This window comes from Empedobacter sp. R132-2, assembly GCF_030324375.1.
Lineage (GTDB): Bacteria > Bacteroidota > Bacteroidia > Flavobacteriales > Weeksellaceae > Empedobacter > Empedobacter falsenii_B.
In genome coordinates this window covers 1-89061 of record NZ_JACAGG010000008.1, presented here as the reverse complement: position 1 = coordinate 89061, position 89061 = coordinate 1, and the positions used below count along the sequence as shown (strand labels likewise).

93 protein-coding genes, 1 other RNA gene, 2 pseudogenes and 1 riboswitch are annotated in these 89061 nt (G+C 32.7%); of the genes and pseudogenes, 29 read left to right on the top strand and 67 right to left on the bottom strand.

Annotation, left to right across the window (positions count from 1 at the left end; translation table 11 throughout):
* Nucleotides 1-23 precede the first annotated feature (23 nt).
* From HXZ69_RS15365 to HXZ69_RS06305, 5 genes and pseudogenes are all read right to left on the bottom strand, one after another.
* Nucleotides 24-571 (bottom strand): annotated as a pseudogene (locus tag HXZ69_RS15365) (transposase); the annotation flags it as partial.
* 506 nt (nt 572-1077) lie between these two features.
* Nucleotides 1078-2019 carry a YihY/virulence factor BrkB family protein gene (locus HXZ69_RS06320; protein ID WP_038337079.1) on the bottom strand — a complete coding sequence of 314 codons (942 nt, stop codon included), beginning with the start codon at nt 2017-2019 and terminating at the stop codon, nt 1078-1080.
* 103 nt (nt 2020-2122) lie between these two features.
* On the bottom strand, nt 2123-3727 hold the full coding sequence (locus HXZ69_RS06315; protein ID WP_125349668.1) for a dihydrolipoyl dehydrogenase family protein: 1605 nt from the start codon (nt 3725-3727) through the stop codon (nt 2123-2125).
* A gap of 5 nt (nt 3728-3732) precedes the next feature.
* The gene (gene pdhA, locus HXZ69_RS06310; RefSeq protein ID WP_125349669.1) at nt 3733-4737 is read right to left on the bottom strand and encodes a pyruvate dehydrogenase (acetyl-transferring) E1 component subunit alpha; all 1005 of its coding nucleotides are present in this window, start codon (nt 4735-4737) and stop codon (nt 3733-3735) included.
* Between the two features lie 56 nt (nt 4738-4793).
* Nucleotides 4794-5267 carry a cytidine deaminase gene (locus HXZ69_RS06305; RefSeq protein ID WP_038337075.1) on the bottom strand — a complete coding sequence of 158 codons (474 nt, stop codon included), beginning with the start codon at nt 5265-5267 and terminating at the stop codon, nt 4794-4796.
* A gap of 107 nt (nt 5268-5374) precedes the next feature.
* Between HXZ69_RS06305 and HXZ69_RS06300 the strand changes: the two genes are divergently transcribed.
* Nucleotides 5375-6901 (top strand): YifB family Mg chelatase-like AAA ATPase, encoded by a 1527-nt coding sequence (locus HXZ69_RS06300; RefSeq protein WP_286495370.1) that lies wholly within the window; start codon nt 5375-5377, stop codon nt 6899-6901.
* A gap of 79 nt (nt 6902-6980) precedes the next feature.
* On the opposite strand, the gene HXZ69_RS06295 is transcribed toward HXZ69_RS06300, so the two are convergent.
* A complete protein-coding gene (locus HXZ69_RS06295) occupies nt 6981-9893 on the bottom strand; it encodes a DUF2135 domain-containing protein (protein WP_286495369.1) in 2913 nt (970 codons plus the stop codon).
* Nucleotides 9894-10098: 205 nt separating this feature from the next.
* Between HXZ69_RS06295 and HXZ69_RS06290 the strand changes: the two genes are divergently transcribed.
* Nucleotides 10099-10272: a hypothetical protein gene (locus HXZ69_RS06290; RefSeq protein WP_180905924.1), complete on the top strand. Its 174-nt coding sequence runs from the start codon at nt 10099-10101 to the stop codon at nt 10270-10272.
* A 68-nt stretch (nt 10273-10340) separates the two neighbouring features.
* Here HXZ69_RS06290 and HXZ69_RS06285 read toward each other — a convergent pair whose 3' ends face one another.
* Nucleotides 10341-11315: a PhoH family protein gene (locus HXZ69_RS06285; protein WP_038337083.1), complete on the bottom strand. Its 975-nt coding sequence runs from the start codon at nt 11313-11315 to the stop codon at nt 10341-10343.
* 76 nt (nt 11316-11391) lie between these two features.
* On the opposite strand from HXZ69_RS06285, the gene HXZ69_RS06280 reads away from it, so the two are divergent.
* The 5 genes from HXZ69_RS06280 (at nt 11392) to HXZ69_RS06260 (ending at nt 18072) form a co-directional block, all read left to right on the top strand.
* Nucleotides 11392-12234, top strand: coding sequence for an SAM hydrolase/SAM-dependent halogenase family protein (locus HXZ69_RS06280; protein ID WP_135835240.1), 843 nt, complete (start codon nt 11392-11394; stop codon nt 12232-12234).
* Nucleotides 12235-12274: 40 nt separating this feature from the next.
* Nucleotides 12275-12820, top strand: coding sequence for a CopD family protein (locus tag HXZ69_RS06275; protein ID WP_038337072.1), 546 nt, complete (start codon nt 12275-12277; stop codon nt 12818-12820).
* Between the two features lies 1 nt (nt 12821).
* Nucleotides 12822-13550, top strand: coding sequence for an ABC transporter permease subunit (locus tag HXZ69_RS06270; protein WP_180905923.1), 729 nt, complete (start codon nt 12822-12824; stop codon nt 13548-13550).
* A gap of 4 nt (nt 13551-13554) precedes the next feature.
* On the top strand, nt 13555-15222 hold the full coding sequence (gene gldG, locus HXZ69_RS06265; RefSeq protein ID WP_244958008.1) for a gliding motility-associated ABC transporter substrate-binding protein GldG: 1668 nt from the start codon (nt 13555-13557) through the stop codon (nt 15220-15222).
* 237 nt (nt 15223-15459) lie between these two features.
* Nucleotides 15460-18072: a T9SS type B sorting domain-containing protein gene (locus HXZ69_RS06260; RefSeq protein WP_286495368.1), complete on the top strand. Its 2613-nt coding sequence runs from the start codon at nt 15460-15462 to the stop codon at nt 18070-18072.
* A gap of 54 nt (nt 18073-18126) precedes the next feature.
* Here HXZ69_RS06260 and HXZ69_RS06255 read toward each other — a convergent pair whose 3' ends face one another.
* Nucleotides 18127-18477: a 4Fe-4S dicluster domain-containing protein gene (locus HXZ69_RS06255; protein WP_114999046.1), complete on the bottom strand. Its 351-nt coding sequence runs from the start codon at nt 18475-18477 to the stop codon at nt 18127-18129.
* Nucleotides 18478-18539: 62 nt separating this feature from the next.
* Here HXZ69_RS06255 and HXZ69_RS06250 point away from each other — a divergent pair, with 62 nt between their 5' ends.
* Nucleotides 18540-19601 (top strand): acyl-CoA reductase, encoded by a 1062-nt coding sequence (locus HXZ69_RS06250; RefSeq protein ID WP_286495367.1) that lies wholly within the window; start codon nt 18540-18542, stop codon nt 19599-19601.
* 128 nt (nt 19602-19729) lie between these two features.
* On the opposite strand, the gene HXZ69_RS06245 is transcribed toward HXZ69_RS06250, so the two are convergent.
* Nucleotides 19730-21820 (bottom strand): outer membrane beta-barrel protein, encoded by a 2091-nt coding sequence (locus tag HXZ69_RS06245; RefSeq protein WP_286495366.1) that lies wholly within the window; start codon nt 21818-21820, stop codon nt 19730-19732.
* 115 nt (nt 21821-21935) lie between these two features.
* On the opposite strand from HXZ69_RS06245, the gene HXZ69_RS06240 reads away from it, so the two are divergent.
* Nucleotides 21936-22370, top strand: a complete 435-nt coding sequence (locus tag HXZ69_RS06240) for a hypothetical protein (protein WP_147279960.1) — start codon at nt 21936-21938, stop codon at nt 22368-22370.
* A gap of 68 nt (nt 22371-22438) precedes the next feature.
* Here the strand turns inward: HXZ69_RS06240 and ftsY are convergent, their stop codons facing one another.
* From ftsY to HXZ69_RS06210, 6 genes are all read right to left on the bottom strand, one after another.
* Complete coding sequence (ftsY, locus tag HXZ69_RS06235) at nt 22439-23401, bottom strand: signal recognition particle-docking protein FtsY (protein WP_114999036.1); 963 nt, start codon at nt 23399-23401, stop codon at nt 22439-22441.
* Between the two features lie 124 nt (nt 23402-23525).
* Nucleotides 23526-23675 (bottom strand): DUF4295 domain-containing protein, encoded by a 150-nt coding sequence (locus HXZ69_RS06230; RefSeq protein ID WP_084106961.1) that lies wholly within the window; start codon nt 23673-23675, stop codon nt 23526-23528.
* A 14-nt stretch (nt 23676-23689) separates the two neighbouring features.
* Nucleotides 23690-23872: a 50S ribosomal protein L33 gene (gene rpmG, locus HXZ69_RS06225; protein WP_286495365.1), complete on the bottom strand. Its 183-nt coding sequence runs from the start codon at nt 23870-23872 to the stop codon at nt 23690-23692.
* A gap of 11 nt (nt 23873-23883) precedes the next feature.
* On the bottom strand, nt 23884-24120 hold the full coding sequence (gene rpmB, locus HXZ69_RS06220) for a 50S ribosomal protein L28 (RefSeq protein ID WP_038337064.1): 237 nt from the start codon (nt 24118-24120) through the stop codon (nt 23884-23886).
* 82 nt (nt 24121-24202) lie between these two features.
* Nucleotides 24203-25858: an apolipoprotein N-acyltransferase gene (gene lnt / locus HXZ69_RS06215; RefSeq protein WP_221853927.1), complete on the bottom strand. Its 1656-nt coding sequence runs from the start codon at nt 25856-25858 to the stop codon at nt 24203-24205.
* A gap of 142 nt (nt 25859-26000) precedes the next feature.
* The gene (locus HXZ69_RS06210; RefSeq protein WP_286495364.1) at nt 26001-27644 is read right to left on the bottom strand and encodes a M1 family metallopeptidase; all 1644 of its coding nucleotides are present in this window, start codon (nt 27642-27644) and stop codon (nt 26001-26003) included.
* A gap of 615 nt (nt 27645-28259) precedes the next feature.
* On the opposite strand from HXZ69_RS06210, the gene HXZ69_RS06205 reads away from it, so the two are divergent.
* Both HXZ69_RS06205 and dnaK read left to right on the top strand, forming a co-directional pair.
* The gene (locus tag HXZ69_RS06205; RefSeq protein ID WP_286495374.1) at nt 28260-28586 is read left to right on the top strand and encodes a tRNA-binding protein; all 327 of its coding nucleotides are present in this window, start codon (nt 28260-28262) and stop codon (nt 28584-28586) included.
* Nucleotides 28587-28966: 380 nt separating this feature from the next.
* Entirely contained in the window at nt 28967-30868 is a 1902-nt protein-coding gene (dnaK, locus tag HXZ69_RS06200) for a molecular chaperone DnaK (RefSeq protein ID WP_114999032.1), read from the top strand.
* A gap of 157 nt (nt 30869-31025) precedes the next feature.
* Here the strand turns inward: dnaK and HXZ69_RS06195 are convergent, their stop codons facing one another.
* The 23 genes from HXZ69_RS06195 to rpsH all read right to left on the bottom strand — a co-directional run bounded on the left by HXZ69_RS06195 (nt 31026) and on the right by rpsH (nt 51039).
* On the bottom strand, nt 31026-33290 hold the full coding sequence (locus HXZ69_RS06195; RefSeq protein ID WP_286495363.1) for an NADP-dependent malic enzyme: 2265 nt from the start codon (nt 33288-33290) through the stop codon (nt 31026-31028).
* Nucleotides 33291-33433: 143 nt separating this feature from the next.
* Entirely contained in the window at nt 33434-36061 is a 2628-nt protein-coding gene (locus HXZ69_RS06190) for a carboxypeptidase regulatory-like domain-containing protein (protein ID WP_286495362.1), read from the bottom strand.
* Entirely contained in the window at nt 36058-36879 is an 822-nt protein-coding gene (locus tag HXZ69_RS06185; RefSeq protein ID WP_185144170.1) for a GLPGLI family protein, read from the bottom strand. Before HXZ69_RS06185 ends, HXZ69_RS06190 begins: the two co-directional genes overlap by 4 nt.
* Before the next feature lie 55 nt (nt 36880-36934).
* On the bottom strand, nt 36935-37159 hold the full coding sequence (locus HXZ69_RS06180) for a hypothetical protein (RefSeq protein ID WP_286495361.1): 225 nt from the start codon (nt 37157-37159) through the stop codon (nt 36935-36937).
* A gap of 161 nt (nt 37160-37320) precedes the next feature.
* Nucleotides 37321-38166 (bottom strand): GLPGLI family protein, encoded by an 846-nt coding sequence (locus HXZ69_RS06175; protein WP_286474889.1) that lies wholly within the window; start codon nt 38164-38166, stop codon nt 37321-37323.
* Nucleotides 38167-38225: 59 nt separating this feature from the next.
* Nucleotides 38226-39527 carry a glycosyltransferase family protein gene (locus HXZ69_RS06170; protein WP_286495360.1) on the bottom strand — a complete coding sequence of 434 codons (1302 nt, stop codon included), beginning with the start codon at nt 39525-39527 and terminating at the stop codon, nt 38226-38228.
* A 7-nt stretch (nt 39528-39534) separates the two neighbouring features.
* Nucleotides 39535-42180 carry a YfhO family protein gene (locus tag HXZ69_RS06165; RefSeq protein WP_286495359.1) on the bottom strand — a complete coding sequence of 882 codons (2646 nt, stop codon included), beginning with the start codon at nt 42178-42180 and terminating at the stop codon, nt 39535-39537.
* A complete protein-coding gene (locus HXZ69_RS06160; protein WP_286495358.1) occupies nt 42170-42427 on the bottom strand; it encodes a hypothetical protein in 258 nt (85 codons plus the stop codon). The genes HXZ69_RS06165 and HXZ69_RS06160 overlap by 11 nt, the downstream gene beginning before the upstream one ends.
* Nucleotide 42428: 1 nt before the next feature.
* Nucleotides 42429-43499, bottom strand: a complete 1071-nt coding sequence (locus HXZ69_RS06155; protein WP_286495357.1) for a DUF6263 family protein — start codon at nt 43497-43499, stop codon at nt 42429-42431.
* A 230-nt stretch (nt 43500-43729) separates the two neighbouring features.
* Complete coding sequence (rplQ, locus tag HXZ69_RS06150; protein WP_038335555.1) at nt 43730-44203, bottom strand: 50S ribosomal protein L17; 474 nt, start codon at nt 44201-44203, stop codon at nt 43730-43732.
* A 12-nt stretch (nt 44204-44215) separates the two neighbouring features.
* Nucleotides 44216-45208, bottom strand: coding sequence for a DNA-directed RNA polymerase subunit alpha (locus HXZ69_RS06145; protein WP_038335552.1), 993 nt, complete (start codon nt 45206-45208; stop codon nt 44216-44218).
* A 22-nt stretch (nt 45209-45230) separates the two neighbouring features.
* On the bottom strand, nt 45231-45833 hold the full coding sequence (rpsD, locus tag HXZ69_RS06140; RefSeq protein ID WP_038335550.1) for a 30S ribosomal protein S4: 603 nt from the start codon (nt 45831-45833) through the stop codon (nt 45231-45233).
* Between the two features lie 47 nt (nt 45834-45880).
* On the bottom strand, nt 45881-46270 hold the full coding sequence (rpsK, locus tag HXZ69_RS06135) for a 30S ribosomal protein S11 (protein WP_019974178.1): 390 nt from the start codon (nt 46268-46270) through the stop codon (nt 45881-45883).
* Between the two features lie 11 nt (nt 46271-46281).
* On the bottom strand, nt 46282-46659 hold the full coding sequence (gene rpsM / locus HXZ69_RS06130) for a 30S ribosomal protein S13 (protein ID WP_038335547.1): 378 nt from the start codon (nt 46657-46659) through the stop codon (nt 46282-46284).
* 12 nt (nt 46660-46671) lie between these two features.
* On the bottom strand, nt 46672-46788 hold the full coding sequence (gene ykgO / locus HXZ69_RS06125; RefSeq protein ID WP_013598490.1) for a type B 50S ribosomal protein L36: 117 nt from the start codon (nt 46786-46788) through the stop codon (nt 46672-46674).
* A gap of 75 nt (nt 46789-46863) precedes the next feature.
* The gene (infA, locus tag HXZ69_RS06120; RefSeq protein ID WP_019974180.1) at nt 46864-47079 is read right to left on the bottom strand and encodes a translation initiation factor IF-1; all 216 of its coding nucleotides are present in this window, start codon (nt 47077-47079) and stop codon (nt 46864-46866) included.
* Between the two features lie 22 nt (nt 47080-47101).
* Nucleotides 47102-48472 carry a preprotein translocase subunit SecY gene (secY, locus tag HXZ69_RS06115; RefSeq protein WP_038335544.1) on the bottom strand — a complete coding sequence of 457 codons (1371 nt, stop codon included), beginning with the start codon at nt 48470-48472 and terminating at the stop codon, nt 47102-47104.
* A gap of 15 nt (nt 48473-48487) precedes the next feature.
* Nucleotides 48488-48943: a 50S ribosomal protein L15 gene (gene rplO / locus HXZ69_RS06110; protein WP_114999016.1), complete on the bottom strand. Its 456-nt coding sequence runs from the start codon at nt 48941-48943 to the stop codon at nt 48488-48490.
* Between the two features lie 30 nt (nt 48944-48973).
* On the bottom strand, nt 48974-49153 hold the full coding sequence (rpmD, locus tag HXZ69_RS06105) for a 50S ribosomal protein L30 (RefSeq protein WP_038335538.1): 180 nt from the start codon (nt 49151-49153) through the stop codon (nt 48974-48976).
* 11 nt (nt 49154-49164) lie between these two features.
* The gene (gene rpsE, locus HXZ69_RS06100; protein ID WP_114999014.1) at nt 49165-49686 is read right to left on the bottom strand and encodes a 30S ribosomal protein S5; all 522 of its coding nucleotides are present in this window, start codon (nt 49684-49686) and stop codon (nt 49165-49167) included.
* A gap of 16 nt (nt 49687-49702) precedes the next feature.
* The gene (gene rplR / locus HXZ69_RS06095) at nt 49703-50056 is read right to left on the bottom strand and encodes a 50S ribosomal protein L18 (protein WP_114999013.1); all 354 of its coding nucleotides are present in this window, start codon (nt 50054-50056) and stop codon (nt 49703-49705) included.
* Nucleotides 50057-50069: 13 nt separating this feature from the next.
* A complete protein-coding gene (rplF, locus tag HXZ69_RS06090; RefSeq protein ID WP_219034155.1) occupies nt 50070-50615 on the bottom strand; it encodes a 50S ribosomal protein L6 in 546 nt (181 codons plus the stop codon).
* 22 nt (nt 50616-50637) lie between these two features.
* Nucleotides 50638-51039 carry a 30S ribosomal protein S8 gene (gene rpsH, locus HXZ69_RS06085; RefSeq protein WP_019974187.1) on the bottom strand — a complete coding sequence of 134 codons (402 nt, stop codon included), beginning with the start codon at nt 51037-51039 and terminating at the stop codon, nt 50638-50640.
* 287 nt (nt 51040-51326) lie between these two features.
* Nucleotides 51327-51419: riboswitch (TPP riboswitch) on the top strand.
* Between the two features lie 82 nt (nt 51420-51501).
* Here rpsH and thiM point away from each other — a divergent pair.
* Genes thiM through HXZ69_RS06060 form a run of 5 tightly spaced genes read left to right on the top strand, consistent with a single transcriptional unit; the run spans nt 51502 to nt 55031 of the window.
* Entirely contained in the window at nt 51502-52305 is an 804-nt protein-coding gene (gene thiM, locus HXZ69_RS06080; RefSeq protein WP_221853935.1) for a hydroxyethylthiazole kinase, read from the top strand.
* Nucleotides 52295-52954 (top strand): thiamine phosphate synthase, encoded by a 660-nt coding sequence (gene thiE / locus HXZ69_RS06075; RefSeq protein ID WP_038335526.1) that lies wholly within the window; start codon nt 52295-52297, stop codon nt 52952-52954. Before thiM ends, thiE begins: the two co-directional genes overlap by 11 nt.
* Nucleotides 52929-53765, top strand: coding sequence for a bifunctional hydroxymethylpyrimidine kinase/phosphomethylpyrimidine kinase (thiD, locus tag HXZ69_RS06070; RefSeq protein ID WP_038335524.1), 837 nt, complete (start codon nt 52929-52931; stop codon nt 53763-53765). The genes thiE and thiD overlap by 26 nt, the downstream gene beginning before the upstream one ends.
* On the top strand, nt 53749-54411 hold the full coding sequence (gene tenA, locus HXZ69_RS06065) for a thiaminase II (RefSeq protein WP_038335522.1): 663 nt from the start codon (nt 53749-53751) through the stop codon (nt 54409-54411). The genes thiD and tenA overlap by 17 nt, the downstream gene beginning before the upstream one ends.
* On the top strand, nt 54396-55031 hold the full coding sequence (locus HXZ69_RS06060; protein WP_125349695.1) for an HAD family hydrolase: 636 nt from the start codon (nt 54396-54398) through the stop codon (nt 55029-55031). The genes tenA and HXZ69_RS06060 overlap by 16 nt, the downstream gene beginning before the upstream one ends.
* Nucleotides 55032-55102: 71 nt before the next feature.
* Here the strand turns inward: HXZ69_RS06060 and rpsN are convergent, their stop codons facing one another.
* The 18 genes from rpsN to rpsL form a co-directional block, all read right to left on the bottom strand.
* Entirely contained in the window at nt 55103-55372 is a 270-nt protein-coding gene (gene rpsN, locus HXZ69_RS06055; RefSeq protein WP_019974193.1) for a 30S ribosomal protein S14, read from the bottom strand.
* 6 nt (nt 55373-55378) lie between these two features.
* A complete protein-coding gene (rplE, locus tag HXZ69_RS06050; protein WP_038335516.1) occupies nt 55379-55942 on the bottom strand; it encodes a 50S ribosomal protein L5 in 564 nt (187 codons plus the stop codon).
* 1 nt (nt 55943) lies between these two features.
* Nucleotides 55944-56258 carry a 50S ribosomal protein L24 gene (gene rplX, locus HXZ69_RS06045; RefSeq protein WP_038335509.1) on the bottom strand — a complete coding sequence of 105 codons (315 nt, stop codon included), beginning with the start codon at nt 56256-56258 and terminating at the stop codon, nt 55944-55946.
* A 9-nt stretch (nt 56259-56267) separates the two neighbouring features.
* Complete coding sequence (gene rplN, locus HXZ69_RS06040) at nt 56268-56636, bottom strand: 50S ribosomal protein L14 (protein ID WP_019974196.1); 369 nt, start codon at nt 56634-56636, stop codon at nt 56268-56270.
* A gap of 8 nt (nt 56637-56644) precedes the next feature.
* Entirely contained in the window at nt 56645-56899 is a 255-nt protein-coding gene (gene rpsQ / locus HXZ69_RS06035; protein ID WP_019974197.1) for a 30S ribosomal protein S17, read from the bottom strand.
* A 16-nt stretch (nt 56900-56915) separates the two neighbouring features.
* A complete protein-coding gene (gene rpmC / locus HXZ69_RS06030; RefSeq protein WP_038335494.1) occupies nt 56916-57104 on the bottom strand; it encodes a 50S ribosomal protein L29 in 189 nt (62 codons plus the stop codon).
* 22 nt (nt 57105-57126) lie between these two features.
* Nucleotides 57127-57546: a 50S ribosomal protein L16 gene (gene rplP, locus HXZ69_RS06025; RefSeq protein WP_038335490.1), complete on the bottom strand. Its 420-nt coding sequence runs from the start codon at nt 57544-57546 to the stop codon at nt 57127-57129.
* Nucleotides 57547-57582: 36 nt separating this feature from the next.
* On the bottom strand, nt 57583-58305 hold the full coding sequence (gene rpsC, locus HXZ69_RS06020) for a 30S ribosomal protein S3 (RefSeq protein WP_019974200.1): 723 nt from the start codon (nt 58303-58305) through the stop codon (nt 57583-57585).
* 4 nt (nt 58306-58309) lie between these two features.
* Entirely contained in the window at nt 58310-58726 is a 417-nt protein-coding gene (gene rplV, locus HXZ69_RS06015) for a 50S ribosomal protein L22 (RefSeq protein ID WP_019974201.1), read from the bottom strand.
* 9 nt (nt 58727-58735) lie between these two features.
* Complete coding sequence (gene rpsS / locus HXZ69_RS06010) at nt 58736-59014, bottom strand: 30S ribosomal protein S19 (protein ID WP_019974202.1); 279 nt, start codon at nt 59012-59014, stop codon at nt 58736-58738.
* Nucleotides 59015-59017: 3 nt separating this feature from the next.
* Nucleotides 59018-59842 (bottom strand): 50S ribosomal protein L2, encoded by an 825-nt coding sequence (rplB, locus tag HXZ69_RS06005; protein ID WP_038335472.1) that lies wholly within the window; start codon nt 59840-59842, stop codon nt 59018-59020.
* 15 nt (nt 59843-59857) lie between these two features.
* Nucleotides 59858-60142 (bottom strand): 50S ribosomal protein L23, encoded by a 285-nt coding sequence (rplW, locus tag HXZ69_RS06000; protein WP_038335466.1) that lies wholly within the window; start codon nt 60140-60142, stop codon nt 59858-59860.
* Nucleotides 60143-60152: 10 nt separating this feature from the next.
* Complete coding sequence (rplD, locus tag HXZ69_RS05995; protein ID WP_038335460.1) at nt 60153-60782, bottom strand: 50S ribosomal protein L4; 630 nt, start codon at nt 60780-60782, stop codon at nt 60153-60155.
* Nucleotides 60773-61402 carry a 50S ribosomal protein L3 gene (gene rplC, locus HXZ69_RS05990; protein ID WP_038335606.1) on the bottom strand — a complete coding sequence of 210 codons (630 nt, stop codon included), beginning with the start codon at nt 61400-61402 and terminating at the stop codon, nt 60773-60775. The genes rplD and rplC overlap by 10 nt, the downstream gene beginning before the upstream one ends.
* A gap of 248 nt (nt 61403-61650) precedes the next feature.
* On the bottom strand, nt 61651-61956 hold the full coding sequence (rpsJ, locus tag HXZ69_RS05985; protein WP_019974208.1) for a 30S ribosomal protein S10: 306 nt from the start codon (nt 61954-61956) through the stop codon (nt 61651-61653).
* A gap of 10 nt (nt 61957-61966) precedes the next feature.
* Nucleotides 61967-64090 carry an elongation factor G gene (gene fusA, locus HXZ69_RS05980; RefSeq protein WP_219034156.1) on the bottom strand — a complete coding sequence of 708 codons (2124 nt, stop codon included), beginning with the start codon at nt 64088-64090 and terminating at the stop codon, nt 61967-61969.
* Nucleotides 64091-64096: 6 nt separating this feature from the next.
* Nucleotides 64097-64573 (bottom strand): 30S ribosomal protein S7, encoded by a 477-nt coding sequence (rpsG, locus tag HXZ69_RS05975; RefSeq protein WP_019974210.1) that lies wholly within the window; start codon nt 64571-64573, stop codon nt 64097-64099.
* A 12-nt stretch (nt 64574-64585) separates the two neighbouring features.
* Entirely contained in the window at nt 64586-64969 is a 384-nt protein-coding gene (rpsL, locus tag HXZ69_RS05970) for a 30S ribosomal protein S12 (RefSeq protein WP_019974211.1), read from the bottom strand.
* A gap of 414 nt (nt 64970-65383) precedes the next feature.
* Between rpsL and HXZ69_RS05965 the strand changes: the two genes are divergently transcribed.
* The 3 genes from HXZ69_RS05965 to HXZ69_RS05955 all read left to right on the top strand — a co-directional run bounded on the left by HXZ69_RS05965 (nt 65384) and on the right by HXZ69_RS05955 (nt 68357).
* Nucleotides 65384-66028: a DUF47 domain-containing protein gene (locus tag HXZ69_RS05965; RefSeq protein WP_038335434.1), complete on the top strand. Its 645-nt coding sequence runs from the start codon at nt 65384-65386 to the stop codon at nt 66026-66028.
* 22 nt (nt 66029-66050) lie between these two features.
* A complete protein-coding gene (locus HXZ69_RS05960; protein ID WP_286495356.1) occupies nt 66051-67157 on the top strand; it encodes an inorganic phosphate transporter in 1107 nt (368 codons plus the stop codon).
* Nucleotides 67158-67259: 102 nt separating this feature from the next.
* On the top strand, nt 67260-68357 hold the full coding sequence (locus HXZ69_RS05955) for an inorganic phosphate transporter (protein WP_038335433.1): 1098 nt from the start codon (nt 67260-67262) through the stop codon (nt 68355-68357).
* An 82-nt stretch (nt 68358-68439) separates the two neighbouring features.
* Here the strand turns inward: HXZ69_RS05955 and HXZ69_RS05950 are convergent, their stop codons facing one another.
* From HXZ69_RS05950 to HXZ69_RS05935, 4 genes are read right to left on the bottom strand one after another with little or no spacing between them, the layout of a single operon-like run.
* Nucleotides 68440-70155, bottom strand: a complete 1716-nt coding sequence (locus tag HXZ69_RS05950; protein WP_286495354.1) for a phospho-sugar mutase — start codon at nt 70153-70155, stop codon at nt 68440-68442.
* A 9-nt stretch (nt 70156-70164) separates the two neighbouring features.
* Nucleotides 70165-70869, bottom strand: a complete 705-nt coding sequence (locus HXZ69_RS05945) for a GIN domain-containing protein (RefSeq protein WP_125349699.1) — start codon at nt 70867-70869, stop codon at nt 70165-70167.
* A 17-nt stretch (nt 70870-70886) separates the two neighbouring features.
* Nucleotides 70887-71849 carry a glycosyltransferase family 2 protein gene (locus tag HXZ69_RS05940; RefSeq protein WP_114998995.1) on the bottom strand — a complete coding sequence of 321 codons (963 nt, stop codon included), beginning with the start codon at nt 71847-71849 and terminating at the stop codon, nt 70887-70889.
* Between the two features lie 3 nt (nt 71850-71852).
* A complete protein-coding gene (locus tag HXZ69_RS05935; RefSeq protein ID WP_114998993.1) occupies nt 71853-72422 on the bottom strand; it encodes a DUF4199 family protein in 570 nt (189 codons plus the stop codon).
* A 229-nt stretch (nt 72423-72651) separates the two neighbouring features.
* Between HXZ69_RS05935 and ffs the strand changes: the two genes are divergently transcribed.
* The 4 genes from ffs (at nt 72652) to HXZ69_RS05915 (ending at nt 77086) form a co-directional block, all read left to right on the top strand.
* Nucleotides 72652-72750, top strand: an RNA gene (ffs, locus tag HXZ69_RS05930) — signal recognition particle sRNA small type.
* An 81-nt stretch (nt 72751-72831) separates the two neighbouring features.
* Nucleotides 72832-74484 (top strand): CTP synthase, encoded by a 1653-nt coding sequence (gene pyrG, locus HXZ69_RS05925; RefSeq protein ID WP_125349700.1) that lies wholly within the window; start codon nt 72832-72834, stop codon nt 74482-74484.
* Nucleotides 74462-76306, top strand: a complete 1845-nt coding sequence (gene yidC, locus HXZ69_RS05920; RefSeq protein WP_286495353.1) for a membrane protein insertase YidC — start codon at nt 74462-74464, stop codon at nt 76304-76306. The genes pyrG and yidC overlap by 23 nt, the downstream gene beginning before the upstream one ends.
* A gap of 213 nt (nt 76307-76519) precedes the next feature.
* A complete protein-coding gene (locus tag HXZ69_RS05915; protein ID WP_286495352.1) occupies nt 76520-77086 on the top strand; it encodes an acetate uptake transporter in 567 nt (188 codons plus the stop codon).
* 66 nt (nt 77087-77152) lie between these two features.
* Here HXZ69_RS05915 and HXZ69_RS05910 read toward each other — a convergent pair whose 3' ends face one another.
* Complete coding sequence (locus tag HXZ69_RS05910) at nt 77153-77467, bottom strand: GlsB/YeaQ/YmgE family stress response membrane protein (RefSeq protein WP_180905890.1); 315 nt, start codon at nt 77465-77467, stop codon at nt 77153-77155.
* Nucleotides 77468-77586: 119 nt separating this feature from the next.
* Here HXZ69_RS05910 and glmM point away from each other — a divergent pair, with 119 nt between their 5' ends.
* The 4 genes from glmM (at nt 77587) to HXZ69_RS05890 (ending at nt 82831) form a co-directional block, all read left to right on the top strand.
* Entirely contained in the window at nt 77587-78969 is a 1383-nt protein-coding gene (glmM, locus tag HXZ69_RS05905) for a phosphoglucosamine mutase (RefSeq protein WP_286495351.1), read from the top strand.
* 92 nt (nt 78970-79061) lie between these two features.
* Complete coding sequence (locus tag HXZ69_RS05900; RefSeq protein ID WP_286495350.1) at nt 79062-80441, top strand: tetratricopeptide repeat protein; 1380 nt, start codon at nt 79062-79064, stop codon at nt 80439-80441.
* Nucleotides 80442-80545: 104 nt separating this feature from the next.
* Nucleotides 80546-81139 (top strand): acyl carrier protein phosphodiesterase, encoded by a 594-nt coding sequence (locus tag HXZ69_RS05895; protein WP_038335367.1) that lies wholly within the window; start codon nt 80546-80548, stop codon nt 81137-81139.
* 63 nt (nt 81140-81202) lie between these two features.
* Nucleotides 81203-82831 carry an acyl-CoA carboxylase subunit beta gene (locus HXZ69_RS05890; protein ID WP_286495349.1) on the top strand — a complete coding sequence of 543 codons (1629 nt, stop codon included), beginning with the start codon at nt 81203-81205 and terminating at the stop codon, nt 82829-82831.
* 53 nt (nt 82832-82884) lie between these two features.
* Here the strand turns inward: HXZ69_RS05890 and HXZ69_RS05885 are convergent, their stop codons facing one another.
* The 3 genes and pseudogenes from HXZ69_RS05885 to HXZ69_RS05875 all read right to left on the bottom strand — a co-directional run.
* The gene (locus tag HXZ69_RS05885; RefSeq protein WP_221853946.1) at nt 82885-83460 is read right to left on the bottom strand and encodes a sugar transferase; all 576 of its coding nucleotides are present in this window, start codon (nt 83458-83460) and stop codon (nt 82885-82887) included.
* A gap of 5 nt (nt 83461-83465) precedes the next feature.
* Entirely contained in the window at nt 83466-84194 is a 729-nt protein-coding gene (locus tag HXZ69_RS05880; RefSeq protein ID WP_409410967.1) for a CpsD/CapB family tyrosine-protein kinase, read from the bottom strand.
* Nucleotides 84195-84231: 37 nt separating this feature from the next.
* Nucleotides 84232-84399 (bottom strand): annotated as a pseudogene (locus tag HXZ69_RS05875) (glycosyltransferase); the annotation flags it as partial.
* Nucleotides 84400-84504: 105 nt separating this feature from the next.
* On the opposite strand from HXZ69_RS05875, the gene HXZ69_RS05870 reads away from it, so the two are divergent.
* Nucleotides 84505-85020: a DUF8465 domain-containing protein gene (locus tag HXZ69_RS05870; RefSeq protein ID WP_221853947.1), complete on the top strand. Its 516-nt coding sequence runs from the start codon at nt 84505-84507 to the stop codon at nt 85018-85020.
* Nucleotides 85021-85159: 139 nt separating this feature from the next.
* Here HXZ69_RS05870 and HXZ69_RS05865 read toward each other — a convergent pair whose 3' ends face one another.
* The 3 genes from HXZ69_RS05865 to HXZ69_RS05855 form a co-directional block, all read right to left on the bottom strand.
* A complete protein-coding gene (locus HXZ69_RS05865) occupies nt 85160-85810 on the bottom strand; it encodes an alpha/beta hydrolase (RefSeq protein WP_221853948.1) in 651 nt (216 codons plus the stop codon).
* Between the two features lie 61 nt (nt 85811-85871).
* On the bottom strand, nt 85872-86636 hold the full coding sequence (locus HXZ69_RS05860; protein WP_221853949.1) for a TIGR02757 family protein: 765 nt from the start codon (nt 86634-86636) through the stop codon (nt 85872-85874).
* A complete protein-coding gene (locus HXZ69_RS05855; protein ID WP_038335263.1) occupies nt 86637-87311 on the bottom strand; it encodes an ABC transporter ATP-binding protein in 675 nt (224 codons plus the stop codon). It abuts the gene before it with no gap.
* Nucleotides 87312-87713: 402 nt separating this feature from the next.
* Here HXZ69_RS05855 and sucC point away from each other — a divergent pair, with 402 nt between their 5' ends.
* The gene (gene sucC, locus HXZ69_RS05850) at nt 87714-88907 is read left to right on the top strand and encodes an ADP-forming succinate--CoA ligase subunit beta (protein ID WP_221853950.1); all 1194 of its coding nucleotides are present in this window, start codon (nt 87714-87716) and stop codon (nt 88905-88907) included.
* Nucleotides 88908-89061 lie beyond the last annotated feature (154 nt).

The following is an 89061-nucleotide window of genomic DNA, read 5'->3' as shown; positions in this document are numbered from 1 at the left end:
TCTCTATCACCAAGTAGCACTCAATCTGATAGTTGAGATTTTATATCTTTCAAAAAATAAATATCATGAACAGATGCGGGACTAATATCAAGACTCTAGAAAACACCTCTTAAAAAACAAACAGCATGAAGTTTATAGCCATAAAAAGACAATTGCTGAGAAGCACTAAAACCTCTATTTGGTGCACAAAACTGATGCTCTTTGCAAAATTTAGAGTGATTAATTCTTGTTATTTCACAAACTTCCAACGGCATAATATCAACGATAAAACAATTTTTAAATTCATTAAATTCTTTCGCTAATTTGAGTCGAATATTATTAATTTGCTCTGATAATCTTCGTTTTCTACGATTGTAAATACTACGCTCAATTTTACAACTTAGCGCTTTAGGAAGATTTCGAAATAAATGATTTTCACTATCAATACCCATAAATTTAGCTGTTAAGACAAGATTTATGAGTTATAAATCAAAAAGTTTAGGTCTTCTACGTTGATAAATTAAAAGTGTATCTGTGGATATTTTCGTAGAACTTATAATATTCTTTCATAATTTGTAAGTAAGTTGTTCATTGTAAATGTTTTGTGCTTAAAACAATTTACTGATTTTCAATCAAATGAACAACTTTATTATTTAGTAATCAAAATGCACAACGGGTAAAACTAATATTTTTAATCATAATTTTGATTTAAGTTTTGTAAAAAATCAGCCATATCCTCAATTCGTAATTGCAGCTTACTCCCTACTTTAAGGCAGGATGAAGGCAACATAGTGGCAGTAGAGTGTATACAATACTTTTTTTGGACGGTTGAAAGTTGACAGCAATTCGTCTAAGTTCCCGATACTAAAATCAGAGATTTTCACTCGAACTGACGAAAAGTACAATTGTTTTTCAAGAGTTTTAATTTTGTTGACAGTTCGAGTTGAAAAAAAATGGTGAATCATTACACTCGAGTTTTGTATTTTCACTGTATGAAATGATTAGGCGGTGAATATTTGCTGAATCAAACAAATAGGCAGCGGCTACTTTTGGGTTATGGGCTCGGGAGAGGTTTCGAGAAGCGAAATAAATTAGTAACTAATCTATACTTTCATAATCTTTTTTATCGAGTTGATAATCAATAAACGATACTTTTCTGAGCTTCGCATTTCGTTTTGGAATAATAGGGTAACCTTTGGCTTCGGCAAATACTTTTGTGAATTTTGCGCCGAAATATAGAATTGTTGCAACATAATAAATCCACAACAAAAGAATAACCAACGAACCTGCCGATCCAAAAATGGTAGAATATTTGGAGTTTGCGATATAAATACCAATTAAATATTTTGCAATAAAGAATAGAATCGCCGTAAAAAACGCTCCTACAAAAGCTTGTTTTGCTTTGATACGTGCATCGGGAAGAATCTTGAAGAGAATATAAAATATCAAAATCGAGATTGAAATACTCAATGTATTATTAAGAAGAATAACTGTGGTCTTCGTCATAATGGTATCGAGTTCGAAAAGACTGAAAATTTCTTCTCCAAAACTCATTAATATACTATTTAATATTACTGTTGCTATTAAAACTATTCCTAATGAAAGGATAATCAAAAATGAAAGCCCTCTATTTATTACAAATTTCAACCAAGCTCTACGAGGAACTGCTTCGACACGCCAAATAAGATTGAGACTATCTTGCATATCGGTGAACATTGTTGTAGAACCAAAAATCAAAATTCCGATACCTATATATAAAGCAAGCGAACTATCTCCTGAAATGGTAGAATTTGTAACAAAATTTTGTACAGCTAAAGCGACATCTGGACCAACAATATTTTTAAGCTCATAAAACATTCGGTTTTCGATAGCATCTTTCTTAAAGAATAAACTTGCACTGGAAATTACAATCAGAATTAATGGTGAAAGTGAAAACAATGCGTAATAAGTTAACGAAGCGCTCAATTTCATAATTCGGTCCTCACCAAATTCAACAATTGTCTGTTTTAAAATATTAAAGTAGAATTTTAGTTGCTTCATTAAATTAATTACTTTAGAGATTAAAGATACAAATTCATAAAATCTATAACAAAAAAAAGACCATTCGATGAATGGTCTTTAAAAAAATATATTAAATCTTAGCTTACACTAACATTGTAACAGGATTTTCGATGTACATTCTTAATGTTTGTAAGAATTGTGCACCTGTTGCTCCGTCTACTGTTCTGTGATCACAAGCTAAAGATAATTTCATTGTGTTACCAACTACAACTTGTCCGTCTTTTACAACTGGTTTTTGAATAATTGAACCAACTGATAGGATACAAGAGTTTGGTTGATTGATAATCGATGTGAATGATTCGATTCCAAACATACCTAAGTTTGAAACAGAGAATGTTGATTTTTCCATTTCATCTGCTTTTAATTTGCGATCTCTTGCACGACCTGCATAATCTTTGACCTCAGCAGAAATTTGAGCAAATGATTTTTGATCTGTATTTTTAACAACAGGAACCAATAAACCATCTTCTACAGCAACTGCCACACCGATATTGATATCTCCATGTTGAATAATTTCTGTATCTGTCCAAGTAGAATTAACAGCTGGATGTTTGCGTAAAGCCATTGCACATGCTTTCACAATCATATCGTTGAATGAAATTTTCGTATCAGGCACTGAGTTTAATTGTTTGCGCGCAGCAATCGCATTATCCATATCCAACTCTACATTTAAGTAATAATGAGGAGCTGTAAATTTAGATTCAGCCAAACGTTTAGCGATAACTTTTCTCATTTGAGAATTTGGAATCACTTTATCTTCTCCAGAAACAAAAGTTTGAGCTGGTTTAACTGATTCAGATTTTGCTTCCGCTTTTGGTTGAGCAGATGGTTGATAATTTTCGATATCTTTTTTCACGATACGTCCATTATCACCAGAACCTTTCACCTCTGCTAAATTAATTCCTTTATCTTTTGCAATTGTTTTTGCTAATGGCGATGCAAAAATACGATCAGAAGAAGAAGTTTCTTCAACCTTATTATTTACATCTAATTGTACAACTACTGGTTTTTCGTCATCAACAACTTCTGTAGAAACTGCTGGTGCAGCAACTTTACCTCCGTTTGCTACAATTGCAGAAACGTCAGTACCAGCTTCACCAATAATTGCTAAAACAGAATCTACTGGTGCAGGCTCGTTCACTTTAGCTCCTTGATATAATAAAACACCATCAAATTCTGATTCGAATTCTTGCACTGCTTTATCTGTTTCAATTTCTGCTAAAATATCACCTTCCGCAACTTGATCTCCAACATTTTTGTGCCAAACAACTACAGTTCCTTCTTCCATTGTATCAGAAAGACGAGGCATTGTAATTACTTCCACATTTGCAGGAATTTCTGCAACAGGTTTTGCTTCTTCTGTTTTTGTTTCGCTGGGAGTTGATTTTTCTTCTTTAACTTCAGTCGTAACTTTTGCTCCACCCCCGATTAAACCTGAAATATCTTCTCCTTCATTTCCGATGATTGCTAAAACTTCATCAACATTTGTTGACACTCCTTCTGCAACACCTTGATATAATAATACTCCATCAAATTCTGATTCGAATTCTTGGATTGCTTTATCTGTTTCGATTTCTGCTAAGATATCACCCTCAGCAATTTTATCTCCTACATTTTTGTGCCATTTTACAACAGTTCCTTCTTCCATTGTATCGCTTAAGCGAGGCATTGTAATAATTTCTGCCATGGTTTTTAGTTGTTTTCGATTTTATCTAAGAATGGATAATTTTCTTCTGAATAGATATAATCATACATTACGTGTTCTTCTGGATAGTTAGAGTTTTCTGCAAATTCTGCACATTCTTCTACCATCACTTTTACTTCATCAATAATTGCATCTAATTGTTCTTTAGTTGCCCAATTGTTTACTAAGATATGATTCTCAACATTCAAGATTGGATCTTCTTGTTTGTACTCTTCCACCTCTTCTTTTGTACGATAAGGCTCAGCATCAGACATAGAGTGACCTCTATAACGATATGTACGTACATCTAAGAAAGTTGGTCCATCTCCACGACGCGCTCTTTCAATAGCTTCGTAAGCTGCTTCTGCAACTTTTACAGGATCCATACCATCTACAGGCATACAAGGCATTTCGTATCCTAAACCTAATTTCCAAATATCTTCGTGGTTAGCAGTACGAGAAACAGAAGTTCCCATAGCGTATTGATTGTTTTCGCAAACAAAAACAACTGGTAATTTCCAGTTCATCGCCATGTTAAATGTTTCATGTAATGTACCTTGACGAGTTGCGCCATCTCCCATTAAACAGATTGTAACACCATCGCGATTAAAGAATTTATCACCAAAAGCGATTCCTGCTCCTAATGGAATTTGCCCACCAACGATTCCGTGTCCACCATAAAAATTATGCTCTTTACTGAAAACGTGCATAGATCCTCCTAAACCATGAGAAGTTCCTGTTTCTTTACCACATAATTCAGCCAAAATACGTTTTGGGTCTACACCCAAAGCCATAGGCCAAACGTGACAACGATAAGCAGTAATCACATGATCTACACCAGGTTTCATTGCATGAATAAAACCGGCTGGTAAAGCTTCTTGACCATTGTATAAATGTAAGAAACCTCTAATTTTTTGCTTTAAATATAATGAACGACACTTATCTTCGAAGCGACGCCAAAAAGTCATATCACGATACCATTGTAGGTACGTTTCTTGCGTTAATTTTTCCATAATTGCACAATTCCGTTGGAACAAATTTAAACTAATCTATTTAGTGTACAAAATTGCTACCCTAAAAATTCGTCAGTAAAATGTAATGGAAGCAAATCTTTAGCAGAATTTATCACCAAAACATCACCTTCTTTTCCAGATAAAATAATTTCGATTGGTTGCGATTGTTTCTTTTCAATCTCTAAAATATATTGTCGACACATCCCGCATGGAGGCAATGGATAATTGACATTTGGCGTAGAAACAGCCAATTTTTCAATCTTAATATTTGGGAAGTTTGCATTTACATAAGCCAATAAACCTCTTTCGGCACAAGTTCCGACTGGATACGAAGCATTTTCTTGATTTGAACTCGAAAAAATTTCTCCATTTTCTAATTGAACAGATGCACCAACATTGAAATTAGAATAAGGCGCATATGCATTCAACGAAATATCATAAGCCTCTTCTACTACTTTTTTTTGTTCTGCTGCAAGCTCAGATTTACTCTCGAATCGTTCAAATTCAAAAGAATATTTTTCTTTTTTCATATAGAATTTACACCAAAGTGTATTATTTAATTAATTATTAAATACTTAAATCCTCTCAGCTATTTTATTCAATAGAAAAAGGAAGTAAATTTATAAAAAAATATTTTATGTTAGTGAAAATTTTTGCAAGTGCTATTTTCGGAGTTTCCGCAAAAACAATTATTGTGGAAGTTAATATTGATCAAGGTGTCGGGTATCATTTGGTTGGTTTGCCCGATAGCGCAATAAAAGAAAGTAATTTTAGGATAAATGCTGCACTAAAAAATTCTAATTTGAAATTACCTGGTAAAAAAATCACGATTAATATGGCGCCAGCAGATTTACAAAAAGAAGGTTCTGCCTATGATTTACCAATCGCAATTGGAATTTTAGCAGCTTCGGAGCAAGTAAATTCTGAACAACTCCATAAATTTATAATGATGGGCGAATTATCGCTAGATGGTTCACTTCGACCTATAAAAGGTGCATTGCCGATTGCAATACAAGCAAAAGAAGAAGGTTTCGAAGGAATTATTTTACCCAAACAAAATGCAGACGAAGCAGCTGTTGTAGAAGGAATCGATGTTTTTGCGGTTAATAACATCAGAGAAGTTGTTGATTATTTTAACGAAGAAATCATTTTACAACCTCATCAAGTTAATTTAGATGATTATTTTTTTAGTGAAATGAATAATTATCCTTTCGATTTTGCTGATGTAAAAGGTCAAGAAAATGTAAAACGTGCGATGGAAATCGCTGCTGCAGGAGGACATAACATTATTTTGATCGGTCCTCCAGGAAGTGGAAAAACAATGTTAGCCAAACGAATTGCTTCAATTCTTCCGAAAATGAGCGTACAAGAAGCGCTCGAAACAACAAAAATTCATAGCGTTGCTGGAAAATTATCTAACAAATCATTAATTGTAAGTCGTCCTTTTTCTAGTCCACATCATTCTATATCGGATGTCGCCTTAGTCGGCGGTGGTTCTTATCCACAACCTGGAGAAATTTCTTTGGCGCATAATGGTGTTTTGTTTTTGGATGAATTACCCGAATTTAAGCGAACTGTTTTAGAAGTTATGCGTCAACCTTTGGAAGATCGAGAAGTCACAATTTCGAGGGCAAAATTCACTGTGAATTATCCTGCGAGTTTTATGTTAGTAGCTTCTATGAATCCAAGTCCGAGCGGTTATTTTATGGATGATCCAAACAACACTTCCTCTTTAGCGGAAATGCAACGTTACATGAATAAAATTTCTGGACCACTTTTGGACCGAATTGATTTACATATCGAAGTGAATCCTGTTCCGTTTGATGATTTGTCGCAAGAACGTCGTGGCGAAAAAAGTGCTGTGATTCGTGAACGTGTCATTAATGCAAGAAATATCCAGACCAAACGATTTGAAAATACAAAAGTCCATTACAACTCGCAAATGGGACCAAAAGAGTTGGATACTTTTTGTGATTTAGATGATCATTCGAAGCATTTAATCAAAGTTGTTATGGAAAAATTAAATCTTTCTGCTCGTGCGTATGATCGAATTATTAGGGTTGGACGAACAATTGCAGATTTAGATAATTCTGAAACTATTCTTTCAAAACATATTAGTGAAGCTATTCAGTATAGAAGTTTGGATCGAAATCAGTGGATGTGAGTTTAATTATTAATGATGAATGATGAATTATGCGTTATGCAAAAAAAAGGAATCTCTTTCAAGATTCCTTTTCCATTTACTAAAATTCAAATTCACCAACCAAAATTCCTTCGCCACCAGAATTTGGCTTATTATTTTGGAAAGTAATCATTTTCTTCACTTGTTTTCCTGAGCTATACATCAAGTAAATCTCTGCCGAAATAGTTGTCGGTCCCGAAATACTCATCTGTCTTTCTCCGAAAAAATTCGTTTCTATTTTATATTTTCCTTTGATCGCTTTTTTTAACATAAATTGTTCTGGTCCGAAGCCTTGCGTTACATCTTCGCTCATTCGCCCTCCAATCGCAGTTGTACGATGTCCGTAGAAACATTTTTCGCCATTTGGATCGGTCACCCACAAATCAATATCCGTCATATCTTTGTTCCAATTCATCACCACACGAATATCAACTGGAAGTTCTGCAATGATATCTTTATTAATTTTTGATAAGTTTAATTCTTTGCGATGAAGCGAAATCAAATTATTAATTTCAGGAACAATAATCTCTGTAATATCGCGATCCCGATTGGCAATTTCTACTGAATAATCATTCGTTAATACTTTATATAAATACTCTAAAGCCGATTGATATTGCTCATTATCTTGCAACGCCAACGCATAATCTCGATAACTTTGCGCATCAAAAGGTCGCCAATCTAAGACTTTTTTCGTGATAAATAATTCGGTTTGATATTCCTCAATTTCTTTCAATTTGTATGCTAACATTTTATACAACTCGGCATCTTCCAATCCTAAATCTGCAATCGAGCTTAAAATTTTAAGACCAGTTTCTCTTTCTTTTTTCTGAAAGAAAAATGTTGCCACATCAAAATAATACGCAGGCGTTTCGGCATAATCTTTTCTCAAATCTAAATAAGTTTGATATGGATTTTTAGACGCTTCTATCAACTTCATGTATCCTTTATCCGATTTTACATTGACTATTTTAATTTCTGGAACCGAAGCAGATGATTCATCCTTCATTTTTTTATCAACAGAATTACTCAAACTTGACGCTCCTCTAATTCTCATATTAGATGTTGTAGTTGGACTTCCTTCAGTTCTAACTTCCATTGCAGCCATAGCTCTTGGTTCTGGCATTACCATATTCACTTGCGCAGTCTCTTCTAAATAAGTTGTAGAATCCGCAACAGGTTTTGGATATTTCGGTTTTACATATTTAAAATCTTTCTTCCACCACTCTTTCAATTCCTTTGCTTTCGCAATTGCATTTTTCAACAAATCAGCTTTTCGAGTTTCTTTTTGTTCAAAACCTTGTTTCGATAATTTATTAAATTCACTTTGCAATTCCGCTGGTGGATTGATTTTATACTTTACATAATCCGAAACATTTTCCAAAACAATTAAACTTGTATTCGATGTTACAATCGAAAATTGTTTCCCAATTTCTTCTATCTCTGTTTTATTTTGCTCTGGATTCAATTCCAAATAATTCACTTTACTTTGCGCCCAAATTTTACTAATTTCAAGATTTTGAGTTGATTTACTCAAATCCAATTCTTTGTTGAATTCCACTTTTCCATTTCGTCCAAACATCATCGTTAATTTTGCATTTGGATACTGAGAAATTCCCGCAATCGAAATTCCATTACTCACATAATTTGTCGAAATTGGGTAAACTTCTCCTGCTGTATTGTTGATAATTCCTAAGAATTGAACCGAACTTTCATTGATTTGTTTGAACGCATTTTCTACAGAATTTTCATTAAGATTGATGAATTTTCCACCAGCTTTTTGCGCAATCATTTTCAAAACACCATAATTAGAAGTCGGCGAAGACGCAATCGTATAAAAAGGTTTATCTATGTTAAAAATATTCGAGCCAAAAGACGAAATCCCGTCCGAAAACAATAGATATTCGTCTGCTTTCAGATTTGTTGGAAGAATTTTTGCATAATTTGTTCCTCCATCATATGTCACATTTTCCAAATATTTTTTCAATTCAGACCAATCACCATTTTTAATTTGAAACAATCTCGATTTTTCCAAAGAAATATTCAACAACGAAACTTCAATATTTAGATTTTTTTGTTGAGAAATAATTTTATCTAAAAATTCTAATTCTTTTTGATGATTTCGTTTCAAACCACTTAACGAATTATCCCAAATTATTCCGATATTTTTCGACCAAACTTTAGGTTGAGATTTTGCATCAACCAATAAATTCGCATAAAAATAAACCGAACCATCTACATTTTTCTGAACAAAAGATTCTACATTATTCGGAGATTTTGGAAGATTAATAATTAATGATTTTTTAGGTGTAAAATCTGTTTTCGACAAATTTGCTTCATATATATTACTATTTTCAGAAAAATTGAACGAACCATCTGGCGTTTCTACCAATTGTGGTTTTCCAGCAGCATTGAACACTTTTGTTGTCAAATTAAACTTCGCAATCTTCTTCGAAGAATCTAAAGGCAAATGATATTGATATGAAGATTTATCCAATTTTAATTCTTGGTAATACGACAACTGAATCGTACGCGAACCTTTTGCTGGAATCGGAGAAATACGAGTTCGGAAATTATTTCCTTCTACTTTTTCGATGATTCCGGGATCGATATTTTGCTTCTGAATACTTTCGAAAACCTCAACCGCACGCGCTTTTGTAACGGGAACTGCATTTCGCAATTTTCCATTAATATCAATTGCATATCCACTAACAGTCGTGTTTTCGGGCAAAGGGAAAACTAAATTCCCTTCGAGATTTCGACTTGACGAATTCGTAAAAACTAAAGTTGTTGTCGTTTTGGCTAAATTTCCAAAAATCTCAACTTGTACATCCATCGATTGCAAACTCACAGAATTTTCGTCTGGGCGTTCACCGATTTCGATACGCGGAAATCCGATTCGAATATCTTGCGCATTTATTTTTGTAGAAAAAAACATTCCAACAAAAACGAAGAAAAAAGAAAATAACTTTTTCATATTGTTTGATTTGTAAGTTAGATGCAACAAATTACAAAAAGGTTGGTTGATGTGAAAAAGTTTTAAGTGTTGAGTTGTTAGTTATAAGTTTATTTTAGATTTCCCCTTTTGTTGGAATGACATTTACTTGATTTTAGAATTGAATATTTTTTACAAAAATTAGAAATAAATCATTATATTTGATTGAATTACAATTTATAATAAAATGAAAAACATATTATATATAACGGGATTAGTTTTAATATTAACTTCAATTTTATTAATCTTAGAATTTTCTGATTCTAATAGAATGAGCTTAATTGCAGGAATGATTTTGCCAATAGGATTAGCGTTTAACATTTTAGGTTTTACTTTAAAAACTAATCCACTAAAAGAATAAATTTAATATTCTGCCATAAATATTAAATCGAAAAGCCAATTGCTCTTAGAAACAATTGGCTTTTTGATTTACTTTTTTATATCTATTTTCTCTCGCTCTTTATCTTCACTCACTTTGTAAGCTTTCAAGACTTCGCGAACAATCTTGTGTCGAACAACATCTTTATCATCCAAATAAATAAATCCGATATCTTTTACATCTTTCAATATATTAATCGCTTCACGTAAACCAGATTTTTGTTTTGGTGGTAAATCGACCTGACCAGGATCTCCTGTGATAATAAATTTAGAATTTTTTCCCATACGCGTCAAAAACATTTTCATCTGGGCATACGTTGTATTTTGTGCTTCATCAAGAATTACAAAAGCTCCGTCCAACGTTCGACCACGCATAAATGCTAAAGGCGCAACTTCTATCACTCCTTTTTCTGTATAAGACGAAAGCTTCTCGAACGGAATCATATCTTTCAACGCATCGTACAAAGGTTGTAAATATGGATCTAATTTATCTTTCATATCACCTGGTAAAAAACCTAAATTTTCTCCAGCTTCTACAGCAGGACGCGTCATAATAATTCGGCGAACTTCTTTGTTCTTCAACGCTTGTACCGCCAATGCAACAGCCGTATAGGTTTTTCCCGTACCAGCAGGTCCAATTGCAAAGACCATATCTTTGTTGTAAACAGTTTGTACCAGCTTTTGTTGATTAGGCGTTTGAGGTTTGATGATTTTACCATTTACACCGTGTACAATAATTTCGTCTTCTTTTTTCATTTGAAGCATTTCATTATTATCTTCGGTCATAATGATTTCGAGTTCGCGATCAGATAGTCGATTGTATTTGTGAATATGCTGAATTACTCTTTGCATTTTTTGGTCAAATACTTTCAGAACATCTTCATTTCCAAATACTGTCAACTCTCTTCCGCGAGCAACAATCTTTAATTTTGGATAATATTCTTTGATTCTTTTTAGATGTTCATTATTAGCACCATAAAAATCTTGAGCATTAATTTCGGCTAATTCAATATTAATTTCTGTCAAATGAGATTGTTTTTTTGGTTCACTTACACAAAAATAAAGAATAATAAACAATATATTTGCTAATTATTAGAGAATAGTGGCAATTATTACATTAACATCGGATTTTGGAGTCAAAGATTACTTTGTTTCTAGCGTTAAAGGCGCAATTCTAAAGGAATTGGCCGATGTTACAATTGTAGATATTTCGCATCATGTTAATCCTTATGATTTATCTGAAGCTGCCTATATCATTCGTAATTCTTACGAAGAATTTCCTGAAGGAACTATACATATTATTGGGATTAATGCCTTAAGTACGCCTTATCAAAAGCCAATTTGTGCATTAATCAATCATCATTATTTTATTTGTGCAGATAATGGAATTTTATCCTTGATTTGTCAAAAAAATCAACCAGAAGAAATTTACGAAATCACTGCTTATCCAGAAGGAATAGACAGTCTATTTCCAATGAAAAATTGTTTTGTGCCAGTTGCATGTCACTTGGCGCGTGGCGGAGTTCCGGCTCTTTTAGGGAACAAACGTACAGAAATGAAACAATTGAATGAGTTGAAACCAATTTATCGCGATGATAAATATATCATAGGAAATGTGATTTATATTGATCATTTTGGGAATGTTGTAAGTAATATTTCAAAAGATTTTTTCGATGAAATTGCACAAGACAGAAAATATAAAATTTTGCTTCGTCAAAAAGATTTCTCGATGACCGATATTACTGTTATTTATGAGCATTACAACGAAGTTGTACAAGATTTTAACAAAGAAGTGCAAGCTTTTGGGCGAACATTGTGTTTGTTTAATTCGGCAGGATTCTTAGAAGTTACTTTATACAAAAGTAATCCAACGATATCAGGAGGTGCGAATCAGTTAATGGGATTGAAGAAAAACGATACAATTACAATTGAATTTGAAAATTAACGCTGAGAAAATTTAGTATTAGAGAGTTTACAATAACTATATGACTTATAATTATTTAATATACAAAGCAATACACGTTATCTTCGTGGTAAGTTACTTTGCTGGTTTATTTTACATTGTTCGTTTAATGATTTATCATACAGAAACGCAACAAATGGAAGAACCAAAAAAATCAATTTTGCAGGATCAATATACCTACATGGAGAAAAAATTATGGAATGTAATTACCGCTCCTGCTTTGGTTATTTTGATTACAATGGGATTGAATATGCTTTACAAAAATCAAGGTTTGCTGCATATGCCTTGGATGAAAAGTAAATTGGGAATGATAAGTGTTTTATTAATTTATCATTTTTGGTGCTGGCGAACGTTGAAACAAATTCAAAATAAAGTTTTCAAATACACTTCTGTTCAACTGCGAATGATGAACGAATTGGCAACAATTTTATTATTTGTTATCGTGTTTGCTGTGATTCAAAAAACAGATTTTGGTCGAGATTGGTATTGGTCAATTGTCAGTTTCTTTGGTTGTGGTATACTACTTATGCTTATTGTACGTTTAATTAATCGTAATAATAAAAAATAACATGTGGACGATCTTCAAAAAAGAGTTTTCCAATTTTTATTTAGGCTTCACCGCCTATTTAGCAACCGCGACATTTGTTATCGTTTCGGTTTTGTTCCTTTGGTTTTTTGATAACGAATTCAATGTTTTCAATACGGGAAATGCAACTTTAAATAGTTTTTTCTTTGTCGGACCTTGGATTTTTCTATTCATGATTCCAGCTTTAACGATGAAATTAATCGCGGAAGAGCAAGCAAACGGCACATTATTGTGGTTATTTACACTACCTATAAAAAATAACCAAATTATTTGGGGCAAATATTTAGCAGTCGTTTCAGTTGTCGTTTTTTGTCTGCTTTCAACTTTCTTGTTCATCATTACGTTGCAAGAATTTTTGATGCCTGAACAAGAATTAGATTACGGAACAATTTTTTCTGGCTATTTAGGACTTTTCTTTTTAGGAAACTTATTCGCCGCAATTGGTTTATTTACCTCTTCTATTACCAAGAATCAAGTAATGGCTTATGTTTTGGCGGTTTTCTTTTGCTTCATTATTTTTTATGGATTCGAAAGTTTAGCGTCTTATAATTTACTTGGTTCGATGGATTTCTATGTTCAAAAAATTGGAAGTTTTACACATTACAACCAGTTTTTGAAAGGAATTATTGACACACGAGATTTACTTTACTTTTTGATTTTGATTGGAATTTTAAATCAAATTTCAATCGTTAATCTTGAAAATAAAAAATAGTGCCATGAAAAAATTAAACAAAAAACATCTAATTACTTTCATCGCATTTATCGCGCTTTTTATCATCGCTCAATTTGTTTACACACGAATTGACATGACGAAAGACAAACGTTTTACGTTAACTTCTACAACAGAAAAGTTAGTAGAAAATGTAAAACAACCGCTTAAAATTGAAATTCTTTTGGGTGGAGATTTAACGGGCGATTACAGAATTTTGAAAAACGAAATTCAGTTTTTATTAGACGAACTTCGCGAAAAAAATAGCAATATTTCTTATTCTTTTATTGATCCTGTCGATTTAGGACAAGCCGAATTAGAGCAAAATAAATTGACTCCAGTTCCGATTAAAACCGACAAAGGAATTTTGAATGTTTATCCGTACGCAAAATTAACTTACGGCGACAAATCGACTTATATGGAGGTTTTGGTCAATGACCCTTCTACTCCATTTGATAAATTAGCGTTGGCTTCAACAGAAAAATTAGAATATTTATTTGCCGAAAAAATTCAGAAAGCAACCAATTTTGAGCGCAAAAGAGTTGGTTTTATCGTTCATCATGACGAATTACCAGAAGCTAATATTCAAGGATTAGGTTCTGCTTTGTCAGAAAAATATGATGTTGAGATCTACCTTAATCCAATTGCAAACAAATCGTTTACTTTACAACCTTCTGATTTGGATAGTTTGAAACGTTTTGATGCGTTAATTATCGCAAAACCTACATTACCTTTTTCTGATATGGATAAATTGGTTTTGGATCAATATATCATGAATGGTGGAAAAATGATGATGGCTGTGGAAACTGTCGATGCTGAAATGGATTCTATTTTCCGAAGTGGAAAAATCGTTGCTTTTCCAAGAGATTTGAAGTTAAATGATTTCTTATTCAATTATGGTGTTCGCATTCATCCGGCTGTTATAAAGGATATGAATGGGGCGCAAATTGTTTTGGCTGATGGTGAAACGGCAGGAAATACAAGTTACAATTATTACAATTGGCCTTATTTTGAGTTAGGAATTAAAGGAGAAGAAAACCCAATTACAAGTTCAATCGATCCTGTTTTATTCCAATTTGCAAATCCAATCGAATTACTAAAAAATCCAAATATTAAGCAAACGGTTTTATTGAGTTCTTCTGAACAATCAAGTTTGAAACCTGCTTTAAATTATATTCAATTAAACGAAGTTGAAATCGAGAATCCTGAAGAATATAAAATGGGAAAAATTCCGATGGCAGTTTTGTTAGAAGGTAATTTCAATTCGGCTTATGCTTCGCGTTACGAACGTAAAGAATTTCCGAATTTCAAACCGAAAACTACTGACGGAAAAATGATCGTTATTTCGGACGGAGATGTTTTGAAAAATGCTTTGTGGAGAGGAATTCCGATGCAATTAGGAGAAAATAAATTTTCGGTTCGTCCAGATAATCCAGACGGAAAACCGAAAACATACGCCAACCAAACATTTGTAATGAATGCGATGGATTATTTATTAGGTGATTCTGATTTCTTGGCTCTACGTAATCGTAAATTAGAGATTCCTTTGTTGAGCGAAACAACTGTTTTACAAGAAAAATCTACTTGGCAAATGATTAATCTACTTGTTCCAACTGCTATTATTGCTTTATTAGCTGGAATTGGATTTTGGATTAGAAAGAAAAGATATTCTTAAAAAAACGAATTTCGAAGCTCGAGTTTAGAAATTAATAAAATGCAATAGGGATTGAAGTGGAAATCCTTTTTTGATAACTAAACGAAGTCGAAGTTTGAGAAAAAGATTGCAACGAAAAGCCCGCCCGAAGGGATTGCCCAAAATTAAAAAAACCTCAAGTAAATAACTTGAGTTTTTTTTAGTTTTAAATAAAAGAATTACCTATTTTTAATTCACACTAATATGAATTAAAATTTAATGAACAATCTATATAAATTTATTTTAACCTTATTACTAACCTTTACAATTCCTATTTTATTATATAGTCAAATTCACGTAAAAGAAACTTCTACTGGAAATGGCTCTGGAGCTAATTGGAATAATGCTATCTCATATGAAAATTTAACTAATAACATAAATTCAATAACTAATAGAAATACAAACATTTCAATAAAATTATATCAAGGTAATTTCTCTGCTAGGAATGTTATTGATTTTCGCGGTTTTTTTAAAGTTGAAATAACAGGTGGTTATATATATGAAATTGATCCAGAAACAGGTGGTTGGTTAGAAAGAACTGGTAATGAAACAACATCGGTTATTAATGGTCAAAATGCAACAAAGCTGTTTAAGTTTGAAAATAATTTAGAAGTAACATTAAAAAATTTCACTTCTAAAAATGCTAATTCTACATCATTAACAGAAAAAGGTTCTTCTGCTTCTTTTATTAATTCTCCTAATCTAACATTGAATTTAGAAAATATTATTTTTGCAGAAAACAATTTATCTAATACAAGCTCAGTTTATATAAATAATATAAATGAAATAAAAACCGATTTTGTCCAATTTAATGACAACAGGGCTATAAACAATTCTACAAATAATGGTAGTGCTTTTTATATAGAAAATGTAAATAAAGTAACTTTAGAAAATACCACTTTTAAAAATAATTCTTCATCTTCAAATGGTGCTGCTTTATATTTGAAAAATCTTGATAATGTAAAAATTGAACAAATTGTTGGTAATAATACTTCGAGTACTGATGTTTATAATTTTGAAAATAATATAAGTTTAGAAAATGGTGGAGCTATCTATAATAATAATAGTAATCTAACTTTAACTGCTATTTATTTCAAAGAAAATGAAAGTAGAAAAAATGGTGGAGCTATTTATAGCACACCAAACTCTAAAAACTATCTAAATAGAATTCATTTCATTGGAAATAAAGCAATAATTGGTGGAGCTATTTATAATGAAAGTAATTCAGATTTTAAAATTATTAGCTCTTTATTCTATAATAACAGAGCGTCTAATTATGCTGGTGCTATATTTAACAAAAAAAATCTTCTGATTACTAATGCAACTATTGTAAATAATTCTAACTCTGCTATCGTATATGCTCAAAATTCTAAAAATATCATCTATAATAGTATTTTCTATATAAATGGGAGAACAGGCAACTTAAATAAAGACATTTCTTCTGAAATATTAAATGATAATTCAGCTACAAATGATATCCAAAATAATATTGTAGAGGATTACTCTACCGCAAATAACATTAGAGGAAATCCTAAATTTGTAAATGACAATTCTGATTTTACTCTACAAATTTCTAGTCCAGCTTTCAATACAGGAAGTGAACGTTTATTTCAACAAATCGCAGGAGGTGCTACTTCTCTTTTTCATGATATTGACAAAAGAAATAGATATTATGGATTATCTGTAGATATGGGTGCTTATGAATTAACTTTTGATATCAATACACTTTTTCCTGATTGTCCAAATATTATATCTCCATATGATAATGAAGAAAATGTTATTTTGAAACCTAGTCTTAAATGGGAAAAAATAAATAATGCTAATCAATATAATTTAATAATTCAAGAAGATAATCAGAGTGATCCAACAATTCAAACTGATGTTTTAGATAATTCCACACCAAGCAATAATACTATTACATTTTCTCAAATAGCAAACGATTTAACACCCAACACTTGGTATAATGTAAAAATACACCCAGAAAATACATTAATAGGAATGAAACGTGAAACTTGTCCTGTTTTTAGATTTAAAACAATGGATGTACCTACCATTCCAAATTGTACAACAGCAACATTACCTGCAAATGGAGAATCAAATGTTTCATTAAATCCGACAATTAAATGGAATAAAATCGCAAATGCCACTTCCTATCAATTAATCATTGGAACATCCCAAAATGGAAATGATATTTTGGAAATAAATTTAGGTAACGTTGATACATATACTATTTCTACTTCATTATCTTATAATATGACTTATTATGTAAGAGTAATAGCAATTAATAATATTGGTCCTGCAATATCTTGTTCTAATATTTCATTTACTACTTTACTACCTCCTGATCCGTGTGAAAAAGTTAAACTATCATTAAAAATTACAAAAAATGAAGTTACAGTAAATGTTACTAATGCTAATCAACCTATTAAATACCGAATAGATAATGGACAATGGACGACATCCAACACATTTACTGATGTTTCTAAAGGCTTACATAAAATCGAAATACAAACTGCTGAAGGTTGTATTAAAGAGATATTATTTGAAATCCCCAATTTTTATAATTTCATCTCGCCAAACAATGATGGAAAAAATGACGAAATTGATTTTTCATTCCTTAAATTAAAAGAAAAATCTTCTGTTTTAATCGTTGATCGTTTCGGAAAAACTGTATTCAAAGACAATGGAGAAAATAATTTTATTTGGAAAGGAAAACAAGCCAACGGAATGAACTTACCAACAGATACTTATTGGTATTATTTAGAATGGAATGAACTAAATTCTGAAACAAAAAACAAATTACAAGGCTGGATTTTACTCAAAAATAAATAACAAAAAAAACCTCTCAAATTCTGAGAGGTTTTTATATGTAAAGTTGTGACGATTTTACTCTAAGTGCATAAACGCTTTTTTACTCAAAAGGCGCTCTTCGCTTTCTACGTGGTTATCATCAGGCACACAACAATCCACCGGACAAACTGCCGCACATTGTGGTTCTTCGTGGAAACCTTTACATTCAGTACATTTATCGGGAACAATGTAATAAACCTCATCACTCACAGGATCTTGCACCGCATCAGCGTCAAAAGTTGCGCCGTCTACGTTTACAATTGTTCCGCTAAGAGAAGTTCCATCAGAATATTTCCAATCTACCGCAGCTTCATAAATCGCGTTATTTGGACATTCTGGCTCACAAGCTCCACAATTTATACATTCATCTGTAATAATTATAGCCATTGTATCTGTTTTTTTATTTCCTACATTTGCAACTACAAAATTACATTTAATTTTCAGAAAAAATGACATTTGAACAAAGGATTTCAGCATTTAACGAATTGGGGCAGTTTTTTAATTTTATTATAAATAATGATTCGATTAAAGACACAGAACTGACAGAAAAATTCGAGAATTGGAAAGAAGAAGCTGAATATGCAGTGAGCGATGCAGAAGCCTACAACAATTGGTTTACAAAAGATAATATTACGTTAGCCTTGAAAAGTTGGGCAGAAGCTTTAACGGAAGAAAATTTATTGGCTTGGTCGAAAGATTATCCTTTTGCTGAAACGCAAAAAAATGTCGGAATTATCATGGCTGGGAATTTACCTTTGGTTGGTTTTCATGATTTACTTTCTGTTGTTATTTCTGGAAATAATTCGTTGATTAAAACTTCGTCTAAAGATGATAAATTAATCAAATTAGCGATAAAATATTTGTATTCGATTGATGAAAATTTCAAATCGATTATTCAAACTGTTGAACGATTAGAAAATTTTGATGCAGTTATTGCAACTGGAAGTAATAATACGGCACGCTATTTTGAACAATATTTTGGTAAAGTTCCTAACATTATTCGTAAAAATAGAACTTCAGTTGCTGTATTAAATGGTTCGGAAACTGATGAAGAGTTGAAAAAATTGGGTAACGACATATTTATTTATTTTGGATTAGGTTGCCGAAATGTGACGAAACTTTATGTAAAAGATGAAGCGCAATTACCAAAAATATTCGAAGCTATTTTTTCATGGGGCGATGTGATTAATCATCCTAAATATGCAAATAATTACGATTACAATCGTGCAATATTTTTGTTAGGAAAAGATGAATTTTTAGACAATAATTTTGTTCTAATGAAAAAAGATACAGCTTTACATTCTCCTATTGCAGTTGTAAATTTTGAAGTTTATGAAGATGTGAATGATGTAAAAAATTATTTGATCGAAAATGAGAATCAAATACAATGCGTGGTTGGAAACGATATGAAAGACAATTCGAATTATGTTGAATTTGGGCAAACTCAATTTCCGAAATTAACTGATTATGCCGATAATATTGATACGCTGAAATTTTTGGCGGAGTTATAAATATTAGAAAGCTAAAATTTATACTTATTAAAAACAATTAATATGTCTTGTTGAACTCGTTTCAACATCACAGTCAAATTATAAATAAACAAAAAGAGAATCCTAAGGATTCTCTTTTTGTTTATTTATTAAAATGTCGCTGCTCCTGCAGTTTCATTTTCTAATTTTCGATTGATACTTGTTTTCTTACCTGTAGCAAAATCAAAACTCAAACCAACGACAAACATCGATTTGTTGTTCCAAATTTTTCCTACACGAGAATAATCCACATATTGTTTATCCATCGTTTTTTGCTTGTAAGTCGACGGCATTCCAATCCAATACATTCCAGTAGAAAAAGTCCAATTATTGTATTTATAACTTGCAAAAGCATGGTTCATGTTTTCTTGTGTGTACAACAAAGCTCCGCCTAATGTGTAATACGGAATATTAAATTGATAATCTACACGAAAGTTTTTGTAAACAGATGATAATGCAAAATAATTTCCGATATAATCATTCTTCAAAATTCTACCATCTTTCGTTTTGAAACGTTCTGTTGCTGGCGCTACATTCACTTTTACAGTTAAAATATCTGTTCCAAAAGGTTTGATAGAACCTGTAATTTGAACACCGTAACGTTGCGAATTTTGAGCATTCTCGTAGGTTAATTTATATCCTTCTACATTTCCATTTATGATATTTTGCAAATACAATTGATTAATTGGATCTTTTGTATAATGATAAAATGCATTTGTATTTAAATCAAAATATTTTGAATTGAAAGAGTAAATCAAATTATTTCCAAACGATTTCTGAATGGTTAAATACGGATTTCCTTCTTGTGTAATGTTTTCTACAACCTGAATCACGTTTTTACTCAATGCCGAATTCCAAGGACTGGTTGGTTTGTATGAACTCGAAAAACGTAAATTTTGATTCTTCGCTAATTCATAACCCAATACTAATTTTGGTGTAAACGTCCACGTATCTGTGTTTGTATCTTCATTCTTGTTATGAACATTCGTTAATCCAACACCCAAACGATATGACAACTTTTTCGCTTTTCCAGAATATTCAGAATAGATATATTGTTCTAAATAATTTACTTTATTATTCGAAGGACCATTTAAGTTTTCTAATTTATTATCAATTGAATTATTCGAAATTCGATAACCAGAATTTAATTTTCCTTTCTCGAAACTATGTGTATACGCTATTTCTCCTACAATTCCTTTTTGATCAGCTTCTAAATTTGTCAAATAATTATATTGTTCAGCACCAGAAATTGTTTCCCATTCGCGCGTTTCGTCAATCGATTTCGTTGTATACATCGATCCAACTACATTTAAACTTAACTCATCTTTCTTTCCTAATTTTCTCGAATAATAAAGATCTAATGTTGGTTTTGAATAATTAGAATTAGAATGTTTATAGGTTGAATGATTGTTTAATAAACTATTTTGATAGAACAAACTTGTTCCATTCGCATAAGCAAAACTCGAACTGATATTCATATCCAACTTTGCTTGAAAAGCATATTTATCCGAATCCGAATTGGTATATCGCAATGCAATTGTTTGATCCGTATATCCAAAATATTCGTTGCGCTGATTTTCTGTTCTGTAATGAATATTATTTAAGTTATAATCATAAATATTCATCGAAGTACGATCTTTATAATCTCTCAGATAAATGTTATACTCTAATCCAAAGTTACTTTTTCCTTTCGTAAAATTCGCATAAGCAGAACCATTTATAAAACCTGTTGTAAACGCCGAAGTGAGATCCGCACCATATACATAACCATTTTCTGGATTACGCGTAATCAAATTCACCACTTGATCTGCACGATTTGCATAACGCGCTGGCGGAATATCAAAATACTCAACACGCACCACATCTTGCGGTTTCACAGCACGAATTTGATTATCTGTTGCCTCAATTCCATTAATCAATAACAAAGTCGTTCCACCTTTTGTACTTTGTATCGTATTCGAAATTGGATCAACTTGTAATTCTGGTAACGTATTTAACAAATCTTTTGCGTAACGCGCTTTTTCCAACGCTTCTTTATCGAAGGTATAAACTGTTTTGTCCGCAAACATTTTTTTGCGTTGCGATTGAACTAAAACTTCTTTTATTTCGATTGGATTATAGTCGGTTGAGTCCTGCTTTTCATCTTGTCCAAAAGCAAAAATTCCTGATAATGTAACAGCAAGTACAAAAAATTTCTTCATGGTTAATTCTTCTATTAAGAGTTAGTGTATATTTATATGACGCATGAAGAACAAATAAGTTACATAAGAATTGCAATTATTTTTGATAACTTTACGCTAAACAAGATTTTTGAGTTTGAAAAAATTATTTCTTTTTATCGCACTTTTTACAAGTTTCAATTTATTATATGCGCAAGAGCAAGCCGAACGTTCGTTGACAGAATATCGTGTCGAAAGTTTTCAAACGCCTTTAGTTACGAAAAAAATGCTATACGATTGGTTAGGAAAATGGGACAATGTTTTGTACACTGAAAACAATCAACCGTTGTTAGTTTGGTCAAATAAAAATATCATTAATGAATCAAATGAAACTTTTACTTTGATTGCATCGAGTGTAGAAAATGATGAAGAAATGTATGGAACTGTTCAGATTTTGACAAGCAAAAAACAAGATGCTTTAGCGAAAGATTCTCCTTTTAGAGAATATTTAAACGAGTTTCTAAAAACCATTTCGAAGAAAGAAAATAAAAACAAAAAGTTTTATAAAGAATATATTAAGGTGATTTATTAAAACTATATCATAAAAAAATCCTTCAAGAAAAACTTGAAGGATTTATATTTTTATAGGAATTAAATTTCTTAATTATTTCGTTTGAAAAAAGAATCGACAAACTCCATTTTATTGAAAGCTTGTAAATCATTGATTCCTTCACCAACACCAATATATTTAACTGGAATCTGAAATTGATCTGAAATCCCAATTACTACTCCTCCTTTTGCTGTTCCATCTAATTTTGTAACCGCTAAAGAAGAAACTTCTGTTGCTTGTGTAAATTGTTTCGCTTGTTCAAAAGCATTTTGACCTGTAGAACCATCTAACACTAATAAAACTTCGTGAGGCGCATCTGGAATTACCTTTTGCATCACACGTTTTATTTTTGTCAACTCATTCATCAAGTTAATTTTGTTATGCAAACGTCCTGCTGTGTCAATCAAAACAACATCTGCATTTTGGGCAACTGCCGACTGAATGGTATCAAATGCAACCGAAGCAGGATCAGAACCCATCGCTTGTTTTACAATTGGTACACCTGCGCGCTCCGACCAAATTACTAATTGATCTACAGCCGCTGCACGAAATGTATCTGCTGCACCAAGAACCACTTTAAGTCCTTGTGATTTGAACTGAGAAGCCAATTTACCAATCGTCGTTGTTTTACCAACTCCATTTACTCCGACCACCATAATAACATATGGTACATCTTTCTTTGGAATCGAAAAACCATTTGTATCTTCGATATTATTTTCGGAAAGTAAGCCTGCAATTTCTTCGCGAAGAATTAAATCTAGCTCAGAAGTCGAAACATATTTATCACGTTCTACACGTTCTTCTATTCGACGAATAATTTTGATCGTTGTTTCAACACCGACATCAGAAGAAATCAATACTTCTTCTAAATCATCTAAAACCTCATCGTCTACTTTAGATTTACCTACTACAGCGCGACTGATTTTATCAAATAGAGAAGTTTTAGATTTTTCTAATCCTTCATCTAATTTTTCTTTGCTTTCTTTACCTAATATCTTTTTGAACCAACTCATTAATAAGCTAAATTTCTTAAAATTTTGTACGAAGATACATAAAATATAAGGAAATAAAAAAGCCGCCCTGAAAACGAGGCAGCTCAATTAACCTTAAATATTTTTTGTTAAGGAGATGATTTGATTATTTCGTGAAGAAAGAATCTGCTTCATCAGCGTTAACTACTTTTTCAACAAATACGTAAGCTCCAGATTTTGGAGATTTTACCATTTTGATAACTTTGGTCATTTTTTTAGACCCAGTTTGTAGGGTTGCTACCGTTTTCTTTGCCATCGTCTAAAATTTTATTATTTAATCTCCTTGTGAATTGTATACTTTTTCAATACTGCGTTGTATTTTTTCAACTCCATACGATCTGGAGTATTTTTTTTGTTTTTAGTTGTGATATAACGAGACATTCCTGGCATACCACTTTCTTTATGCTCTGTACATTCTAAAATAACCTGTACTCTGTTTCCTTTTTTTGCCATGGTGTCTTAAATTATTTGATTAAACCTTCTTTACGTGCACGTTTAACAGCCTCATCAACTCCTAATTTGTTGATTGTTTTTAAACCGTGTGCAGAAACTCTTAATGTAATCCACTCACCAGTTTCTGGCATAAAAAATCTCTTTTTGAACAAATTCACTTCAAAAGTGCGTTTTGTTTTATTATTAGCATGAGAAACATTGTTTCCCACTAATCTCTTCTTACCTGTAATTTGACAAATTTTTGACATCTTATTTTGTATTGTCCTATTTTAAACGGAGTGCAAAGTAACAAATTATATATTACTTATACAACTCTTTAGGTTATTAATTTTATATTTTTTTCTTATTTTGTTTATATAACAACTTCTGCGCAAGAGTATAAGCCAAGATAATTCCCATTACCAACAGCGCTATCCTCGCGATTACATCGCCATATTTTGTATAAAACGTTAATTCACTATTCATTAAAATTGTACCATTTAAGGCACCCTGCTCTCCATATGGTAAAGACTTCATTATATCTCCTCGCTGATTAACGAAAGCCGAAATACCTGAATTTGCAGATCTAACGATAGCGCGTCTATTTTCAATAGCTCTCAAATTACCATATAATAGTAATTGACGATGACCATCGGTAGAGCCCCACCAAGAATCGTTGGTCATTGTGAATATAACATTTGCGCCTTCTCTCACATATTCTGTCGTATAGTCTCCGTAAATAGATTCGTAACATATAACCGGAGCAACAGTAGCGTTGTTTGTTTTATTCTTGAAAACAGAACGATGAGGTTGAATCCCCAACGTTTTTGTTGTGCCGCCAAAGTTAAGCATAAATTCTCCAATAATTGGCATTAAAATGTTTCGATATGGAAAAATTTCTACTCCAGGTACTAATTTACTCTTATGATAAACTTCTATCGAATCGTTTCCACTTATCTGCAAAGCCGAGTTATAAGCGTCGTACCACGTAATTCCATCTCTCATAACAGAAGCCGTTTCCGATGCTAAAGATTGCATTGGATAAATTCGCATGATAGATGCTCCTGTTACAAAATGTAAATCTTTTTTGGTTTTTGTCCATTGCTGAATGTCTTGTATAATTAAATCATCATACATATTATCAAAAATCAAAGCAGATGATCCAGGTACGGCTGTTTCTGGTGCAACAACAAATTGAGTTTTTGGTTTAATATTTTTCAGTGCCAATTGTTTCAATTCTTCATAAATCTGCAAACCATCTTTCATATACTTTTCGTTGTATGGATCAAGATCTGGCTGAAGAACTAACACATCAAGTGCTTTTCCCTTTTCTTCGTAATTCGCATAAATAATATAAGAAATACCAATTGGCACAGCAATTAATAATCCAGCATAAATACCTAATTTGTTTAGATACCTCATTTCTTTCTTATTAATATAAGCCGTCAAATAATAGAATACCGTAATATTAACTAACCAAATCCAAAGTGCACCTCCAAAAGTTCCTGTGTATTCGTACCATTGCACCCATTCGTAATATTTTGCAAAACCATTTCCAAGGTTAAACCAAGGCCAAGTCAACTCCCAATTCAAGGTTAGTTTGTCAAAACTCATCCAAATCGCAGGAAGAAAAACCAATCCATATAAATTACCAGCTTTGGTTTTGACGAAATGATATAACTGAAAAACAATTGACATAAACAACGAATTCGCCACAACGGGAATCAAATAAGCGCTCCACGAATTGTGCAAATCTCCATTCGCGTCCGTTTCTTGTGCATAATGCAACCACCAAATTACAATCGCATTCCAAATAAAGAAAGCTAAAAACGAAAGTCCGAAAATTTTACGTCCTTTTTTCTTGAATTCTGCGCGTTGCGTGATTTGATGTTCTGCCAACATCAAGGGTACAAATCCTATAAATAATAACAATGGAAAACCATGCGATGGCCAACCTGCTGTTAATAATAATCCTGATAAGATTGCGTATGCAATATATTTTTTCATGTCACAAATTTATAATTTCATCATTCAATAACCGATGATATTTGTTTGGAATATTTTATAAATCATTTTGGATGAGAACATGAAACAAGTTCAGGTTGACTTTCCTTGTCATGTTGAACTCGTTTCAATATCTCATTCAGTTTTAATATATAATATGCGTATCGATATAATAATTTGGATTAATTGTTACATCAATCGCTTTTGTAATTGTTGAGTTATTAATTGTTTGCCAATTAGTCGTTGGATTGATGGTTACATCAGAATCTTTCAATCGCAAAGGCATTGCAAATCCATCCACAACATTTGTATAACGATATTCTACTTTATTTCCATTTTGTTTAAGTTCTAAAGTCGGTACTTTCACTGTTCTTAAATATTGATTAAAAAAAGCGTTCAGATTTAAACCAGAAAACTTCGCAATATAATTTTCGATTTGCTCTGTAGTTACAGTTTGATGATAAAATTCTTTGTTTAATCCACGCAACATCTGTCTGAATTTTTCATCATTATTCATCCACGTTCTCAACGTATGAATCATATTTGCACCTTTATAGTACATATCGCCACTACCCTCTTGGTTTACGCCATACACGCCGATAATTGGAATATCATTTTGAATTGCCTTTCTCGTTCCACGCACATATTCGTTTGCCGCATCTTTTCCATGATAAGTTTCTGTGAACAAAGTTTCCGAATAAGCCGTAAACGCTTCGTGAATCCACATATCTGCCACATCTTTTTCGGTAATATTATTTCCGAACCATTCGTGACCAGCTTCATGAACGATGATAAAATCCCATTTTAACCCCCAACCAGAACCTGATAAATCACGACCTAAATAACCATTCTCAAATTTATTTCCGTACGCAATTCCAGATTGATGTTCCATTCCCAAATGCGGTGCTTCAACAATCTTGAAAGAATCTTCGTAAAATGGATAAGGTCCAAACCAATGTTCGAAACTTTTCAACATCAATTTTGCTTGTTCAAACTGCGATTTCGCTTTATCAATATTATAATCTAACACATAATAATCTAAATCCAATTTACCTTTTTCACCTTCAAAAGTATCTTTGAAATTGACATAATGTCCGATATATGGAATAATGTTATAATTATTGATTGGATTGACAACTTTCCATGTAGAAATTGTTTTACCATTTTTCTCTTTTTTAGAAACTAATCGTCCATTACCAACTCCAACTAAATTTTTTGGCGTAATAATTTCCAATTCCATTCCATTATCTGGCTCATCGCCTAAATAATCTTTGTTCGGAAACCAAGCACTTGCGCCCAAACCTTGTACCGCAACAGACATCCAATCGCGACCTTTTTCATCTTTTGCAAAAATCCAACCGCCGTCCCAAGGTGCTCTCACTGCAACACGAGGATTTCCGTTATATTCTAATTCTAATTGATTTGAAGTATTCTTGATAATTTTTCCGACATTAATAAAATAAACATTTCCATCACGTTTGAAATCAGAGATTTTCTTTCCATTCAATTTTACAGCCGAAACCATCATCGGATCTTGTAAATCGATTTGCAATAAATCTGATTGTTGAGGAGCAGTTTTATCAAAGGTAATTGTAGTTTTTCCTTTTATCGATTTTGACTGATAATCTGGCTCTACACTTACTTTATAATGTTTGACATCCCACCAATTTCGGAATTCATTATTCGTCCCGCGAAGCGAATCTTGTCGCGTAAACTCTTGTTTGTTATTAAGTACTTGTGCATTTGTTGTTATCGAGATCAAGCCAAGTAATAGTACTAATTTCTTCATAGTCATTTTTAAAACATATCAAAAATAAGATTATATATTTGATAAATAAGCCAAAAAACTATGATTACAGAAAAATTTAAAGAAAGAATAAATTATTTAAAAAATAATCATTTAATCGTTGAAGCATTGTACGAAATTTTAGATGAATTAAAATTAAAACATAGTGCTTTTACAGGTTTTACGTTTCGAGAAGAAATCGATCCGAAAGGTTTTTTATTGACTGCAGAAGGCGAAGAAAAAACTGGAATTACGATTCGTGTTCCACGCAATATCTTAGATTTTGATTTAGTATTACTTTCTAATGTTTTGATGCACGAAATGGTACATGTTTTTCAGCGTTCGGGTGAAAATCAAATTGAATTGCGAGAAGAACGCGAATGGCAAGCATATACAGAAATGATTTTTCATAAACGATTTCCAAATGTTCCACCATTGACCGATTTTTACATCAAGCAGTTTGGCGAAAAAGCATTGACGTATTACAACAGAATGCCCGATGACATGAAAACGAAATATGCAGATGAAAAAACTGATTTAGAAAAAATTCTGCAAACGATTTACGATAAAGAAAATAAACCAAAAGAAGAACCAAAACCTGAAAATAATACTGAAACAATTTCTTGGCAAGATTTCGAAAAATTAGATATGAGAATTGGTACAATTATCAGTGCAAATAATTTTCCGAAAGCAAGAAATCCTGCTTATCAGTTAGAAATTGATTTTGGTCCGTTAGGAATCAAGAAAAGTTCGGCACAAATTACATCGCTTTATAACAAAGAAGAATTGATTGGAAAACAAATAATGGCTGTGGTTAACTTTCCGAAAAAACAAATTGCCACTTTTATGAGCGAATGTCTCGTGATGGGCGTTTATGGAAATAATAATGATGTTATTCTCTTGAATCCCGAACGAAAAGTAGAAAACGGAAGTAAGATTGGGTAATATTGAGACTAAGACTAAGACTAAGACTGAGGTTAAGGCTGAGATAAAATTTGAGTTTGATTAAAACTGATGAGTAAACAAACTTTTAAAACAATTATTATTTTCTCACAACATAGATTGAGATTGAGACTAAGACTGAGATAAAGTTTGAGTTTAAGTATATAACTTAACGCTGACATTTTATCAACCAATAAACTGACTTTTTTATCGATAAATAATCAAATCATTAATCATAATCTGACAACCTGACATCTAAAATCTATTGGATGTCATTTTTTTTATGTTGGCACAAAGATTGACTATTCTGGTGTAGCATCATTTTTGATGATGTGTAAAAGTTTAAAATAAATCATTAATAATATAAAAAATAACTAAACAATATGAGCAAAATAATCGGAATCGACTTAGGTACAACGAACTCTTGTGTTTCTGTAATGGAAGGTAGTGAGCCAGTTGTAATTCCAAATGCAGAAGGTAAAAGAACTACTCCATCTATCGTAGCATTCGTAGAAGGAGGGGAAATTAAAGTTGGTGATTCAGCAAAACGTCAAGCTGTAACAAACCCAAAGAAAACGATTTATTCTATTAAACGTTTCATGGGAACTAAATTTAATAATGATGCAGATGAAATCGGTCGTGTTCCTTATTCAGTTGTAAAAGGAAACAATGATACGCCAGCAGTTGATATTGATGGACGTAACTATACTCCACAAGAAATCTCAGCAATGATTTTACAAAAAATGAAAAAAACTGCTGAAGATTATTTAGGACAAGAAGTATCAAGAGCGGTAATTACTGTACCAGCTTATTTTAACGATGCTCAACGTCAAGCAACTAAAGAAGCTGGTGAAATTGCAGGTCTTAAAGTAGAACGTATTATCAACGAGCCTACTGCTGCTGCATTAGCTTACGGATTAGACAAAGCAAACTCAGATAAAAAAATCGTTGTTTACGATTTAGGTGGTGGTACTTTTGACGTATCTATCCTAGAATTAGGTGACGGTGTATTCGAAGTGTTATCTACAAACGGTGATACACACTTAGGAGGTGATGATTTTGATGATGCAATCATCAACTGGTTAGCTTCTGAATTCCAAGCGAAAGAAGGTGTAGATTTGAAAAAAGACGCAATGGCTTTACAACGTTTACGTGAAGCTGCTGAAAAAGCTAAAATCGAATTATCTTCTTCTGCTCAAACAGAAATTAATTTACCATACGTTACAGCTAACGAAACAGGACCAAAACACTTAGTAGAAACTTTAACTCGTTCTAAATTTGATCAGTTAACAGAAGATTTAGTACGTCGTTCTATGGAGCCTTGTAAAAAAGCGTTATCTGATGCAGGTTTATCAATCAACGATATCGACGAAGTTATCTTAGTTGGTGGATCTACACGTATGCCAAAAATCCAAGAAGAAGTAGAAAAATTCTTCGGTAAAAAACCATCTAAAGGAGTTAATCCAGACGAGGTTGTTGCAATTGGTGCAGCTATCCAAGGAGGTGTTTTAACAGGTGATGTAAAAGACGTATTATTATTAGACGTTACACCATTATCTTTAGGTATCGAAACTTTAGGAGGAGTATTCACAAAATTAATTGAAGCGAATACAACAATTCCAACTAAAAAATCTGAAGTTTTCTCAACTGCAGTTGACAATCAACCAGCAGTAACATTAAGAATTGGTCAAGGAGAGCGTCCATTATTCAACGATAACAAAGAAATCGGACGTTTTGACTTAGTAGATATTCCACCAGCACAAAGAGGTGTTCCTCAAATCGAAGTAACATTTGATATTGATGCGAATGGTATCTTAAGTGTATCTGCAAAAGATAAAGGAACAGGAAAAGAGCAATCAATCAAAATTGAAGCTTCATCTGGATTATCTGATGCTGATATCGAAAGAATGAAAAAAGAAGCACAAGAAAATGCTGCAAAAGACGAAGAAGCAAAAAACAAAATTGAAAAAGTAAATGCTGCTGACGCGTTAATTTTCCAAACAGAAAAACAATTGACTGAGTACGGAGATAAAATTCCTGCTGACAAAAAACAACCAATTGAAGAAGCTTTAGCTGAGGTTAAATCTGCTCACGCTGCTCAAGACGTTGCTGCAATTGATGCTTCTATGGAAAAATTAAATACAGCTTGGAATGCTGCTTCACAAGAAATTTATGCTGCAATGAACGAAGGTCAAGAAAGTGGTGCACAAGCGCAACCAGGAGCTGATCAAGGTCAAGCAAAAAATGATGGTGTTGAAGACGTAGACTTCGAAGAAGTTAAATAATAGAATTTCATTTATCAATAGGAAAGCCTCGCATTGCGAGGCTTTTTTGTGTTTATTAATATAAATAGTTTATTTTTTAAATCATCTCGGTTTCATACAATACAAAAAATCCACTTAAAATCATTTAAGTGGATTTTTTTAATTCTAAATTTATATTTTACTGATGTTGTTGTGCATCAATTACAGCAATGGTAACCATATTCACAATTTCGCGAACAGTGCTATCCAATTGTAACAAATGAATTGGTTTTTTCATTCCGATCAAAATTGGTCCAACCGCTTCTATATTTCCTAATTCTTGTAATAATTTATACGAAATATTCGCTGATTCAAGATTTGGAAAAACTAATGTATTCGCATGCGTTCCTGCTAATTTAGAAAACGGAAAATTACTTTGTAATTTCTCTTTATTCACTGCAAAATTTGCCTGAATATCACCATCAACTAAAACATCTGGATGATTTTGATGTAGATAATTCACTGCATTCTGAACTTTAGAAACCGTTTCTCCTTTATTTGATCCGAAGTTTGAATAAGACAATAATGCAATCTTTGGTTCAATTTTAAACTTCTTAATTGTTTCGTTAAATTGCAATGTAATGTTAACTAAATCCTCTGAAGTTGGATCTAAATTAACCGTTGTATCACCTAAGAAAACTGGTCCTTTTTCTGTCAACATCATATACATACTCGCAACTTTTTGACCTTGTTCCGCTCCAATTAATTCTAAAGCTGGACGAATCGCTTGCGAATAGTTTTTCGTCATTCCCGAAATCATTGCATCTGCATAACCAAACTCAACCATGCATGAACCAAAATAATTACGATCTCTCAATAATTTTTTTACATCTGATTTAGAAATTCCTTTTCGTTGACGTTTATTGTAGATAAATTCTACAAATTCGTTGTAACGATCGGAATCTTCTTCAGCATTCGTGTCTACAATTTCTACATCTTCCAAATCCAACATATACTCTTTGATCATTTGTTGAATTTTATTTTTCTTTCCTAAAATAATTGGAATAGCGATTTTTTCTTCCTTTACAATTTGCGCTGCACGAAGAATTTCGAAACGATCTCCTTCAGCAAAAACAACACGTTTTGGATTTGATTTTGCCGTTTGTGTCAAATTACGCATAATCGTACTTTCTTTTCCGATTCGCTTAATCAATGACAATTTGTATTCTTCTAAATCTGTAATGATATTTTTAGCAACACCAGTTTCGATCGCCGCTTTTGCAACCGCAGCCGAAACTTCTGGTAACAAACGTGGATCATTAGGTTTTGGAATAATATAATCTTTTCCAAATTTGATCGAATGATTATTGTATGCTTGCGTCACAACTTCAGGAACTGGTTCTTTTGCTAATTCTGCAATTGCTCGAACAGCAGCAATTTTCATTTCCTCATTAATTGTCGTCGAACGAACATCTAACGCTCCTCTAAAAATATACGGAAACCCAAGTACATTATTCACCTGGTTTGGATAATCAGAACGCCCAGTTCCCATAATAATATCTTGACGCGTCGCAACTGCTAAATCGTACGCAATCTCTGGATTTGGATTTGCCATTGCTAACACAATTGGATTTTCTGCCATTGTATTCAACATATCTGCTGATAAAACATCTGCAGCCGATAAACCGATAAAAACATCTGCATCTTTAACAGCATCTGCCAATGTCGAAATATCACGATCTGTTGCCCATTCTGCTTTAGAAGGATCAAGATTATCACGGTCAGAACGGATTACGCCTTTACTGTCTAACATCACGATATTTTCTTTCGTTGCACCAACAGAAATATACATTCCTGTACACGAAATTGCCGCAGCACCAGCTCCGTTTACTACAATTTTAACTTTAGAAATATTTTTTCCTTGTAATTCACATGCATTAATCAACGCTGCACCAGAAATAATAGCTGTTCCGTGTTGATCGTCGTGCATAACTGGGATATTCATTTCAGCTTTCAAACGTTTCTCAATTTCGAAACACTCAGGCGCTTTAATATCCTCTAAATTAATTCCTCCAAAAGTAGGCTCTAAAGCTTTTACCGTATTGATAAATTCATCAACATTTTTTGTATCCAATTCGATATCGAAAACATCAATATCAGCAAAAATTTTGAATAGAAGACCTTTACCTTCCATCACCGGTTTTGAAGCTACCGCACCAATATCTCCCAAGCCTAAAACGGCTGTACCGTTACTAATAACTGCAACCAGATTTCCTTTTGCTGTGTACTTATAAGCATTTTCTGGATCTTTTTCAATCTCTAAACAAGGCTCCGCAACACCTGGTGAATAAGCAAGCGATAAATCACGTTGTGTATTCGTAGGTTTTGTAGGCACTACTGCAATCTTTCCTGGTTGACCCATTGAATGGTAATTCAATGCATCTTTCTTACGATTGTCATTCATTTCTCTGTGGTTTATATTTTTTCAAAATAAATTTAGGTAAAATATATTCAACCCACTTATGACAGATGTTAGATTTTGATATTTTATTAAAATAAATTATCGAGTTATACAATTTTGAAGTTAATAATTATGAGGTTGATAAATTAAAAATTAAATCGAGTGGTAAACATAACTTGAGTTGGTCTCAACTTATAGATAAATCGTTGTTCATAATTGGAAGAAAAACTGTTTTGAGAAAAATATTTTTCATTAAAAAGATTATAAGCAGACAATTCAAAATCTATTTTCTTCTTTTTTAATGAATAACGATACATTAAATCTCCGAAAGTTGAATTTGGATTTAATCTTGAATCATCATTAACATACAAATCAAAATTAAGTTTTATATAATGCTGATCTACAGGAAAAAAATGTAATCCTATTTGGTGGATTTGATTGGTGATTGAACGTGATTCAGATTCCTTTGAAAACTTATTTTTATAATTTGTTAAACCGTATTTATATTCAAAAGTCATCCAACTTAATAATCTGAAAGATGCATCAAAATTAGAAGTTAAAATGGTATTGTGAATTTCGATTAAATCATCATTTAATAATTGATCGTAGGTTCTAAAATTATAACCTCCAGCTAAATTAAATGTTGTCTTAATTTTAGAAAAATATTGACTTATTTTAGCATTAACAGAATGTGTTTTTTGATGATTTTTTAAGTTCAAAGCTTCTAAAACTGTACTTGCATCCGCATTATAGCTGTAATTGTAGATTAAGTTATTTTCTGACCAATTGTACGAATATCCAAAATTGATAAACCTAGATTTTATCGGATTTTTATACTCGAAACGTAAAGAAGAAATCCATTTTTTTACTTCGTTAAAATTTCCGTCATTTTGTTGAATAGAATTGTATCGATACAATATAAATCCTTCGTGCAAACGTGTTAAACTCCCCAAATCATTAGAGAAATTATGCGAGGTTGATACTTTCCAGAATTTTGAAAATTCTAAACCTATATTAAATTTTGGTTCGATGTAAAAACGATTGTATGAAGTTTTATTTCCGAAAGAATTATTCTCTAAATTATACCACTGAAAAGGAATTCCAAAAGAAAAATTAAGTCGATTCTTTCTGTACGAAAAGTTATTTTCTACATACGGATTTAAAGTTGACCAGCGTGTATTGTTAGTAAAAGTAGAATTTATTGGTTGATTATCTGCTAACAAATCACTTTTCATTGTATGATTGGTGTACTTAATTCCAATTTTTGATTGTAGCGTTAAAGCTTTTATTCCTTTTGAAAATTCAGCGAAATTATTTGTCGAAAATTTCTCAAAATTAATTTGTTGAAACACATTTTGATAATCATTTCCGTTGTTTATAAAATCAGTAAAAACTCCAGGAGAAACACTTAAATTCTCGTTATAATTTCTGTATGCAATAACAGAACGCAACGTAATTAATTGTTTACCAACTTTCTTGATTGTATTAAACTGATTGGTAAACTGCCGATTTGGTTGTGTTAATCGTTGTGTAATAAAATTATTATTTTGATTGAGATCTCCTCTCGAACTGTTCCAGTCTCCTTTAAATTCCAAGACATTTTCAAGATAATTTTTAGAACTATTTTGAGATAATGTTGCTTTTAGATTAAGACTTTCTATTTGCAAATAATTTTTTTTGATTTCGTTGAGAAATATATCACCTGTTGGTAAAAAATATTGTGTGTTTGTTTCTCCGAATCGCTTTTGAAAATCGTTGTGATAAGACAAGTTAATTCGTAAATCTAGCTCTTTTTTTAATTTAAAAAGATGATTCCAAGAACCAATATTTATTGCATTATCTAACCAACGTTCGCCATCAAAATTGGGAGTTTGTACACCTGCAATTGATAACCAACTTTCGTTCGAAAATTTTTCAGAGTCATTTAAAAAATCTTCAAGACTTAAGGTTTTTAATTGACGAGAAACATCATTTCCACGATTATTTCCTTGATAAGAACCTATCATTTGTTGCTTTTTTGTGAACAACATTGGTGTAATATTCGCCTGATACAACAATGGTGAAGCGCCAAGACCAACTTCTGCTTTACCAGAATAGGTAATTTTGCTTTTTAATTTGATATTTAATGCGGCTTTAGAGCTATAAACCAAACTGTCTAAAATCTTGATCGGTTGATGATTCTCTAAAATTTGTACTTTATCCACAGCGTCTGCAGAAAGATTTTCGTTTGCTAATGCATATTTTCCGCCCAACAAATCCATTCCTTCGATGTAGTATTTATTGATTGGTTCGCCTTGATACAAGATTCTACCAGAATTTTCGATTTCTATTCCAGGCATTTTTTTGATCACATCTGCTATAGAACGGTCTTTTATATCTTTAAAATTACTGACATCATAGGCAATTGTGTCGCCTTTTTTGCGAATTGGAGATTCTTTTAATTTAACTTCTTTTAACTCGATAGCTTTTTCTTGTAAAGTGAAATCAAAGTTTGTAGACGATTCATTTACCAAATCTGAAGTAAAAGCATAATTCATCGCACGAACCTTAATTTCATAGGTTTCGTGCGATGGATTATCTATTTTGATAGAATATTTACCGTCCGATTTTGTAATAAAATACGCCAAGGTTTCTTCCGAAGTACTTGGAGAAATGGTAACGTTAGCACCAGATATAGGTTTTCCTTCCTCATTTTTTACAACACCAGAAATGGTAAGTTGTGCAAAAATAAAGTGAAAAAATAAAGCAAATAATAGTGTTAATTGGGCTTTCAAAAATTAATATGATTACTTTTTTCTAAAAAAACATTTTCGCTTTTTAATTTATTATCTATCTTTTTTTCCATTTCAGCTGGTGAAATATTAGAGCTTGTTATATTAAGACTTTTTAAGTTTTGTATAATTTCAACTCCCCTATTTTCATATATTTTTTTGTAATCCTCTAAATTCACTTTTTTTGATTTTGTAAAATCTTTTGTTAAATCAGGTTTTGTATTATTTTGATTAATCTCAATTGCAGAAAAATGGAAATAATTATTGTCATCATAGATTTCTAAAATAAGCCCTGGTAATCCTCCAAATTTGTATGGACCAACACTGTTTGGTATTTCTTCTGTGTACCAAGCTGTCCATTTTCGCCCTAAATATGTTGTTGTTGCTTTTTTTATAATTAAATCCAGCTGAGTTTTTTGCTCATTTTCTATTTTCCAATTTATTTCCTCAATAGGCTGATTTAATAGGTAAATATTTCTATTTACTTTACTTAATATTTTATTTGTTCCATTATTTCTTATTATAGTATGATTAATGATTGGGGATGGGTATTTTTCTTTTATAGCAGCTATATTTAGTGTGTTATTTGTTATAAATTCTTGAGTATTTTTAGCATTTAATCCTTGAAGATAATTATCGTAGTTTACCTTTTTTGGACTTATATAAATTGTACTATCTTTTGCAATATACAAATCCATTTCTTCATATTTTACTTCTTTTTTTACAGAATCAGTTACAAATTTCACGTCATATACAACTTTATATGTTTGTGCTTGAATAAAAAAAGAGGATAAAATAAATAATATGAATATTTTTTTCATAACTCTATTTATAAAGTATAGCATTAACTAAGTTTAATGCTATACCTCTTATTATTTAATTACAATAAACTTCCATTTCTTCATAAAGTTCTACAGCAAAATCTATAACATCTCCTAAAGGACCACAATCTTCATATACAAATCCAATTCCACATCTTTCAACAGATACATCCCAGCATTCTACTGAAGTTACATCTTGTTTATCTTCAGTTTCTGTTTCATTTGCCATTGCAAAAGTTCCGATAAGTGCAAAAGCACTTGCTAATAACATTTTCTTCATTTTTTAAGTAATTTAGTTTTTTAATAATCAATCATAGTTTGCAACCTACAATTGCCTCTGTACTCTTCCCTTTGTTAGGTACATTCAAAAATAATAATAATAATAATACACAAATCTTTTTGCAACTTAAGTATATAAAAACAAATAATTTAATATTTGGTTTATTCTAATTCAATAGGGTTATAAGGCATTCCACCAAAATTGGTTATAGGTTTCTTATTTTCGTCAAGTGCAACTCCTTTTAACCTTTCAGCTGCATTTTCATGATAATCTTTTTCAGCTTTATAGAATTCTGTTTTCTTAACTTTTATAGGTGTTTTTTCACCTTGTGCTAAATAGATTTGTTTAGGATTTTGGTTGCTAGCGTTTGCTGTAAAATGATAATGTTCTTTATCATCATAAATCTCTAAAATAAGACCAGGCAAACCATAAAATTTATACGGACCAGCATTCATTGGGATTTCGTCAGTGTACCAAGCCGTCCATTTTCTACCACCGTAGTTTACAGTCGCTTTTTTTGCAGTATAATTCAAGATTTGTTTGGTGTCATTCAGTAGTTTCCAATCTAATTTTGGTAACGTTTCTTTATAAAAAAATGAATCGTGATAAATTTTATCTGCAAAAGTCAATTGATCTTTTTCTTTATCGATAATAATTTGATATCTAAAGGCAGATTTGAAACGTTGAGCCATACTAATATTAATATCATTTGCATTAACTGTTCCCAAATGACTATGTTTTTCGTCTATAGAATCTGATCCAATTCTATTGTAATCGACGAATTTATTGTAACGTTTACCAATTTGTAGAAGTGCTAAACCAGCTTTCGCTTTTTCCGGGTTTTTTATATTACGAACAACTTTGTAATCGTAAGTTATATTGTAATCAGATAACTCGAAATTTGTTTGGGAGTAATTAGAAGAATTGAATGTCGCGTCAGTTTTTATTTGTGGCTGTGCATATACAATGCAACCAATAAAAATGATAAAATAGTATAGTAATTTCATTATAAGGTTGTTAATTATGATGAAATTACTATAAATATTTTTATTCTACAAATATAGTATTAATTTATTTTTAAATTATTTACCACGTCAACCAACTTTTTAGTTAAGTTTTTACGGTTGAATTGTTGAACTTCGTCTTCGTTTGTTTCAAATTTTTGAAGAGGATTTCTTAACCATTGGTTATAAATAGAAAGGATGAAAGATTTTATTTCAGTAACATCTTGATGGCTAAAATAATCGCCAGCTTTCGTTTTATGCAGTATTTTTTGAACATCAGCCTCAGCTGGTCCAATTGCTAAAATAGGATTTCCAGTCGCCATATATTCAAATAACTTTCCAGGAATAATTCCTTTAGATGCAACATTATCAAAGTTGGTCAAAATCAAAACATTTGCTGTATTAATAGCGTTCAATGACTCTTGATGTGAAACGTAACCATGTGCAACCAAGTTTTTCTCTAAACCTGCATCAATCACTGTTTGTTTGACGTCATCAGCTAAAGAACCATAAAAATTAAGTTTTAAATCTTCTTTGAATGATTGATTTTCGGAAGTTAATTCAGCTAAAGCTTTCCACAATGCAACAGGATTTCGAAGCATTTCCAAACCTCCAGAATACGTCAAATGAAAGTGATTTTGATCTTTTTCTGTTTGTTGTTTTACTTCTTCAAAACCATTTGTAATTACTTCTACATGTTTTGCACCAATCTTCTTGAAATTTTCTCCATCAGCATAACTTGTTGCTAAAACAACATCTGCTTTTTGCATTACTTCACGCTCTAAATCTTCGTGTTTTTTTGCAGCCCAAAAAGTTAATTTCAATTCTTTGTGATAACTAATTTGAGTCCATGGATCACGAAAATCTGCCAACCATTTGAGATTTGGTAATTGTTTTTTCAATTTCAAACCGATTAAATGTAAGCTATGAGGCGGACCAGAAGTTACAATCGTATCTATATTTTCTTTCTGTAAAAAGTCTTTTAAATATTCTGCAGAAGGATTTACCCAAAACTTGCGCGCATCTGGAATAAAGAAATTTCCACGCACAAAAACTGACAATCTCGACATGAAAGATTGATTTTCTTTCTTTTCGAAATGTCCACCTTTATAAGCTTTATTCTTTGGATTCAGTTTTTCTGCTAACTGATAAGGTTCCCAAATTTTATTCTTGATGATTTTAACTTTTGGATTAATGTCCTTGGCTAAAGTTTCATCGAGAATTGGATAAGAAGGATTTTCTGGAATATAAACATAGGTTTCATATCCAAATTCAGGAAGATATTTTGTGAATTTCAACCATCTTTGAACACCAGGACCTCCCGCAGGAGGCCAGTAATAGGTGATGATTAATATTTTTTTCATTCCAAAATTAAGCCTTTTCAGCGACTAAGTTTAAATTCTCTTTTATAGAACATTTTTTATATCCCAAATAAATACCTCCAGCCACAACGATTAAAAGTAAAATATTCGAAACTATCACAATCATATTTCCAGTAGAAATAACTTGTGGTTTAAATTCCATCACGATTGTATGATTTCCTTTTTGTACAGGAACTGCACGCAAAACATAATTCGCTTTTTCGATCGGAACTTCTTTTCCATCAACCGTTGCAATCCAACCGTGCGGATAATAAACTTCTGAGAAAACAGCAATTTGATCTGTATTAGAAGAAGATTTATACGTCATCTTCATTAGTGAATAATCAACCAATTCAATTTTCGCATTAGTATCTGCCGAAACATTCATGTTTTTATTCTCAACCAAATCTTTACGTAAAATTACCGTGTTATTAATTGGAGTAGAATTTATCGCTAAAATTTCATCATTTGCATTTTCTGTCCATTTGATATTTGAGGCTAACCAAACACTTCCCAAAGCTGTAGGATTTTGCTGTACTTGCGGCTCCGTTGGACTTCCATGAATAATGTATTTCGTATTCATCATATTCAATACATTAATCAAACCTGTTTCATCTTTGATTCCATATTTTTTCAATTGCGGATCTTGAGAAAAATAGATATCCACAACATCTTGGTATTTTCCTAATTTCGCCGCATGATAACCACCAATTGAAGGAACAAAATATGAAGTTCCAGCTTCATTAAATGTACTCAAAACCGTATTGTACACACGGAAATGTGATTTATCTTGTTTTGAAATATTTAATAATAAATTATTCAATGGAACTTTGTAAGCAATTTGCGCTACATTATTGTTGTTCTCTGCTTCAGTTTGTAAACGAGGCGACATTTCAGTTGGGAAAGGATTATCAACAATGTATTTAGATACAAAATTATCTTCGTTCAAATATCTTTTATTCACCGTAAATCCGTCAATAAAAGCCAATGCACCAATCGCTAAAATGACGATAATTGGTTTTTTGATAAACTTGAATAAATAAGCCAACAACAAAGCCATTGTGAACAAAACAAAAATCAATGTGCGAACTGTATCCGCTTTAAACATAGAAATTCTATCTTGAATTAATGCTTCATCTAATCGTTTTATTAATCCATCCCAAAGTCCGATTGCATTTGGATTTGCTTGCTGAATTTGTCCGATTAATTGTTCAGTCATTAATTTTTCATTCTCTGATGTAAATGGAAAAATCATTCCACCGAATAAGAAGAAAATAATTAGAATTCCGACTGTAGAACCACCAGCTATATAAAGTACTTTCTTTTTGAATTCATCTGATTCGTCAGAATTAAAGAAATAATATAAAGTCAAAATTGCTAAGAAAGGCATTGTAAATTCGGCAATTACCAAGATTGATGATACAGCGCGGAACTTATCATACATCGGGAAATAATCAATGAATAAGTTGGTAACGAATGGTAAATTTTTACCCCAAGCCAAAATGAAACTTAGAATCGTTGCTCCAACTAACCATTTTTTATAGGTCGCGTATTTTCCACGTACCATAAACATTCCGATAATAAACAAGAAAACGACTACAGCTCCCTGATATGCAGGTCCGGAAGTTCCTGGCTGATCTCCCCAATATGCACTTCTCGGTTGACTTGCCACAGCTTGAAAAACTTGCTGATTGAACTCGTCTTCACCAAGGCTATATTGAGTATTTTGTAATTCTGATGTATAATTCTTTAAATCTTCTGGATTCGTTTGCGAACCACCACCCATCAAATTTGGAATAAAAAGATTTAATGTTTCTAATTTTCCATAACTCCATTGTGTGATATAATCGTGATCTAATCCGTTCGAATTCTTTTTCAACAAGGTCATCTCAGATTTTCCACGAGTTGTTTCTTTACTGTATTCGTAAGTTGACAATAATCGATTTGCATTCAATCCTGCTGCAATAATTAAAGCGACAACTACTAATGCAGATGATTTTAAGAAATCTGGTAATTCTTTTTTCTTTAAACTATCAATAAATTGAACAATTGCAAAAACCAACATCGCTAAAAACAAATAGAACGTCATTTGAATGTGATTGGCTTGTAATTGCAATCCCATAAACAAGGTTGTAAGTACAAAACCTGCAATGTATTTTTTACGATACAATAAAAGAATTCCGGCAACAAAAGGCGCGAAATAACCAATTGTATGGAGCTTTCCGTTATGCCCTGCTGCAATCAGCTCAAAATAATACGAACTAAAAGCAAAGAAAATTGCACCAACTAAAGCATATTGCCATTTTTTGAAAAGCGTTAAGCCAAGAATAAAAAATCCTGTAAATAACAAGAAAATATAATCTGCTGGACGTGGTAAAAATCTGAAAACACCATCTATCGTTTTGATAATATCAAAATCATATTTTGCTCCAGTTTGATAGGTTGGCATTCCACCAAACATCGCATCAGACCAATAGACATTTTCTCCTGTTTTGTCTTGATACGTCAACATTTCTTGCGCACTACCCCTGTAGTTGATAATATCAGGTTGAATAACAGATTTTCCCGATAAAACTGGTGAACAATACACCAATGCAATCACTGCAAAAAGCAGCAATGAGATAAGAACGTAGAGTAAATTCTTTTTATTTTTCATCCTTTTTTTCTTCGATTATTTCGTAATCCACCGTTTCGGCGTCTATATTATATTTCGGTTTGTCGAAAGATGTGTTTGGTTTCGATTCGTTGTACGAATCATTTGAGTTTTGGTTCTGATTATAAGCATTTCTTTGCTGATTAATTGCTTCTTGAAAAACTTTTTTCACTGCAAATACTTTTCTTAAAAATCTAAAAATAGTTAAGAAAATAATACTTAAAATTATAATCCAAATAATTGTTTTCATTTTAGTTAACTGTTGTGACAGTTGTAACCGACTCAGTCATCGTTTGTTTTTGACCTTGCGCTTCTACTGTACGTTTTAATGTTTCCTTTTTCGTTAAATTAACTTTGTTGATCCAACCAGATTTAGTGTCCAACAAAATTTTTCCATCTACATTCGCACTACTATTCGCAGACATTGTAACACCTTGTTGCGACTCATTACCTTTCAAACTTTGCGTTCCATTTACAGTAATTGTCGTATTTGCAGGCTCAACACTTGCTAAAGTTCTTTTCATCGAAATATTTCCTTTCATTGGACCTTGATCAATTTTTTGACTATCGCTCCAAGATTCTTTAAGCGCTAAAGTTTTGTTAGGGAAAATATTCATCGTTTCTTCAAATTGAGAAGAAATTGCTTGTTTGTTTAATGAATTGTCGATAATCTGTGTAAAGAATTTAAACTCTTCTGCTGAAACTTGTTTCTTCACAGAGTTAAGAATTGAAGTTTTGATTCCTTCTAATCCATCAACGCTTACAACTTTTCCTTTCTGATCAACTTTCATTGTATACGTTTTTCCTGTCATAGCTTTGTAAATCGACCAAGAAACCGCAATATCTTTGTTCGCTGGTTTTGCAGCATTTGTGTCATACGAAATTGATTTTCCCGAAGGATCTGTCATTTTCTCGCTATATTGTTTAGATTTCACTTCTAATGTATACACACCATCTTTGAAATCTTTTACCGTATAATCAATTTGTTTTTTACTTTCACTTGACATTTTTTGAGATTGTTTCCCGTCCGAAGCCGTGTGAGTTGTTTTAATTCCCAACGTCATTGGATAAGTCTTTCCTATCTCCAAATTGTATTTGTATGCATATTTGTCATCTGCACCTTTTGTTATTGCAACAACTTCTGTTTCAGCAGGCGTTTCAGCGATTTTCAAAGAATCTGTTGTTTCTATTTTGGCAACTGTATCACCTTTTTCGTTCACAATTAATTCTTTTCCATCTTTATCTTTTCCTACGACTTTATCATCTTTTTTACATGAAACAACTGCCATTGCGACAGCCATCATGAATAGTAATTTTTTCATATCAATTTTATGTTTGATAATTGGTTTATTGCCAAAATCAATCCAAAAATAAGGATTTTAGTTGATTTTTTAACATTAAGATTTTAAAACAATCATATCTAGAAAATTAGATGATTGAAAAGAATTTATTGTCAATCTAGAAAATTATAAAGTATTACAAATTGTCATAATTAATAAATACAAAAAAAGCCTCCCAATTTGGGAGGCTTTTTACTATATAATCGAATAGATTATGCTTCTTCTGTACTTTCAGTTTCAGCAGCTGGTGCAGCTTCTTCTGTTTTAGTACTTTTTTTACTACGACGTGTAGTTGCTTTTTTCTCTACTTTCGCGTTAGTGTAGATATCATTGAAATCTACTAACTCGATCATTGCAGTATCAGCACCGTCACCTAAACGGAATCCAGTTTTGATGATACGAGTGTATCCTCCTGGGCGATTTGCAATTTTAGGAGCTACAGTTCTGAATAATTCAGTTACAGCTTCTTTATCTTGTAAGTATGAAAATACAACGCGACGGTTGTTAGTATCGTCTGTTTTAGACTTTGTCAATAAAGGCTCAACATATGTTTGTAATGCTTTAGCCTTTGCTACTGTTGTGTTAATTCTCTTGTGAGTAATCAACGCTATAGCTAAATTAGATAATAAAGCTCTTCTATGAGAGGCAGTTCTACCTAAATGGTTAAATTTTTTTCCGTGTCTCATTTTTTAATAAAATTATTCTACGTCTAACTTATATTTTACGATGTCCATTCCAAAGTTAAGACCTTTGCTGTCCACCAATTCTTCTAACTCTGTAAGAGATTTCTTACCAAAGTTTCTGAATTTCATTAAGTCAGACTTAGCGAAAGAAACTAATTCGCCTAATGTTTCAACTTCAGCTGCTTTTAAACAATTTAATGCTCTTACTGATAAATCCATATCTACCAATTTTGTTTTCAATAATTGGCGCATATGTAATGCTTCTTCATCATAAGTTTCACCAGATGCAACTTCTTCCGCTTCTAATGTTATTCTCTCATCTGAGAATAACATAAAGTGGTGAATTAAGATTTTAGCTGCTTCAGTTAAAGCATCTTGAGGTGTTATAGAACCATCTGTTGTAATTTCAAAAACTAATTTTTCGTAGTCAGTTTTTTGTTCTACACGATAGTTTTCAATTGCGTATTTTACATTCTTAATTGGAGTGTAAATTGAGTCAATTGCTATAGTACCGATTGGCGCAGAAGCCTTTTTATTCTCATCAGCTGGTACGTATCCTCTACCTTTTTCGATTGTAAATGTAATTGTTACGTTTACTTTAGCGTCTAAGTTAGCGATAACTAATTCAGGGTTTAAAACTTGGAATCCAGAAATAAATTTCCCTAAATCACCTGCTGTTAATTGATCTTGCCCTGAGATAGTAGCAGTTACAGTTTCAGCATCTGATTCATCAATTTGTTTCTTAAAACGAACCTTTTTCAGATTTAAAATGATCTCTGTAACATCTTCCACTACTCCTGGAATAGTTGAAAATTCGTGCTCAACTCCTTCAATTTTGATTGAAGTGATCGCATATCCTTCTAATGAAGAAAGTAACACTCTACGTAGAGCATTTCCAACTGTAATCCCGTATCCTGGCTCTAATGGACGGAACTCAAATTGTCCGAATTTAGAGTCAGACTCTACTAAGATTACTTTGTCAGGTTTGATGAAATTTAAAATAGTCATTTTATTAGTCTGATTTTAAGGTTTATTTAGAATATAACTCGACGATTAATTGCTCTTTAATATCTTCTGGAATTTGAACTCTTTCTGGAGCTTTTGTGAAAGTTCCTGATTTTTGTTCGTCGTTCCAAATTAACCAATCGTACTCGCTACGTGCGTGTAAAGAGTTTGTGATTGCAGCTAAAGATTTAGATTTTTCTCTAACAGCGATTACATCACCAGCTTTTAATTGGTAAGAAGGGATGTTCACGATTTCTCCGTTTACAGTTACGTGTTTGTGAGATACTAATTGACGTGCAGCACTACGTGAGTTTGCGATACCTAAACGGTAAACTACGTTATCTAAACGAGATTCACATAATTGTAATAATACTTCACCTGTAATTCCTTTAGAAGCATTTGCTTTTTTGTATAAGTTAGCAAATTGACGCTCTAAAATACCGTAAGTATATTTTGCTTTTTGTTTTTCAGTTAACTGAATAGCGTATTCTGATTTTTTAGCTCTTCTTTTGTTAGGTCCGTGTTGCCCTGGAGGATATTTCTTTTTCTCAAAAGATTTATCGTCACCGAAAATTGGTTGTCCAAATTTTCTTGCAATTTTAGTTTTTGGTCCTGTATATCTTGCCATGATTTGTTACTATTAAATATATTAAATAATTAAATTGAGAAAAATGATTATACTCTTCTCTTTTTAGGTGGACGACATCCATTGTGTGGTAATGGAGTAACATCAACGATTTCAGAAACCTCGATACCACCGTTATGAATTGTTCTAATAGCAGATTCACGACCTTGACCTGGTCCTTTCACGAATACTTTTACTCTTCTTAATCCTGCTTCGTATGCAACTGTTGTTGCATCTTGAGCAGCTACTTGAGCAGCGTAAGGAGTGTTCTTTTTAGATCCACGGAATCCCATTTTACCTGCTGAAGACCAAGAGATAACTTCACCGTTTTTGTTTGTTAAAGTAACGATAACATTGTTAAACGATGCTTGAATATGAGCTTGTCCAGTAGCTTCAATAACTACTTTTCTTTTCTTTACTACTTTCTGATTTTTTGCCATGATCCTATTTATTATTTAGTGGCTTTTTTCTTGTTAGCAACTGTTTTCTTTTTACCTTTTCTTGTACGTGAGTTATTTTTTGTTCTTTGACCACGTAATGGTAAACCTAATCTGTGACGAATACCTCTTTGACATCCGATATCCATTAAACGTTTAATGTTTAATTGGATTTCTGATCTTAATTCACCTTCTACTTTGAAAGTTTCATTGATCGATGCACGGATTGCGTTGATTTCTTCATCAGTCCATTCGCTAACTTTTGTATCTTCTGAAATATTATTTTCAGCTAAGATTTTAGAAGCACTGCTTCTTCCGATCCCGTAAATGTATGTAAGTCCGATTACCCCTCTTTTGTTTTTAGGTAAATCTACACCTGAAATTCTTGCCATAATTCTAAATAATTAACCTTGTCTTTGTTTAAACTTAGGATTCTTTTTGTTGATCACATACAAACGTCCTTTACGACGCACAATTTTACAGTCAGCACTTCTCTTTTTAATGGATGCTCTAATTTTCATCTTTGTAAATTTATTTATAATCCGATAGAGTTAACGTATCTACATTAACTCTATCACCAGTCGTTATTATTTCTTTTAGTATCTGTAAGATATTCTACCTTTCGTTAAATCGTAAGGAGACATCTCTATTTTAACTCTATCACCTGGTAATAATTTGATATAGTGCATACGCATTTTACCAGATATGTTACATGTTACAACATGTCCATTTTCTAATTCGACACGGAACATTGCATTTGATAATGCTTCTGTAATCGTACCGTCTTGTTCAATATGTTTTTGTTTAGCCATAAATCTTTTTAATAAAATCTTATTAGATATCTCTTGAAGTTCTACCTGAAGACATTAAACCATCGTAACGGTGATTTAATAAATATGTATTAATTTGTTGTACAGTATCTAAGATAACTCCCACCATAATTAACATTGATGTACCTCCAAAGAACATTGCTAAGCTCTGTTCTACACCTAATAATTTTACAATCGCTGGCAAAACAGCAAGCAAAGTTAGTAAAATTGCTCCAGGTAACGTAATTTTTGATAAAATTTCGTCTAAAAAATTTGCAGTTTCTTTTCCAGGACGGATTCCAGGGATGATTCCTCCGTTACGTTTAAGATCTTCTGCCATTTGGTTTACTGGGATTGTGATTGCAGTATAGAAATATGTGAAGATAATAATTAGTAATCCGAAGATCAAATTGTATTCCCACGTAAATGGATCTGCCATTTTCGCGAAGAATGCTTTTACTGGACTTCCTTCGTCTAAGAAATAGTTTGCCAATGTTCCTGGTAAAAACATAATTGCTTGTGCGAAGATAATAGGCATTACACCTGCTGCATTTACTTTAAGTGGAATATATGAACGTACAGAGTCTGTAACTGATCTCATATATGAACTACTTGAAGTTTGCGCTCTTCTTACATATTGTACTGGTACTTTACGCACCGCTGCAACAATCATAATACACATTGCAATAACTAGGATTAACCCTAACATTTCTATCAAGAAGAAAATACCGTTTGAAGGGTCAACTTCAAATGCATTAAATATTGCTTTTGGTAAGTCGGCTAGGATACCAACCATAATTAAGATTGAAATACCGTTACCTATACCTTTGTCAGTAATTTTTTCTCCCATCCACATGGCAAAGATTGTCCCTGTAATCAAAATGATTGTTGAAGGGAACCAGAACCAAAAGTTGGTTGGAGGAATTACATAGATAGCATATGATGAAGTTGGATCGTAAGGTAAAATTTGAGAAGTTACTAATGTAAGGTATGCTGGTGCTTGCACCAAACAAATCCCGATTGTTAACCATCTCGTAATTTGGTTTACTTTGTTACGTCCGCTTTCTCCTTCTTTTTGTAGTTTTTGGATGTAAGGTACTGCTAATCCCATCAATTGTATAACAATCGAAGCAGAGATATAAGGCATAATTCCTAACGCAAATACGGAAGCTCTCTTAAAAGAACCTCCGGTAAAAGAGTTTAATAATCCTAAAATTCCTGAATTTGCATTTTCTTGGTCTGCAACAAAACGATTAACCTCGTTAATATCGACACCTGGAAGTGGAATATGAGAACCGAATCTATAAACCAACAATAGAAGGATAGTTACAAGTAACTTATCCTTCAATTCTTTTATGCTCCAGATATTTTTTATGGTCTGTATAAACCCTTTCATCTATAAAATATATTCTTAAGCGTTAACTAATTCTACTTTACCTCCTGCATTCACAATAGCTTCTTGAGCTGTTTGAGTGAATTTATCAGCAGTAACATTAACAGTTGCTTTTAACTCTCCACGACCTAAAATTTTCACTAAGTCATTTTTGTGAGCTAATCCTAACTGAACTAATGTTTCTTTATTTAAAGTATCTGTAATTTTGTTGTTATCAACTAATTGTTGAATTGTATCTAAATTGATTCCTGTGTACTCAACTCTGTTGATGTTTTTGAAACCAAATTTAGGTAAACGTCTTTGTAAAGGCATTTGTCCACCTTCGAAACCGATTTTTCTTGAATAACCAGAACGAGATTTAGCACCTTTGTGTCCACGACCTGCTGTCAAACCGTTTCCACTACCTTCACCTCTACCTTTACGGAATTTATTTTGTACTGAACCAGCAGCTGGTTTTAAATTACTTAAATTCATTTTTAATAATTTTTAAAAGGTTAAAAGCGATTAAGCTCTTTCTACTACTACTAAGTGTGAGATTTTACGGATCATTCCTTCAATTTGAGGAGTTGATTCGTGCTCAACAACTTGATTCAACTTTTTTAAACCTAAAGCAACTAATGTAGCTTTTTGAGATTTATCACGGTTGATTGCACTACGTGTTTGTTTTACTCTTACTTTGCTCATTTTACTTTTTTTTAACCGTTGAATACTTTAGTTACAGAAATACCTCTTTGACGAGCAATAGTCTCTACAGAACGTAAGCTTAATAAAGCGCGGAATGTAGCTTTTACTGCGTTATGAGGGTTAGAAGAACCTTTTGATTTTGATAATACATCATGTACACCAACTGATTCTAATACCGCACGTACTGTACCACCTGCAATTACCCCTGTACCTTTAGATGCTGGACGGATGAATACTTGCGCACCACCGAAACGAGCTTCTTGTTCGTGAGGAATTGTGTTGTTAAATAACGGGATACGTACTAAGTTTTTCTTAGCGTCTTCGATAGCTTTAGCGATTGCAGAAGCTACGTCTTTAGATTTCCCTAATCCGTAACCTACTACTCCGTTTCCGTCACCTACTACTACGATTGCAGAGAAACCAAATGCTCTACCTCCTTTTGTTACTTTAGTAACACGTTGTACTCCAACTAAACGATCTTTTAAATCTAAACCTGTTGGTTTTACTCTTTCTACGTTTTTAAATCCTAACATAATTTCTTTCTCTTTTTTAGAATTTTAATCCACCTTCTCTAGCACCATCTGCTAAAGCTTTGATTCTACCATGATATACGAAACCGTTACGATCAAAAACTACAGTTTCAATTCCTTTTGCAATAGCTTTAGCAGCTAATGCTTTACCAACTGATACAGAAACTTCAGATTTTGTACCTTCTACAGCAACACCTTTTTCACGAGATGATGCAGAAGCTAAAGTTACTCCATTGTTATCGTCAATAATTTGAGCGTAAATTTCTTTGTTAGAACGGTAAACTGATAAACGAGGTTTAGTTTCTGTTCCAAAAATATTTCGACGCACGCGTCTTTTTATTTTTTGTCTTTTTTCTACTTTAGATAATGCCATTTTTCAATGATTTTTATGCAGATTTACCTGCTTTTCTTCTAATAATTTCTCCTACGAATTTAATTCCTTTTCCTTTGTAAGGCTCTGGCTTACGGTAAGAACGAATTTTCGCTACAATCATTCCTAATAATTGATTATCATGAGATGATAATGTAATAATAGGATTTTTACCTTTTTCTGTTAAAGTTTCAACTTTAATTTCAACAGGTAATTCAATAACGATATTGTGAGAGAAACCTAATGACAAATCTAATTTTTGTCCGTTGTTAGATGCTCTATAACCAACACCAACTAATTCTAATTGTTTTTTAAAACCTTCTGTTACACCAGTAATCATGTTATTGATTAATGAACGGTATAAACCATGTAAAGCTTTGTTATCTTTAGAATCGTTTGGACGAACTACAGTTAAAACTCCGTCTTCGATTGTTAAATCAAATCCTTCTTTTAACTCTCTTGTCATTGTAATGTTGTTACCTTTTACAGTAACTACGTTATCTTTAAATTCAACAGTTGCTGCTGCAGGGATGTTGATATGTGCGTGTCCTATTCTTGACATAATTTCTTAATTTTTTAAAAGATTAATAAACAAAACATAAAACTTCACCACCTACATTCTCTTGACGAGCTTGTTTATCTGTCATCACACCTTTAGAAGTTGAGATGATAGCAACACCTAAACCGTTTAATACACGAGGTAATTCTTTAGATCCTGCGTATTGACGTAAACCTGGAGTTGAAGCTCTTTTGATTTTACGGATAGCTGGCTCTTTAGTAACTTTGTCGTACTTTAAAGCGATTTTAATTGTTCCTTGAGGTTGATCTTGTCCTTCGAATTTGTAGTTCAAGATGTAACCTTGTTCAAATAAGATCTTAGTGATCTCTTTTTTAATTTTAGATGCAGGAATTTCCACTACTTTGTGTCCTGCCATCATTGCATTTCTAACGCGAGTTAGAAAATCTGAAATTGGATCTGTATACATAAATAATTCTATAGTATAGCGCGTAAGCACTACTTTTAAAATTAAACTTTTACCAAAATGCACTATGCATTTGGGTTGCAAATATATTGCATATTTTTTAATTACAAACTATTAATCTAAATAATTTATTTTTAATCGTTTTATAACTAGGGATTAAGACAAAACATGAAACTCAATCTTTATATTTATTTATCTTTTTAATCGATCTCAACAATTAATTCTTGATGTAATCTTCTATTTTTATTCTTAAAAAATAGCTGAAAGTCAAAACAATTTATATAAATTTGATTTGGCTTTAGGGGTATTCTGAAAAGAATTGAGAGAGTCCCTTTGAACCTGATACGGTTAACACCGACGTAGGGAAAAGCAATATCTATGCAATTATTTAATATTTGCAACGCTTTATTTTCAAAGAAAATCCTCTTTAGCCATTAATTGTTTCATCTAAAAAATTATCAATTAATGGAAAATCTAATTATTCAAAATTTACATGCTGTCCGGACAAAAAATCCGCTTGTTCACAACATCACCAATTTTGTGGTGATGAACAATACTGCAAATGCTCTTTTGGCAATTGGAGCATCGCCTGTTATGATACATGCACACAAAGAAGTGGAAAATATCGTCAAAATCTCAAATGCATTAGTCATCAATATCGGAACTCTTGATGATTATTGGGCAGAAAGCATGCTAATTGCAGCAAAAAAAGCAGATCAACTGAATAAACCTTGGGTATTAGACCCTGTTGGAGCTGGAATTTCAACTTTCAGAAATGAACTTATAAAAGAACTGCTTCGCTATCATCCTACTGTCATAAGAGGAAATGCTTCAGAAATTTTAGCTTTAGATACCTTCGAAGCTGTTCAGGGAAAAGGAGTCGACAGTACACATCAAAGTAATCAAGCGATAAAAGCAGCACACAATTTAAACCAGAAAATTGGATCTGTTGTTTGCATTTCAGGTGCTTCAGATTTTATTGTATCCAACAATCCGATAATTGAAATTAAAAATGGTCATGAATTGATGACTAAAGTTACTGGTTTAGGTTGTTCAGCAACAGCTAGCATCGGTGCTTTTATTGGCCTTAATAAAAATCCTTTCCTCGAAACGGTTAGCGGCATGGCCATATTTAGTTTAGCAGGTGAATTGGCACAGAAAAAAAGTAATGGCCCAGGAACCTTACAAATGAATTTGTATGACACGTTATACCATATATCTGCAGAAGAAATTCAAACAAATTTGAAAATCTCAGTTTATGAAGATTAATCCAACTTTTCCTTATCCTTTGTATTTAGTCATTTCTGAAAAAGATTGTACGCATCTTCATTGGTTAGATGTTGCAGAGCAAGCAATTATAGGTGGGGTTGATATCATTCAGCTTCGGGAAAAAAATTGCACTGTCAGCGAGTATATTTCAAAAGCTACAATATTAAAAAAAATTACGGACCACTACAATATCCCTTTGATTATTAACGATTCATTAGAAGTCGCAACCGCTGTTAATCCTTGGGGAATACATGTCGGGCAGTCAGATATATTACCTTCTGAAATTCACAAAAATGCACAAGCTCTAAAAAATATTGGTTGGTCTTTAGAAATTATCAAACAGTTGAATGATGATGAAATGAAATATGTACATCATTTAGGGGTAAGTCCAATATTTTCGACTCCAACAAAAACCAATACGATTACTGAATGGGGTTTTGAAGGATTAAAATTTTTGAAAACTAAAACATCAAAACCATTGATTGCAATTGGCGGAATTAATGAAAGTAATATTGCTAAAATCATACAAGCCGGTGCAGATAGTGTTGCAATTGTTTCTGCAATTTGCGGAAGCAAAAATCCAAAAAAATCTGCCCAAATTTTAAAACAAATTATTAACGAAAATGAATACCATCCAAAAAGCATATAGTGTCTTAACAATTGCCGGATTTGACGGAAGCGGTGGCGCTGGCATACAAGCTGATACCAAAACAATTTCCGCTCATGGCTGTTATGCAACAAATGTATTGACAGCCTTGCCTGTTCAAAATACACAAGGCGTACAAAATATTTACGAAATTCCTGCACAAGCAATTCGTGAACAAATTCAATCCATATTAGAGGATATTTATCCTGATGCAATAAAAATTGGAATGGTTCATAGTGTTGAATTGGTTCATATCATTTCAGAGGAATTAAAAAATTACAATAGACCGATTGTTTATGACCCTGTCATGGTTGCGACAAGTGGACATCGGTTAATCAAAGAAGAAACACTTGAAGCTTGCATAGAAAAGCTTTTTCCTTTGGCCACGCTTATCACGCCAAATCTTGATGAAGCAAGTATTTTGGTAAATCATAAAATTGATTCTGCTGAATTGATGCTTTCTTATGGAGAAACGATTTTAAATTTAGGTTGTCAGAATCTTTTATTAAAAGGCGGACATCTTCAGCAAGAAAAAATTATCAGTTATTTATTTCAAAAAGAACAACCTGTACAAAGTTATACCTCTCAAAAAATAGAGACAAAAAATACGCATGGTTCAGGCTGCACACTATCTTCTGCAATTGCGTGTAATTTAGCTTTGGGGGTTTCACTCACACAAAGTGTACAACTAGCACAAGAATATGTTGAACAAGCAATATTAGGAAGTAAAGACCTAACAATTGGAAAAGGAAATGGACCTCTTAATCATTTATTTAATCCACAAAAATTAAAAACCTATGACATTCACAACTAAAGCTTGGGAAACCATCGCGCCTATTTACAATGATATTCTAAATATGCCTTTTATAATTGAATTGCAAAATGGGTCATTACCAATAGAGAAATTTCAGTTTTACATGTTACAAGATGCAAAATATTTGGAACATTTTGGGCGAGTATTAGCTGCCATTGGATCAAAATCTGAAGACAATCAACAAGCCATTGACTTTTTCGAATTCGGAAAAAATGCATTAATTGTTGAACGTGCTTTACACGAATCCTATTTTGAGGATTTTGGATTATCGCAAAACATCATCATCGAAACACAACCTGTTTGTCACCATTATTCACATTTCTTAAAAAGTACAGCTGCATTCGAACCTATTGAAATTGCATTAGCTGCTGTTTTGCCTTGCTTTTGGATTTATAAAGAAGTTGGTGATGAAATCATCAAAAATCAAACAAAAGAAAATAATCCATATCAAAAATGGATTGAGACCTATAGTGGAGATGAATTTGGTGAAGGTGTAAAAAAAGCGAAAAGTTATGTTGATAAGATTGCAGAAGGAGCAACTGAAAAAATAAAAGAACAAATGCTAGAAGCTTTTGTCAAAGCAAGCGAATTAGAATTTCAGTTTTGGAATGCATCTTATGAAAATATCACATGGGAAAGAAAATAAATGCCATCTTTTTTGATTTTGATGGGGTAATCGTAAATAGTCAACAATTATGGGAGCTGATGTTTGATGAAGTCATTAAAATATATCGGTTGGATACGATATGTTTGGTAGAAAATGACGGAATGAATTTCACAACAAATGAAGCAATCCAATTGATGTTAGAAAATCAGCAACGCTTTACAAATCATTTGTACGAGGAAATAATCGATTGGACAGAAAAATTTTATGTCGAAAACTTTCATCAGTTTGTACAATTAAATGACCACGTTGCTGAGATGTTGGAACATTTAAAAGCCAATCAAATTCAAATTGTTCTTGTTTCCAATTCCTCTAGAAGACAAATTAAGTATGCTTTTCAACAATTAAAACTTCATTCCTATTTTGATCACACTATTTCAGCAGATGATGTTTCAAAAGGCAAACCAAATGCAGAACCTTATTTAAAAGCTTTATCATTATGCGAAAAGCAAAAGGAAGAAGTTTTAGTTATCGAAGATTCACTCACCGGAATTAATTCAGCAAAAGATGCTGGTTTAAATTATAAAATTTACAACAATTCAGATTTTTGTCTTCAGCCAAATTACATAGCTGATTTTAGGGAATTGATCAAAGAAATATAAACCTTACAAAAACAAAAAAATCCTTACTCAATAAAGAGTAAGGATTTAATATTTCTAAAGCTATTGGTAAATTACCAAGACGCTTTTTTAACACCTGGGATTAACCCTTCGTTCGCCATTTCGCGGAAAGTTACACGAGAGATCCCGAAAGTTCTCATGTATCCTCTTGGACGACCTGTTAATTTACAACGGTTGTGTAAACGTACAGGAGAAGCGTTTTTAGGTAATTTTTGTAATGCTTCGTAGTCACCAGCTTCTAATAAAGCTTGACGTTTCGCAGCATATTTAGCAACTAATGCTTCTCTTTTGCGCTCACGCGCTTTCATTGATTCTTTAGCCATGACTTCTTATTTTTCTTTAGTAAATGGTAATCCGAATTTAGATAATAAAGCTTTTGCTTCTTTATCTGTGTTCGCTGAAGTTACAAAGGTAATATCTAAACCTTGAATTTTCTTGATTTTATCAATATTAATTTCTGGGAAGATAATTTGCTCTTTGATACCTAAGTTATAGTTACCTCTACCGTCGAAACCTGTAGAAGAAATACCGCTAAAGTCACGTACACGTGGTAAAGCTGCAGATACTAAACGATCTAAGAATTCGTACATTTTCTCACCACGTAAAGTTACTTTAGCACCAATTGGCATTCCTTTACGTAATTTGAAAGCTGCTTCATCTTTCTTAGAAATTGTTCCTACTGCTTTTTGACCAGTGATTAATTCTAACTCTTCGATAGCGTAATCAACGATTTTTTTGTCAGCTGTAGCCGCACCTAAACCTTGAGATAAAACAATTTTCTCTAATTTAGGAACTTGCATAATAGATTTGTATCCGAACTCTTCTTTAAGAGCAGCTACAATCTCTTCTTTATATTTAACCTGCGGACGAGGTGTGTATGTTGTTGTACTCATCTTAGATAGCTTTTCCTGATTTTTTAGCAATTCTTACTTTTTTCCCTCCTTCTTCTTTGATCGCTACTTTCGTTGCTTTCCCAGTTTCTGGATCTACTAAAGCCAATTTACATAAATAGATTTGAGCTTCTTTTTCAACAACTCCACCTTGTGGATTTTGTGCGCTTGGCTTTACACGTTTTTTTGCAATATTAACCCCTTCAACGATAGCTTTAGCTTTGTCAGGGAATACGCGTAACACAGTACCAGTTTGACCTTTGTTAGATCCTGATAAAACGACTACTTTGTCTCCTTTTTTAATTTTTAACTTTGCCATGTTGTTCTATTATAATACCTCTGGGGCTAATGATACAATTTTCATATATTCTTTATCACGTAACTCACGAGCAACTGGACCGAATACACGAGTACCACGCATTTCTCCTTGAGTGTTCAATAATACACATGCATTATCGTCGAAACGGATATATGAACCGTCTTTTCTACGAACTTCTTTTTTAGTTCTAACTACAACAGCTTTTGATACAGCACCTTTTTTAACGTTTCCTGAAGGTGTAGCTTCTTTGATCGCAACTACGATTTTGTCACCTACTGATGCGTATCTTCTTTTAGTACCACCTAAAACGCGGATTACTAATGCTTCACGAGCTCCTGTGTTATCTGCAACTTTTAATCTAGATTCTTGTTGTAACATAACTTATCTTATTTAGCTCTTTCAATGATTTCTACTAATCTCCATCTTTTGTTTTTAGACAAAGGACGAGTCTCCATGATACGCACTGTGTCACCTTCGTTACACTCGTTATTTTCGTCGTGCGCTGTATATTTCTTCGTTTTTAAAACGAATTTCCCATAGAATGGGTGCTTTTGCTTCTTAGTTTCAGCTACAACAATGGTTTTTTCCATTTTGTTTGATGTAACTAAACCTACTCTTTCTTTTCTTAATTTTCTTTCCATCAGTTACAGATTACTGTTATGATTGTTTTTCGTTTAACACGGTATTCAAACGAGCAATTGTTCTGCGTAAGTCTCTAATACCGATTGGATTTGCTACAGGAGAAACAGCGTTTGTCAATTTTAATTGATCGTAGTTCGCTTGTTCTTCAGCTATTTTAGCTTGTAACTCCTCAACACTTAGATTTCTAATATCTGCTGCTTTCATTTTTTCTTAATTTTTGAAATTATTAATTTTGGAAATCACGTGCAACGATAAACTTAGTCTTAACAGGTAACTTCTGAGCTGCTAAACGCAATGCTTCAGTTGCAACCTCTACTGGCACACCTCCTACTTCGAATAAGATACGACCTGGTTGTACAGGAGCTACCCAATATTCTGGTGCACCTTTACCTTTACCCATACGTACCTCTGCTGGTTTCTTAGTAATTGGTTTATCTGGAAATATTTTAATCCATAATTGACCCTCTCTCTTCATGAAACGAGTTGCAGCAATACGAGCTGCCTCGATTTGACGTGCTGTAATAAACGCTTCGTCTAAAGATTTGATCCCGAAAGTCCCGTAAGCTAATTGAGTTCCTCTGTGAGAAACACCTTTCATCTTACCTTTTTGGGTTTTTCTAAACTTTACTCTTCTCGGTGATAACATATCTACTTAATTCTTTATGTTAGTTGTTAAACTAAATTATCGCTTTCTATTATTAGATCTTTCACCTCCCTTTCTGTTGTTGTCAGACTTTTTTTGTTTTTTCTGTAATCCAACTAAAGGAGATAATTCTCTCTTACCATATACCTCACCTTTCATGATCCATACTTTGATCCCTAAACGACCATAAGTTGTATGAGCTTCTGAAATGTGGTAATCAATGTCTGCACGGAATGTAGACAAAGGAATACGTCCATCTTTATAAGTTTCAGAACGTGCCATCTCTGCACCGTTTAAACGACCAGAGATTTGAACTTTGATTCCTTCTGCGTTCATTCTCATTGCTGATTGAATTGCCATTTTAATAGCACGACGGTAAGAAATACGATTCTCAATTTGACGAGCGATACTATCCCCTACTAAGATTGCATCTAATTCTGGTCTCTTAATTTCGAAGATGTTAATTTGAACCTCTTTACCAGTGATTTTCTTTAACTCTTCTTTTAATTTGTCAACTTCTTGTCCACCTTTACCAATAATGATACCTGGACGAGCAGTAGTTACAGTTACTGTAACTAATTTTAAAGTACGATCGATGTAAATACGAGAAACTCCGGCTTTAGACAAACGTGCTCTTAAATAAGTACGAATTTTTGCATCTTCTGCAATTTTATCACCGTAATCATTTCCACCGTACCAGTTAGAATCCCATCCTCTGATGATTCCTAAACGATTTCCGATTGGATTAGTTTTTTGTCCCATATTCTTAATCTTGTACTTTTTGTTTATCTTCTTTAGTTCCTAAAACCAAAGTTACATGGTTTGAACGTTTTCTGATTCTATGTGCTCTACCTTGAGGTGCAGTACGAATTCTTTTTAATTGACGTGCACTATCAACAGAGATTTCTTTAACATATAATCCAGCTTCTTCAACATCAGCTCCTTCATTTTTGATTTGCCAGTTAGCGATAGCGCTTAATAACAATTTCTCTAAACGGATTGAAGCGTGGTTTTTAGTATATTTTAAAATACCTAAAGCTTTTTGAATTTCAACTCCACGGATAATATCTACTACTAATCTCATCTTACGAGGAGAAGTAGGAACATTATTTAATTTCGCAAAAGCTACCTGCTTGTTAGCTTCTTTGATTCTTTCGTTACTTAATCTTTTTCTAGATCCCATGGCCCTTTACTATTTTTTTCCTTTGTTTTTAGCTCCGGCATGACCTCTAAAAGTACGTGTAGGAGCGAACTCACCTAATTTATGACCTACCATATTCTCAGTAACATAAACAGGAATAAATTGCTTTCCGTTGTGTACTGCGATTGTTTGACCAACAAAATCAGGAGAAATCATTGATGCTCTTGACCATGTTTTGATCACGTTTTTGCTACCGCTTTCTACGTTAGCAAGAACTTTCTTTTCTAATTTATAGTGGATGAATGGTCCTTTTTTTAATGAACGTGCCATAAATTATTTTTTTCTTCTTTCAACAATATATTTGTTAGACGCTTTCTTCTTGTCACGAGTTTTGTAACCTTTCGCTGGAATACCGTTACGAGAACGAGGGATACCTCCTGTCGCACGACCTTCACCACCACCCATTGGGTGATCTACAGGGTTCATAACCATTGGACGAGTTCTTGGACGACGACCTTGCCATCTAGAACGACCAGCTTTACCAGAAACTTCTAACTGATGGTCTGTGTTAGAAACAACACCTACTGTTGCTTTACACTCCACTAAAATCATTCTTGATTCACCACTTGGTAACTTAACGATAGCATATTTACCATCACGCGCAACTAATTGAGCATAAGTACCTGCACTTCTTGCCATAACTGCTCCTTGCCCTGGACGTAATTCAATACAAGAGATTACTGTACCTAATGGCATATTTTTAAGCTTCATAGCATTACCTACTTCTGGTTCTACGTTTTCACCTGAAACAATTACTTGTCCAGCTTTCAAACCATTTTGAGCAATAATGTAACGTTTTTCACCATCTTCGTAAGATAATAAAGCGATGAATGCAGTTCTGTTTGGATCGTATTGTACAGATTCTACAGTTGCAGCACCTTCTTTATCACGTTTGAAGTCGATGATACGATATTTTTGTTTGTGTCCACCACCGATATAACGCATTGTCATTTTACCAGTGTTGTTACGTCCACCCGATTTAGATTTTCCTTCAACTAATGTCTTTTCTGGCTTAGCATTTTTATCTACTGCCGCAAATTCATTAACCACTCTAAAACGTTGTCCCGGGGTGATAGGTTTTAATTTTCTTACTGACATTTTTTAATTCTTAAATTATCCGAACAACTCTATTTCTTGACCTTCAGCTAAGCTAACGATCGCTTTTTTCAACTTATTTGTTTTTCCAGTTTGAAAACCTGTTTTTGTGTAACGAGTTTTTACTTTTGGAGCAGATACTAAAGTACTAACAGAAACTACAGATACACCGTAAGTTTTTTCTACAGCTTCTTTAATTTGAATTTTGTTAGCTTTTGTGTCTACATAAAACGAATATTGCCCTAACAACTCACTGTTATTAGTTGCTTTTTCTGAAATTACTGGTTTAATTATGATTCCCATTTTCTTCGTCTTATTTTGTTAAATTTTCTTGAACTGTTGCTAAAGAACCTTCTAAAAATACGATTTGAGAAGCATTGATTAAATCAAATACATTTAATTCCTCAGTTGTAACAACTTTAACTTTTTGTAAGTTACGAGAAGATAAATATACATTGCTATTAGATTCACCTAATACGAATAATGATTTTGTGTTCTCTAATCCTAAATCAGTTAAAACAGTTTTGAACTCTTTAGTTCTTGGAGCTTCGAAAGAAAAGTTTTCAACAACTTTGATTTCATTCTCAGCTAACTTTTGTGATAAAACTGATTTTTTAGCTAATCTCTTTTGTGCTTTGTTTAATTTGAAAGAGTAGTTTCTTGGACGTGGTCCGAAAACTCTACCTCCTCCTCTAAACACTGGAGATTTGATAGAACCAGCACGAGCTGTACCTGTTCCTTTTTGCTTTTTGATTTTACGAGTTGATCCCGCAATCTCAGCTCTTTCTTTTGCTTTGTGCGTTCCTTGGCGTTGAGCTGCTAAATATTGTTTAACTTCTAAGTACACTGTGTGTGTAGAAGGCTCAATTCCGAAAACTGCCTCGTCTAAAGATACTGTTCTTCCAGTTTCTTGACCTTTGATGTTTAATACTACTACTTCCATCTTCTAACGATTACGTATGAATTTTTAGGACCTGGGATAGCACCTTTAACAATTAAAAGATTTTTCTCAGTATCCACTTTAAGTACTTTTAAGTTCTGAACAGTAACTTGTTTACCACCCATTCTTCCAGCCATACGCATTCCTTTGAATACACGAGATGGATCTGAACCAGCACCGATAGAACCTGGAGCTCTTAAACGGTTATGTTGACCGTGTGTAGCTTGACCTACCCCACCGAAACCATGACGTTTAACAACACCTTGGAAACCTTTTCCTTTTGAAGTACCTGTAATACTTACAAATTCTCCTTCGTTGAATAATTCAACGTTAACTTCTCCTCCTAGAGTTAAAGAGTTCACGAATTCTTCACCGTAAAACTCAACTAACTTTCTCTTTGGAGTCGTTCCTGCTTTTTTAAAGTGACCTTTTAAAGCATTAGTCGTGTTTTTTTCTTTTGCGTCATCGAAACCAAGTTGAGCAGCAACGTACCCATCTTTCTCTACGGTTCTGACTTGAGTAACCACACATGGCCCAGCCTCTACGATTGTCACAGGAATATTTTTCCCGTTCTCATCAAATAAGCTAGTCATCGCGATTTTTTTACCAATGATACCTGACATTTGATTAAAATATGTTAATAATTTGTTTAATATTTCAGAGAATGTGGACTTTCGACCACTAGAGATCTTCTCTAAAATTAGCATGCAAATGTATGAATTAATTTGTAAACAACAAACTTTCAATTGATTATTTTTCAAAAGTTTACAAACAGCGAAAAATATCAATCAAAGCATTCTTAATAGCAATTCATAAAAAAACCCTGAGATGTGCACGTCTCAGGGTTTATATTTATTTAAAATACAGCTAACTATACTTTAATTTCTACTTCAACACCACTAGGTAATTCTAACTTCATTAAAGCATCAACTGTTTTAGATGAAGAAGAATAAATGTCTAATAATCTTTTGTGAGCTGATAATTGAAATTGCTCGCGAGATTTTTTGTTAACGTGTGGAGATCTTAAAACTGTAAAGATTCTTTTGTGAGTTGGTAATGGAATTGGTCCATTAACAACAGCTCCTGTAGCTTTTACAGTTTTTACGATTTTTTCAGCTGATTTATCAACTAAAGAATAATCGTAAGATTTTAATTTTATTCTAATTTTTTGACTCATTTTTCTTGAATTAAGCGTTACCTTTTGCTTTAGCGATTACAGCTTCAGACACGTTTGTTGGTGCTGGAGCGTAGTGATCGAATTCCATTGTAGATGTAGCACGACCAGAAGATAATGTACGTAATGAAGTTACATATCCGAACATTTCTGCTAATGGAACCATAGCTTTAATAACTTTAGCGTTATTTCTATCATCCATTCCTGATACTTGACCACGACGACGGTTTAAGTCACCTACAATATCACCCATGTTTTCTTCTGGAGTTAAAACCTCTAACTTCATGATAGGCTCTAAGATTTGAGCACCAGCGGCTTTTGCAGCAGCTTTGTAACCCATTTGAGCAGCTAACTCGAAAGATAATTGGTCAGAATCCACAGGGTGGAAAGATCCATCTTTTAAAGTAACTTTTAACGAATCCATTTCGAATCCTGCTAAAGGTCCATTCTTCATTGCAGCTTTAAAACCTTTCTCAATAGAAGGGATAAATTCTTTAGGAACGTTACCACCTTTAATTTCTGAAACGAATTCTAAACCTACTTTTCCTTCATCTGCTGGTCCCATTTCGAAAACGATATCAGCAAATTTACCACGACCACCTGATTGTTTTTTGTAAACCTCACGGTGATTAGCTGGACGAGAGAATGATTCTTTGTACTCTACTTGAGGCTCACCTTGGTTAACCTCTACTTTAAATTCACGTTTTAAACGGTCAACGATGATATCTAAGTGTAACTCACCCATACCAGAAATAACTGTTTGACCAGAAGCCTCATCAGTTTTTACTTGGAATGTTGGATCTTCTTCAGCTAATTTAGCTAAAGCCATACCTAATTTATCAACGTCAGCTTTCGTTTTAGGCTCAACTGCGATACCAATTACTGGATCTGGGAAGTCCATAGACTCTAATACGATAGGGGCTTTTTCATCACATAAAGTATCTCCTGTTTTGATATCTTTGAAACCTACTGCAGCTCCAATATCACCTGCTTCGATTCTCTCGATAGGCTCTTGTTTGTTAGCGTGCATTTGGAAGATACGAGAAATACGTTCTTTGTTACCAGAACGAGTATTTAATACGTAAGATCCAGCGTCTAATCCACCTGAATAAGCACGGAAGAATGCTAAACGACCTACGAATGGGTCAGTAGCAATTTTGAATGCTAATGCTGCGAATGGCTCATCAACTGAAGGTTTTCTTGAGATAGGCTCGTCAGTTTTTGGGTCAGTTCCTGGGATCGCTTCTTTATCACTTGGTGATGGTAAGTAACGACATACAGCATCTAACATGAATTGTACACCTTTGTTTTTGAACGAAGATCCACAAGTCATTGGGATGATAGACATATCTAATGTTGCAGCACGTAATGCAGCGTGAACTTCTTCTTCAGTAATAGAGTTTTCGTCCTCCATGTACTTCTCTAATAAGTTCTCGTCATACGCAGCTACTTCTTCAATTAATTGACCACGGAATTGTCTTACATCGTCAACCATATCAGCTGGGATTTCAACAACATCAAATGTAGAACCATGATTCTCATCATGCCATACAATTGCACGGTTTTTAATTAAATCTACAACTCCTTTAAAGTCTGCTTCGTCACCGATTGGTAATACAATAGGAACAGCATTTGACCCTAACATTTCACGTACTTGACGACATACATTTAAGAAGTCAGCTCCTTGACGGTCCATTTTGTTAACGAAACCTAAACGAGGAACTTTATAGTTATCTGCTAAACGCCAGTTTGTTTCAGATTGAGGTTCAACTCCATCTACTGCTGAGAATAAGAAAACTAAACCATCTAAAACACGTAAAGAACGGTTTACCTCTACTGTAAAGTCAACGTGACCAGGAGTGTCGATAATATTAAAGTGGTACCCTTTAGCGTCTGGTAATGGTTTACCTTGTTCTGTTGGGAATGTCCAATCTACTGTTACAGCTGCAGAAGTAATTGTAATACCTCTTTCAGCTTCTTGCTCCATCCAGTCAGTTGTAGCTGATCCTTCGTGAGTTTCTCCAATTTTGTGATTCTTACCTGAATAGAATAAGATACGCTCTGTCGTTGTAGTTTTTCCTGCATCGATGTGAGCAGCAATACCAATGTTTCTTGTGTATTTTAAATCTCTTGCCATCTTGTATTAGAATCTAAAGTGAGAGAATGCTTTGTTAGCTTCTGCCATTTTGTGAGTATCTTGACGTTTTTTAACGGCAGATCCTTCCTCTTTAGCAGCTGCAATAATTTCTCCAGCTAATTTTTGAGCCATCGATTTCTCGTTTCTGTTACGAGAATATTTGATTAACCATTTCATTGCTGTTGAAATTTTACGGTCTGGACGAATTTCCATTGGAATTTGGAATGTAGCTCCACCAACACGGCGAGAACGTACTTCTACGTGAGGCATTACATTAGATAATGCTTCTTTCCAAATGTCTAATGAAGTTTTTTCTGCATCTTCTTTACGAGAATCTACGATTTCTAACGCATCATAGAAAATTTTGAATGCTACAGATTTTTTTCCGTCGTACATTAAGTTGTTTACGAAACGAGTTACTAACTGATCATTAAATTTAGGATCTGGAAGTAAAGGTCTTTTTTTAGCTCTTGTCTTTCTCATCTTACCTTAAATTTATTTTTTAGCATCTTTAGGACGTTTCGCTCCATACTTACTTCTACGTTGAGTACGTCCGTTTACTCCCGCAGTATCTAACGCTCCACGTACAATGTGGTAACGCACACCTGGTAAATCTTTAACTCTACCTCCTCTAACCAATACTATCGAGTGCTCTTGAAGATTATGACCTTCACCACCGATGTACGCGTTAACTTCTTTCCCGTTTGTTAATCTAACACGAGCAACTTTACGCATTGCTGAGTTAGGTTTCTTAGGAGTTGTAGTGTAAACACGTGTACAAACACCGCGGCGTTGTGGACATGATTCCAATGCAGCCGATTTACTCTTCTTGGTTAGTTTTTTTCTACCTTTTCTAACTAATTGTTGAATTGTTGGCATACTAATTAAATTTCCTTTTAAATTTGGATTAAACCCATTTTTTGGGCATGCAAAACTACAAATAATTTATACAAAAACAAATAATAATGGATTTATTTTACATTGATTTATAATTTTTTAAAGAATTATAAACTATATTTTACAGAATTTTAATTCAAGAATAACAAAACAAGTAAATTATCAATAAACCTAATTTTTGATAAGTGATAGTATCTTATCTACATCTATTGACAACAAAATTTATTAAAACTTTATCCTATATTATTTTTCTCTAAGCTAATAACTTTTCGTATTTTTAATTAATCTGAATATCATATAATTATCGATATATTTTAATAAAAACGTTCGCATAATATTTATTTAATGTTAATTTTACATTAGAAAAATTAATTTTGCACTTCAAAACATTATTGAATGTCGGTAAACTCATTTTTTAAATTATTTACTCCGAAGGATAAAGTATTCTATCCTTTGTTCGAGGAAGCTTCAAAAAGTTTAATCAAATTAGCTGAATTGTTACATGAATGTGTAAACGCTCCAGTTGAAGAACGCGAAGATTACATCGCGCAAATTTCTAAGATAGAAAGCAAAATTGAATATCTTACTCAAAAAACAAATTTAGAGTTAAGCAAAAACTTTATCACACCTTTTGACAGAGAAGATATTTATCAATTAGTAAAATCTATCGATTATGTTGCAGATAATTTAAATGGAGCAGCGAATCGTATCAATATTTATCAAGTAGATAAAATTACAAAATCTATCCGCAAAATTACAGCTGTTAACTTAGAGGCTTGTCAATTAATCGGAGAGGGAATTGAGCAATTGAAAGATTTGAGAAACGTAAATCGTATTTACGAAATATGTGAACGAATCAATAAATTAGAAAATAAATCGGATCGTATTTTTGATAAAGCAGTTCAGGAAATTTTCGAAAACGAAACTGATGTTAAAAATATCATCAAGTATAAGGAGGTTTTATCTTCATTAGAATCTGCAACAGACAAGTGTAAAAGTGTTGCTAACGTATTGGAAGCTGTAGCGGTAAAACATTCATAACCAAAACTTAATCTAAAAGATTATGACAGAATTTTTTTCAGCGTTTTCGAGCATGTTATCGTCTACGCCAGGAATGTTATTGATTACTATTATCGTCTTAGCTTTTGTTTTTGATTATATAAATGGTTTTCACGATGCTGCGAATTCTATCGCTACCATTGTTGCAACTAAGGTTTTAACGCCTTTTCAAGCTGTACTTTGGGCTGCCGCATTCAACTTTGCCGCTTACTTTATTTCAGTCTATTGGATTGGAGAATTTAAGATTGGTAACACGATTGCAAAATCGGTTAACGAACATTTTATTACGCTAGAAGTAATTTTAGCTGGAATTATCGCTGCCATTTCTTGGAACTTATTAACATGGAAGTTTGGTATTCCTTCTTCTTCTTCTCATACATTGATTGGTGGTTTTATTGGGGCTGCATTGGCACACGCCGGAGGTTTTTCTGCTGGTGAAGAAGATGTAATTGTTTACAAAAAAGTAATTCCAATTGTTTGCTTTATCGTATTAGCACCATTAATTGGTATGATTATCGCCTCTATATTAACCATAATCACGCTTCATATTTGTAAAAGAGCCAAACCTGCAAAAGCAGAATGGTGGTTCAAAAAATTGCAATTGGTTTCTTCTGCCCTTTTCTCTTTAGGACATGGTATGAATGATGCGCAAAAGGTAATGGGTATTATTGGAGCTGCGGTTATCTTCTATCACATGAATGTCGATTTTGACCCAGCTTATGTACAAGCAGAAGATAAATTCCAATATTTCGTAGCACATTGGATGTGGGTTCCTATTACATCGTTTGTTGTTATCGCATTAGGAACAATGGGTGGTGGATGGAAAATCATCAAAACGATGGGGTCTAAAATTACAAAAGTAACGCCATTAGAAGGTGTAGTTGCTGAAACTTCAGGAGCAATGACGCTTTATATTTCTGAGCATTTCGGAATTCCAGTTTCTACAACACATACAATTACTGGTTCTATTATTGGTGTAGGTTTAACGAAACGTGTTTCTGCAGTTCGTTGGGGAGTAACAATTAGTTTACTTTGGGCGTGGATACTTACTATTCCTGTCTCAGCATTATTAGCTGCATTAATCTATTATGTTGTAACGTTATTTATTTAAAATATCATTTCTAAAGGAGCTTAAATTAAGCTCCTTTTTTATTTTTGAAATAATTTTCGAAATTGATAAATGATAAGTTTAATAAAGTTTTAAATTTGCGCCATGCAATTAACTGTATTATTTATCATTATCGGCTTAGCCATTTTATTTGATTTCTTAAATGGTTTTCACGATGCCGCAAACTCTATTGCAACGGTTGTTACTACAAAGGTTTTAACTCCTATTCAAGCCGTTATATGGGCTGCATTCTTCAATTTTGTTGCTTTCTTCATTGCCAAATTTATCATTGGAGAATTTGGAGTTGCAGACACAATCGCAAAAATTATTAAAGAAGATGTTGTCGTCGCATTTGGATCCAATCCATCTATCGTTGTTATGGCGGCGCTTTCTGCAGCAATCACTTGGAATATTTTAACTTGGAAATTAGGAATCCCTTCCTCTTCATCTCACACCTTGATTGGTGGTTTAGCTGGAGGTGCATTAGCTGCAACAGGTTATGATTTTTCTGCTATTAACAGTACGATTATCTTAACGATTATCGCTTTTATTTTGGTTGCACCAATTATTGGTTTAGTCGCTGGTAATGTTATTTACATCATCACGCTGAATCTTTGTCGAAATGCAAAACCACATAAAGCAGATGCTTGGTTCAAGAAATTGCAATTAGTTTCTTCTGCGATGTTGAGTATTGGTCATGGTTTGAATGATTCTCAAAAAGTAATGGGAGTGATCACGTTTGCTTTACTTGCTAATCAAACTGCAATTGTTAATACGGATATGAATGATTGGATTTTGAATGATGTTTTCAATTGGAAGCATTGGTTCATCACAACAAGTAGTACTGATATTCACGATTGGGTTCCGATTATGTGTTTCTCTGCAATTGCTTTAGGAACTTTAGGTGGCGGAATGAAAATCCTAAAAACGATGGGAAATAAAATTACAAAAATTACTCCTATCGAAGGTTTCACTGCTCAAACAGCTTCAGCTATTACATTATTTTTTACTGAACATATCAAAATGCCAGTTTCTACAACTCACGTGATCACAGGATCTATTATTGGTGTTGGAATGGTAAAAAGAGTTTCTGCCGTTCGTTGGGGAGTTACAATTAGTTTATTATGGGCTTGGATTTTGACAATTCCAGTTTCTGCACTTATTGCAACAGGATTTTATTATCTATTTTCGATGTTTTTCTAACATTAAAAATTTAATCATATAAAAAATGGCTGTCAAAATTGACGGCCATTTTCTATTTATTTTAATATTTATTCTTGAATGATTATTTGCTAAAATCTTCTTTCAATAAATCGATTTTCGCTAACAACGTTTGTTGAACAGCTGGATAATCTTCTTTGTTAGAAAGTGAAGCATTTACAGAGAAATAATATTTAATCTTTGGTTCTGTTCCAGAAGGACGACAAGCTACTTTACTTCCATCCTCTGTATAGAAAATCAATACATTTGACTTTGGTATCTCAATCGCTTTTTCTTCACCAGAAATTAAATCTTTGTCGATAGAAGATTGAAAATCTTTTACACGAACAACTTTAGATCCTGCTAATTCTTTTGGAGGATTTGATCTAAATTCAACCATCATTTTAGCAATTAACTCTGCACCTTCTTTTCCAGGTTTTACAATACTAATTAAATCTTCTTGATACGCTTTTCCGATTTCAAGATAAATTTCCATTAATTTATTGTACAGAGAACTTCCTTTCGCTTTTTGTACAGCTGCAATTTCAGAAACCAATAAAGCTGTTGTAACTGAATCTTTGTCACGGATAAAATCTCCAACCATAAACCCAAATGATTCTTCTCCACCTCCAACAAAACTTTCTTTGCCTTCGAATTTACGAATCATATCAGCAATCCATTTGAAACCTGTTAATCCAACTTTACAATCAACATTGAATTTCGCAGCAATATCATAGAAAATATCAGACGTTACGATTGTCGATCCGATAAATTCATTTCCAACTAATTTCCCCGATTTTTGCCATTTTTCTAATAAATAATAAGCCAAAACAGTATTCATTTGGTTACCATTTAATAAAACAATTTCACCTTCATTGTTACGCGTTGCAACACCTACACGATCCGCATCAGGATCTGTTCCAATCACAACATCAGCACCAATTTCATTCGCTAAAGTAACTGCCATAGTCAAAGCCTCTGGTTCTTCTGGATTTGGCGATTTTACTGTTGGGAAATCTCCACTTGGAATTGCTTGTTCAGCAACTTGATGAACTTGAGTAAAACCAGCTTTATCAAAAGCTTTTGGCGTAATTGCAACGGCAGTTCCGTGAATAGAAGTAAAAACAATTTTTATATCTTCCTTACCATCTTGTGTAAAACTTCCGTTCGCTACACATGCATCAATAAAAGCTTCATCAATTTCTTTACCTATATACGTTAACAATGCATCGTTACCTTGAAATTTGATTTCTTCTACTTTTACATTATTTACTTCATTAATAATTTCTCCATCTTGTGGCGGAACAATTTGCGCTCCATCATTCCAATAAACTTTGTAACCATTGTAAATCGGAGGATTGTGGGAAGCTGTCAACACAATTCCAGCATCACAACCTAAATGACGAACTGTAAAAGACAATTCTGGCGTTGGGCGAAAAGATTCAAACAAATAAACGTTGATTCCATTCGCAGTCAAAACATCGGTAACCATTTTTGCAAACGTATCCGAATTGTGACGAACATCGTATGCAATCGCAACTTTTTTCTCTTTATTCGGAAATTGTTGATTAATATAATTTGCTAAACCTTGCGTTGCTGCACCAAGTGTATATTTGTTTAAACGATTTGTTCCAACACCCATTATACCACGCATTCCTCCTGTTCCAAACTCAAGGTTTTTATAAAAAGAATCGTCTAATTCGGTTGGATTATTATCAATTAAATCTTGAACAGCTTTTCTTGTTTCCGCATCATAAGCGTCAGAAAGCCATAATTTAGCATTATCTAAACTTGAAGTCATTCTTATCTTTTATTTTTTTAATACTTGGGCGCGGTCGGCAATTTTTGTATCCTTATTAGGATCGCCCATAAAATTTACAATTGAGTTTCCTTTTGCAGAACCATATAAGGTTTGGCGTGCATTGATGTCTAATAAAGCGTTATCATCTGTTGTGAAATTAGCTTCATTGACCTCGTATTTGAATAAATTCAATTGTGCTTCGCCATAAGCTTTCACTTTCATAGTTCCAGCAGTTCCTTCTAACATAATATTAGATTGATCATCTGCTTTCAAATCAAAGTTGTTTGTAATCAAAAAAGTTTGATTAATTCTCGCTTGATCTTTCGCAGAGATAGTCAATTCATCAACATTCAATGTTCCAGAAGTAGTCAAAGAAGTTTGTTTATTTGCATCAATCTTTTCTAAATCTCGTGTCACATAAACGTACAAATCATAGGCACTATAATGGTCTACATTTGATTTTTCTTTGATTGTAACCGCATTATTTTTTGCTTCAACTTCTAAATTATCAATAATATTTTGATGCGATTCTACTTTAACTCCAGATTTATTTCCTGGAACTAAAATAACATTACAATTACACGAAACGCTCAAATCTTTGATATTATCAGCTGTATATTCTTTTTGAGCCGTTGCAGCACCTTCTCCATCAATTGATGATGAACACGAAGTTGCAACTAAACCTAAAAATCCTAATAAAAATATTTTCTTCATAGTAGTTGGTTATTTAATTAGTTTAAATTCAATTCTTTTTGAACTAAATACAATTGTTTTTCGCGATTATTGCGAACAATTAACTCGCCCAAAAATCCCGCCAAAAATAATTGCGTTCCTAAAATCATAAAAACTAACGAAATATAAAAATAAGGACTATCTGTGATTAATCTGGCTGGTGTATGGGAAATATAAACTTTATATAATTTCTCGATTCCTAAATAAAATGAAGCGAAAAACCCTAAAATAAACATCAATGTACCCAATAAACCGAAAATATGCATTGGTTTATTCCCAAACCTTGACGCAAAGAAAAGTGTAATCAAATCCAAGAAACCATTTACAAAACGATTTGCTCCAAATTTTGAAACACCATATTTACGCGCTTGATGTTTTACTTTTTTCTCAATAATTTTCGAATATCCCGCATTTTTCGCTAAAACAGGAATATAACGGTGCATATCACCATACAATTCGATATTTTGCGTTACTTCCCAACGATAAGCTTTCAAACCACAGTTAAAATCGTGCAATTTTACACCAGAGGTTTTACGTGCTACACCATTGAATAATTTCGAAGGAAGATTTTTTGTCAATTTATTATCTTGACGATTTTCTTTCCAACCCGAAACAATATCTGCTTTTTGGTTTTTCAGCATTTTGTATAACGACGGTATTTCCTCAGGAAAATCTTGTAAATCTGCATCCATAGTAATCACAACATCACCTTTCACTTCTTTAAAAGCCGCGCTAAGTGCTGGAGACTTACCATAATTTTTACGGAATTTAATTCCTTTCACTTCTGTATTGAAGTTGGCAATATACTCTATAATTTGCCACGAATCATCTGTACTCCCGTCATCAACGAAAATAACTTCGAATGTAAAATCATTCTGTTCACAGACTTTTTTGATTCTGTAGAATAATTCCTCTAAGGAATCTTGTTCGTTCAGTAAAGGAACAACAACTGAAATATCCATATGTTAAAAAACACGTTTTTTTAAGAATTGTGAAAACATCGCTGCAATTGCGATGTAGAAAGATAAGAAAATTGAGGATAATCCGAAGAAGTTTTTCACAGTAAATAAATTAAGTGTTTTATAATCATCCGAATTTCTAAATGTTTCGATATCTTTTGCGACTTTTGGATCAGACATATTAGACGTAAAAGTATCTAATAACCCTTGTTTCAAACTATCTTGTGCCCATTCTCCATAAGTATTGAAGAATACAAAAATAACAATCAAACTCATGATTCCTGCAAAGAAAATCGTGTAGAAACCAACTTTAAAACCTTCTTTGAAAGTCATTAATTCTTCTGAAGTTTGATGATTTTTTGCTTTATTTTTCGATAAATTGAAAATTATTAAAAAACAATATAATGCATACAAAGGTAATACAATAAAACAGCAAATCATGAAGCTGTAAGTGTAATAATCTTTTACAGAAACTGTTCCGTTTAAAGAAAAATAAAAGTAAAGCGCGAAAAACAATGCTAATGTAATTGCTGTAAGCACCAAAGAGTTTTTGAAAATTTTATTAAAACTAATCATTCTGCAAAGATAATTATATCTCGTAATTCTTTCTCTATTAAATTGTATGATTTAAAAAGGAATTTATCTTCATAAATTCTTTTCTTCAATTATTTTTTACAATATCAATTACTTTTTTAGTTCTAATTTTTATTTGTAAATCAATCTATTAATTCAATCAGACCTAAGCAACAAGAAAGTTTTTTCAATAAACACTTTTATTTTTACAAAACTTTCTTACCTTTGCATCAGGCAAGTCCTACACAACCAGCTCCTGTTGAATCCTCCAGGACGGGAACGTAGCAAAGGTATACGGTCGTAGCGGTGTGATGTAGATCGCTTGCCTATTTTTATTTTTCTAAATTTCACTCCCACTTTTTTTTACCCCATTATTTATTCGTAAATTTGCAACCATTGATTTAAAGATTCAATGGAAACAAACAAAGCACCAAAGTACATTTTCGTTACCGGAGGAGTAACATCGTCGTTAGGAAAAGGAATCGTAGCATCATCATTAGGAATGCTACTAGAAGCAAGAGGATATAGAGTAACAATTCAGAAATTGGATCCCTATATAAATGTAGACCCAGGAACACTTAATCCTTACGAGCATGGAGAATGTTACGTTACGGAAGACGGTGCAGAGACCGATTTAGATTTAGGACATTATGAGCGTTTCTTGAACCGTGCAACGTCTCGTGCTAACTCAGTTACTACAGGTCGTATTTATCAAACAGTTATAGAAAAAGAACGTCGTGGAGATTATTTAGGAAAAACAGTTCAAGTTGTTCCTCATATCACAAACGAAATAAAACGTCGTATCAAATTATTAGGTAATACAGGTGATTATGATATCATCATTACTGAAATTGGAGGTACGGTTGGAGATATTGAGTCTTTACCTTATATCGAATCTATCCGTCAGTTAACTTGGGAATTAGGAGAACATAATTCTTCTGTTATTCACTTAACATTAGTCCCTTATTTAGCTGCTGCGGGTGAATTAAAAACAAAACCTACTCAACATTCTGTTCGTACATTAATGGAAAATGGTATTCATGCCAATGTTTTAGTTACACGTACGGAGCGTCATTTACCAAAAGATGTAAAAGCTAAATTGGCTTTATTCTGTAATGTTCGCAAAGAAAATGTAATCGAAAGTATGGATGCAGACACAATTTATGAGGTTCCATTCTTATTACATAAACAAAATTTTGACGAAGTTGTTTTAAAAGGCTTAGATTTGCCAACTGATCAAGAACCAGATTTTACAGTTTGGAACAAATTCTTATCAAATCATAAAAATCCTAAAAACGAAATAGAAATTGCTTTAGTTGGTAAATACGTTTCGTTACACGATTCTTATAAATCAATTACAGAAGCATTTACACATGCTGCTGCAACTTGCGAAACGAATGTAAAAGTTCGTTGGGTATATTCTGGTGATATTACAGAAGACAATGTTGGAGAGCAGTTGAAAGGCGTTTCGGGAATTTTGATTGCACCAGGTTTTGGAGATCGTGGTATTTTAGGTAAAATAATTGCTGCAAATTATGCACGAAGAAATAATATTCCAACATTAGGAATTTGTTTGGGAATGCAAATTATGGCAATTGAATTTGCGCGTAACGTTTTAGGTTACGAAAAAGCAGATTCAGCAGAAATGGATTTAACAACGCCTTATCCAGTTATCAGTTTGATGGAAGATCAAAAAGATGTATCGGACAAAGGAGGAACAATGCGTTTAGGAAATTGGAAATGTGAATTAACTCCAAATTCAAAAATTGAGAAAATTTACAACACAACCGAAATCTTAGAACGTCATCGTCATAGATATGAATTCAACAATGATTTTTACGATGAATTTGTTGAAAACAATTTTATTCCAGTTGGTAAAAACCCTGAAACAGAATTAGTAGAAATTTTAGAACATAATCAACACCCATATTATATAGGTGTACAATTCCATCCGGAATATAAAAGTACAGTTGCTTCGCCACATCCTTTATTTATAAGTTTTATCGAAGCTTCTTTATTGAATAAACAAAATGATTTATTAAATGCAACAAGAGAAAAAATTTGATTTTAACCAAACGATTGGTTTTATTTTAATTGCAATTCTTTTTGGCGTATTCTATTTTCTAAACAAACCTTCGGAAGCGGAGGTCGAAGCTCAGAAAAAAGAATTAGTTCAAAAGCAAGAGCAAGCAAAAAAACAGGAACAATTAAATAAAACAGCTACAACACAAGCTTTTCAAACTGTAGATCCTACATTAGCAAAAGATGTTGAAATTAGTAATGATAAACTAAAAGTTACTTTTTCGCCAAAAGGAGCTCAAATTTCTGACGTACAAATCGTTGGATATACAGCTTACAATGACAAAAAAGATGGACACAAAGATCCTTTACATTTGATAAAAGATGGATCAAGTAAGTTCAATTTATCATTCAAAACAAAACAAGGAGCTGTTCTTAATGTTTCGGATTTAGTTTTTGTACCTCAAGTACAGAAAAATGCGAACAATACAATTGTGACGTTTACAGCAAATGCGCAAAATAGTCAAATTCAATACATCTATACATTAGGCGATTCTTATGGTATCGATTTCGAAGTTAAAACGCAAGGTTTATCTAACATCACTTCTGATAAAAATGTAGATTTAGCGTGGACAATGGATGGTTTCAGTACTGAAAAAGGGAAAGATCAAGAAAAATATTGGTCACATACTTATTTTCAGTTCAAAGGAAACAAAGACATCGAATACGAATTATTTGGTTCTGACGAATGGGAAGAAGAGGAAGCTATTTCTTGGGTAGCCAACAAACAACAATTCTTCGCAACAGTTTTATCAAATGATGAAGGGTTTAAAACAACAAAAGGTGGTTCTAAAAACTCTGATAAAGAGGATTTAACTTATAGTAAACACTATCACTTAAACTCAAAATTAGAGTTAAAAAATAATGAAATCAATACAAAATTCACATGGGATTTTATTCCATTGGATTATAAAATGTTGAAAGATTATAACGACAAAGGATTCCAAAACTTAATTGACTTTGGTTGGGGATTATTTGGTTGGTTGAATAAATATTTCTTCTTGAATGTATTTAAATGGTTGGCAGCAATGAGTATTCCTTTAGGATGGGTAATCTTCTTGATGACAATCGTTGTAAAATTGATTTTATCTCCAATTATGTACAAACAATACCGTCAATCTGCATTGATGAAAGTTGTTCGTCCAGAGTTGAATGAAATCAACGAAAAATACAAGGATCCAAAAGATGCGATGAAGAAGCAACAAGAAACAATGGCAATTTATCGTAATGCAGGAATCAATCCATTAGCAGGATGTTTACCAGCATTATTACAAATTCCTATTTTCTATGCGTTATTCCGTTTCTTCCCGAACTTAATCGACTTGAGAGGTGTTCCTTTCTGGTTCGTAGATGATTTAACAGCATTCGATGATTTAATCAAATTACCAGAATGGGTTCCATTCCTTAATGGTCACTTAAGTGTATTCGCTTTATTATACATTGTTGCAATGATGATTTATTTTAAAGTTTCTGGATCTATGGATAACTTCCAAATGCCACAACAAGAAGGAATGCCAAACATGCAATTCATGAAATACATGATGTATGTAATGCCAGTTTTCTTCTTTGTATTCCTTAACAATTACGCTTCAGGTTTATCTTGGTATTATTTAGTATCCAATGCGATTAATATTTTCATCGTGTTATATATTAAGAAATATATGATTCACGAAGCGAAGATTCATCAAATCATCGAAACAAATAAAACGAAACCTAAAAAAACAGGTAAGTTTGCTTCGAAAATGCAAGAAATGATGAAACAAGCTCAAGAAATGCAAGAGCAACAACAAAAGAACAAAAAGAAATAATCACATTATATTTCAAATTCAAAAATCCGTTAATAATAATTAACGGATTTTTTTATTTATTTAAGACAATAAAAATTTTAGTAACCAATTTATTAAATATCAATAATTTATTCATTTAAAATACTTTTGTAGTGTACGTTACACACTTTTTATGAATAAATTCTTTTTTATTTATTATTTTCAGATTATTATTGTCTAAAAATAATAAATAACATGAATAATATTTACTCGATTAAAGACCAAACAGCAAACCCTGGACCTTTAGGATTATTTGGTTTTGCAATGACAACTGTTTTATTAAACATACACAATGCAGGCTTTTTTCCTGTTAATAGTATGATTATGGGAATGGGTGTTTTCTTTGGAGGTGGAGCACAATTTGTGGCTGGCGTTATGGAATGGAAAAAAGGAAACAACTTTGGTAGTATTGCATTCATGTCTTATGGTGCTTTTTGGTTAACACTTGTATTTATATGGTTAGCACCGATGTTTGGCGTAGAAAAACCGGACGGAAATGCAATGGGATGTTATTTAGGAATGTGGGGATTATTTACATTAATCAACTTTTTACAAACATTAAAAGGTAATTTGGTCGGAAAATTATTATTTGGTTCGTTAACCTTATTATTCTTGTTATTAGCAGCAGGTAACTTTACAGGAAGTCAAAGTATTTTACATTTTGCTGGTTGGACAGGAATCATCTGCGGATTTATTGCTTTTTACGAAGCTTCTGCAATTATGATTAATCAGAAATACGAAAAAGCAATTCTTCCTTTATAAATAATATGAATAAAAAAAATCCTTTATCAGAGACTGATAAAGGATTTTTTTTATAATTGTAATGAATTATTTATTAAACATTGGTGCTAATAATTTTTTCCAGATAAATAATAAAATTAATGATCCTAAAATTGAAAAAATCCAATCCAACGGACTGAAAAAACTCACTTCTCCATCATGAGAAATTCCTAAAATTGTACGCATATAAGCTCCTAAATATGCACCAACAATACCTATAAGTGCAGTTACCCAAAATCCTCCCGGATCTTTACCTGGCATTATTGCTTTAGCAATTCCAGCACAAATTAAACCGAACACTAAGTATACCAAAAAGCTCCAAACTCCGGTAATACCTAACATAATAAATGAAGTTGTCATCATAATTAATAGTATTTTTTATGGTTTTAAAAATTGTTAAGTAAATCTTAACTAAAATCGTTCCAAAAAGATAAGAAAAGTTTTTGTAATTTGTAAATTTGTAACACTATAAAATAAAATTTATGTCTCTAATCAAATCTATTTCAGGTTTTCGTGGAACAATCGGAGGAAAACCGGGAGATAATTTAACTCCTATAGACGCTGTAAAATTCGCAGCTGCTTACGGAACTTGGCTTAAGAATCAATCAAATCAATCAGAATATAAAGTAATTGTAGGTCGTGACGCTCGTATTTCTGGACAAATGGTTTCTCAATTAGTTTGTTCAACTTTACAAGGATTAGGAATTAATGTTGTCGATTTAGGTTTATCTACTACTCCAACTGTAGAAGTTATGGTGACACATTTACATGCAGATGGAGGAATTATTTTAACTGCTTCTCACAATCCAAAAGAATGGAATGCGTTGAAATTATTGAATGCAAAAGGAGAATTTGTTTCTGCAACAGATGGTGCGCAAATTTTAGCTTTCGCAGATAAAGATGATTATACATTTGCTAAAGTTGATGATTTAGGTTCTTATGAAACTTTTGATGATGCAATTGATTTACATATCGAGAAAATTTTGGCTTTGCCATTAGTGAATGCAAAAGCGATTCAAGAGAAAAATTTCAAAGTTGCGATTGACGCAGTAAATTCAACTGGAGGAATTGCAATTCCTAAGTTATTACAACGTTTAGGTGTAATTCATTACGATATGTATTGCGAGCCAAACGGACATTTTCCTCATAATCCAGAGCCTTTAAAAGAACATTTAGGTGATATCTGTAAAAAAGTAATCGACGAACAAGCTGATTTCGGAATTGTGGTAGATCCAGATGTTGACCGTTTAGCAATTATCGATGAGAAAGGTGAAATGTTTGGAGAAGAATACACATTAGTTGCAGTCGCAGATTATGTATTGTCAAAAACGCCTTCAGCAACAGTTTCTAACTTATCTTCTTCTCGTGCATTACGCGATATTTCTGAAAAATATGGTCAAAAATATTCACCATCAGCAGTTGGAGAAGTAAATGTTGTAGTTGAAATGAAAAACGTTGATGCTAAAATTGGTGGAGAAGGAAACGGTGGTATTATTTATCCAGAATTACACTACGGGCGCGATTCTTTAGTAGGAATTGCTTTATTCTTGACATATTTAGCTGAACAAGATAAATCAGTTTCAGAATTGAGAGCTTCTTATCCAGCATATTTTATGGCGAAAAAGAAAATCGAATTAACACCAGAAATCAATGTTGACGAATTGTTAGTTAAAATTCAGGAAGTTTACAAAAACGAAGAAATCAATACAGTTGATGGAGTTAAAATTGATTTTCCTACTGAATGGGTTCATTTAAGAAAGTCAAACACAGAACCAATTATTCGTATTTATACTGAAAGTACTTCAGAAGAAAATGCAAATAAATTAGCGGATAAAATGATCGAAAGCATCAAAAATATTATCTAAAACAATCTATTTTAATTGTTTAACAAATGTGCAAAACTCTAACAATTCGTTATGATTTTTGCACATTTTATTTTGTAAATTAGTCTGCTACTATGGACGAAGATTTTTTTAATAACGAGCTAATTGAATGTTTTGAGCAAATGCTTGACAATCGTGAATATAAGTATTACGATTCAGAGGATTTGGTCGAAATTCTTGAATTCTATATTGAAGTAAATGATAGCGAATACACAAAACGTGCGCTAGATTTTGCAGAAAAAATGCATCCTGAAAATATAGATATCAAAATCAAGAGAATTGAATATTTTCTTACAATTGAGGATTTAAAAAAAGCTGCAAAACTCATCAAAGATTTAAAAGATTTAGCCGCAAACGAGTTAGATTATCTTCTTGTACAAGCGCGATTTTGGGGAATGAAAAATATGCCTCGAAAAGCGATAAGTTTTTATGAAGAAGCTTTGCAAATAGACGACGAAGAAACCGATTTTATTTGCAATAGTATCGGAAATGAATATTTGAATTTAGATGAAGTTCATTCTGCATTGATTGCTTTCAGAAAAGCATTGAAATTCAATCCAGAAAACGATTATACTTTCTACTCTATTATTCAATGCTACGAAGAAATTCATAATCCTGATGAATGCATCGAGTTTCTAAAAGATTTTATTGACGATAATCCATATTCGGAAGTTTCTTGGTTGCAACTTGGTCTGTTGTACAATCACAAAAAAATGTATGACGAAGCTATAAATGCGTTAGATTACGTGCTTGCGATTAATCCTAACTCTATTGTTGGTCATGCTAACAAAGCAGTTTCTTTAGAAGAATTAGGAGAATACAACAAGGCAATAGAAACATTAGAAGAAACATTAGAATTTGATGATTCGCCTGCTGTTACGCATATGAAAATTGGTGAATTGTATGAAAAGTTAGAGAAACCACAAAAAGCGTTGAAAGCTTATCATATTGCGATAAAAGAAGATCCGCAATTGGATAAAGTTTGGGCAAAAGCAGCTTCGCTTTACAACAAATTAGAAAATATTGAAGAAGCCGAATATTACATTCAGCGAGCGATAGAATTGAATGGCGATAATTACGAATATTATACAGATTCAACTTACTATTTTCTGAAACAAATGAAGTTTGAGGAAGCTATAAAAAACCTTTCGAAATTGGTTCAATTAAAGCCTTTAGTTTTCCATACTTGGTTTGCTTACGTCGAAACTTTAATTGCTGTTGGCGAATACGAGGAAGCGATTGCAGTCTTATTAACAGGCGCTTTAAAGAATTTTAATCGTGCCGAATTTTTCTATCAATTGAGTAATGTCTATTATATTACAGAGCAAGATCAATTAGGAAATGAAGCGTTGCAAAATGCATTAAGTTTGGATCGAAATTTAAAAGATTCTATGATCGAATATTATCCGATTTTAGAAGAAAAAATCAATCAAATTTCTGGAAATAACGAATAAAAATATAATTCTTAAGCCATCTTTTTTAGATGGCTTTTTTCTTCACAGTAAAATAACACAGGTTTATTCAAAAAAACTTAACTTTATGATACTAAACAAGCCTTATGAACTTTGTCGCACATCAATATTTATCTTTCGGAAATCAATCGCTTCAAATTGGAAATTTGCTTGGTGAAACTGTAAAGGGAAAACAATATTTAGATTTTCCAGAAGATATTCAGAAAGGCATTTTATTGCATCGTTCAATTGATACATTTACAGATTCTCACGAAACTGTCAAACAAAGTTCAAGTTATTTTCACGAAACACAACACAAATTTGCACCAATTATTATTGATGTGATTTATGATTATTTTTTGATTAAATATTGGAATAATTATTCTGAAACTCCTTTCGAAAAATTCAAATCAGATTGTTATCAATTATTTAAGGATGAATACAATTCGCTTCCAAAAAAACTACAAGAAATCATTTTTTATTTGTTGAAATATGATTGGTTCGAAAATTATTCGACCATAGAAGGCGTTCAAAAAACATTAAAAGGAATCGGAAGTCGAGCAAAATTTGAGAATAATTTACATCAAATCATTCCCGAATTTGAAAAAAATTATTCTAATCTCGAAACTGATTTTCTATCATTTTTTCCTCAAATCCAAACGCATTGCAAGAACTTTGTATTCATTGATTCTCAAGTCTAAATTTCATTTTAAGAATTCGATAAAATTCATTAGTTTAGGGCTGTAAACAAACAGAAAACCACAATGGATTTAACTTTTAATAAAAGAGAGGATCATAACAAATTATTACTTTCTAAACTACGCCAAAAACTGAAACAAGTTTACCTTGGCGGAGGTCAAAAAAGAATTGATGCGTTGCATAGCAAAGGAAAAATGTCTGCAAGGGAACGTATTGATTATCTTTTGGACGAAAAAAAACCGAACATAGAGATTGGTGCTTTAACAGGAGATGAAATGTACAAAGAACACGGCGGATGTCCTTCGGGAGGTGTTGTTGTGAAAATTGGTTACATTTCTGGTAAACAGTGTATTGTTGTTGCAAATGATGCGACAGTAAAAGCTGGTGCTTGGTTCCCAATTACAGGTAAAAAGAATTTGCGTGCTCAAGAAATTGCGATGGAAAATAAATTGCCAATTATTTATTTGGTGGACAGCGCAGGTGTTTATTTACCAATGCAAGATGAGATTTTTCCTGATAAAGAAATGTTTGGTCGAATTTTCCGCAATAATGCAATCATGTCATCAATGGGAATTACTCAAATTTCTGCTGTGATGGGAAGTTGTGTTGCTGGTGGAGCATATTTACCAATTATGAGCGACGAAGCAATGATTGTAGACAAAACAGGTTCTATTTTCTTGGCAGGAAGTTATTTGGTAAAAGCAGCTATTGGAGAAGATATTGACAACGAAACTTTAGGTGGAGCAACAACACATTGCGAAATCTCTGGCGTGACTGATTATAAAGCAAAAGATGATAAAGATGCGTTGGATAGAATAAAATCTATTGTTGGTAAAATTGGTGATTATGAAAAAGCTGGATTTAATCGAATTGAAGCAGCAAAGCCTGCTTTAGATGAGCAAGAAATCTATGGTATTTTACCTGAATCTCGTGCTGAGCAGTACGATATGTATGACATTATTAACAGAATTGTTGATAACTCAGAATTGGACGAATATAAGCCTGATTATGGAAAATCAATTATTTGTACTTATGCTCGAATTGATGGTTGGGCGGTTGGAATTGTAGCTAATCAACGTAAAATCGTGAAGTCTAAAAAAGACGGAATGCAGTTCGGTGGTGTGATTTATTCAGATTCTGCGGATAAAGCGACTCGTTTTATTGCGAATTGTAACCAAAAGAAAATTCCGTTAGTTTTCTTACAAGATGTGACTGGTTTTATGGTTGGATCTAAATCTGAACATGGTGGTATTATCAAAGATGGTGCGAAAATGGTAAATGCAGTTTCGAATTCTGTTGTTCCAAAATTCACGATTATAGTTGGTAATTCTTATGGTGCAGGAAACTATGCTATGTGTGGAAAAGCTTATGATCCTAGATTAATTGCGGCTTGGCCTTCGGCTCAATTGGCAGTTATGGGAGGTGAGCAAGCGGCGAAAGTTTTGCTACAAATAAAAGAAGCGACTTTGAAAGCGCAAGGTGTAGAAGTTGATGAAGTGAAAAAGCAAGAACTTTTGAACGAAATTACAGCAAAATACAATGATGAAACAAGTCCTTATTATGCTGCGGCACGTTTGTGGACAGATGGAATTATTGATCCTTTGGATACGCGTAAATGGATTTCGATGGGAATTGAAGCTGCGAATCATGCTCCGATTGAAAAACAATTTAATTTAGGTGTTATCCAAGTTTAGAAAAACGAAAATATTTTTAAAAATAGAAGAGAATCCAATTTAGGATTCTCTTTTTATTTTTTGAATATTGTTTGAAACATGTAAATCAAATCTTGTCGAAAACTCCAATTCTTTACATATTCTACATTGATCTTAACTTTATCTGGCCAAAGAATTTCATCATTATATTTGATTGGATCATTTACATTGGATAAAATTTCTTCTTCTTTACAATATTTCAATTGAGCAGGACCAGTAATTCCAGGTTTAACTTTCAACACCAATCTATCCTCTCCAACCAATTTATCTGCATAACCAGCGACATCAGGACGAGGTCCAACAAAACTCATTTCCCCTATTAGAATATTGAATAATTGAGGTAATTCATCTAATTTATAATCTCGAAGAATCTTTCCAATTTTGGTAATTTGATGTTGATCGGTTGTTATTGTCGATTTAGAAACCCCTTTAATCGTTCTGATTTTATAAATATTGAAAAATCTTCCGTCTTTCCCAACTCTTTTTTGTGTAAAAACGCCAAATTGATTGGTATCTATAGAACTTATGATAATTAACAAAACAATTAACCCAACTAAAAATATTAGTAGGATTAATGCAAGTATATAATCAAATATGTTCTTTAAGATCATTTCAATTAAAAGAATTTACTTTTATTTCGAGAAGCTAAACATTTTATTTTTCCGAATGATGAATTATCAAAATTCTCATCTCCAGCAAAATATCCGTAGCCGTAGCCGTAACCATATCCGTAACCGTAGCCAGTTTTAATTTGGAAATCGTTGAATATAATTCCGACATTCGAAACCTCACCTTCATCATATTTATTCGAAATTGCATGGATAAAGTTTTTCTCCGAATAGTTGTAACGTGTTACATACAATGTGCAATCTGCGTTAAGCATCAAATCGTACGAATCTGTTACTAATCCTATTGGCGGTGAATCTATAATTACGAATTCATATTTCTCTTTCAATTCAGCAAATAATTGATCCATTCGATTACTCAAAATCAATTCTGAAGGATTTGGAGGAATTGGACCTGCTGAAATAATATCTAAATTTGGTAAAATTGTACGTTGTGTAATTTGATTTAACTCTAAATCATCCGCAACATAGTCTGTTACACCTGTTTTATTATTAATGTTAAAATCATCAAAGATTTTTGGTTGACGTAAATCTAATCCAATCAGAACCGTTTTCTTATCCATAGAACCAAGTGAACTCGCAATATTCATCGCATTGAAAATTTTACCTTCACCTCCAATAAATGATGTCATTAAAATCGTTTTGTTATCATCTTCAAGTCCTGGATTCTTGTATAAATATTTCAGATTAGAACGAATTGATCTAAACGATTCAGAAATTCCTGATTTTGGATTGTTGATTACAACTAAAGGTTATAGGAATTTCTTTAATCAATTCGCCTTGATACAAGTTAAGCATCAAAGTAAAGTCGAATTTATCTTTTGGTAAGTTTCGCAACAAATCTAAAACTACTATTGGAACTCCACCCATTTCTAATGAACGAAGCCTAAAAAGTACTTTTATTTTTCTATGTTGATTTGACATTTGGTTAGTTTAATAAACAAAAATACAACATTGAGTTTGAATTGAATAATACAACAACTTAAAAACTCATAAAATAATTCTTAATTTTGCAGAAAAAGTAGTCGAATGTTCAAAATTGGTACAAAAGTTAAAGTGATAGATGATAATATTTCGGGAACAATTTCCAAATTGAAAGGTGATTTTGTTTACTTTAATGATGAGTTTGGTTTTGAATATGAGTATCGCCAAGATGAAATCATCAAAGATATTGAAATTGACTATGAAGAATATCGAGATGAGAAAATCAAAGAATTTTCGAAACCAAAGTTTAAGACTTTTCGCAAATCTCATCGACATCCTTATTTAACGCGAGAAATTGATTTGCATATCGAAAATTTAGTTGATAATTGGCGTGATTTGGATAATGCGCAAATTATACAAACACAATTAGATGTTGCACGAAATGAGGTGGAGCGCGCTATGTTCGAAAGTCAAATTCGATTGATTTTAATTCACGGTTATGGAAAAGGAATTCTGAAAAAAGAAATTACCGAATTGTTATATCGTTACACGAATATCGAATTCTATGACGCCTCGTTCAAGGAATATCACGGCGACGCCATAGAAGTTAAATTTATTTAAATTGAGATATTTCGATACAATTTTCTTATTCTATCGAAACGAAAATCACTCAATATGACAATTTTCATTATTATTAGTCATTGGCTATAAACAAAGAAAGTCATTCTGAATTTGTTTCAGAATTTCATTATTTTTAGGATTAAAATCTTTTGATCCAATCCATCAAATCATAATAATTTTGAGGAACAATTCCGTGTCCACTTCTATATTCGTGGTATTCAAAATTAATATTCATCGATTTTAAAAACTCGTCACCCATTCGTCCTAATTCAATTGGCAATACAACATCTTCTGTTCCGTGCGAAACAAAGAAATTTAAGTTCGAAAAATCTTTCGATTGATCAAAATCTCCAATAATTTTAGCTTCTGGATAACCACTTAAAATAGCCACGTTTTTAATCTTTTCTGGATTATTTAGCGAAATCGCATAACTCAAAATTGCACCTTGGCTAAAGCCCATCAATGTTACATTTGCGTCATCTAAATTCTCTTGTTGAACAATTGCATCAATAAATTCGACCAATTTATTACGCGATTCTATTGCTTGCGTTTCATCCATCCATTTTTCATTGTTCACAAAATTAATATCATACCACGCATATCCGCCATACACAATATCATGCAACGCTCGTACACTTATAATATGCGCATTCTGCGGTAAATCTTGTGCAAATGAAAACAAATCTTCTTCGTTGCTTCCATAACCATGTATCAGCACAAAAAGAGGCGTTTTTTCAGTCGAAACAACAGGTAAACGTTCGATATATTTTATTCCATTCAATTCTTTCATACAAACTTATTTTTAGCGAATTTAATTCTAATTTTTCTAAATAAAATTATTTTCAGTTCAGTTAAAACCCTTCGAAAACACCCAAACCAAATAAAGCGAAATCATATTTCACAGGATCATTTGCATCCATTTCTCGCAATTTTGTATCAAGTTCTTTCAATGCTTTTGCATCATTTTGTTTTCGAGTCAGAATATTTAATTTTCGTGCAACATTTCCCGAATGTACATCCAAAGGACAGGAAAGAATAGAAGTTGGAATGGATTTCCAAATTCCTAAATCTACGCCTTGTTTGTCATCACGAATCATCCAACGCAAGTACATATTGATACGCTTTGCAGCCGAATTATTCAATGGATCTGAAATATGTTTAGTTGTTCGAGTTGGATGTTCTATTTCAAAAAAAGTTTGTTTGAAATTCGAGATTGATGCTTGCATCGAATCTGAAGTTTGATGTTTTGCAAAAACTTGTTCCAATCCGCCATGATTTTGATAAATGTTACGAAGCGATTGCATGAAAAATTTCAAATCTTCACTATTGAATGTTCTGTGAACAAAACCACCCAAATTCTTTAAATGATTCTCAGAGAAATTCATCACAAAATCGTAAGGCGAATTTCCCATCAACTGCATCATTTTATTCGCATTATTGATAATCATTTTACGATTTCCCCATGCAATTGTTGCCGCTAAAAACCCAGCAATTTCGATATCTTCTTTCGCAGAAAATCTATGCGGAATCTGTACTGGATCAGAATCGATAAAGTCTAATGTATTATATTGAAGAACTTTTTCGTCTAAAAAATCCTTTAATTCTTCTTGAATCATTTACATTTCTATTTGAAAAATTCCATCAGCCATCACCAATTTTCGATCAGTCATATTTGCTAATTCTTCGTTATGTGTCACAATGACAAAAGTTTGTCCAAATTCGTTTCGAAGATTGAAAAATAATTCATGTAATTCTTCAGCATTTTTAGAATCTAAATTACCAGAAGGTTCATCAGCAAAAACTACTTTAGGCTGATTAATCAACGCACGAGCTACTGCTACACGTTGTTGTTCTCCTCCAGAAAGTTGATTAGGTTTATGTGTCAAACGTTGCGAAAGTCCCAAATAAGACATTAACTCTTTTGCACGCTTTTCGGCTTCTGCTTTTTTTGTTTTCTTGATAAAAGCTGGAATACAAATATTTTCTATTGCATTAAATTCTGGCAACAATTGATGAAACTGAAAAATGAATCCAATGTTTTCGTTACGAAATTTAGATAAATCGCGATCGTTTAACTTCGTGATATCTTGTCCCGCAATCTGAATAGAAGTATTATATTTCTTTGGCTCAGAACTTTTTTCTAATGTTCCTAAAATTTGAAGCAAAGTTGTTTTTCCTGCTCCAGAAGCACCAACGATAGAAACGATTTCTTTTTCTACAATCGATAAAGAAACATTTTTTAGCACTTCTAATTCACCAAATTTCTTAACAATATTTTCTGCTTTTATCATGAGGTAAAGATATAAATTAAGTACTAAGTCTTAAATCATAAGTGATAAGTTTTTTTTGAATTAAAATTCGTCAGTTCGAGTGATTTTTAGAAATGAAATGATAAAAAATTGTATCGAGAATAGAATTTCACTAGAATTGACGGTTTTTTATTGATAAAATTATAAAATCAATCCTCCGTCGAAAATGCTTTAAACCCAAAACAAACAATTTTAGTGTACTTGGTACGATTTAAAAATTATATAACAATTGTTTTGACTTTTTAAATCATTAATATTCGTATCTTGTAACCTCTAAATAAATAATATTAATCACTTTTTTAGCATAAGCTGATAAAATTAATATGGCAAAATTTAGAATACATCAACAATATTTTTATTTTTGTAATTGAAAAATCAAAAAAAATGAATCTTCACGAATATCAAGGAAAAGAAATTCTTAGTAAATATGGTGTGAAAGTACAACGTGGTATCGTTGCTACTACACCAGAAGAAGCTGTAGAAGCTGCTAAACAATTAACTGAACAAACTGGTACAGGTTGGCATGTCGTAAAAGCACAAGTACACGCAGGTGGTCGTGGAAAAGGTGGTGGAGTAAAGCTTGCTAAAAACTTGGACGAAGTTAAAGAGAAAGCAAACGAAATCATCGGAATGCAGTTAGTAACACCTCAAACTTCGGCTGAAGGTAAAAAAGTTCATCAAGTTTTAATTGCTGAGGATGTTTATTATCCAGGTGAATCTGAAACTGAAGAATACTATGTTTCTGTATTGTTAGATCGTGCAACTGGTAAAAACATGATTATGTATTCTACTGAAGGTGGAATGGATATCGAGGAAGTTGCTGAGCACACACCAGACAAAATCTTTACAGAAGAAATTGATCCTGCTGTAGGAATCCAAGGTTTCCAAGCGCGTAAAGTTGCTTTTAACTTAGGTTTATCAGGAAATGCTTTCAAAGATGGTGTTAAATTTATCACTGCTTTATATAATGCATACGTTGCGATTGACGCTTCTATGTTCGAAATTAACCCAGTTCTTAAAACATCTGACGATCAAATTATCGCTGTAGATGCTAAAGTATCTATCGATGATAACTCATTATTCCGTCATCCAGATATCGCTGCTTTACGTGATACAAGAGAAGAAGATCCAACAGAAGTTGAAGCTGGTGAAGCTGGATTAAACTTCGTAAAATTAGACGGAAACGTAGGATGTATGGTTAACGGAGCTGGTTTAGCAATGGCAACTATGGATATCATCAAATTATCTGGTGGTAATCCTGCAAACTTCTTAGACGTTGGTGGTACTGCTGATGCTGAGCGTGTAGAAAAAGGTTTCCGTATTATCTTAAAAGATAAAAACGTAAAAGCTATCTTAATCAATATTTTTGGTGGTATTGTACGTTGTGATCGTGTTGCTCAAGGTATTTTAGATGCTTACAACAATATGGGTGACGAAATTAATGTGCCAATTATTGTTCGTTTACAAGGAACAAATGCAGAAATCGCTAAGAAAATGATTGATGAATCAGGTTTCGCTGTTCACTCTGCTATCACATTAAAAGACGCTGCTGACAAAGTAGAAGAATTAGTAGGTTAGGATTTTAACTTATTTACAATATATCAAACCTCTCAAAGAATTCTTTGAGAGGTTTTTTTGTATGATTTATTGTCATTCTGATTTCTATGACAAAACCAAGTTATTTTTATAAATATTTTGATTTTTAATTAGTGCATAAATTCTGTGAATTATT

Excerpts from the sequence above, each read along its gene's own strand:
- HXZ69_RS06320 (WP_038337079.1), bottom strand. The coding sequence starts at position 2,019 with ATGAAGCAACTAAAATTCTACTTTAATATTTTAAAACAGACAATTGTT.
- HXZ69_RS06315 (WP_125349668.1), bottom strand. The coding sequence starts at position 3,727 with ATGGCAGAAATTATTACAATGCCTCGCTTAAGCGATACAATGGAAGAA.
- pdhA (WP_125349669.1), bottom strand. The coding sequence starts at position 4,737 with ATGGAAAAATTAACGCAAGAAACGTACCTACAATGGTATCGTGATATG.
- HXZ69_RS06305 (WP_038337075.1), bottom strand. The coding sequence starts at position 5,267 with ATGAAAAAAGAAAAATATTCTTTTGAATTTGAACGATTCGAGAGTAAA.
- HXZ69_RS06300 (WP_286495370.1), top strand. The coding sequence starts at position 5,375 with ATGTTAGTGAAAATTTTTGCAAGTGCTATTTTCGGAGTTTCCGCAAAA.
- HXZ69_RS06295 (WP_286495369.1), bottom strand. The coding sequence starts at position 9,893 with ATGAAAAAGTTATTTTCTTTTTTCTTCGTTTTTGTTGGAATGTTTTTT.
- HXZ69_RS06290 (WP_180905924.1), top strand. The coding sequence starts at position 10,099 with ATGAAAAACATATTATATATAACGGGATTAGTTTTAATATTAACTTCA.
- HXZ69_RS06275 (WP_038337072.1), top strand. The coding sequence starts at position 12,275 with ATGACTTATAATTATTTAATATACAAAGCAATACACGTTATCTTCGTG.
- HXZ69_RS06270 (WP_180905923.1), top strand. The coding sequence starts at position 12,822 with ATGTGGACGATCTTCAAAAAAGAGTTTTCCAATTTTTATTTAGGCTTC.
- gldG (WP_244958008.1), top strand. The coding sequence starts at position 13,555 with ATGAAAAAATTAAACAAAAAACATCTAATTACTTTCATCGCATTTATC.
- HXZ69_RS06260 (WP_286495368.1), top strand. The coding sequence starts at position 15,460 with ATGAACAATCTATATAAATTTATTTTAACCTTATTACTAACCTTTACA.
- HXZ69_RS06255 (WP_114999046.1), bottom strand. The coding sequence starts at position 18,477 with ATGGCTATAATTATTACAGATGAATGTATAAATTGTGGAGCTTGTGAG.
- HXZ69_RS06250 (WP_286495367.1), top strand. The coding sequence starts at position 18,540 with ATGACATTTGAACAAAGGATTTCAGCATTTAACGAATTGGGGCAGTTT.
- HXZ69_RS06245 (WP_286495366.1), bottom strand. The coding sequence starts at position 21,820 with ATGAAGAAATTTTTTGTACTTGCTGTTACATTATCAGGAATTTTTGCT.
- ftsY (WP_114999036.1), bottom strand. The coding sequence starts at position 23,401 with ATGAGTTGGTTCAAAAAGATATTAGGTAAAGAAAGCAAAGAAAAATTA.
- HXZ69_RS06230 (WP_084106961.1), bottom strand. The coding sequence starts at position 23,675 with ATGGCAAAGAAAACGGTAGCAACCCTACAAACTGGGTCTAAAAAAATG.
- rpmG (WP_286495365.1), bottom strand. The coding sequence starts at position 23,872 with ATGGCAAAAAAAGGAAACAGAGTACAGGTTATTTTAGAATGTACAGAG.
- rpmB (WP_038337064.1), bottom strand. The coding sequence starts at position 24,120 with ATGTCAAAAATTTGTCAAATTACAGGTAAGAAGAGATTAGTGGGAAAC.
- lnt (WP_221853927.1), bottom strand. The coding sequence starts at position 25,858 with ATGAAAAAATATATTGCATACGCAATCTTATCAGGATTATTATTAACA.
- HXZ69_RS06210 (WP_286495364.1), bottom strand. The coding sequence starts at position 27,644 with ATGAAGAAATTAGTACTATTACTTGGCTTGATCTCGATAACAACAAAT.
- dnaK (WP_114999032.1), top strand. The coding sequence starts at position 28,967 with ATGAGCAAAATAATCGGAATCGACTTAGGTACAACGAACTCTTGTGTT.
- HXZ69_RS06195 (WP_286495363.1), bottom strand. The coding sequence starts at position 33,290 with ATGAATGACAATCGTAAGAAAGATGCATTGAATTACCATTCAATGGGT.
- HXZ69_RS06185 (WP_185144170.1), bottom strand. The coding sequence starts at position 36,879 with ATGAAAAAAATATTCATATTATTTATTTTATCCTCTTTTTTTATTCAA.
- HXZ69_RS06180 (WP_286495361.1), bottom strand. The coding sequence starts at position 37,159 with ATGAAGAAAATGTTATTAGCAAGTGCTTTTGCACTTATCGGAACTTTT.
- HXZ69_RS06175 (WP_286474889.1), bottom strand. The coding sequence starts at position 38,166 with ATGAAATTACTATACTATTTTATCATTTTTATTGGTTGCATTGTATAT.
- HXZ69_RS06170 (WP_286495360.1), bottom strand. The coding sequence starts at position 39,527 with ATGAAAAAAATATTAATCATCACCTATTACTGGCCTCCTGCGGGAGGT.
- HXZ69_RS06165 (WP_286495359.1), bottom strand. The coding sequence starts at position 42,180 with ATGAAAAATAAAAAGAATTTACTCTACGTTCTTATCTCATTGCTGCTT.
- HXZ69_RS06160 (WP_286495358.1), bottom strand. The coding sequence starts at position 42,427 with ATGAAAACAATTATTTGGATTATAATTTTAAGTATTATTTTCTTAACT.
- HXZ69_RS06155 (WP_286495357.1), bottom strand. The coding sequence starts at position 43,499 with ATGAAAAAATTACTATTCATGATGGCTGTCGCAATGGCAGTTGTTTCA.
- rplQ (WP_038335555.1), bottom strand. The coding sequence starts at position 44,203 with ATGAGACACGGAAAAAAATTTAACCATTTAGGTAGAACTGCCTCTCAT.
- HXZ69_RS06145 (WP_038335552.1), bottom strand. The coding sequence starts at position 45,208 with ATGACTATTTTAAATTTCATCAAACCTGACAAAGTAATCTTAGTAGAG.
- rpsD (WP_038335550.1), bottom strand. The coding sequence starts at position 45,833 with ATGGCAAGATATACAGGACCAAAAACTAAAATTGCAAGAAAATTTGGA.
- rpsK (WP_019974178.1), bottom strand. The coding sequence starts at position 46,270 with ATGGCAAAAAATCAGAAAGTAGTAAAGAAAAGAAAAGTAGTTATTGAA.
- rpsM (WP_038335547.1), bottom strand. The coding sequence starts at position 46,659 with ATGGCAAGAATTTCAGGTGTAGATTTACCTAAAAACAAAAGAGGGGTA.
- ykgO (WP_013598490.1), bottom strand. The coding sequence starts at position 46,788 with ATGAAAATTAGAGCATCCATTAAAAAGAGAAGTGCTGACTGTAAAATT.
- infA (WP_019974180.1), bottom strand. The coding sequence starts at position 47,079 with ATGGCTAAACAAAAACATATTGAACAAGACGGTACGATTACAGAAGCA.
- secY (WP_038335544.1), bottom strand. The coding sequence starts at position 48,472 with ATGAAAGGGTTTATACAGACCATAAAAAATATCTGGAGCATAAAAGAA.
- rplO (WP_114999016.1), bottom strand. The coding sequence starts at position 48,943 with ATGAATTTAAGTAATTTAAAACCAGCTGCTGGTTCAGTACAAAATAAA.
- rpmD (WP_038335538.1), bottom strand. The coding sequence starts at position 49,153 with ATGAGCAAAGTAAGAGTAAAACAAACACGTAGTGCAATCAACCGTGAT.
- rpsE (WP_114999014.1), bottom strand. The coding sequence starts at position 49,686 with ATGTTAGGATTTAAAAACGTAGAAAGAGTAAAACCAACAGGTTTAGAT.
- rplR (WP_114999013.1), bottom strand. The coding sequence starts at position 50,056 with ATGGCATTATCTAAAGTAGAAAAAAGACAAAAAATAAAAAGACGCGTG.
- rplF (WP_219034155.1), bottom strand. The coding sequence starts at position 50,615 with ATGTCAAGAATAGGACACGCACATATCAACATCCCTGCAGCAGCAACT.
- rpsH (WP_019974187.1), bottom strand. The coding sequence starts at position 51,039 with ATGTATACAGATCCAATTTCAGATTTTCTAACTCGCGTTAGAAATGCA.
- thiM (WP_221853935.1), top strand. The coding sequence starts at position 51,502 with ATGGAAAATCTAATTATTCAAAATTTACATGCTGTCCGGACAAAAAAT.
- thiE (WP_038335526.1), top strand. The coding sequence starts at position 52,295 with ATGAAGATTAATCCAACTTTTCCTTATCCTTTGTATTTAGTCATTTCT.
- thiD (WP_038335524.1), top strand. The coding sequence starts at position 52,929 with ATGAATACCATCCAAAAAGCATATAGTGTCTTAACAATTGCCGGATTT.
- tenA (WP_038335522.1), top strand. The coding sequence starts at position 53,749 with ATGACATTCACAACTAAAGCTTGGGAAACCATCGCGCCTATTTACAAT.
- HXZ69_RS06060 (WP_125349695.1), top strand. The coding sequence starts at position 54,396 with ATGGGAAAGAAAATAAATGCCATCTTTTTTGATTTTGATGGGGTAATC.
- rpsN (WP_019974193.1), bottom strand. The coding sequence starts at position 55,372 with ATGGCTAAAGAATCAATGAAAGCGCGTGAGCGCAAAAGAGAAGCATTA.
- rplE (WP_038335516.1), bottom strand. The coding sequence starts at position 55,942 with ATGAGTACAACAACATACACACCTCGTCCGCAGGTTAAATATAAAGAA.
- rplX (WP_038335509.1), bottom strand. The coding sequence starts at position 56,258 with ATGGCAAAGTTAAAAATTAAAAAAGGAGACAAAGTAGTCGTTTTATCA.
- rplN (WP_019974196.1), bottom strand. The coding sequence starts at position 56,636 with ATGTTACAACAAGAATCTAGATTAAAAGTTGCAGATAACACAGGAGCT.
- rpsQ (WP_019974197.1), bottom strand. The coding sequence starts at position 56,899 with ATGGAAAGAAAATTAAGAAAAGAAAGAGTAGGTTTAGTTACATCAAAC.
- rpmC (WP_038335494.1), bottom strand. The coding sequence starts at position 57,104 with ATGAAAGCAGCAGATATTAGAAATCTAAGTGTTGAGGAGTTACAAGCT.
- rplP (WP_038335490.1), bottom strand. The coding sequence starts at position 57,546 with ATGTTATCACCGAGAAGAGTAAAGTTTAGAAAAACCCAAAAAGGTAAG.
- rpsC (WP_019974200.1), bottom strand. The coding sequence starts at position 58,305 with ATGGGACAAAAAACTAATCCAATCGGAAATCGTTTAGGAATCATCAGA.
- rplV (WP_019974201.1), bottom strand. The coding sequence starts at position 58,726 with ATGGGATCTAGAAAAAGATTAAGTAACGAAAGAATCAAAGAAGCTAAC.
- rpsS (WP_019974202.1), bottom strand. The coding sequence starts at position 59,014 with ATGGCACGTTCATTAAAAAAAGGACCATTCATCCACTATAAATTAGAA.
- rplB (WP_038335472.1), bottom strand. The coding sequence starts at position 59,842 with ATGTCAGTAAGAAAATTAAAACCTATCACCCCGGGACAACGTTTTAGA.
- rplW (WP_038335466.1), bottom strand. The coding sequence starts at position 60,142 with ATGGGAATCATAATTAAACCAGTAATTTCAGAAAAAGCAACTAATAAC.
- rplD (WP_038335460.1), bottom strand. The coding sequence starts at position 60,782 with ATGGAAGTAGTAGTATTAAACATCAAAGGTCAAGAAACTGGAAGAACA.
- rplC (WP_038335606.1), bottom strand. The coding sequence starts at position 61,402 with ATGTCAGGTATCATTGGTAAAAAAATCGCGATGACTAGCTTATTTGAT.
- rpsJ (WP_019974208.1), bottom strand. The coding sequence starts at position 61,956 with ATGAGTCAAAAAATTAGAATAAAATTAAAATCTTACGATTATTCTTTA.
- fusA (WP_219034156.1), bottom strand. The coding sequence starts at position 64,090 with ATGGCAAGAGATTTAAAATACACAAGAAACATTGGTATTGCTGCTCAC.
- rpsG (WP_019974210.1), bottom strand. The coding sequence starts at position 64,573 with ATGAGAAAGACAAGAGCTAAAAAAAGACCTTTACTTCCAGATCCTAAA.
- rpsL (WP_019974211.1), bottom strand. The coding sequence starts at position 64,969 with ATGCCAACAATTCAACAATTAGTTAGAAAAGGTAGAAAAAAACTAACC.
- HXZ69_RS05965 (WP_038335434.1), top strand. The coding sequence starts at position 65,384 with ATGTCGGTAAACTCATTTTTTAAATTATTTACTCCGAAGGATAAAGTA.
- HXZ69_RS05960 (WP_286495356.1), top strand. The coding sequence starts at position 66,051 with ATGACAGAATTTTTTTCAGCGTTTTCGAGCATGTTATCGTCTACGCCA.
- HXZ69_RS05955 (WP_038335433.1), top strand. The coding sequence starts at position 67,260 with ATGCAATTAACTGTATTATTTATCATTATCGGCTTAGCCATTTTATTT.
- HXZ69_RS05950 (WP_286495354.1), bottom strand. The coding sequence starts at position 70,155 with ATGACTTCAAGTTTAGATAATGCTAAATTATGGCTTTCTGACGCTTAT.
- HXZ69_RS05945 (WP_125349699.1), bottom strand. The coding sequence starts at position 70,869 with ATGAAGAAAATATTTTTATTAGGATTTTTAGGTTTAGTTGCAACTTCG.
- HXZ69_RS05940 (WP_114998995.1), bottom strand. The coding sequence starts at position 71,849 with ATGGATATTTCAGTTGTTGTTCCTTTACTGAACGAACAAGATTCCTTA.
- HXZ69_RS05935 (WP_114998993.1), bottom strand. The coding sequence starts at position 72,422 with ATGATTAGTTTTAATAAAATTTTCAAAAACTCTTTGGTGCTTACAGCA.
- pyrG (WP_125349700.1), top strand. The coding sequence starts at position 72,832 with ATGGAAACAAACAAAGCACCAAAGTACATTTTCGTTACCGGAGGAGTA.
- yidC (WP_286495353.1), top strand. The coding sequence starts at position 74,462 with ATGCAACAAGAGAAAAAATTTGATTTTAACCAAACGATTGGTTTTATT.
- HXZ69_RS05915 (WP_286495352.1), top strand. The coding sequence starts at position 76,520 with ATGAATAATATTTACTCGATTAAAGACCAAACAGCAAACCCTGGACCT.
- HXZ69_RS05910 (WP_180905890.1), bottom strand. The coding sequence starts at position 77,467 with ATGATGACAACTTCATTTATTATGTTAGGTATTACCGGAGTTTGGAGC.
- glmM (WP_286495351.1), top strand. The coding sequence starts at position 77,587 with ATGTCTCTAATCAAATCTATTTCAGGTTTTCGTGGAACAATCGGAGGA.
- HXZ69_RS05900 (WP_286495350.1), top strand. The coding sequence starts at position 79,062 with ATGGACGAAGATTTTTTTAATAACGAGCTAATTGAATGTTTTGAGCAA.
- HXZ69_RS05895 (WP_038335367.1), top strand. The coding sequence starts at position 80,546 with ATGAACTTTGTCGCACATCAATATTTATCTTTCGGAAATCAATCGCTT.
- HXZ69_RS05890 (WP_286495349.1), top strand. The coding sequence starts at position 81,203 with ATGGATTTAACTTTTAATAAAAGAGAGGATCATAACAAATTATTACTT.
- HXZ69_RS05885 (WP_221853946.1), bottom strand. The coding sequence starts at position 83,460 with ATGATCTTAAAGAACATATTTGATTATATACTTGCATTAATCCTACTA.
- HXZ69_RS05870 (WP_221853947.1), top strand. The coding sequence starts at position 84,505 with ATGTTCAAAATTGGTACAAAAGTTAAAGTGATAGATGATAATATTTCG.
- HXZ69_RS05865 (WP_221853948.1), bottom strand. The coding sequence starts at position 85,810 with ATGAAAGAATTGAATGGAATAAAATATATCGAACGTTTACCTGTTGTT.
- HXZ69_RS05860 (WP_221853949.1), bottom strand. The coding sequence starts at position 86,636 with ATGATTCAAGAAGAATTAAAGGATTTTTTAGACGAAAAAGTTCTTCAA.
- HXZ69_RS05855 (WP_038335263.1), bottom strand. The coding sequence starts at position 87,311 with ATGATAAAAGCAGAAAATATTGTTAAGAAATTTGGTGAATTAGAAGTG.
- sucC (WP_221853950.1), top strand. The coding sequence starts at position 87,714 with ATGAATCTTCACGAATATCAAGGAAAAGAAATTCTTAGTAAATATGGT.